This is a genomic window from Bacillus seohaeanensis (assembly GCF_042684945.1).
GTDB classification, from domain to species: domain Bacteria; phylum Bacillota; class Bacilli; order Bacillales; family Bacillaceae_B; genus Rossellomorea; species Rossellomorea seohaeanensis.
The window spans coordinates 173,015-269,418 of the sequence record NZ_JBHUMF010000002.1 but is presented as its reverse complement, the minus strand read 5'-3'; the positions used below and the strand labels follow the sequence as shown (position 1 = coordinate 269,418).

Here is a 96,404-nt window from a genome sequence, read left to right as displayed (position 1 = left end):
TACTAAACAATTTAACCTGACATTGTTCGTCTTTAGGGGATAGTACTTTAGTTATGTCCCAGCCTCTTTTACTTTTGCTTTATTGTGGAACAATTTGAATGCCTAATAAAAGTTCTCGTATTTTCAATCAACAAAGCAACCTTCTTTTTACGAACTTTAGAGTAATGCTTCTGCTAAAAGAGTGTATGATTGCACTTTCTCTGCAAAATCATGAATATTCGTAATAACCATAAATTCCTCCGTTTCATAAAATTCACTAAAACGCAAAAGTTCGTCTTTCACTTGCTGAGGGTTTCCGACAATCATTCGTTTCCGATTTTCATGGACTTTGGCCTTCTCTAACTTTGTTAAAGACTTTCTCTTTGCTGATTCTAAGGAAGGAATCCTAGTATCTACTCCTTTCTCTACAGCAAGCAACCACATATCGAGACTAATTGCCAGTTCTTCCGCCCTTTCCTGTGTAGAAGCACAAACAACAAATATGCATATATTTACTTTAGGTTTCATTAAACTCGATGATGGTTGAAAATTATTGTAGTAATAATCAACAGGCCTTCTTCCGTTATCCGGATTAATAAAATGCCCATATGTAAAGGCTGTTCCATTTTCCGCCGCTACCCTTGCTCCTCTATGTGTTAACCCTAAAAGCCATGTTTCTGGCGTTGTGTTGATATGCGGATAGGCTGTAACATATTTGTATTCCTCTTCTTCCGGAACACTATCTGTCAAAAAAGAAGTTAACTCTTTCACTTGTTTTGGAAATTCGTTCATACTTTTCCTAATTCCATCTGTCAGTGCTAGTCGAGTCGCAGCCGAGCCTCCTGGAGAACGCCCAATTCCCAAGTCAATCCGGTTAGGAAATAGAGATTCTAAAACCTTGAAATTTTCGGCAACTTTATAAGGACTATATTGCGGAAGCAACACTCCTCCTGATCCTACGCGTATTTTCTTTGTACTAGATGCAATATGGGAAATTAATATTTCAGGTGATGTTCCTGCAATTCCATTAGTATTATGGTGCTCTGCTACCCAAAAACGGGTATAGCCCAACTCTTCGGTGATTTGAGCTAGCTTAACTGTATTTTTTAATGCTGTTTGTCCATTATCCCCTTCCGCTATTACGGATTGATCGAGAACACTCAATTTCATAAAAAAACCTACTTCCTATGAAAGAACTTTTAATCCATTATATAGTTTCCTTTCTAACCACTAAAACTATTATTGATTATGGTCAAAAAAGGACATGCCGAAATGACATGCCCTGATGTTAGTAGTTGCTAATTGGAGTAAATCTTTTTCGAAAAAGATTCTTATTCTTCGGCTGGACTAGTTTTTCTCAAAAAGAATGCTAAAATAATCCCAATTCCACTAACGACACCAGCAACGATAAAGGATACATTTACTCCATGTATGATCCCTTCCATTCCATATGTTTGAGGATCTCGTACATTATTCGTCATAACAGTAACCAATAATGCTGTCCCAATGGAGCCAGATACTTGTCTCATTGTATTATTCATTGCCGTACCATGCGGAATTAGCCGACTTGGCAGTTGATTTATTCCGGCTGTAGTTGTCGGCATCATTACTAAGGCGACCCCAAACATTCTTATCGCATTGACAATTGCCATAAAAGTAAACGACGTATCCGATGACAAGTTTGTAAAAAAGAATGTTGATATGGTCACGATGGTTAGACCCGTAATAGCTAGCCATTTGGCCCCTACTTTGTCGAATATTTTTCCGCTTATTGGTGACATAATCCCCATTATTAATGCACCTGGTAACAACATTAACCCTGATTCAAATGCAGTAAAGTGATGCATATTTTGCATGTATATTGGTAGGATTGTTGCGCCACCAATCATAGCGATAAACACCATCATTCCTAGTGCTGTCGATAATGTAAAGATTCCATATTTAAAAACTCTGAATTCCAGTATTGGCTGTTCGAGTTTTAGTTGTCTCATAATAAATATAAACAGTGAAGCGACCCCTATTAAAATAGGAATTATAACTTCTGCGCTTCCCCATCCATGCGTACCGGCAGTACTAAATCCGTACAGTAATCCTCCAAAACCAAATGTTGATAAAATAATTGATAATATATCGAGTTTTGGAAAGGTTCTTTCTGTAACATTTTTTAAAATAAAGTAAGCAACAATAAAATCAATAATGGCGATTGGAAGCACGATATAAAATAAAACTCGCCATGGGTACTGGTCAACTAGCCAGCCTGATAATGTCGGTCCAATAGCTGGAGCAAAAGCAATAACAAGACCGAATAACCCCATTGCGGAACCACGTTTTTCAACAGGAAATATAACGAAAAACACTGTCTGCATCAACGGCATAATAATACCTGCTCCTGAAGCCTGCACGATTCTCCCTACCATTAGTAGCGAAAAGTTGGGTGCAACCGCACATATTAGTGTACCCGTTGCAAAAAGCGCCATTGCGGTGAGAAATAGGCTTCTAGTGGTGAACCTTCCTATCAAAAATGCAGTGATAGGAATCATAACGCCGTTTACTAACATGAAAATTGTCGTTAGCCACTGAGCTGTATTAGCAGTAATACTCAAATCTGCCATAATATGAGGCAGAGCAGTAGCTAATAAGGTTTGATTTAAAATCGCTGCAAAAGCACCTGAAATTAAGACAGCAACTAAAGGGGCTATTTTAATTTCAGGAGTAGTATGCGCTTGGGTAGTTTGAGCTTGTGATATTCCCATCAACTATTTCCTCCTATTTGAATTATTCACTTGTACTAAACCTAGAATTGCCTCCATTTTTCAACCAGTTCCGTTCTACTAAAACAATATAATTATGCAACTATTTTATGATTTCCTAACGAACAAATAAAAAGAAGCAGGCTCACACGTATCCTGCTTCTTTTACTATACTATTCTATTATGATAGGTTGTTTTTTACAATAGAGATGCTTACACACCTTCCATTATTTATAAAAAACGAACAAGTATTTCTTAATCAATGTTTGTTTTTTTCTTAATCTCCACCGATTTTAACTTGTTGTCTTCAATTTTTTTAACCTCAAAATGTAAGTCGTGATATTCGTAAGTATCGCCTTCTTCAGGAAAATATCCAATCTCTCTCAATAGAAAACCTGACAGAACATCTTCTTCTTCTGGAATCTGTGTTTTAAATACTTCATTTAATCGATGCAAGGATATTTTCCCGTTACATATAACATGGGAATCTGATAATTCATCGATAAGACTTTCCTCATTTTCATCTGTCTCATCTTTTATTTCTTGACCAATCATCGCTTCAATAATATCTTCATGACTGATGATTCCCTCTGTCCCCCCATATTCATCTAAAACAATAGCGATGTGCTTTCTTTCTTTTAACATCATTTTAAACACTCTTTCTATTGAATGAAATTCAAAGACAAAGAGTGGATCATTATCAGTAAAGTCTTGTAAAGATTTCGTCGAGTCTAATGACCATGAAAGTAAAAGCTTTGAGTGAAACACACCAACAATATTATCCATGTTTTCCTTATATACTGGGTACCTTGTATAGTTACTATTCAAAACAATGTCCCGAGCATGTTCAAACGATGTATCGAAAGGGATACCTTGTATTTCCATCCTCGGCGTCTTTAGGGCATCTTTCACATCTAGCCTTTGGAAATCTATTACACCTTTTATTCTTTGTTTTTCATCACTTTTAAATGTTCCTTCTGCTGTAGCGATGTCAACCATTGTAATTAATTCTTCTTTTGAAAAAGACACCTCGTCCAAGTCAGATTTGGACAGAATCCTTATTACCATTCGGGTGAATTTTGACAATAAAAAGGTTAATGGCTTGAAAATAATCAAAAGAAATCTTATAACAGGAAAAACTGCATACGACACTCTTTCTGCAAATGTTGCTGCTACCGACTTTGGCAACACTTCCGCAAAGATTATTAATATAACAGTTAAAATTCCTGTTGCCACTCCGACATTAAAACCATACTCAATAGCAACAATCGTCACTAACGTCGGCAACATAATGTTAGCAATATTATTACCAATTAGTATAGCTGTAATTAACTCATCAGGCTTTGACACAACTTCAAGTAGCTTTTGAGATTTTTTATCTTGATTTTCCGCTTTTGTTTTTATTTTCATTTTATTTACAGCTGTCAGAGCTGTTTCACTGCCTGACAGAAAAAAAGACATTACTAAAAAGAATAAAATCGCAAAAAACAAAGTTGATGCCCTCCGTATCACTTGTAAAAATCTGTCCTTAACTTTCTCCGTGAGCTTATTATATAGAACTTAGGGTTAGCGAAGCAAGAATACTTCGCTAACTAACAACTTATTTTCTAGAAAATCCAGTTTAAGAATTCAGACTATCTCATTTTTTGTAAAAACCTACTATTTTAAATTCTATACGATTATTATGAAGCCTCCTCGATAACAGGTTCCTGTTTTTTTCCTTTAACAAATAACAATGTGTAAGTTATCAACAGTGCTACTAAAAACAAAATGGAAAAACCATAAATGAAATGATATCCAGTATAAGAAGCTAGCACACCAAGACCAGTAGAACCAATTGCCATTCCAAGGTCCATAGAAGAGAAATACATCGCATTTGCCGTCCCTTGTTTCTCTTTTGTTACCAAGCCTACCGCAATAGCCTGCAGAGTTGGTGTTACCGTTCCGTATGCAATCCCATAAAAGAAAGCTGCGATGAGTAATGTTAGGATATTTTCTGTAATCGTTAAAAGAAAGAGCCCGATGATCCCACTTAACACAGCAGGATAAATAATTACTTTATGGCCAAAGCGATCGAACATGCGGCCAGAAAGAGGACGAATAATTGTCATTACAACCGCCATGATAAGAAAGAATAGAGAAACAGCCCCTCCTAGATCGGCTTCCTTCCCAAGCTCACTAAGAAAGCTGATGACTCCCCCTAATGAAATCGTGAAAAAACTTGTTAAAATACATGGCAAAAACGCCTTTTTATCAAAGGCATATTCCTTAAAGGACCCCTTTTTCTTACTCGTATTACTTGGAATTTCCCTTTGAGGCGCTTTCACTACAAAGCTAAGAACTAGGGCAGCGATTGTAAGCAATACAGACAATACTATTAAAATATTATAGGAGAAGAATTGAAGAACTGATAAGGCTAACATTGGTGCTACCGTTGTACCAATACTAGTAGACAATCCATAATACCCAACACCTTCTCCAAGTCGTTTGACTGGAATAATATTTGTCGCCATCGTTGATATAATCGTAGATATAATCCCAAATCCGATACCATGTAGAACCCTTAAGAAAAGCAATAATGGTATAGAATCTTGACCATAACTAAATCCAATCGTAACTGCAATAAAAACAAGCGTAACGATACTCATTATTTTGACGTTAACTTGATGGAGTAAATAACCAATAAGGGGCCGTGTCACAATCGCAGCAACCATGAAGGCTGTTGTCATAAGACCACCTTGCGTAGGGTTATTTTTCACATCTGTAATATAAGCTGGAAATCCCGCAGTTAAAAGCTGAATACATAGGAAAAATAAAAAGGCCATTATGACAATGGCCGTAAACTGTCGTGTCCACAACTTAGATGATTCATTCATAACTATTCCTTCTTTCTAATCGTTAGGTTTTTCTAAAAGATCATCTATGTTTCCTTCGAGTTTAACCAATACTTCTTGATAAATTCTTAACTTGTCTTCCTCAATATGATCCGTAATTTTTGTGAAAATCTCTTCAAGATAAGGAGTCACTTCTTTAGCTAAGTTGGTTCCCTTTTCTGTAATTTTAATGAGAAAAGAACGGCGATCTGCAGGATTTGGTATCCTTTCTACAAATCCATGCTTTTCTAAAAGATCTAAAATTTTTGTTAGTGTTGCTTGATCTTTATCCGCCCTTTCAGATAATTGTTTTTGAGTAATTTGATCAGACTCATTTAGCGTTCGGAGCACACTCCACTGCTCCGTTGTAATGTTATAAGACTTTAAATAAAAGTTAATAATACGAGTGAATTTTCTACTGAGACGAACCGATGCAGATCCAATTGCTTTATCTTTTGACACAACCATAGAACCGTTCCCCTTTCCATCATACTTGCCCATTATACACCTACGTAGTATTTGTGTAAATATAATTTGTATACAAATTATATTTACACAACATATGTTTGGAATGCATTTTTTTGACATAAGAACGAATAATACAAATGGAAGGAAATGGACCTGTTCCTTGAGACATTTTTTACTGCATGAAAACAAAGGAGGATTATATGTTAAGCCCAGAAAAAATTAAAATTATTAAATCAACCGTTCCCGTTTTAGAGGAACATGGGGAAGCTATTACAACACGCTTTTACCAACGACTGTTCGAGAATCACCCTGAACTTCTAAACGTTTTTAATCAAGCGAATCAAAAGCAAGGAAGGCAACAAACAGCCTTAGCCAATGCTGTATATGCAGCAGCCGCTCATATTGATAATCTGGAAGAAATACTCGATAACGTAAAATTAATTGCCCACAAACATGTAAGCTTAGGGATTAAGCCAGAGCAATACCCAATCGTTGGCGAAAACTTATTAAAAGCAATGAAAGAAGTGTTAGGTGATGCAGCGACAGACGAGGTAATCGATGCATGGAGTGATGCCTATGGTATTATCGCAGATGCCTTCATCGGAATCGAAGCAGATCTTTATCAACAAGCAAAAGAACAGCCTGGTGGATGGGCAGGTTACCGAAAATTTGTCGTCGATAAAAAAGTGAAGGAAAGTAATGTGATTACGTCCTTTTATTTAAAACCTGAAGATCAAAAACAAATTGCCAAATTTAAGTCAGGACAATACTTAGGAGTGAAAGTTGAAATACCTGGGAAAGACTATACGCAACTTCGAGAATATAGTATATCCGACTCTTCCGGAAAAGATTATTATCGCATTAGCGTAAAACGGGAAGATGAACTCCCTAACCATCCAGAAGGAGTTGTCTCCAATTACTTACATAGTCACGTTCAAGAAGGAGATGTAATTGAAGTCAGTGCTCCTGCTGGTGTATTCACCCTTGATACCGAAAGTAATCTGCCAGTTGTATTCATTAGTGGCGGTGTCGGAATTACCCCGTTAATGAGTATGTTTAATTCCTTAGTGGAATCTAATTCAAAAAAAGACATTTATTTTATCCACGCAGCAATAAATGGTGACTATCATGCTTTTAAAGATCATGTAAAACAACGATCATCTGAAAAGGAAAATATCAAATCGCTTGTTTGCTATGAAAAACCGACAGAAGAAGATCGTCAAAATCAAAGCTTTGATAAAGAAGGATTCATTGACCTAGAATGGCTACAATCTGTCCTACCGTCAAATGAAGCAAAATTTTACTTCTGTGGCCCCCTTCCATTTATGAAGGCAATATACGGAGCATTAAAGAAATGGAATGTACCAGAAGAGAATATTCACTATGAATTCTTTGGCCCAGCCGGTACATTAGATGTAGAAGTAGACTTTGAACCTGCACTTAGCGATCATGATGAATGACTCTTAAGTGCACGCTGAAAAAGGCTTTCCACTATCGGAAAGCCCTTTTTCAAATTGGTCATAATATCAGTGGCCATGGTGGTAGTATCCACCGCATTTATGTCTTTTTCCATCGCATTTATGAAGATATCCCACGCAACTGTGAACTTATCCACTACAATTGTGACTTTATCTATCATAAATGTGAACTTATCCACTTTACGACCATTTTTCCAAAGAAAAACCTCTACAAGTTAGTTATCTATAAGGGTACCAATTTTGTATAATCGTCCCTTCCTCTCTCCTATGCGTGGAACGTTTAGAGAGGTTAAGAGATTTCTTGTTGCGGATTCGGAAGATAACATTAAAAACTCTCTTGCCTTTTGGTTACTAATATATGGATCAAATAGATAAACATAATCTTTTAAGGCATTAATATGAGCATCTTGGTACGATGCCTTGCATGATAAACATAACCAAAAGCCACGTTTTCTACTCATAGGTATTGCCGAACACTTTGGACAAATTACACCTTTTTTTATTACTTTTGAGGAAAGATTACTTTTCGTTAATATATCTTGTTTTAGTTCACTGTGGTTTTCTAAAAATATTGGTGACATAGCAGCAATTGTATTTAAAGTTGTAATTTGCGGATTATGTTTCTTTTCCAATGAGGAAATGGTTTGGGGTAACCTCACAGCGTGGATTATTTTATTCTCAAAGGAAGCGGGATGCTCGTGGTTTATTTTAATAATGGTACTAGGTGAACTAATTACTACTACTGATTCGACTGGGATTTTAGGGAGAGAATGATATAGAAGGAATTTTTCAAGTTGATTGGTTTGTCGGTCTACTTGAACCAAAGGGTCTTGAAATGCCTTTTTTGCATCACGATTTATTTGTATCAATTGGTGAGAGGGTATATCGAATATTAGGGTTCCCGCCATATTTTTAACCTCTAATATAATGGCTGTATGAATAGATAATACTAAGATGTCTAGTTGAAAATAGTGACTACCATCGAAAAGACGAAGATTATGAAAAATGAAATAATCATCTTTTGGGAGGAAACTTAAAGGATATTTAGTGGAAAACTCCCCTTTATAACCAGCCATTCTATTTTTATAGATATCTTGGAATTCACTAAATTGCTCATGGCTAGCCATTAGCCTTTTTACCAAGACTTCAAGCTGTAAAAGAGAATATGACTTCTGAAATGGTTTTACGAACATCGGCTCACTCCTTATAAATTTGGGATTTTTTGTTTATTCGATATACCATATAAAAAATCCTTTTATTAACGACTACTTTTTTCAAAAAGGGAGCCACCGACAGCGGTACTATTTTCTACTTAGAAATTTATCTAACCCATTTATGTCTTTATCCACAACATTTGTGACGATTTCCGTCGTATTTGTGAACTTTTCTAATATAAGTGTGACTTTATCTAACGTAATTATGAACTTATCAACCAATACTAAATAATTCCCCCCCACGACCAAATAGGTAACAGGGGGTAGTGCAAACAAATTTCTACTTATTTTCATCCGCATAGAATGCCATCGCATCACACATAAACTTTGCTAGACCTTCGCCAAATTTATCAATATTTTTCGTAAAGCGTTTATCATCAACGTACATTTGGCCTAATCCTTTGAATGCCTCCAACGAGTATGTTGCTATTTTATTTAAAAAATCATACCATTCTTTAATCGCTGTTTGTGCTTCTTCTGATTCTGGTGACTTATGACGAATGGACGCAAGCTTTCTATAAATAGAATTCATAGCATCTTGCTCCGATTTTCCAAATTTGACGTTGGCGTTATCCACTGCTTTATCTCCCCAACGTTCACGTGCTTCTTGTTCGTATGGGTTATTACTAAAATCAAAGCCTTCAAATTTCTCTTCATTTGACATATTAATTTCTCCTTTCGAATGTTTCATAGTCTTCTCAATTGTCGCTATCATTTGATCAAGGCGATTGCGCTTTTCTAGCAACATCTTTCGGTGGAGCTCTAATGCTTCCTGGCGATCAAAGGATGGACTATTGATGATTTCCTTTATTTTTTTCAAAGGGAAGCCAAGTTCTTTAAAAAATAAGATTTGTTGTAACGTCTCGAGATTTTCGTTGGAGTAAAGACGATAACCTGATTCGGTCGTCTCATTAGGGATTAATAATCCGATTTCATCATAATGATGTAGTGTGCGCACACTAATACCAACTAAATCGGCAACTTCTTTTACTTTCATTGTTGTTTGGCCTCCTTCACTAGTTACTATAAAGTATCACGCAACGTGAGGGTCAATACAAAAAATGCATAATTTTTTTATTGGGCTATATGCTACGGTATAAAAAAACATCTCCCAGCGATTAGAGAGATGTTTTCTCCTAGAAATTCTACTTTGTTTTTAGAAGACCGACTTCTTGTAAGTACTCTTTTGCAACATCCTCTGCTGACTCGCCTTGAACATTGACTTTGTAATTCATTTCCCTCATTTCAGCATCAGAAATTTTCCCACTCAGTTTGTTTAATACTTTTTCTAATTCCGGATATTTTTCCAGTGTCTCTTTTCTTAAAAGGGGTGCGCCTTGGTATGGTGGAAATAATTCTTTATCATCTTTTAGCACTTTAAGATTATATTCCTGTAGTTCGCTGTCGGTGGAATAGGCATCGATTAGGTTTACATCACCTGTTTTTATCGCATTATAACGTAAACTAGGTTCCATTGTTGTTAGGTCCCGAAAATGAATATTGTATAAGGCTTGAATTCCCTTATATCCATCCTGACGATCGGCAAACTCTAATGTAAATCCAACTTTCATCTCACCTTCTACTCGTTTTAAATCAGAAATTGTTTCTAGGTTATATTCTTCAGCCGTTTGTTTTGGCACCGCCAAAGCATAGGTATTGTTAAACTGCATTGGCTTCAATAATGCCATATCAAATTGTTCCTGTAACCCTTCTTTTGCTTGCTTGTAGACTTCCTCCCTGTTGGTACTTACCGCTTTTTCCTTCAAGAAGGTAGAAATGACTGTTCCGGTAAATTCCGGATATAGATCAATATCTCCAGAATCTAATGCATTAAATACAAAAGATGTTTTCCCGAGTCCCGTTTGCAATTCCACCTCTAAATCTGTGTCTTGTTCAATGAGCAATTTGTACATATTAATTAAGATTTCTGGTTCGGAGCCAAGTTTTCCAGCGATGATGAGATCTTTTTTACCTGTACCCCAAACGAGCGGAACGGTAATAATCAAAATAGCAACCAATGCAGCAATCGATACCCTTTTTAGCGTACGTTTAGAGGATGCCTTTTCTACCATTCGCAAAATTCCATCTAACACAATCGCCAGTAGGGCTGCTGGTATCGCACCGAGAATAATTAATGCATTATCATTTCGATCAATTCCAAGCAAAATAAGTTCTCCTAGGCCACCTGCTCCTATTAAAGCGGCTAATGTTGTTGTCCCGACTATTAATACCATTGCAGTACGAATCCCAGCCATGATGACTGGTAAAGCAAGTGGCAGCTCCACTTTTAACAACCGCTTTCTATTATTCATCCCCATCGCTTTCGCTGCTTCAACGAGGGATGGGTCCACTTCCTTAATCCCTGTATAGGTGTTACGTAAAATTGGTAGCAATGCGTAGACGACAAGCGCAATAATCGCAGGGATTTTGCCAATTCCAACTAAGGGAATAAGCAGCCCAAGTAGTGCTAAGGAAGGAATCGTCTGCATAACGGCAGAGATACCAATAACACTTTCAGCAATTTTATCCCGTTTTGTTAAATAGATTCCAACAGGGATTGCAATGATGATGGCCAATAATAATGCAATCACTGAAATTTGAATATGTTCTAATAACGCATTCCACAGTTGGTCTTGTCTTTCTTGAATAACATTAACAAATGAATCCATCTCCCTACCCCCTCTCTATCATTCTCTTAGCCAAATATTGTACAACCAATTGGCGAGTAATTGTCCCAATAACTTCACCATCTTTTTCTACAGGTATGTTATCGTTATCAGCCAACTGTGCTAACGCTTCTTCTAAAGTAGTTTGAGAAGAAAGGGGTTTGACTTGATAAGATGGAGAATGATCAGCAGAGATTCGATGTAAAAAATCCTCTACCGTAGCCTTCTCCTCTAGCTTTTCTAAAAAGTTTGTAGTCGCATTGGAACCAATGAATTCCTCAACAAAGTCATTTACAGGATTTTCAATAATCGCCTGTGGTGTATCTACTTGGACAATTTCTCCATTTTTCATGACACAAATTCTATCGCCAAGTGCTAATGCTTCTTGCATGTCATGTGTAACAAAAATAATTGTCTTTTTAATCCGCTTTTGCAGGTCAAGAATATCTTTCTGCAACTTCTCCCGGCTAATCGGGTCTAAAGCGCTAAATGGTTCATCCATCAAAATTATTTCTGGGTCCGCCGCCAATGCACGAATAACCCCCACCCGCTGTTTCTGTCCTCCAGAAAGTTCACTCGGCTTTCTTTTTCGGTATGTATCTGGGTCTAGCCCTACCATTTCAAGTAACTCCGTCACACGTTTTCCTATTTTCCCACGATCCCATTTACGCAGCTGTGGAACAACTGAAATGTTCTCTTCAATGGTCATATGGGGAAACAAAGCAATTTGCTGCAAAACATATCCGATGTTCCAGCGTAATTCATGAATATCATAGTTACTTACTTTTTTCTCGTTAATATAAATAGTCCCTTCCGTTAACTCGATTAAACGATTGATCATTTTCATTGTCGTCGTTTTTCCACAACCACTTGGACCAATAAAAACAAAGAACTCTCCTTTTTCAATCGTTAAATTTAGACGGTTAACTGCCTTTGTACCATCGTTATATACTTTAGACACATTTTCAAATCGAATCATTTCTTTTCTCCTTTTTTAAAAATAAGACTGTTTTTGTGAAGTTTGTTGTTTATGGGCAACGGACCATTCCTTTCCGCTCTATGTTTTCAACTGCTGTTAAAAACAACAATCTTTTAGAAAATAGCCTAAAATAAAAACAGATGGTTACCTATGTAGCCATCTGTCCAATAATAATTTTTATACGAAATTTATTTTAGCATAAACACTTTTACATCTATAATGAAAAAGCCAACTAATAGCATTATCCTCTAAAAAAACACCTCCCAAACGTTTAAGAGGTGTTTCCATTTTACTTATTCACAATATTATTATATGTCTTAACAGTTAACACATAATAACCTATATAGATAACAACAAAAGCTATTACAGCAGTTAAAATTGGAACCATAACACTAGCTCCTATTAGATCGGAAATGAAGTTGGTAATGAAGTTTAAAATTGTACTACTGTGTATTATCCCTACTGTTAAAGGTAATCCGAACACAAATAGCGTCTGCTTATTGATTGATTTACGCAAATCCTTTTTACTGAAACCAATTTTACGTAGTATTTCATAGCTGCCTTTTGCTTCATTTGCCTCGGTTAACTGTTTGAAATAAATGATACTTCCTGTTGCTGCTAAAAATACAAGCCCTAAAAATCCAAAGATAAACAAAGAGATTGCATTTCCTTCTTTTCCTTCCTTATAATCCGTGTAAAATGACGGAGATACCTGAAGTTCTTCGTCTCCAATAAGTTTATTCACCTTTTTAGAAGTTACTCCTGTTGTCTTCTCTTTTTCCACTTCATAAGCTTTATAAATTAATGGAGTTCGTTGCTTAGAAACTTCAGAGAACATTTCATCGCTAACTACGACATAGAAATCAGGATAATCGAACGGTAGAACACTTCCTTCCATCATTTTCACAAATGTTAGTTCACGACTACCTTCGGACAATTGTAGATTAGTACCTTTCCCTTTAAAATCTGACTCTGTATATTTTGTTAGTCTTGGCTTTATTACAGCTGCCTGATTATTCGATAGTGTTACTGTGTCTTCCCTATCTAAGGCTTCTGCTACTTTATTAAATGTACTTGCAGAGATAAGTTTAGTAGGATTTGTTTCATAATCAAATTCAAAAGAAAGCGTTCCTTTCACTTCCATAACCGGGATATCAAGTTGTGCCTTTATCGGATGATCTTTATCCTCTTCAATAATAGTTTCTACCTGCTTATCCAATTCATTTCCTTTCGATAAATGAGCGTAGCTAAATGGAGCCATTTCTTTTGCATTCTTTTCATTGCCATAATATCCACTGTATGTCGCACCAAAAAAACTAATAGTTACCGCACTCAATAACGCAATCATTGTAAAAGTCCGAGCATTTCCTTTAATATGGTGTAGTAATTGAGATGTTTCAATTAAGGTGGTTCCCTTGTAATAACGTGACTTGTTTCTTTGTGATAATTTTAATAAATAAACAGTAACGGAACGAAAAAACAAATGTGTTCCAATGATCAGTCCAACTAAAGCAAAACCGTAATTTAAATATAAATATCCCTCTGTAAGTTCATCAGGAAACGGCCTTAAAATCAGCCAATAACTAACTGCAAGCAAGATTATGCCGATACCAGTTGAAATAAGTGATGCCTTTGGTACTGTTTCTCCTTTTTTCTCCGCATGAAATAATTCGATTAGTTTAAAACGATAAATCAAACGATAGCCTTGAATCGATGTAAATAAGATAATGATCAAAAATACAATGACCGTTTGAATAATTGCTTGGATAGATATACCGAAATCTACCTCGACAGTAGAACCCATTAGTTTTATCAAAATCATGGAAAATAACTTTGATAGTAATGTTCCAAGAATAATCCCAATGACTAATGCCACTAATCCCATGATTAAGTTTTCATAAAATAACATTCTTCCAATTGTTTTCTTCCTTAAACCAAGCATTGAATATAGCCCGACTTCTTTTTTCCTTTGCCTTGTAAAAAATGAATTTGAATATAAAATAAAAATGGCTACAAACAAAAGTAAGATCATGGATGACACCATAAACATAAAGCTCATTGTATCTGATAGTTCAATGCTCTCTTGAATTTTTTCGCTATACTGCAAAGAAACAAACGTATAGTAAATGACCATGCTAAAAACCAATGAAACAAAATAAATCAAATAGTTTTTAAAATTCCCTTGAATATTTTTCTTCGCTAAACTAAATAATGTCATTTCCCCCACCTCCAAGTGCTGATAAAACATCTAACACTTTGTTAAAAAATTCTTTACGGGACATCTTGCCTTTCACAAGTTCTGTAAACAGTTTTCCATCTTTTATAAATAACACACGCTGACAATAACTCGCTGCGAATGCATCATGCGTGACCATTAAAATCGTCGCTTTGTCTTGTTCACTTAACCCTTTTAAACTCTCTAACAAATCTGTAGCGGACTTAGAGTCTAGTGCACCTGTCGGCTCATCTGCTAGTATTAAACTTGGCTTGGCAACAATTGCCCGTGACGCAGCTGTGCGCTGTTTTTGTCCTCCTGAAATTTGATAAGGATATTTTTCTAAAATCGAACTTATTCCAAACTTATCTGCAACATCACGGACTCTTCGTTCTAATTCTTCTACTTTCACTTTCGCCATTGCTAACGGCAATATGATATTTTCTTTGACGGTTAGGGTATCTAACAAATTATAATCTTGAAAAATAAATCCAAGCTTATCTCGGCGAAAAGCTGATAATTGTTCTTCCTTCATTTTTACTATGCTTGTACCATCTATTGTAATGTCACCTGATGTCGGTTCATCAATCGTTGCCAAAACATTTAATAAGGTAGATTTCCCGGCACCGGAAGGACCCATAATACCAACAAATTCTCCTTCTTGGACTGTTAAATCAATATCCTCTAATGCTGAAAACACATTTCCCTTTGCACCATATGTTTTTTTAATTCGCTTTGCTTCTACGATTGTTTTCATTTAGTTGAATCCTCCGTTTTGGTATTCAGTTTTTCTCACAGATTTCATTCTATAACAAGTAACTAGTATTCAAACTTACAGTTCTACTGGCTAACCTTACAATTTTGTCACCACGGTGCAATGGTACTTCAATTGAAGTAGTATTAAAGTTAGAGCATTTTTTATATGTTTGGGTTCAGCTGTTAATTATCTGGGCATTTTCAACAGGTGAATAAATGCCGTATTTCAACAGGCAAAAAATTAACTTTATTCAACTGTTGAATTACGAATGAATTTCAACAGTTGAATAAATGGTTGAATATATCGTTCTTAACATAGGAGGAACAAAAACATGAAAATTATGATAGTAGAAGACGATCCAACGATTAGAGATATGTTAGGAGAAACAATAAAAAAATGGGGGTTTGAAACGACTGACCTAGAGGAGTTTGACGAAGTGTTACAAGAATTCATTAAGGAAAAGCCTCATCTACTTCTATTAGACATTAATTTACCTTCGTTCGACGGGTTTTATTGGTGTAATAAAATTAGAGAAGTTTCCAAAGTACCCATTATCTTTATTTCATCTCGTAATACACCAATGGATATGGTAATGGCGATGAACATGGGCGGAGATGATTTTATACAAAAGCCATTTTATACAGAGGTACTAATGGCGAAAATTAACGCTCTCCTGCGTCGCTCTTATTCTTATATCGATACACAGTCAAACGTCTTAGAACATGATGGAGTTGTACTAAATCTGAAGGACTGGGAAATTTCTTATGGTGAAGCACAAATAGATTTGACTAAAACAGAATTTATTATTTTACATCTTCTTATGCAACATAAAGGAACGATTGTGAGCCGAAACAAGATTATGCGCAGTTTATGGAAGGACGAGAGTTTTGTAGACGATAATACATTAACCGTTAATATTACTCGTTTACGAAAAAAACTAGCTGAACTTGGGAAGGAAAACTTCATCACGACAAAAAAAGGAGAAGGTTATATAATTCAATGAACTTTTTAGACTACGTAAAAGATAAATGCTACTTTCTAATGCTTTACGTAATCATCATGTCCTTCGTGACGGTGATTATGATTGTAAGTTTTAATCAACAGTATGCGTTGAACAATATATTGTATACCAATATTAGTTGTTTGTTATTTGCAAGCCTATACATAATTATAGGGTACTATTATCGAAGAAAATTTTATCAAGAATTAACGGACGTAATGGAAAGTGGAAAAGAAGAAATTAGTGCGGTTTTACCTGAAGCACAAAATTTCGAACAAAAATTATTTCTCGAGCTTTTGAAAAAAATACATCAGGACGATCACAATCGACTCCAAAAGTTGTATGACGATAAGCGTGATCAACAAGAGTTTATTATGTCGTGGATTCATGAAGTAAAACTTCCGATTGCGGCAAGCCGCCTACTCATTGAAAATAGTGAGGGCAAAACAGTGGATATGATTGTTGATAAATTCGAGGACGAGCTAGATAAAATTGATGATTATGTCGAACAGGCACTTTATTATTCACGAATTGATTCATTCTCAAAAGACTATTTTATAACAGAAGTAAATGTAAATAAAATTATTAAAAACAGTGTGAAAAAGTATGCCAAGCTCTTTATTAATAAAGCAATTCATTTTGAAATGAATGAAATAGAACAGTCTGTCCAAAGTGATAGTAAATGGCTAGGATTCGTCCTTGATCAAATTATCGCTAATTCTTTAAAGTACACAAACGAAGGTGGCACTATTTCCGCTCATTTTGAGGAAGACAACAAAGAAAAAAGAATCATCATTCAAGATAATGGTATCGGAATAAAATCGGAAGACATCCATCGTGTTTTTGAAAAAGGATTTACTGGTTCCACGGGAAGAAGTCATGCCAAATCCACTGGAATGGGACTTTACCTTGCTAAGCAATTAGCGAATAAATTGGGGCATGACATTACCATCAAATCGGAGGAAGATAAGTACACGAAGGTTGTGATTCATTTTCCCAAAATCAGAAACTACTATCATTTGAATTAGCAAAGTTACTGGAAAAAGCAGAGAGTAATTCTCTGTTTTTTTATCACCATTCATTTTTTCTGAAAATTGTTACAAATAACCCTTTTTAAATGTAATTTCGTTTGTTATTATATATCTAACTGATATATATCAAAATGATATAGGGTGGTCTCATGGCAAAAGAAAATCATACAAAATACGCAATACTCGGGTTACTCACCACAGGATGTCACAGTGGTTATTCCATTAAGCAAATGATTGACGAAAGCTTAAACCATTTTTGGAAAGTGAGCTATGGTCAAATCTATCCTATCTTAAAACAATTAGTCGACGATGGTCTTGCAACTGTTCAAACGACCTCACAAGATAGGAAACCAGATAAAAAAGAATATTATATGACACCAAAAGGCAAACTCGCTCTTCAAGCATGGCTTCAAACACCTATCAAAGATATTCCTACCGAAAAAAATGAACTGTTGCTGAAATTATTTTTCAGCAGTCATCAAAGTAAAACCACTGCACTTAATCATCTCACACAATACCTAGAAAAAATCCGTGAACGTTACAATACCTTCGAAAGCATTGAACAAATGATTAACGAAAACTTATCGGATCAAGCAGATGCCCAATTTTGGCTTATTACATTAGACTATGGCAAACGGACCACCAAAGCAGTTATCGAGTGGTGTGAATGCACTATAAAAAAATTAAAAGATGGGTAGGTGGATATTTTTATGACGAAAGAAATATTACCCGGACGTTATACTGCTAAACTAGACGATGAAATAGTTGTGTTTATCATTGGGATGCGTGTGAATAAATGGTGGGCTATCCATAAGTGGTTGCCTGTGTTTAAGGCGATGCCGTCAATGATACGTGAACTTTATACAAATAAAGAAATCGGTTGTTTATCAATGGAAAACTTCTTTGGACTACGTACAACGTTAATGGTACAGTACTGGCGCTCCTCAGAAGATTTACTGGCTTATGCGAAAGGACAAAAACATTTAACCGCATGGAAGAATTTCAATAAAAAAATAGGAAATAATGATGCAGTGGGAATCTATCACGAGACGTATATCGTTCCAAAAGGAAATCATGAATCCATCTACGGAAATATGCCGCCTTTTGGACTTGCACGTGCAACAGGACGTAAAATAATTACACCAGAACTAAACTCCGCAAGTAAACGAATTAGAGCATAGCTATTATTGTAAAATACACTAGATGAATAGTCGCTAAAACGAATAAACGGACTTAGCCTAAGGCTATTTTCGTAAAGTTTGTTGCTTTTTAACGGAAAACTAAGTTTAACCTACTGAGTTGATTGGAGCGGAGGGCACTTGACTCCTGCGGGAAGAGAGGGAAGTGGGAGACCCCGCAGGCGAAGCCGAGGAGGCTCCCATTCCTCCCCGCGGAAAGCAAGTGTCCGTAGCGGAAATCAACGGGCTAAATTTATAAGTAAAAACAACAATCGATGAGAAAAGAGCCTAGCCTAAAGGGCAAGTCCGTTTATTCATTATTTTTTCTCGACTTTTGATCGATGATTGGGACCAAAATTGCACAAATGATAGCAGTGAAATACGAGAGGTATTTAATACCCATTGGTTCATTAAAAATCGCCATACCTATAATGCCAATAACACTTGATAAAGCAATCCCAAGAATAAATCCTCCAATTAACCCAACAATTATTGCTAAAAATGTTCTCATCCTAATTCTCTCCTTGTTTACTGTTCTTTTTATTAAAAAGGAAACGCCACGTCTTAGAAACCATCACAAACGATAAAATGAATAGCAGCATTGCAATGACTGGATGAGCTGCTGCTGCCCATGGCAATGCGCCCGTAATATTAGCCGTAAAGTACATCGCGAATACTAACCCAAGCATTCCAAAAATTTGCCAGTACGCAAAGCGTGGCATATTACCGGCAAATGCAAAGACAAGCATAAAAATGGGAATGCTAAACCCAAAGGCATGAACGAGCGCAGAGTGATTTGCCCAGTTTATTGGATTGACAAAAGTCGCCAATCCCGCTAGGAACACCTGTACAACAACACAAATAGCAAAAATAATAGCTAACACTAAATAACTAATTCTCCCAAAACGAACTCTAAATGAACCTGTATTTTTTTCCACTGTCATATCTCCTTTGTGTCATATCTTTTTCTATATGTTTAAGATACAGGTCATTTCTAAAATCCCTCTTATCAAATTCTTAAATATTTATTAAATAAGAAAAGCGGAAGCAGCTTGATTAGCTCGTGAAGAAAATAGGGATTTCCCTCAAAAGGCGCTCTTTGCCTTTAGAGGGGAATCATCTTTTTCACAACGAGCTAGCTGCTGGAGCTGGACAAAGAAAAGCGGAAGCAGCTTGATTAGCTCGTGAAGAAAATAGGGATTTCCCTCAAAAGGCGCTCTTTGCCTTTAGAGGGTAATCATCTTTTTCACAGCGAGCTAGCTGCTGGAGCTGGAATAAGAAAAGCGGAAGCAGCTTGGTCAGCTCGTGAAGAAAATAGGGATTTCCCTCAAAAGGCGCTCTTTGCCTTTAGAGGGTAATCATCTTTTTCACAGCGAGCTAGCTGCTGGAGCTGGACAAAGAAAAGCGGAAGCAGCTGGAACAGCCCCGACAAGCATAAGTCAAGCATCCCAGAAAGGCGCTTTTTGCCTTTTTGGGATGCTCGTCTTATGACCTCGAGGGGCTAGGTGCTGGAGCTGGATTAAAAAAAAGACTCACTACCAAGAGCGAGTCTGTTAAACATGTATTATTTAATTAGCTTACTCATCAAAAACCCAATTTTCTCTAATAAATGTTCCTTAATAGAATCGTCCAGTTTCATTTCGTTCAATGTTTGTTCCATTGTATTCATCCAAATTTCTGCTCGTTCAGGGGTCGTTTGAAATGGATGTCTTTCATTAATCTTGGATACATTGTCCTGGTCTTTTGATGCATCTTCAGAAACTAGGCGGCTTATAAAAGTTCTTTGTCTACTTTTAAGTAGCTCAATGTCTACTCCTCTTTCTTCAAACATGGAACTGTAATAGGAATCCTTTATCAGCTTGCTGTAAAAGCGTTCTACTAATTCATCAACTTTTTCCTGCTCTAATGTAACGGACATCATTTAGCTCCCCTTTTTACTAAAAATAGTTTACTCACCTCATTATAGCCAGTATAAAGAAGGGCATCAGTGAGATAACTCACAGTTTTAGAAATTCAATAGGAATAGAAAATCTCCTTAAGATTACTATTTAACTTACTTTCCATTTATTTTGCACCTTGAAAACAAGCAATCACCTAGGTGTCAAATAGAAATCAGCCCCTCCCTTTTTTTGGACTTTTTATCACTCTAGTGGAAATGCTAACTTTGTCGAATTTTGTTGATTTTATTTTATATCTTTTATGCTATCCTTATAGTGATACATTAAATGGATGTGAGTATATTGACATTAGATAGAAAAATTTGGATCAGTACTATTGGCTTAATCGCTGTTACAGAATTGGCGATTTACCTTCATTTTCATTCTTGGAAGGAACCACTTTTCCTTTACCTACTCACGCTTGCACTTCTTATTCCTACTTGGGTAGCATGTAGAAATATTAAAAGGTTAGTAGAGAAGGATGAAAGTTGGAAAAGTCATAGTACCGACCTAGAAAAACAAATGAACCAATTAAAAGAGCAAACAATGAAATATAGATACAGGGAAACAGAATTTAAAAATATATTCGATAAGATTAATGCGTTTGTTTTTTCACTAGACGTACCGAATACTAAATGGTTTATACCGAATAGATTTCAAGAATCCTCCGAAATGGAGACTCAGGACCTCCGAAAAGGAATGGAAATAGTTGAAGATAGAATCCACGATGAAGATAGAAAACTGTTTCTCCAAAAGAAAAAGGATTGGATTTCTGGCATTCCAACTACTGTAGAATTTCGAACTGTTTTAAAAGACGGCCAAATTCGTTGGAATGAATTGCGAACGGATTCTATTATTAACGCTTCAGGGAAAGTGGAAAAAGTATTTGGTATAATCATGGATGTTACTGATCGAAAAGAAAAAGAAGAAAAGTTGGCGCAAATGGCCTACTACGATACATTAACAGAATTGCCAAATCGAACAATGTTAAAAAGTCATTTAAAGAAAGTACTTGCCCGTGCTAATCGAAAAGAACATGAGGTCACCATTATGTTCATGGATTTAGATGGCTTTAAAGGTGTAAATGACTCTTTAGGGCATGATGTAGGAGATGCTCTTCTTAAAGAGGTTGCCAATCGATTAAGTGAAAGTGTCCGGGAAGAAGACCTCATTTCCCGTTTAGGTGGCGATGAATTTATTCTCGTATTTGAAGAAACAAATCAAAAAGAAATAACTATTATTGCTGATCGGATTTTAAAAAATATCTCTGAGGCTTACCTCCTTTTAGGTGAAAAAGTATCGATAACACCTAGTATCGGTATTGCTAGCTATCCTGAAGATGGAATGGATATTGAGTCATTAATTAGAAATGCAGACAAAGCTATGTATTTAGCTAAGAACAAAGGGAAAACAAACTATCAATTTTACACACCTGATCTTGAAGATTATCATCCAAAAGAATCTCTCATTGATAAGATGTTAAAACTGTTTCAAAAATAAAGGGAAACTTTAATCAATAGAAGTTTTCTTTATCCTTGATTGTTAGTCGAATATGGAATAAAAAGAAGTCTAACCCCAAAGTTAGACTTCTTTTTATTGTATTTTCCACCTTTTTCTTAACCAATCACAGGCAATAAAATATGGGAAGGATACCCTTCCTCATGATAAATTGTTTGACTTGCCTTTCTTTCTGCCACACTATTAATCATCGTTTTTCCGGTATTCAAATTCATGTCAAAACGAGGGAAGTTACTTGATGATATTTCTACTCGTATACAGTGTCCCGGCAGGAAGACGTTGCTTGTTGCCCAAAGATCTATCTCATATTCAATGATTTCATCTTTCACGGTTTCTTCTCGTTTGTCCCCATTTCGATATACAGCACGAACAATGCCATCTGTTAAATTATATGCTTTTCCGTCTGGCATGACGTCTATTAGTTTGGCTGTAAAATCTGTGTCGACTGCATCGGTTTTTGCCCACAGTTTGACTTTAATAGTACCTGTTACTTCAAGCGGTTCTGTTAAAGGTTCGGAAGTATAAACTAATACATCCTCCCTCGTTTCTATTTCACGTTGATCACGGGGACCCATCGTATTAACTCCAGCATATAAGTTACTTCCACCAGTTGATGGCACTGGGTTCTCTGGATTATATAGAAATGTATCGTTTGCCTCCTTTTCCGGTTCTCTAACACTTAACCTGCCATCACCAAAACGTGTATTGGCACTGCCTTCGCTATGTAAATAGAATGGAGTATACGTTGTCCGTGCTAATGGCCATTCATATTCATCCCGCCACTTGTTAATTCCCATCACGAACAGTTTTATCGGTGCCTCTTTCATAAGCGAAGAAGTCCTTCCTTTTAACAACGCATCGAACCAGTGGATGTGCAGATCCGTCAAATCTCCTTTTTGATCAATCCAATCACTGGAGGCATCCATACCGAATGACCTCTCTCCAAGTGTAGAATGGAATACGCCATGTCCCCATGGACCAATAATTAGTTTTTGTAAACTTGAATTTCCCCTCTTCGCTAATTCCGTATAATTTCGAACTGTCGACTGTAGGAAATTATCATACCAGCCAGCGATATGATAAGCAGGGGTATTTATATTTTCATATTTGTTCCTTATACTGATTCTTTCTTTATGCTCTTTATTTAATCGATTATTTACATAGTCATCAAAAAAATCTGCTACGCCGAGTTCTTTAAGAGGCGGCCAATTTTCCATTGGTTTGTATAAATACCAATCCTCTATTTTATTGTAATGTTCCACCAACTTGGTCATCATCGTAGCATATTGTTTCGGATCCTTGTATTTTCGTTTGATTTGGTCTGGTGCAATTGATTCAAGTGCCCACGTCTCCGATGAACCGACTAGAAACTTCCCGTCCCGTTCAACTGAATCACTCCACCAATCACTTAACGTCATTGCAGGAACTATTGCCTTTAAATGTGGTGGACGCTCAGCTGCCGCCAACAATTGTGTAAACCCATAATAGGATAAACCAAACATCCCTACTTCCCCTGTAGAATAAGGTAACCGTGCTGCCCACTCGACTGTGTCATAGCCATCTTCCGATTCATATAAAAATGGATAAAATTCTCCTTCTGATGCAAATCGACCTCTTACATCTTGAACAATGACGATGTATCCATTTTCGACGAGCCTATTTGTATCAAGGTAGCGGTGAGAAAACATCGGCAAATCCTTATTGTATGGCAAACGGGTCAACAATACTGGATATTTCCCTTCTTTATTTGGACGATAAATATTCGAATATAAAACAGTACCGTCCCTCATCGTACACGGAACATTTTTCTCTAACAATATTTGTTGAATCTCCTCCATCATTACCACTCCTATATAAAAATAGAAAACTTTGATTCTAGTAAAAATCCATCCTGGCATGTTAACCTGGATGGATCTTTTTACATATCAAACTTATATAGCAGGCTCTTCCGCTTTTTGCTTCCAAGCACTTTTCTTTTTCTTCTTTTTCACTGGAGATAGCTTACGTTCCACCCATGCCATCACTATATCAGCAATGACAGCCATTAAAGCTGTTGGAATCGCACCGGCAAGAATAATTGCTGTACCATCCGTAGCATTTGTACCGCGCAAGATAATATCCCCTAATCCGCCAGCGCCAATAAATGTACCGATTGTTGCAATCCCAATCGTAATAACGAGAGCAGTTCGCAAACCAGCCATTATCACCGACATCGCAAGTGGCAGTTCAACCATCCGTAACACTTGAAACTTTGTCATTCCCATCGCTTTACCAGAATCAAGCAATGCTTTATCTACATTCTGAATTCCAGTATAAGTATTTTTTATAATAGGTAAAAGCGAATAGAGAAAGAGCGAAAACACGACCGTATTCGTCCCAAGTCCCATGACCAACATCAGCACAGCTAGCATCGCTAAGGCAGGAATCGTTTGAATAATGTTCGCAAGTGACATTACCCATGGACTTAATTTATGATAACGCGAGATTAGGATTCCCAATGGAATGGCTACAATTGCGGCAAATAACACCCCATAGGCGGACATTAAAAAATGTCGATAAAACTGCTCCCAAACATAACCCGCATTCTGCGAATAATAATACAAAATGTCTTGGATTGTTTCCAATCTAGTCACCCCCTATAGTTTTACTCAAAATAATGATGTTCTTCTAAAAATTCTTTTGCAATAATAGATGGTTCTTTCATTTCCCCATCTGCTTTATAGTTCATTTCTTGCATTTTTTCTGTACTGATTGTCCCCGAAAGCTTTTGAAGGATTTCTTTAAGTTCTGGATGTTCCTTCAGTACTTCATTTCGTGCCACCAGCGATGTGTCGTATGGTGGGAAAAAATGTTTATCATCCTCTAAAACTTTTAAATCGAATGCTTTAATCCGGCCATCCGTTGTATAGGCTAGTACGACATCCATTTTTCCATTCGCCGCTGCTTGATAGACTAAACCAATTTGCATCGGATATGTTTCGCCGAATTCGAAACCATATTCTTTGACGAAACCTCCATATCCGTCCCCTTTCCGTTTTAACCACGAATTATCTACACCTAACTTTAAATCAGATACTAGTGGTTCTAAATCAGACACTGTATTCAAATTTTCCTCTTCTGCCAGTTCCCTCGTAACCGTAAAAGCATACGAATTGGCAAAACCATACGAATCAAACCATGTCTGATTGAATCTTTCTTCAAATTCACGCTGGACGATTTCTAAAGCTTTCTCTGGATCTTTAACAGGTTCCATACCTAGAGCTCCGGCTAAATCTGTCCCTGTATAGCGAGTCGCTGTAATATCCACATCTTCGTTCACCATTGCCTTATGCTGGACAATAGATGAACCTAAGTTATTAACCATTTCCACTTGTAAATCTGTGTGATGTTCAATTAATTGACGAACAATATTCCCCATAATCTGTGACTCTGACGTACCTAACGTTCCAACCGCAATCGTACTTTTAGATGGTCCACTCAATCCTGGAAGAGAGCAGCCACTTATAAAAATAGACAATGATAGAGTCAATAGAATGAGTAAACGATTTTTTTTAAACACTTTTCATGCTCCTCCTTCCTATGCCGCTTCTTTCAACTTTCGCATTCCTTTGGGCGTTACTAATTTTTCAATACGACCTAAAAGAAGGTCAATTAATAAAGCTAGTATTGTAACAGGAATTGCCCCTGCAATAATAAATTCGGCTTGATATAAGTTAAGACCACTAAAAATATAATCACCAAGGCCGCCTGCCCCAATATAAGCAGCAAGGGTAGCCCATCCAATTAGATAGACAGTTGATAAGCGAATTCCTGCCATAATAACAGGAATGGCAAGCGGTATTTCCACATACCGGATCCGTTCCCAACCAGTCATACCCATCCCGCGCCCCGCTTCAAGTAAACTACGTTTTACACCATTAACACCTGTATAAGTGTTTCTCAAGATGGGTAGGACTGAATAGAAAAATAACGCAATAATTGCAGGTATTTTACCAACACCTAGAATTGGGATAAAAAATGCTAATATAGCAAAACTCGGAAACGTCTGAATGACGCCTAAAATTCCCATCACAAATCCTGCACCTTTTGGAAAACGTGTTAAAGCAATGCCTAGCGGGACTGCTACAATGATTCCTAATAGTGCAGCAATTACTGAAATATATAAATGTTCCCATGTTTTTACTAACATTTCACTGCCATTTGCACTTAAAAATTGTAAAAATGTATCCATCTCATCTCCCTCCTATTCCTACTTATTGTGAGATTTCTTCGTCGCCCCAAATAGAGTCATAGACAATATCGACAAGGCTTGCTCTTGTTACAATACCGACAAGACGATGGTCTTGATCAACAACCGGTACATATTTCATACCTTTTTTCAAAATCTTGCGTATCGTATCTCGTACTAATGTATCTTTCCTCATTGTTAGTTCTGTTTCGATGACATCTCCTACGAAACTAGCTTTTTTACGTTTCTGATCGATAATTTCGATATCAATATACCCTTTCAACACTTGTTGTTCATCCACAACAAGCAATGAATCTACCCGGTTTTCTTTCATTAATTGAATTGCATCGGATAATGATCGTTCTGGCGTAATCGTAATAGGTTTAGGGTTCATTATCTGTTCAACCGTTTGGATGTTCGGTCTTGTTTGAACGAGACGATCCTTCCCAATAAACTCTTCCACAAATTCATCAATTGGGTTACGCAATATTTCATCTGGAGAACCACATTGTACTAACTCACCATCACGCATAATCACAATACGGTCAGCCAATTTTAATGCCTCATCCATATCATGTGTAACAAACACAATCGTCTTGTTCAATTTTTGTTGTAGTTTCTTGAATTCTTCTTGTAATGAATCCCTTGTAATCGGGTCAAGTGCACCAAATGGTTCATCCATTAAAATCAATGACTGATCCGCTGCTAACGCACGCAATACACCAATCCGCTGTTGTTGTCCACCACTTAATTCGTGTGGATAGCGATCTAGGTATTCAGGAGTCATATCCACAAGACTCAATAACTCTTTTGCACGAGCACGTCGCTTATCCTCTGGCCACTTCAGTAATTTTAAAACAAGTGAAATGTTTTCCTGAATGGTCATATGAGGGAACAAACCAATTTGTTGAATTACATATCCAATTTCTCTTCTAAGCTGAACTGGGTCCTTATCTGTAATGTTTTCTCCATTAATATAAATGCTTCCATCAGAAGGTTCGATTAAGCGATTGATCATTTTCATTGTCGTCGTTTTACCACAGCCGCTTGGCCCAATAAAACAGATGAATTCTCCTTTTTCAAATTCTAATGACAAGTCATTAACCGCTCGTTTTCCTCCTTTATACACTTTTGAAACGTGATCGAATTTCAGCATATGTAGACACCTCCATATTTTTTCTTAGCGAATACTAAGTTAACTGCACGTATTAATTAGCTGCATTCCTTAGTATAGCGTAAAGTTTGTAAAATAAAAAGTTTATAAACTTTACGTATTGTACAATATTTACATAAAATAATTATTGTACAAAGTTTATAATGGTATTTTCTCAAATTTCCTCTCCTTTCCCTTCCTTTCCTCCCAAATTCTCATTTTCCGATTTCCACCCAAATATGGTACATTGACATATGAAGTTGGCAATTGGAAGGGTGATCCATGTGAATGAAAAGCCATTAATGAAAATTAAAGAGGTTGAAGATCAATTTACAGAAAAAATTGCAGACAATATGCGCGCTTTCGGGGTCTCAACGACAGTCGGACGAGTACTGGGAATTATCTATATGAATAGGAAACCAATGACTCTTGATGAATTGTCGGAAGCAACGGGAATGAGTAAGACCCGTATGAGCCAGGTCATGCGAGAAATGCTTGATCTTAATATTGCAGAAAAGGTTTTTGAAAAAGGAGTCCGCAAAGATCTATATAACGTTGAGCAGGACTATTATCAAACCTTTATCTCATTGTTCACATCCAACTGGCAAAAAGTAATCAACAAAAACAAATTGTTTGAGAAAAAGCTATCAGCTGAATTATCGGATGTTCTTCAAAATGAAAATATTAATGAGGAAACTGAACAAAAGATAAACGTTCTGCTAGCAGAAACGAAGGAATGGCTGAACTACTACCAATGGATAAACAACCTAGTCGAATTCTTCGATAGCGGAGAAATTTTCAAACATGTTCCAAAGCCGTAGATACAGTGAAGCTTAAATCAGTGGGGAAGTTCTTCTATACCCCACTGATTATCAGCCCCGTTCTACTATCGCTAAAGCCCCACTTGTCAGTGGATGCTTCACCGTTTTTTCAAACCTTGAGGTAGGGGCTTACTACCCGTTAATGCGAGATGAACAAAAACGATACGGTGCTCCAATGCCACAATTTTTGATGAACAATTATGCAATAGTAAAAAAAGAAAATGGAAAATAAAAAACCATTTTCTTTTTTTATTCATTTTTTTAATAAAAGAAGGAGGAATTTCAATGAATAAAAACGCAATCGTGACCGCTGCAGTAACAGGTGCAGGCGAAACGACGAAAAAAAGCTCACACGTCCCAGTTACTCCAGCAGAAATTGCACATTCAGCTATTGAAGCAGCAAAGGCAGGGGCAACAATCGCTCACATTCACGTACGTGATCCAAAAACAGGGGGATTAAGCCATGATCCAGCTCTATTTAAAGAAGTAGTAGAAAGAGTTCGGGAGTCGGATACAGATGTTATCTTAAATTTAACTGCAGGGGGCGGTGGCGACTGGATTCCAAGCCAAGAAGATCCAACAATTGGTGGACCAGGGACAGATATTCAAACACCAGAGGAACGTCATGAACCTATCGGGGCGTTATTACCTGAAATATGCACACTTGATTGTGGAAGTCTAAACTTCGGAGATCAACTTTACGTCAGTCCAACTGATTGGCTTCGTAAACAAGCACGCTTAATACAAGAAAGCGGCGTTAAGCCAGAAATGGAATGCTTTGATACTGGTCATGTTCGCTTTGCTAAACAATTAATCGATGAAGGGCTCATTGATGGTGATCCAATGTTCCAATTTTGCCTAGGTATTCCATGGGGAGCGGATGCGGATGCAGAAACAATGCTGTATATGCGCGATAAGCTTCCTGAAAACGCACACTGGTCCGCTTTTGGTATTGGACGCATGCAAATGCCAATGGCTATCCAATCGATGCTCCTTGGCGGAAATGTTCGTGTAGGATTGGAAGACAATCTTTATTTAGATAAAGGCGTCTTTGCAACGAATGCACAGTTAGTAGACAAAGTTATCACAACAATGGATGGTCTAGGGGCTAAACCTATGACACCACAAGAAGCAAGAAAACATTTAGGACTAAGAAATCCACACGGAAAGGCTGAATAATATGAAATCAACTACTATTAAACAAGTAACGGTTGTCGGCACTGGCGTAATCGGAAATGGATGGATTGCTCGTTTTCTTGCAAAAGGCTATGACGTTATCGCAACAGATCCAGCAGAAGGGGCAGAAGTACGTATACGTTCAAGCATTGCTAATGCGTGGCCTGCACTAGAAAAACAAGGTTTAGCAGAAGGGGCATCTAAAGATAGGCTAACGTTTGAGCCAGACCTTGCTAATGCCGTCGCAAATGCTGACCTTATTCAAGAAAATGTACCTGAGCGAGAAGAGTTGAAAAGAAAGGTTTTAGCAGATATAGACCGTCTCGCAAAACCGGATGCCATTATTGCCTCTAGTACGTCAGGGCTTAAGCCTAGTACCTTACAGGCAGATTGCGCAAAACCTGAACGCGTCATTGTCGCGCACCCGTTCAATCCAGTTTATCTAGTTCCTCTCGTTGAATTAGTTGGAGGAGAAGCTACTACAACGGAAACGATAAAAACAGCAGAGGAATTCTATCAATCTATCGATATGAAACCACTTGTCATCTCAACAGAAATCGAAGGTCACGTCGCTGACCGCCTCATGGAAGCCATTTGGCGCGAAGCTCTTCACCTTGTAAATGATGGAGTAGCAACAACAGAAGAAGTTGATGCAGCAATCATTTATGGTCCGGGATTACGCTGGGCACTAATGGGACCATTCTTGACGCTTCACCTCGCAGGCGGTGAACAAGGAATGAAACATATGCTTGAGCAATTCGGTCCAGCCCTAAAGCTACCATGGACAAAACTAGTAGCACCAGAACTTACAGAAGAACTTACAAACAAAGTTGTTGATGGGTGCGAACAACAAACAACTGGACACTCCATTACACAACTCGAGCAACGTCGAGATGACTTCTTAATCGAACTTATGCAACTACTTGAAAAATATTGGCCAGGAGCAAACCTAAACGGAAAGATATAAAGAAAAGTGGCAGTGGCTCGTTCAGCCCCGACAAGCATAAGCCAAGCATTCCGGAAAGGCGTCTTTTGCCTTTTTGGGATGCTTGGCTTATGACCTCGAGGTGCTAGCCACTGGAACTGGACAAGGAAAAGTGGCAGTGGGTAACACAAGCTACTTACCTTTTAAAGAGGCAACGGGGTCTGTCCCCATTTTTCTTTTTAAAATGGATGACTTACTTACACTTCCAACAACGTGGCTACGTCTGCTGGGGACTGACACCGCAAAGTAATTGGCTAACACCAAGTTTAAAAATCTGGACATTTTTTTTACTAGCAACTGCAAACTACGTCACGGTGTCAGTCCCCGATCGACGAAGAATTTGATATGTTGGGAATGTAAATCATTTATTTTTTTAATGGATAAGGGGACAGACCCCGTCTGCATATGAAAAGGAATGGCTTATACGCTCTTCTCAGGGGGCAACTGACACCACAAGTAATCAGCAAACACTCTACTAAGCTATGAAAGGAGAAATACCTATGTCACATGTTAAAAATCCACTCTTAAAAGACATTGTCCGTAGCGAATGGATTGACTATAACGGTCATATGACTGATTCTGCCTATGCTGCCGTTTTTAGTATTGCAGTAGATCAATTGATGATAGAGCTAGGGATTGATGCAGATTTTCGTGATAAATATCACTATTCCATCTATACATTAGAAACACATCTATGCTATTTAGCGGAAGCTCATGAAGGGCAAGACCTTTATGTCAACATCCAGCTAGTAGATTATGATACAAAACGTCTCCATGTATTTTTTGTAATGGAAAATGATAAAGGGGATCATCTTGCTACAAGTGAGCAAATGTTAATGGGGATGGATATGAACGAAGGCCGCCCTGCCCCATTCCCAACCGAAATTCAATCACGTGTTGAAACCTTAGGAAAAGCACACGCAAACTTACCAAAACCTGATCATTCTGGGAGAAAAATTGGTATACGGAGAAAATAAGGTAAATTAGAAAAGACGTTAGGTGCCTAACGTCTTTTCTGATTTTACCTACCTTTGATAAAACGTAAAATAGTAATACAATTATCTACTTCGGAGAAGATAATTCATCTCGATCAGCGGCTTCAGGAGGTCGCTCCATCCATCCACGGTCAATCATTATACTAGCTCCATCCTCCACATATAGCCCAATATCTATTATAAACTTAGCAAATATACTTCCTATATCCGGTCTTCCATTTAGTGAAATTGCATTTGCATACGCTCTTATCTTCATTGAAAACATGTCAATTTTATGAAACATCATTAATTTATCTGAAAAAGGTGGAACAGTGGAATTACTTACTAAAGGATCCAATAACGGAATTGCTGATAAGTTATCTTTATTTAAAATCTGTGAACATTTTTTTATGTGTTTATTGGTAATTTCCTTTCCTCGAACCATAAATTTTCGTACATCTTCATCTTTAGCCACTTGACTAAACCCAATTAATAAACACTTGCTTGTTACATCATTATCAATATTATCGTAAAGATGTGTAATTTCTAAGGCATGCAGTGGCCTTACATCACCAAAAAAACCTTTTACGTAACTTTGTTTATTAACAAAATCCACTTTATCTGGCACTGGAATTTGTGGTGGTTTTGTTAATTCCCCTTTTGCTAACATTACCCTATCAACCTCATTTAATAAAGTAACAGTGGTAGTAATACAATTAGTAAAAAAATCTCTAATATCACTACGAATTACTAAAGGCGTACCAGCGGAATAAAGACTTAAACCTGCCTTTCCTGTATACCTTAAATAATGTAAATAAAACTCATCTTCAAATAACCGAGGGGCATCTAAATTTACATCTGTATCATTAAATCCGACCGGAATGGGAAAATTCTCTTCCTTAAATATTTTTTTTATGGTTTGTATAAAGGATTCACATATATTTAAAGCATCCTCTACTATCTTTTTAATGTCTTTATCTTCAACATGTTGAAGATAATACTGTAGAACACATCTTGACATTGTGTTTCCCATATAAGTAGCCCAGAGCTTTCCCATTTCTGTGGAGATTAGTTTTTCCTGAGACGAACTGGATTTAACTACATTAAGTGGTTCATTTGTATCCATTATCAACTATCCCCTTAATTAGTTTTCTTATAGTTTTCTCTTTAAATCAACATATATTCACTTTAAGTAGTGGTAACTATCTATTTATTGCTTGACCTATCTACCTTTCCTTTTAACACGGGGACGAAAGATATTAGCAAGTTTGTCCATTTATAAGCATATGAATAAAATATTCCTTTCTAATTCAGAGAGGAAAAAATATTTATTTTGGAGCATGATCATGATTATTGGACTGTTGGTTATTTTCATTCTTGTCTTGTTTTTACCTTTTACAGTAAGTGTTGTAGAGAAAAACTTAGAAATATTCCTGTTTATTATGGGATTAGTTGCAGCGCTGTTAAGCGGAGTTTTCAACGGTGCACTTTTTGTAAAAGCAGCATCAGACCCAATTAATATTTCAATTGCGGTATTAATAGCTGGATTATTGTTTAAGTGGCTGCAAACTCCTTTAGAAAAAATGATAACGGGGATGAGCAGAATCATCCCTTTTCGCTTGTTTGCGTGTCTTGTTGTCATTTTATTAGGGTTAGTTTCTAGTGTAATTACTGCTATTATCGCTGCCCTTGTACTGGTATTGGTCGTCGGATCACTGCAGCTTGATCGTAAATCCGAAGTTCGCTTTGTTGTACTAGCTTGCTTTTCCATAGGTTTAGGAGCAGCCTTGACTCCCATTGGGGAACCTCTATCAACAATCGCAATTAGTAAACTAAATGAGGAATTTTTCTTTTTGCTGGAGTTAATCGGGCCAAAAATCCTGCCAGCACTCGCTGTATTCGGACTTTTATCGGCACTGTTCGTACAACCTCCTAAATTGGACAAAAAAGTAAATGATAAAAAATCGAACAGTGAGCGGTACGAAGAAATCTTCATTCGTGCATTAAAAATTTTCTTTTTCGTAATGGGGCTAACGTTACTAGGAGCAGGCTTTGAACCACTAATTAACCGCTACTTACTTGGGCTAGATCCATTACTTCTCTATTGGATTAATATGATTTCAAGCGTATTAGACAATGCAACCCTTGCTGCAGCAGAAATTAGCCCTTCCATGGATCACTTTACAATCCAATCGATATTACTCGGACTTCTAATTAGTGGAGGTATGCTAATTCCAGGTAACATACCAAATATCATCGCAGCAGGAAAACTAAAAATCACAAGTAAGGAATGGGCTAAATTTGGTGCCCCCATTGGTTTCCTTACAATGCTTGTTTATTTTATTATTATTTTACTTTCCTAAAGGCATAGAAAAAGGACTAATCCAGTTGGCTTTGGAGTAGTCCTTCCTCTTTTAAAAAGGCGCTTTTTGCCTTTAGGGGATTTCACCCTTTTTACAGCGAGCTAGCCGCTGGAGCTAGAAATACACTTCGCCTGCAGGGTCTCCCCCTTCCCTCTCTTCCCTCAGGAGTCAAGTGCCCGCAGCGAGAATCAACTGAATAGGTTAAACTTAGTTTTTTATTCAAAAGCAACAAACTTTACGAAAAAAGCCTTTAAAAATAAACAATATAGATAACAACTACTAATACAATTCGATAAATGGCAAACGGAACTAGTTTGATTTTGTTTATCAGTTTCAAAAAGAATTTAATTGATATTAATGCAAAGAAGAATGCGCTAATAAACCCAGCAATGAAAAACGGCATCGCATCTAAGCTAAAGTATTCCCAGTTTTTTAATAATGACAAAGCACTCGCTCCAAACATGATTGGAACAGCCATGATAAAAGTAAAATCTGCTGCCACCCGGTGACTCATTCCTAGTAAAACGCCGCCAGATATCGTTGACCCTGACCTAGAAAAACCAGGCCAGAGAGAAAAACATTGAATTAATCCAACAGAAAATGCTTGTTTATAAGTGATTTGATCTACTGACTGAACCTTAGGATCCTTAGGACCGAAAATGTCTGCAATGATCATTAATATAGCCCCTACTACCAAGCCAATTAACACTGTCTCAATCGAGAATAAATGTTCATCAATATAATCCTCAAACAAAACTCCTAAAACACCTGCAGGAATCAATCCCACAATTACTTGCGATAATTTTAGTCTTTCTTGTGTTGTCGCTGCATTTTTGTTTAATCGTCTTAAACCTAGTAAATCCATAAAACGCCCCCAAAAAACAACCACAACAGCTAATATAGAACCAAGCTGAATAACAATTTTAAACGTATTAGCAGTATATTTACCCAAAAACTCTTTCGATTGGAGCCACATATCATCAACGATAATCATATGCCCAGTAGAGGAAACAGGTGCAAACTCTGTTAATCCTTCTACCAATCCAAGTATAATGGCCTTTAATAACTCAAAAAAATTCATCATGCAGACTCCTTCTGACATAGTTCTCTATTATTTTATTGGTAAATGTCTAAATCAAGACTTTCCTCAAATTTCTCAAATATTGAGAACGGATGAAAAAGAAATAAATAACCTGAGCAATGAAAAATCCAGCAAGAACCATTACCATTTCATTCGCAATCGATAAAGTGAAGTAACTTTGTAAAGCCATAAAGGCAAAAATGCTATGGATTATTGCAACAATGATTGGTACAAAAAATAATAAAAGCAATTGACGTGTAACAATTCTTTTTAACTCTTTCTCTGTCAAACCGACTTTCATAATCGTTAAATATTGTCGTCTGTCATACTCCAAGTCAGCATATAGACGGAAATATAGGAAACTTCCTGCTGCTATGAAAAATACTGCTCCTACCAATAATGCGACAAATAGCATCATGGTAAACAAACTCATCTGGTTCTCGAGTAATGTTCCGCTAACTGTCATGGCATAAGGCTTATCTTCGTAGTGCCACATAGTTCCTTCCGTTACGAGGTTTTCAAACAATTTATTTGTTTCCTTCATCTCTTTAATGAAAAAGCCAGTAAATATTTCTTTATTACCTTCTAGTTCGTTAAACAGTTTATCACTTACAACGAGACCTTCATTTTCAAGCAGTTCCTTCGGAAAGACAACATGCTCTGTATAGTTATTTCTTTGTACTTTTACGCTTCCTTGTGTCAATGTATAGGTTGCGTTTTCATCCCCTACCTCTAATTGATGCGTCTTCATCCCAAATACTTGTTTTTCTTTAAGTTGCTTCTCCATAAAATCAAAATTCGCCATCTCTGCTATCTTTTTATAGTCTGTAAAAGAAACAACAGGGAGTATTTCAGGAGCATATTTATCTGTTGACGAAGCCACCTCTACATACTTAATTGGCATTTGATAGGTCTTATAGCTAACTTGTTTATTCGTTAACTCCGTTTCTATTTGCTGTAAATTTTGTTCATGAATTGGTTTGTCATTCTCTGCTATATAACCTATCTCCGCAGGATAGTCAGCTTCAAATTGTTTATTGATCACATTCATCGATGCAAGTGTACCAACCGCACAAAAAGCAACAGTAGAAACAATCGTCACCATGAAAAACATGCGAGCATTATCCTTCAAACGATAAGCGAGGTTGGAAATCGTAATCAAATTTGTTTTTCTCCAAAATAAAAGTCGATTTTTTTGCAATAATTTAATGATGAAAACAGATAATTGTGTATAGAAAAAATACGTTCCAATAATCGTCATGCCTATTACAGGCAGTATACGATAAATTAATGTCATTATCGTCGTTGTCGCCGCTAAATAGTAACTTGCAATTAACAGAATGGCAGAAATGATTGATAAGAAAATCGATACTTTCGGTTCTTTTTTTGGCTTTTGTCCAGATTGAAATAAGTCTATTAACTTATTCGTACGTACCATAAAGGTGGTGAATAGCGAGATAAAGAGAAATAATAGTAAAAATGCTACTGTCGTTAAACCTAAGGCTTTCCAAGATAGATGGAATGATAATGTTTCTATATCAAGCATCACGGAACCAATCATAAAAAATAATTTTCCCGTGATTAATCCTAAGCCAATCCCTACAATGATAGCTCCTATGCCGATCATCATATTTTCTAGAAATACTAACCAATTTAGTTGCCTTTTGGTCATTCCATGCATCATCAAAATTCCAAACTCACGCTTTCTCGTTTTTAGAAACGTACTGACGGAATATATGACAAAGAAAAAAGAGAAAAAATACATAATAAACTCAGCTGCAATCATTAACTGAACAGCAGCTAGATTAGTAACACCATTTTTTATATCCGGGTGAAAAATGAAAAGTGCATAGACGAAAAAAATCATCACAGAGAAAGCGCTACTTAAAAAATAAGCAGCATATGTGCGTTTGTTCCGAACAACATTTCTATAAGCGAATTGTGGAAAGGTCATGACTGTTTCCTCCTAGCATCGAGAGCATATCAATAATCTTTTGGAAAAAGGCTTGTCGGTTGTCACCACAATAAACTTCGTTATAAAGTTGTCCATCTTTAATAAAAATAACGCGATTACAGTAACTTGCCGCAACAGGATCATGCGTGACCATTAAAGTGGTCGCCGCTTCTTCCTTGTTAATTGTTGAAATTGTGTCTAGTACATCTTTTGATGATTTGGAATCCAAGTTCCCCGTCGGTTCATCTGCTAAAATAAGCGACGGATCGTGTATAATAGCACGGGCGATTGCCGTCCGTTGCATCTGTCCTCCGGAAATTTCATACGTACGCTTCTCCAAGATTTTTTCAATACCCAATCTTTTTGCAACTTGGTTAAGCTTATTGTCCATTTCACTAACCTTTGTCCCATCTAATGTGAGGGGTAAGACAATATTTTCCGCCACTGTTAACGTATCAAGTAAATTAAAATGCTGAAAAACAAATCCAAGCTCATGACGCCTAAATAACGCCGTTTCCTTACGATTTAATTTATGTGGATTCTTTTTGTTAATAAAAATCTCACCAGATGTAGGTTGATCGATTGTAGAAATTAAATTTAAAAGGGTTGTTTTTCCACTCCCGGATGGCCCCATAATACCGACAAATTCCCCCTTCTCAATGGAAAAATTAATATTATCTAATGCCTTATGAGCCATCTTTCCCTCATATATCTTAGTTAAATGCTCCACTTTTAAAATAGACATACTTTCACTCCTTGTTCGTTCTGTACCCTTATCTTACCTAGAACAGAAGAACACTACCATTTCATAAAATTACAGTTACCTTACAACATTGTAAGGTAACTGCATACTAAAATATTATTCGAACCGTCGTCCCAATAGCTACTTCTGATTCGATCTCCACTTCATGCCCTAATTTATCACAGATTTCTTTCACGAGATAAAGCCCCATACCTGTAGACTCTTGAAATTCCCGACCATTTTCGCCTGTAAAGTAAGGGTCGAATACACGAGGTACATCACTCTTTGGAATACCTACCCCTTCGTCTATCACCTCCAGAATAGTTCGATTACCCATCTGCATGCCCTGGAAAATAACCTTTTTCCCTTTTTCAGTTGTATACTTCACCGCATTTGTCACTAGTTGGGAAAGAACAAAAGAAAGCCATTTCTCATCAGAAGTAACTTTTATGGAAGGATCAATCACAAGTTCGGGGTATACTCTGTTACGAATAAAAAGCCGCTTCTGCGCGGAAGTGACGGTTCGAATAATAGTTTCTAGCGAAAGGCTTTCGACATGAAAGTCTCTTTCAAATGTTTCAAGTCTTGAACTATATAAAATCATCTCAAGACCTTTTTTTAGTCGATCAAGCTCCTCATCAATGGAATCTGAATGTGAATCACCTAATTCTTTAATAATTAAATGGATAACAGATAGCGGCGTTTTCATTTGATGCACCCATTGGTTAATAAACTGAATATGGTGATCAAGTTTGTGTTTATAGTTATATATTTCTTGTTGATAGAATTGAAATTGTTGCTTTTGTAATCTGTCTAGACTTTCAGGTAATGGTGCGGATTGATGTTCTATTTCTAAGTCATCAAGTGATAAAAGTGGTTTAGCTAACCTCCTGTAAAACGATCTGTTCGTAACGTATCGATAACAAAGATAACCTATGTAAAAACATGTACTTAAGAAACAAGCATATAGCATCACAGTCAGATTTTCGTATCCATCAAGCCAAAAAAGAAGAGCAACAACAAGTAATTGAATAAAATATACGAAGGTTAACGAAAGGTGATCCCGAACAAATAATTTCAATGCTCTCCACTCCAGTTTGCTTTCATTTGATAGCCTTTTCCCCTCACTGTTTGAATCGCACCATGAATATCGAGTGTAGCTAACTTCTTACGTACTCTTGTTATATAAACATTTAACGTATTATCATCAACGAACACTTGGTCGTCCCAAATTTTCTCTAGCAGTCGCTCACGACTAACAACACGATCCGCCTTATTCATCAACTCCTCTACTATTCTTGCTTCGGTATGGCTCAATTCTATTTTATTCGCAGCAAGCTTTAATTCTAGTCTTTCCACATCTAGTACTAAACCATTTACCTTTATAGCCCTTCCATCTTGGTTCGCTGCATAAGCTCCATACGCTCTTCTTAATTGACTTTTTATTTTCGCAAGTACAATTTCATAATCGAATGGTTTAGTAATATAATCATCTGCTCCATTTTCAAGTGCCATTACTTGATCCATTTTTGCATCTCGAGCAGAAACAAAAAGAATCGGGCATGTTGAACTATTTCTAATCTGCCTACACCAGTAGTAACCGTCATATTTAGGCAAGTTAACATCAAGTAAGACAATATGTGGTTCAAACTGTTCAAATTGGTCTAATACCGTATCAAAATTCTTTACTGCATATGGTTCATATTCATATTTTTTAAGGAAGTCGTTTAATAGAGAAACAAGCTTTACATCGTCTTCTACAATAAAAATCTTGAACATAACTGATAAATCTCCTCTTTATCTAATTTGGCTGTTTTCGTAAACTTTTTTGTTTGTGGTTGTTAAAAGCAACAATTTTTTAGAAAACAACCTTTAATTTTTACATCCTTTAACTGATAATATATCAAATTAATGATACTTAAGCTGTTACGGATTTAAGGGAAGGGGATTAGCAAGTAGGGGGAGTTTAGAGAAGAATATTTTACAAAACAAGACCCCATTGAAGCAAAATCAATGGGGGTGCACTACTACTTTTTTCTTTTTTAACAGTTCCTCAAACTCTTTCGCCGGTAATGGTTTATTAAAAAGATAGCCTTGTGCTTGATTACACTTTTGTTCTTTTAAGAAACCAAATTGTTGTTCGTCCTCTACTCCTTCTGCAACAATATTCAGGTTCATGTGCTTTGCCAAAGAAATGATGGCAGAGACAATTGCAGGGTTATGGGAATCCGTTGTAAGTCCACGAATAAAAGATTGATCAATTTTCAACGTATGAATTGGGTACTTTTTAAGATAGTTTAGCGAACTGTATTCAATTCCAAAGTCGTCAATGGCAATACTAACTCCTAGGTCGACTAATTGGTTTAATATATATTCCGCACGATTCACGTTATTCATAGTCGTACTTTCAGTAACTTCCAACTCAAGGTAACTTGGATTAAGTTTTGTTTCTTCTAGAATCGTAGCGACAGACTCTACAAAATTCTCATTATGAAATTGTCTTGTAGACACATTCACTGCTACTTTATAAAGTTGAAGTCCGCTCGCTTCCCACGTTTTTAATTGCTGGCATACCATTCTCAAAATTTTTTCTCCTAAAGGAATGATTAATCCAGTCTCTTCTGTTAGAGGTATAAAACAGCCAGGTGAGATCAAACCTTTTGTTGGATGGATCCAACGAACTAACGCTTCCATTCCAATTATTTCCCTTGTTTCAATATCAATCTTTGGCTGATAATAAATTGCAAATTGATCTTCCTCAATCGCATTTCGTAAGTCTTTCTCTAATTCTATTTTATCTGTTTCTTGAGCATCTACAGAAGAATGATAAAATTTATAAGTTGATTTCCCTTTCTCTTTTGCTCGGTACATCGCGATATCTGCCTTTTTCATTAACGTTTCCACTTCTTGTCCGTCAGTTGGGTATTGAACAATTCCGATACTAGTAGAAACAAATATTTCATGTTTGTCTATGATTACCGGTTCCTCTAAAACCTTCATAATTTTTTCTGCCATCGTAGAAGCTTCGTGAATATGCCTTACTCTAGGCATTAACAATGTAAATTCATCTCCACCCATGCGAGCAACTAAATCCTTTTTTTCGATGCAATTATGTAAACGCTCAGCAATTTTCTTCAACAAAAGATCTCCAATTGAATGTCCTAGTGTATCGTTAATTGTTTTAAAACGATCTAAATCTAGCAACATTACAACAAGTTTTTCCCCGTTTGTTTTTGCTTGTGTTACTTCTTTTTCCATTATTTGATTAAACCGTCTTCGATTAGGTAAATTCGTTAATTCATCATGATAGGCTTGGTGGTTAATTTTCTCTTCCGACTGTTTCCTCTCTGTGATATCGCGGATAATTCCACTAAAAAATATTTCGCCATTGACTGTCCAAGTAGATAGCGAAAGTTCGATTGGTATTTCAGTCCCGTCTTTTTTAAGACCGAGCAATTCCACTGTACTACCGATAACTTTGGAAGTATTCGTTGTCAGAAATCTCTTTATACCTCTATCATGAGCCTCACGGTATTGTTCAGGTATGATAATGTGTAGGTTTTTACCTAAAACCTCTTTCTCATAATGACCAAAGATAGATTTGGCACCATTATTCCAAGATAAGATTTTTGCATTACTATCAGCCAAAATAATTGCGTCATTTGCCGAACCTATAACGGAACGAAATTGTTCTTTAGACTCCCGCAATTCTTCATCCATTCTCTTGTATTTCTGATTAAATTTTAAATAAAAATAGAAGTACACACTAAATAGGATGACAATAAGAAAAATACTAAAAACAATGATAGTTTTCATGTCGACTTGCATTGATTGACCTCACTTTGTCCAAAGGAATTTTGGTTTATAAGCTTGATGACTAGACTTTACCATAGAAATAATTCCCTTTATTTTATCATTATACGGTACGACCACATACCTTTAAAAGAGTATTTTTACTATTCTGTCAGTTTATAAAGTAAAAATCATTAAAGTACAAATGTCTGTAGCTTTAATAGAGTATGGAAAATCTGGATGGCAACTTTTATCTTAGGCTATGTTATTATATATATGGAGGAAAATTTTATTCATAGTTTTATAGAAATCAAGGGAGGAAAACATAAATGGATTTTTTATTTCCACTTGGGCTGGCGATTTCATCTGGTGCAATCATTGCACTTTTAAAAATAATTGCTATTGATATTATTCTCTCTGGAGATAATGCAATCGTCATTGCAATGGCAACAAAGAAATTACCAAAAGAACTTCAGAATAAAGCAATTTTCTGGGGAACTGCAGGGGCTGTCATCTTACGTATATTATTTGCCGCTATCATTGTTTATCTATTAAAAATACCCTATGTACATTTAATTGGTGGTCTATTACTTCTGTGGATTGCTTATCAAGTTCTCGTTGAAGGTGAAGAAGATACAAATATCAAATCACACAGTGGGCTCAAACAGGCCATTACAACAATCATTATCGCAGATGCAGCAATGAGCCTTGATAATGTTGTGGCAGTAGCAGGAGCAGCACATGGTCATATCGGAATGATTGCCCTTGGAGTATTTATTAGTATTCCAATCATGATTTTTGGATCTAAGTTCATCGTAAAAGTCCTAGAAAAATATCGTTGGATTGCCTATGTTGGTTCAGGAATTCTTGCATGGACCGCCGGGGAAATGATTGTCGGTGATGAAAAGGTATTAGAACTGCTTAATATTCATCATGGTCCTATCACTTATATTATTACGGCAGGACTTACAATCGCTGTTTTACTAATTGGTTTTATAATGAACAAGAAGGCTTCCGCTAAAGCTAGTAATGAGAAAGTTCAACACGCTAGCTAATATATAGAAAGAGATGCTTAAATTTATTTTAGGCATCTTTTTTTGATTACCTTACTAGAACAGCATCCTACTAACTTGGAAAAAATGAAAGTAAACTTCTTTAATATATTCTTTTCTTTCAAATAGCTTCTTTTACAGGTTACACATATTGATTTGGAAGTAATATGTGTAACCCTATCAAGCATCTGTCTTTTTCCCTATGTGGTTGTGTCATTCTAGAACACCGTTTTATGTGTTATGCCGCTAACGAAGGAGTAGTAACTTCCTTTTCCTTCGTAACAATAAAGGCAATGAGTGCCGCTAACACTCCTGCCGTTAGTTTCCCTACAATCATCGGCACTATATAGTCTTTATCCACTGCTGCCACAAATCCTAAATGACTTCCCATTACAAATGATCCACTTACCGCAAAAGCTGTGTTTATTACCTTCCCTCTATCATCCATATTACTAATATTTGCAAACATAGGAACATGGTGTGCTAAGGAAGTTAAAAAACCTATCAGTGAATATTCATTGAGATTAATCTTATTACCTAATCTTTCAAAAGGTTTTTTTAATAGTTTTTGTAAAACATAAATTAGCGGAAAAGCCCCCGCCAACACAATCGTAATATTTCCTATTATTTCAAGACTATCAGATAAAGGCAACATACCTTCTAGTACCTTTATTCCAACTAAGGTTTCTAACATAATCAATAGTAATCCTATTACTACTATGATTTCTACTAATTTTGAAAATCCCATAAAAACCTTAATCGTAATTCCTGGAAATTTAGATATAAAAAAGGTTATTAAGATAGCAAGTATTATAGTAGGTAATAGATTAATAATCATCCACTCTACCTCAAACCCCGCGAGAAAACCTCCAGCGATACACCCAAAGGGAATAGTAACTAATCCTATAAGAATCCCTTTTGCGAAATAGGGCTGTTCTTTTTTAGGAATAATATTTAAAGCGACTGGAATGGTAAAAACGAGTGTAGGGCCCATCATTGTACCTAAAAAAACCCATGAAAATGCTGCAGATTCAGGATCCTTTGCCATTTCCATCGATAATTTATGGCCTCCCATATCTAGCGCAAAGACCGTCGAGGCAAACATGGATGGGTCTGCACCTATTTTTGTATAAATTGGAGTAACGATAGGTATTAATAAATTGGCCAATACGGGGGATAGTGATATAACTCCAATCATCGATAGAGCGAGTGCTCCCATACTATGAAACGCACTTGTGAACTTCTCCCCTAGACCAAATTTATTTCCAATTAATTTATCAATCCCTCCCAAAATAATAAATACTGTTATTAAATAAATAATGAAATCGTTCATGTTAATTTCCCACCTTAAAATAGTTAGAACCAGTATTATATCTGGTCCTAACTACTCATGTCACTATAATATAATCAATTCCCTAGATGATTTTGTTAATAATTCATATCCATTATCTGTAACTAGAATATCATCTTCAATTCTACATCCTCCCCAGCCTGGGATATAAATTCCGGGTTCTACCGTAACCACCATTCCCTTTTGCAACACTTCTTCACTCTCACTGGACAGTCGCAATGGTTCGTGAACTTCTAACCCAAGTCCATGGCCTGTTGAATGTCCAAAGTTTTCACCGTAACCATGTTGATCTATATAACATCTTGCCAAGCGATCAATTTCTTTCGTCGGTTTTTGTGAGCAGATTCCTTTTGTCCCTCTTTCTAAGGCCTCTAAAACAATGTTATATATTTCTTGGAATTTCTCTGTTGGTTTTCCTACCGAAACTGTTCGCGTTATATCAGAGCAATACCCTTCATACACCGCCCCAAAATCAAGTGTTATCATGTCCCCATTTTCAATGACCTTATGTGACGCAATTCCATGAGGTAATGCTGCTCTTTCTCCAGAAGCTACAATGATATTAAAAGAAGAGGATGTTGCCCCTAATTTTCTCATATGTAATTCCAGTTCATTCCGAACCTCAATTTCTGTTAATCCGGGTTTGATAAAGTTAATAATATGAGCAAATGTTTCGTCTGCAATTTCTGCAGCTTTATACATTTTTTCCATCTCCGTGCTATCTTTAATTTCCCTAATTTTTTCTATTAAGCTATGCGATGGCAAAAGACTGGCACTAGTGTACTCTTTTAAATCTAAATAACTCTTAAACGTTATACCATTCTCTTCTATTAGAATAGTTTCCAAAGCTAACTTATCCACTAAAAGTCCAATCTCTTTTAAAAGATTCCCTTTGTGAATAATAATATTCGCCTCTTTCACCTCGGCTTTCGCTTGTTCGGCATATCTAAAATCGGTAATAAAGAATGCCTCACTTTTTGTTACTAACACTGCTCCTGCAGTTCCCGTAAAACCTGAAACATATCTTCTATTAACATCTTTTGTAACTAATAAGCCCTCAGCATTTTGTTTTTCTAATTCTCTTTGTACTCTCTCCACTCTACTCAATTATCTCATCCTTTCACTATTTGTAATTCTTTCGAGAATTTAGTCAATATTTCAACGCCATTTTCGGTTATAACAATGTCATCTTCAATACGAACCCCTCCAAGGGTTGATATATAAATTCCTGGTTCTACAGTCAGCACCATTCCTTTTATTAATGTCTCATGATTATTTGCATGGAGCGATGGTTCTTCATGGACATCTATCCCAAGGCCATGACCAATTCTATGAGGAAAATACTTTTGATAGCCTTCCCCACTAATTACTTTTCGTGCTACTTTATCAATTTCCCCAATTTTATTTCCAACTTTACATTTTTCAATTGCAGCTAGATTCGCTTGAAGAACGGTGTTATAGATATTTTCCATTTGCTCATTTGTTTCCTTAAAAAATACTGTTCTAGTAATATCTGAGCTATACCCGTTATATTTAACTCCCAAATCAAAAATAACAGAGTCTCCTTTTTGTAATGTATTTTCCCCAGTAACACCATGAGGATTACTAGCGTTTTCTCCAAACAGTACCATAGCGGAAAATGACATTTCACGAATGCCTTTCTTTTTTAACTGGTATTCAATCTCGCCTAATACTTCAAGTTCTGAAATTCCTTCTTTCAGGGCATTAATGCCAACCCCTATAGCAAAATCAGCGAATTCAGCCGCCACTCGTAAATTTTCTATTTCCTTCTCACTCTTTACCATTCTCATTTTCGAAAGTTTTTCATCTATATTTTGGAACTCACCATTTGGCAGTAGAGCTTGAAGCTTCTTTATCGTTGAAAATGTAATTTGACTATTTTCAACCGCAAAATTTTCTATCTCACCAAACTCTCCTAGATACCCCTCTAATTTCTCCCAGATATTCTCTGAATCCTCATAACCAAGATAAGGAGCATTCCAATTATTCTCCAGCAGCATACTTACTTCCATATTAGGCAATACAAATAATGGATCTTTTTCAGGAAATATAAATATACCTACAAAACGTTCATGTGGTTCATAATCAAAACCAGATAAATAGAAAATATTATTTCTTGAAGTAATCACCCCTCCTTGCCAGTCGTTCTGTTTTAAATAGGTTTTTAACTCTGAAAGTCTATTTTCCATAAATATTCCTCCTCCTTCTCCCTAAATTAAATGCAAATTTCATGCCAAAAAGATATGCACTATTTACCGCAATTTAAAATAATTTGTGTTTATAAATGTGGACATGTTTTATTTCTTATGTTTAAATTTCTAGACACCTATTGGTTAAGCTATAAAAAAAGAGCGAAGACTTCCTCCGACGAGAAAATCTTCACTCTTTTTACTACTTCCTATTTCGTTTTATCATGGTTTATTTTCATTCTTATTAAGAATATCTAATTTCTTCATTTTGTTATATAGCGTGGCCCTTGAAATACCTAATCTTTTAGCGGCCTCTTTTTTATTCCCTTTCTCTAATTCAAGTACTTCTATTATCTTAAGTCTTTCATATTGATTTAATTCTGATTGTAATGCTTCAGGGGATGATTCCACATAACTCTTATCACTTTCATATATCTTTTTCGGCAAAAGATTAGGTGCGATAGCCCCACCTTCCGAAAGTATTACCGCTCTTTCTATTACGTTTCGTAGCTCTCTAATATTACCGGGCCAATCATAATTTAATAGATATCTTGTAATAGGGGGAGCTATATAGTGTATCTCCTTTTCATATTTTAATGAATACTCATATATAAATAAATGAAGAAGTTCCACTATATCCTGTTTCCGCTCTCTAAGCGGGGGAATAGTTAGAGACATTGTGTTCAATCGATAATATAGGTCTTCTCTAAATAATCCTTTTTCCACCAATTCATCTAAATTCTTATTTGTCGCCGCTATAATTTTGCAATTTACATGACTTAATTTTATACCACCTACAGGATAATATGTCTTATTTTCTAAAACTCGTAATAATTTAACCTGCATATCTAAAGGTAAATCACCAACTTCATCAAGAAATAGCGTACCATCTCCAGCAAGTTCTATTTTGCCTATTTTCCCTTTCGGATCTCCTCCAGAAAATGCCCCTTTAACATATCCAAATAATTCACTTTCAAACAAAGTAGGAGAAAGAGCTCCACAATTAAGTGCAATAAACGGCTTCTCTAGTTTTTCTTGATCATGAATAGCTTTGGCAAACACCTCTTTTCCTACTCCTGTTTCACCAAGTAATAAGATATTCACATTAGTCTTTGCCACTTTTTTTGCTAGAGAAATTGCTTCTTTTATTTGGGGGCTAGAACCTCTAATTTTCTGAAATGAATCTACGGACTCTGTCCATTTAGAAACTTCCTTTTGTAGCTTTTGTATTTGGGAAGATGCTTTTAATAACTCTTGATTCATCATTACTTGACTCGTAATATCCGTTTCTGCCGCGACTGCTCCAATTACTTCACCATTTAATAGCACAGGATTAACATTTATTAATACAAAAAGGTCCTCCCTCGGTTTATGAAGGTGATGCTTAAATGATTTTCCAGTCATCATAGAAACATTATTTAATAACATTTCTTCCGGAAAAAAACCATTCATATCTTTTCCAAGAATATCTTCTTTTTTTATGGAAAAGATACTTTCAGCCCCCTTCGTCCAAACAATAGTCTTCCCTTCTCTATCTACTACAGATACCGAATTTTCCATCGTGTCGATCACCGTTTGGAAGAACGTTTGTGTTCGTTGTAATTCTGACTGTAAAATAGGAAAAATATCCTTTAACAACACATACCCTATTATTTGTTGCTTATCATCCTTTATAACACTAACATCACTTTTCGGTGGTACATTTAATAATTCTTGGGTATTCTTATCATTATATACGGAAGCTTTTTTCCAATATAATTGGTCACTTGTTTCTTTATAGAAAAGATACTCTTCTTTCTTTATATAAAAACATTCATCTTCTTCCAGCTTAAATAGGAAAGAGCTGTTCTTTATACTCGTACTATCTTTTCCTGTAGAGTCTATATAAAAATCAGTGCGAAGTATTTCTTTTATATGAACATAATCCATTATTCCATCACCTCTTCTAAGAAAGAAATTCAACTAAACTATAGAATAACAGAAATGGCTAATGGTAACTATCACAGCATGACTCTAACCTTTGATTGTTAGAATACTACCCGCTTAATATCATCCTTAACTTTTTATTCCTTCCTAGTCCCTATCATAAAAATCGCTAAAAAACTAGATAACCGTACAAACATTGTGGGGAGCAACGAATATACTACTAGTAGTAAGAGTAATAGGAAAGGAGGAATATTATCATGACTAATCATAATATGGAAAATATAGATGAAGGTAATTCTGCGACACCTACAAATAACAACAGAAACAGAGTTGATGATAGAAATAGAATTGACGACAGAAATAGAAACAACAATAATCTTGCAAACCAAGGTGGGAAGGCTGGTGTGACACTATCCGCAACTGGTGGCGGACAAATTAGCGGGAATCGCGGTACAAACGTAAATCAAGGTGGACAGATTGCTAAAAAATACGGACAAAACGCAAATCAAATGGGACAAATCGCCAAAAAACATGGTGAAAATGACATCGAAGAAGGTATTATTAATGCGGGTGCTGGTCCTGACCCGGGGCCTGGTGAAGGCGGCGACCGAAACGAAGACGCACTATAAGCTAACTATACCGTGAAATTGGACGACCTCAACTATTAAATAATTCAGTGGAGGACGTCCTTACTTTTTGCACATTATTTTATCTGAAAATTAATAATACTGACAGAGGATTGGAGAGAAAATTCTTATGCCGAAACATAATAAACGTAGTAAACATAATGATGATAAGGAAAAAAACTCAAAGAATTCATCCTCCTTTAAATATGAGAAGGATGGTCTTTCTATTGAACTCAATATTTACATTAACATTTATAACGACAATGACAACAAAAATAATCTTGCAAATCAAGGCGGGAAGGCTGGTGTGGCACTAACTGCAACTGACAGCGGGCAGATTAGTGGAGATTATGGAACGAACGTAAGTAAAGATGGACAGATTGCTAAAGAGCTTGGGCAGAATGCAAATCAAACGGGACAAATCGCTAAAGAAGAGGGAGAAGATAATACCGAAGAGGGAATTGTCGTGGCAGATTCTAGTTCTAATAAAAGCGGACAGAACACTAATTAAGAGAACCAAACACCTATTGAAGACAAACCTTAGGATAGGTATTGGAAAAGATATCGGAGCGAACCTTGTGACTTTACTTAGGCACTATACGGTAAAAATTTCTCCTTTACTCCCACCATTTCTTCTGTTTTATACATTTTAATCCTACGCCTAGTTTAAAAAGACCCTATTATTTATGAAAAAACAGCCGCATTATTTAAATCAATAGCTAAAAATTTTGCATTCCACAACGCAAACAAACGAACAGCACTTGCCTCTCACATCGGTTTTTGAAAATAAACTATTATAAATGGATATTAAGAATAGAGGAAGAACAAGGTTTTACAATAAATGCCGTAAATTATAGGTTCTACCCCAACATTTGACGTAGAACCTCTTTTTCCCTATTAGGTTGTATCATTCTAGAACACCGTTTTATGTGTTAGTTCATTAATGAAAGGTTAGTACCTTTCTTTTCCTTGAAATTAGCACCACCAATAATACTAGCATATCCAAAAACCCCTTGATTCTACAATTACTTAGCATTTATAGCATTCCCCCCTATTAAACTTTGTTTTATTCTCTTGACTTTGTATTTAATACGGCATCAATTTCATGATTTTCCCTTCTTTACTTATAAAGAAGTAAATTTAATGGCATTGACAACCAAAAGGGGCTGGGATAAATGTGTTCTAGGTGAATAAAAAACCGAATTAATTCTTTCATTTGAAGGCGAATTAGTTCGTTTTTTTATGAGTCTTCATAAAAGTTATTCTTCTTTTTAACTTGTTCTAGCTGTTGATTGGAGTGCAAGACGAAGACTCCTGCGGGAAAAGCAGAACAGGTGAGACCCCGCAAGAGCGCAGCGCATATCTAGCTCTAGTGGCTAACTCGCTGTGAAAAAGATAAAATCCGCTTTTCCCGGAGGCTCACCGCCCGCCCGTGGAAAGCGAGGTCTTGACACGGCAATCAACAGCGGTGTTTAAAAGCGACTACGAAACAATTTAACCTGACCTTGTTCGTCTTTAAGGGATAGTATTTTAGTTATGTCCCAGCCTCTTTTGAAATAAGTTTCTTAATACTCTTCTATTTTCCATTCCTTTTTCGATTTTCCTATTAAAAACAAAACTAGCATATCCCCAGTCACGTTAACACCAATTCGTTCCATATCTAAAATGGTATCAATAGTTTCTTCCTAACTAACCCCCTCACTTCTTTGTATATCCTCTTCCTTAAACGTCAAATTAAACGACTCCCGTCCAATCTTCCCTGCACTAGGAAGCTTTCTTAATTGAGGATGTAAAAACCACACAATAGCAATAAAAAGCACACCTGCTCCTGTATAGGTAAATAAGGCTTGACTACTTATTCTCGTAGCAAAATATCCACCTAATAACGATCCTATAGGCATTGCAATAATGCTCATGCTGTACATAACTGAATTCACTCTTCCCAGTATATGATTAGGAATAATTGATTGAGAAATTCCAGAAAATAAAACATTTACCGCCCCAATTGGAATCCAGGCTAAACCAAATAATATAGGTGTTAAAATCGGTGAAGCAACGATAGCGGCTATCATCCAGCATCCCGCACCTAATGTAAAGCAAATAATAGCTAGGAGGCCTACACGGTATTTACCAACAATGGAACCTAGTAAAGCTCCTATTAATGAGCCTGCTGATAGAGCCGTCAGTAAAATTCCATACATTTCTACTCCACCTATCGAGGCCGAGAATGCTGGTAGGATTGCCATTGCAATGCCAATTCCAAAATTTGCGATAAATGAGCCAATTAAAAAGGCCCATAGTAATGATTTAAAGACAATGGAAAACCCTTCTGATAGATTACCAAAATAATCCCCTACAGCCCTTTTTAAAGAGACTTTCTCTTTAGTTTTATTAATCTGTTCCCCAGAAATCTTTAATAACCCAAAAAATAGGGCTGCAATCGCAAAGGTAACAGAATCTACTAAATACAGAGTAGTTGCCCCCACTACTGCTACAAGGATGCCTGCAGATGCATTAAAAATAATATCTACTCCTTGATATGCAAAGGCAAAGAGAGAATTCCCTTTTATTAATTCCTCTTTCTTAAGGATAAGTGGTAGTGCCTTAGTTTGCGTAGGATAAGCAAATTCTTCTATAAACGCAATAATAGGCATGACAATTAATATAGTCTGAACAGTAAGAACGTCATAAAGATAAGCTATGGGAATAATTAGTATGAGGATGCACTGTAATAATTGAGTGATTACAAGTGTCCTCTTGATTCTCCATTTATCTATAAAAGGTCCTGTTAAAAACTGCAATGCTTTAGGCAAGAGAACCAAAAAACCTGCAAGTCCTGTATAGAAAGCACTTTTGCCGAGATCATAGACAAGCCACATTGTCGCTACATAATAAATGCTATCCCCAATGTTCGTAACGAGCCTGCCAAGGAATAACATTAAAAAATTCCTATTTTGTTTAAGTAAATTCATTATTTTCATCTCCCTTTTTGATTAGTTGTAACTAAGGTGAAGGGGATGACCCAATTACAATTTACCTTCTAAAAGATTGATATTTTTCAAGAATTTCTCTCAAACTTGAATTATAAGGTAAATAGAAAATTAGTTTGGTCAACCCCTTTAGGATTCATTCGCCTTTACAAAAAACGTGGCGATTATAATAAAGGACAGACGAAATATACACCTTTTTCACGCATTTAAAGTTATGAAAATCCAATCTTTTAGATAGCCTCAATGGATTCACTACACAAAAGGGAATGATCATAATTTGATCCGCTTAATACAATACCGATATTATTAATACTCTTTGGAAGCTTTTTGTAAAGCAAAACTGCTATAACAACTGCTGATGAAGCTTCTATCTTCAATCCTAGCTTTGTATGAGAGAAATTCATCGCAGATAGGATTTCCTCTTCTGTGACGGTAATCACATCATCTAAATACTTCTTCATAATCGCGAAAGTAAGCTTTCCAGGTTGACTATGCCTTAATCCATCCGCAATTGTATCCGGTGTAGGAATGCTTGTTATTCTATTTGCTCTCAATGATTTTTTCGTATCACAACCTACTTCAGGTTCCACTCCTATTACCTGCACTCGTGGATTGATATGGTGAGTAGCTAATGCAATACCGGAGGCAAGACCTCCACCCCCTACTGGTATAAGAATAGCGTCTAACCCATCGTATTCTTCTAGCATTTCAATACCGATTGTCCCCGTTCCCGCAATGATTCTCTCATGATCAGAGGAAGGGATAATATGTAGGCCATCACTTGTCGCAATTTCGTCCGTCAACATTGTTCGATCTTGCTTTTGTCGATTAAATAAAATAACCCTCGGATTAAACTTATTTATCTTCATTAACTTTTCTCGCGGGGCATCTTCTGGAATACATAGAGTGGCATTTATCCCAAATTCTCTCGCAATCCGTGAAACGGCAATTCCATGATTTCCAGATGATCCAGCAATTACTCCATTCCCACTCTTTCTATCTAATTGGGAAATAAAATTATATGCTCCTCTATATTTAAAAGAGCCTGTCCACTGCTTAAACTCTGGTTTAATAAAAACCTTCTTACCCGTAATAGAGTTTAAAAAATGGTTTTCCAGTAACGGTGTTGGTTTAATACTATTCTTTAAATTCTCTCTTGCTAATTGAATATCATTAAATTGAACACACAGGTGAATGACCCCCTTTTGAATTAATAGTAGGCATTAACATCATTTCAATATCCTCTATGACACGACTTTGGTTATGTTTAATATACATATGGCCGCCATCATAAAGAATAATGTTACGTTTGAAATTCACTCTTGTTCCCCAGCTTTCTAAAGATTGATAAGGCAATAGCTTATCAGACTTTCCGCCCATTACCGTAAAAGGCACAGAATCCACAATACTCGGCAGCTTAACGTCTGATATGGACATTAGTAGAGCAAGGTCAGCTTTTAAAATAGGTAAGTAAATTTCAAGCAGTTCACTATTCTCCATAATTTCTTGATCCGTATCGTTAGCAATCAGCAAATCTTCTAAGGACTCCTCCCGATCAATCGATGATTGGGAGGGAGGAGCGCTAGCTGAAATAAACACATGTTCAGGTGTATGAAGCCCGTTTTTCTTCAAATGTTGTACGAGCTTATATGAAATGACTCCACCCATGCTATGACCAAAAAAGGCAAACTGTTTTTCAAACATAAATTCCTGTAGGTCATATAACAAGTCTTGGCAAAGTGTATCGATGTCTTTATAAAACGGAAGGTGGTACAAATTTTCTCTTCCTGGCAATTGGATAGGGCACACCTCTATATTAGGGTTTATTAATTTAAAATAGGTAAGATAAAAATTTGCTCCCCCCCCTGCCCAAGGAAAACAAAATAGTCTTATTTTCCCTTCCTCACTGTTAAGTCTATTGGGAATCCACTTTCTTAAACTTTTCATAGAATCGTCTCCTTGAATCGCTTAATTTTCAATCATGCATGCTATTGAACTAAACTTCCGAATACATGGCGAATGACAAGAATGCATTAAAGCTATGGAAACTAGATAATCCTCTTCTAAAGGAAATGTATGAAACCACCAACCGTTAATAAAGCCATTAGTATCATCAACTGAGGAAAACTGAAGTTTTTTTAACGGATAAGAAAATCCTCTTCCATCTGCTTTTATGATAGCCTCCTTTTTAGTCCAAAGCTTAAAAAATGAGTAAATCATTTCCTCCTTCGTCGAGTAGGACTGAATGTGTTTAATTTCTTCTATAGAAAATACCTCATCCATTACATCTAAGTAATCCTTTCTCACAAATTCAACATCCAACCCGACAGGACTTGTATCAGAAAGGATGACCATAACCAAATCTTCTGAGTGTGAAATGTTAAAATGAATATCCTCATACTCTTCTAGGAATGGTTTGCCATAGGGATTTTTCGCTAATTTTAGAATCTCAATATCTAAACCCATTTCTAACTTCAGCGCTAACTTTAATAGTGCTCTACCAACAACATATTCTTTCAATCTTTTCACGCTGTATTTCCCAATGATTCCCCTATCTTCTTCACTTAAATTAGTATGATAATATCGAAAAAATTCTTGGTCTGATATCTCAGAAAGCGGGATATAGTAGATTTTCGGTTGATTCATCTTGAGCTTCCCTTAAACCTTTTCTGTATCATTTTCAAAAATCATTTTCTCTAACATCGGAGAGAGTTGATGAATGGTTGGATAGTCAAAAATCATCCGAATGCTTACACTTTGTTCTAATACACTTCGAATTCTTGACATAACCTTAGTCGCAAGTAACGAATGACCACCAATTTCAAAGAAATTGTCATGAACCCCAATTCGGTTATTCTCTAATATTTCACTCCAAATTTCTACTAGAATTCTTTCCATTATGCTCTGCGGGGCAACATAATCACTTAAGTCCATATCTACACTGGCTGGTTCAGGCAATTGGAGCCGATCTACTTTCCCGTTAGACGTTAAGGGTAATTTTTCCATTTTTATGAATATGGATGGAATCATATAGTCAGGTAACATATTACTTAAAGCGTCTCTAACCTCCTTTTTAGACACATCTCCTAAAGGAGTATAGTAACTTACAATTTTCGATTCTTCCTGTTCTGTTTTCTTTAGCAAAACTACACACTCTTTAACCAAACCGGTTTGACGTAAGGACTCCTCTATTTCACCTAATTCAATTCGATAACCCCTTAATTTAATCTGATAATCTCCTCTACCAATATAGTCAACATTTCCATCTGGTAAGTATCTTACAATATCTCCGGTTTTATATAATTTCGATTCAGGGTCTGTACTAAACGGATTTTTCACAAAATTCTTCTCAGTTAAGCTTGGCTGTTTCCAATATCCTATAGCTAATCCGTCTCCTCCAATAAATAGTTCTCCAGGCACACCTATTGGCACAGGATTCATATTTGAATCTAAAACATATACTTGTGTATTGGATATTGGCTTTCCAATTGGAAATATCTCTACATTTTGGATGCTACCGGAGGCAATACTATATGTAAGAGCAAAAGTCGTACTCTCCGTTGGGCCATAGGCATTTAAAATCTTCTTAGGCGGACCGTAGGTTAATACACGGTTTATCATCTTTGGACTACATGCATCACCGCCAACTAATAAGTATTTCATACCAGAAAATGCCGTTGGTTCTTCTTGAGCAACTTTATTGAAAAGAGCTACGGTAATAAACATTGAGGAGATGTTATGTTCCTTTAGCCATTTACTAAATTTTTGGGAGGAAAGAATCAATTCTTTCTCAGCAATGATTAGCTTAGCTCCATTTAATAATGCTCCCCAAGCTTCAAATGTAATGGCATCAAATGCGGCACTTGAAATTTGGGCAATATGGTCATTAGGTAAAATCTTAATATAATTAGGATTCTTAACTAGCCTAATCACACTTTTGTTCTGAATAGCTACACCCTTGGGTTTCCCAGTCGAACCAGATGTGTAGATCATATAGGCAAGGTGATCTGGATGACTTTCTAGGTTCGGATTATTTTGGTCCCATTCATCAACCGTGTCTTTATTATTGTTTAAGATAACTAGACAATTTTCGTATTCTTTCATTTTCTCTATATATTGAGAACTTGTTATAATTGCAGTTGGTTCCCCATCATCTAAAATTGCTTTTATCCTTTGCTGCGGCAATCCAGCATCAAATGGCAAATAGAAACTGCCTGCCTTTAGAACCGCTAGGAAAGCGACTAGTAATTCAGGGGTTCTTTCAAGACAAACTGCTACCGGTTTGTCTTGATTCACACCTTTTTTAATTAACTTGTGTGCTAGTCTATTTGCTTGTATATTCAATTCTCGATAGGTCATCTTATGTCCCAGATATTCGATTGCGATAGCATTAGGTGTCTTTTCAACCTGTTCTTCGAAATACTTGTGGACAGATCCTTCTAAACAGTTGGGTTCATCACTATTAGTCAGAAGGAATAAATCCATTTCTTCTTTAGTTAAAATTGGAATATCTGTGATCTGTTGCGATAGATCCTTTACAATCTCTGTAATTAAATTGACTAGGTGCTTACACATTCTCACAACTGTACTTCGCTTGAATAAATCAGAATTATACTGAAATTCACCTAGGAAACGGTCATCATCTTCCTGCATAAACAACGCCAGGTCAAATTTAGCCGTCTTATTCTCTAATTCAAGCATTTCCACCTCTAAATCTTTTAACTGGATATCTGCCTGTATAGTATTTTGTAAGGAGAATAATACTTGAAATATAGGTGATACACTTGAACTACGTTCCGGACTTAATTTCTCTACTAACTTTTCAAACGGAACATCCTGATTTGAATAAGCCTCAAGGCAAACATTTTTTACTTGATTTACATAGTCTCTAAAGCTTGGCTTCTCACTTAAGTCTGTACGAATAACTAATGTATTAATAAAAAATCCAATCAGTTCTTCAATTTCCTCATGATTTCTTCCAGCAACCGGAGTACCAACCAATATATCTTCATTACCAGTATAGCGATAAAGTAGAACTTTGTAGGCTGCTAGAAGAGCCATGTTATGAGTGATTCCCTCTTTTTTACAAATTTGTTTTAACTGGCTCGAAACTTCCTTAGGGAGTTCGAATGAAACACTATTTCCATTAAATGTTTGTTTAGAAGGTCGCGGATAATCTGTCGGCAATTCAAGGATTGGTAGCTTCCCTCCTAGCTTCGACGACCAATAACGTATCTGGTCATCTATTCCCCCTTCATCAAACTGAGCTCCCTGCCAATTAGAGTAGTCCCAATATTGGCAAATAAGATCAGGCAAGTTAGTTACATTCTTTTCTTTATAGCCATTATAGTAATGACTAAATTCCTTTATAAATAGTTGTTGGGACCATCCATCAAAAATAATATGATGCATATTTACGAATAGAAAGGATTCTGAATCAGTGCATTCAAGTAGCTTTGCCGTAAATAACGGGCCTTTGTTCAGATCAAATGGAAAATTAGTATTTTCCTCTATATATTGGAGAATAAGTCCTTCTTCTTTGGACTTTTCTTTAAATGAAGTCACCTCTAGGTGGAATTTAAAGTTCTCAAGTACTCCAACTGTAGGCTTCTCTCCATCAACAATAAAGGATTTCAATACTTGATGGCGGTTTATGATTTCTCTAAAGGCAAAACTTATTGCCTCTTTGTCTACTTTTCCCTTTAGCTTTATGCAGAAGGGAACATTGTAGATTGCTTTATTATCTAGATATTTGTCTAAAAACCACAAACGCTGTTGCGAGAATGATAAAGTTTTTTCTTCCCATGGTTCTAGCTTAATAATTTTATTACTATCTTCCATTTCATCTTCTAGCATTCTTTTCAGTAAGTCCTGCTTTGCATTAGACAATTTATCTAAAGTAATACTCATTTTTATTCCCCCCTATTTAATAAGAAGATTCTCCGCCTCATCCTCAGACATCATTTCAAGTTTTTTATAGATTTCTATTTCAATATAATTTGCTATTTCCTCTACTGTAGACATTTCAAATAATACTTTCAGAGGAATTTTCACCTTAAATTTCCTCTGTAAACGCGAGATTACCTGAGTTGCAATAAGGGAGTGTCCTCCTAGTTCAAAGAAGTTATCCTTTACACTGATTTTTTTAAGGTTTAATACCTCTTTCCAAATTCTCGCTACATTTTTTTCCACTAAAGTTCTTGGTTCATTTTGCTTGTCATCTGCTTCTACTAATTTCGGTATAGGTAATGCTTTATAGTCAATCTTCCCATTTGCATTAAGTGGGAAAGTGTCAACGACTTCTATTTTGTATGGAACCATATACGGCGGTAAGGCTTTCTTTAAGAAATCAATCAATTCCTTATTCTCAATGTGGTTATCTGAAATAATATAGGCCACTAAATGTTTTTCATCTTTAATTTCCTTAACAGTTACCACTACTTCCTTAACATCAGGAAACTTTCTTATACTTGCTTCAATTTCACTAGTTTCAACTCGATACCCTCTAACCTTGACTTGGTTGTCTTTCCTACCGATGAACTCCAAATTTCCATCTGATAGGTATCGAGCCAAGTCCCCTGTTTTATAAAGTCTTTCATTTTTGTTAAATGGATTGATAACAAATCTTTCAGAAGTTAAATCCTGACGGTTATAATATCCACTCGCTACCGCTGATCCGCCAATATACATCTCTCCTGCAACGCCTTGAGGAACAAATTGCATATGTTCATCAAATAAATAAATATTGACATGCGGGAAAGGTTTGCCTATAGGTACAATTTCAGTAGTTAGCTTTGTCTCATCATTTAAAACAAAATAGGTATTATCAATTGTCGCTTCTGTTACCCCATAGGAATTAATAAAATTCACATTTCTATTGAAGAATTTCTTTATCTCTTCAAAGTCCTTTACATACCACGTATCGGCACCTGAAACGACTACTTTTAAATCCTTCAAAACCTTTCCAGTGTCTTTCATATATGTGACAAGATGCTTTAATAGAGCAGGTACAAATTCCGCAAAATCAATTTTTTCATCTGCTAGCACTCTGTATAATTCCTCGGGATGTATAATTGTATCCTTTGAACAAAGGATTAGTCTTCCACCTGAACATAATGCTCGAAGCATATCTTGAATAAAAACATCAAAAGCAATACTAGCCAACTGAATGAAATTTGATAGTTCACTCGTCTTATAGGCATCTAAGTATGACGGAAAGGACTTTGCTAGATTTCGGTTAGTAATAGTTACCCCTTTTGGCTTTCCGGTCGTACCAGATGTAAAGATAATATAGGCAAGATGTTCTGGATTCCTGTCATACTCCGACGGTTGACTTGATTGTGAAAGAATGTCTCCCCATATCGAATCCACACTCAATAAGTCCACAGACGTATTTAACTTACTCATCCATTTATCTTCTGTAAAGATTGCCTTCAAACTTACATTATTTACAATGTAATGAATCCTGTCGTTTGGATGCTGTGGATCTAATGGAACAAATACATGCCCTGCTTTCATGATTCCAATAATAATTGGGATCACGGTAAGATTTTTATTCATACAAACACCTATTGTGGATTGAGTTTCATACCCTTTTTTCACTAGGAAATTCGCTACCTGATCAGAATATTGGGATAACTCTCTATAGGTAATAGACTCCCCTTCAAATGAAATGGCTTCCTTGTCAGGAGTTAAGCGAGCCGTTTGATCAATCCTATCGTAAAAGTATTCAATACTTTTATCTTCGATAGCATCCGCTCTCTCATTTACATAATTTTCAAATTCTGCCTCATCTAATATTGGTAGTTGATAAATACTAGTGTCCGGGTTCTTCACTATACCTGCTAATAGGTTTACTAAATGGGTGCTAAATTGCTGAATTGTATTCTCTCTAAACAAATCAGTATTATACTGTAGCTCAAGCATAATCGAACGCTGATTATCACTGACATTTAGAGATAAATCAAATTTTGAAACCTTGTTCTCTATCTCTAATGAAACGAATTGATTCCCTAATAGAAACTGCTCTGATTCATCCATGGAATGGTGAGAGAACATAACCTGGAAAATTGGACTATGGGTTAAATTCCTTTCTGGTTGTAGTTCTTCCACCAGTTTTTCAAATGGCACATCTTGATGTGAGTAGGCTTCTAGGCAATTCTCTCTTACTTGTTTTAACAACTCTAGAAAAGTTGGACTTTCTCCCAGTTCTGTCCGGATAACAACCGTATTGACAAAGAAACCAATTAAAGACTCTAATTCTTTCTGGTTTCTTCCCGCTACAGGAGTTCCAACGAGGATATCTTTTTGACCTGTATAGCGATATAACAAGACCTTAAATGCCGAAAGTAAAGTCATATACAATGTAGCGTTTTCTTGTTGGCTAAATGATCTCAGTTGCAGTGCTAAATCCTCAGGGATAGTCAGTGTGATACTCTTTCCATTAGATGTTTGTTCCGGTGGCCTAGGGTAATCAATTGGGAGCTCAAGTATAGGTAGTTCACCGGCTAATTTTTTGCGCCAATAATTTAACTGGTGATTTACATTCTCACCTGCCATCAACTCTTTTTGCCACTGGGAATAGTCTGAATACTGAATATCAAGATTTGATAAAGTAGTTTCTTTCTCCTGTTGCAATAATAAGTAATGGTCATTGATTTCCTTAAGGAGGATGTCTGCTGACCAACCATCAAATATGATGTGATGGATAACAAATAATAAAGTATGATCTGTTTCTGACATTTTAATAAGATATGCGCGAAATAATGGCCCTTTAGATAACTCAAAAGGTTCCCATGACTTCTCACTAATAAGATTGGTTAATTCCTGAAATTGCTCTACTTCTGATTCATTTTCAAGGTTAATAATAGTGTAATAGTTATCCACTTGATTTTGGATGATTTGGTATGGTTCACCATTTTCAGCTTTAAAAATCGTACGTAAACTATCATGTCGGTTCAACACAGCGTTTAAGCTCTTCTCAAAATTTCCGTAATGAAGGTTTCCAGAGATTCGAAAGGCAAACGGAATATTGTAGGAGCCATTCTCCGAATCCATTTGATTTAGAAACCATAATCTTTTCTGCGAAAAAGAAAGTGGATATTTTTGGTCTTTATTTTTTTTCACTGTGATTGGTTCCTTATCCTCTGTCTGATCACTCTTCATTAATTCTGAAGACATTTCAGAAATTGTTGGAAACTCAAAGATTAAACGTAAAGGGATTTGCTTCCCAACAGTATCCGCTACTCTTGAAATGACCTGTGTTGCTAAAAGAGAATGACCGCCTATTTCAAAAAAACTGTCATGGATGCCAATCCTTTCAAGACTTAAAACCTCTTGCCATATATTCGTCAACATTTCTTCCACTGCATTTCGTGGAGCTACATATTCTCCCATTTCAAAGTCTTTCTCTGTTGGCTTAGGTAGGCTTTGACGGTCTACCTTACCATTAGACGTAAGTGGAAGATTGTCTAATTCAATAAAAATAGAAGGTATCATATAATCAGGTAATTTATCACTTAATTCCTTCCTTAGCTCACTTTTAAGAAGAGAGCCATCAGTTGTATAATAGCTGATTAATTTCTTATCGCCGTCTCCATTTTCTTTTAAAAGTAAAACAGCATCTTTGACTTTTGGGTTTTGGCGGATGCTTTCTTCAATATCACCTAATTCAATTCGAAATCCACGGAGCTTTACTTGATGATCTGCTCTTCCAATAAAGTCAAGATTTCCATCATCTAAAAACTTGACGATATCCCCAGTTTTGTAGAGTTTTGCCTCTTCAACCTGACTAAATGGATGCTCAATGAATTTTTCCTTTGTTAAATCAGGACGATTCCAGTAGCCTGCTGCTAGGCCATCACCGCCAATATACAGCTCCCCTGGAACCCCTATTGGCACTCTATTCAACTGTTTATCTAATACATATACTTCTGTGTTATTGATTGGTTTACCAATTGGTATCGTGTCACTTTCTTTCTCCGTTAAATGTCGACATACTTTATTCATAACATAGTTCAATGTTATAGCTGTATTTTCACTTGGTCCATACGAATTAAGAAGCCTTTTCGGAGCACCATGATTCAAGACTTGGCCTACCCATTTAGGACTACAAGCTTCTCCCCCCACTAAAACATTTTCCACATCTGAAAATGCAGTCGGTGCTTCCTGTGCCACTTTGTTAAACAATGCGGCTGGAATTGCTAGTGTTGTAATCTGTTTTGATTTTAACCAATTACTAAATTTCTGTGGGGATAGTATCGTATCCTTATCGGCCATAATCAATTTCGCTCCATTCAATAAAGCTCCCCATATCTCAAAGGATGTGACATCGAAGGAGATACTTAGAATTTGAGCGATATTAGACTCGGGCTTTATATCTATATAATTTGTATCTTTTACAAGCCTGATGACTCCCTTATTTTGTATAGCTACCCCCTTTGGCTTACCGGTTGATCCAGATGTATAGGTGATATAAGCTAAATCTAGTTTTTCACTTTTAATATTAGGATTACTCTTTTCCTCTTTCTTTACTGCTTCTTTAATGTCACTTAGACATATTACATTATTTTGATCACCCCAAAGCTTATCTTTATGACTGACCTCTGTGATAATCGCATTTGGACTACTATCTTCTAAAATGTCCTTTATTCGATTAGCTGGCAATGTAGGGTCTAATGGCAAGTAAAAACTTCCTGCTTTAAGTACTCCTAATATGGCTATCATCAGATCAGGTGTTCTCTCAAGACAAACCACAACAGGTTTTTGTTTATTCACACCAAGTTTCATTAAATAATGCGCTAGTTGATTGGCCTTTGAATTTAATTCAGAATAACTTAATTGAGTTTCCTCATGTTCGAGCGCAATAGCATGAGGATTATTTTTGACCTGCATCTCAAATAGTTGTTTTATGGAACCGTCCAATTGATTGGGTTCCGAGCTATTTACCTGCTGGAACAATTCATTTTCCTCACTCGTTAGGATAGGAAAGTCTGCAATTGACTTGGAAGGTTCTTCGATAACTGCTGTTACTAAATTCAAGAAGTGTTGTCCCATTCTTTGTACCGTACTCTTCTTAAATAAATCTGTATTATATTGCAACTCCCCAACGAAACTGGCGCCCTTCTCATGCATGATGAGTGAAAGGTCGAATTTAGATGTTTTGTTCTCATTCTCTAAAAGTTCAATAGCCACATCTTCCATTTTAATGTTTGTCTCTATCTTATTTTGTAAAGAAAACATGACCTGGAAAATTGGGGCTGCACTTGAACTTCTTTCAGGGTTTAATTTTTCAACTAGATGTTCAAATGGAATATCCTGATTTGAATAGGCTTCTAAACAAACATCCTTCACCTGATTTAAATAGTCTATAAAACTAGGATTTTGACTAAGGTCCGTGCGAATGACTAATGTATTTACAAAGAACCCAATTAAATCCTCAATCTCTTCTTGGTTTCTTCCAGCAATTGGCGTTCCAATTAAAATATCGTGTTCACCTGTATAACGGTATAGCAATACTTTATATGCCGCTAGTAAAGCCATATTAGGTGTTACATTTTCCTCCTGACACCACTTTCTCAGCTTTATGCATAATTCTTCAGGAATTTCAACTTTAACACTACTCCCATTAAAGGTTTGTTTCGGTGGCCTTGGATAGTCTGTTGGTAGTTCTAAAACAGGAAGTTTTCCTCCTAGCTTTGTAGACCAATATTGAAGTTGATCATCTGCATTCCCTTCTTCTAACCACGATTGCTGCCAGTAAGAATAATCAGAATATTGAATCTCTAAATCTGGTAATTCAATTTTAGTAGACTGGAGCTTAGCACGATAAATTTCAACTAATTCATACATAAATTTATTAAATGACCAGCGATCAAAAATCATATGATGGATATTTACAAAAAATCTATATTGCTGGTCATTAATCCGCAATAGATAAAAATGATAAAGATTCTTGGATGTTAAATCGAATGTATTATCCTGAAGTTCATCCATAAACTGTTGAATTTTTTCTTCTTCACTTTCACCGTCCAGCGATTCTAGTTCGACTAATTCAAAATTTAATTTTTTTAGAGGATAAACTACTTGCTTATAATCAGAACCTTCTTGTTTAAAAAAGGTCCTGAATATTTCATGTCTCTGAATAATTACTTCCAGGCTTTCTTCAAACTTAGAAATATTCAATTCTCCATACATATTAAATGAAAAAGATATGTTATAAGCATTTAAATCCACGTCATAAGATTGAAGAAACCATAACCTTTTTTGACTGTAAGACATAGGAGCTTCCAAAAGTGTCTCTGTTTCTTTTGTGGTAACCTCATCTTTTAATAATTGATTTCCATTCATGTTTTCCACCTCTTATATGTTCTTTCTTCTAGGTACCCTTTTCATTTTCGTTATTTTTCGATTAGTTGGTGTCATTTTTTCTAACTGCATTGATAGCTGTCGAATCGTTGGATATTTGAATAAATAAAGTAAAGGTACTTCTAAATCTAGGTTTCTTCTTATTTTAGAAATAATTTGAGTTGCTAACAAAGAGTGTCCTCCAACCTCGAAGAAATTATCGTTTACACTTATATTCTCTTTGTCTAAAAGTTCATTCCAAATATTTAATATCTTTTCTTCTGTATCGTTTTTAGCAGGTTCTACTGAATGATTTAAATTACTTCTAACCGTCACTTCATGGAGCCTTTTTCTATCAACCTTTCCGTTTGGTGTTTTAGGAAGGGAATGGATTATATTTAAATAAGCAGGGACCATATAATCAGGACAGTTATTCCTTAAATAGGTAAACACTTCTACCAAATTCAATTCTTGCCCCTCGTTAGGTAAGATATAGCCTTCCAAATATTTTTCTTGCTGCTTATTTTCCTTTACAAGTACACTAGCTGTATGAACAGCTGGGTGTGTAACAATGATTCTTTCTACCTCATCCATCTCAATCCTGAAGCCTCTAATCTTTGTTTGTCGATCGATTCTTCCTTTTAGTTCAATATTCCCGTTAGGAAGATATAGACCTACATCACCCGTTTTGTATAAGGGCATATCATCGTCGGAATACGGATTAGAAATAAAGCTTTGCTCAGTCTGAACCGGATTATTATAGTATCCTTTTGTAATTCCCACTCCACCAATATAAATTTCCCCTAACACACCTGTTGGAACAGGCTGAAGATGCTTGTCTAATATGAAAACAAACATGTTATCAATCGGTTTCCCGACGTCATACGTAAAGGATGGTTGTTTATCCATATACTTAAAAGTAGTTGTGAGCGTACATTCTGTTGGGCCATATAAATTAACTAATTTTGTATGGATAAATCTATTCAGTACTATCTTAATGGTTTGGTTATTTAATACTTCGCCACTTGAAAAAATCAATCTAACAGATTCATAGTTAAGCCCCTTCTCCATGGCTGAACTTGCTAACACTTTTAGCATAGAAGGAACCGTACTTAGCAAGCAGGTGACTTTATTAGTATCAATAAGAGATAAGAGATGATCATGATCCTTAACTTTTTCATCCTCTACTAGGATAATTTTTGCTCCAGCTGTTAACGGTCCAATCAAGTCTCGTAAAAATCCATCAACAGACAAGGATGCTAATTGTAAAACCACATCCTTTGGATTAATACCAAATTTTTGCTTCATAAAGGTTAAGTAATTCGTTACCCCTATATGTCGGTTAACAATGGCTTTCGGATCCCCTGTCGAGCCCGACGTATAAATAATGTAAGCACTATTATTAGGGTCCACCTCAAATTGACAATTACTTTCTGTTTCAAGGTAATTTTCTTCATCTACTACAATTGTTTCACCACTAAAAATACTTTCTGCATCTAATACATATTGTTTGGCTGTTAGAATAGCCTCCGGCTTAGAATGGTTTACCATATATTCCTGCCTGCTTTTAGGATAATTTACATCTATCGGCAATAGACAAGCTCCTGACCTAAGAACAGCCAAAATTGAAATCACAACATCAATTGATTTCCCGCAATATACACCAACAATGGAATTCTTTTGGATTCCCTTTTTTTCAATTAAGTATTGTGCTAATTTATTTGCTTTTTGTTCTAGTTCCTTGTAGCTAATTGATTCGTTTTTAAATTGAAGTGCCACCGCTTCAGGTGTAAACTTAACCTGATCCTCAAATAAAGTATAAATACTCTTTAGATCTGAGAAACCTTTAGAATTAGATGCCATTTCTACGAAATTTTGTTTTTCCCTTTTTGATAGAATGGGAATATAATCTATTTGCATTTCTGGATTTATCGATACTGTATCTAGTAAGTTTAGAAAGTGGTCCAAAAACTGTTCTATTTTTCTTTGTTTATAAATAGCTGTCTTATATTGAATCTCTCCGACGATTCTATTACCCTGATCCTCAATAAAAAGTGTCAGATCAAACTTTGTATGCTCTTTAGAAACTACAATTTCTTCTTTTCCTATATAAAAAGAATTTCTATTTGATTGGTCTTTATTATGATAAATAAACATTGCTTGAAAAATAGGATTGTGGCTTAAGTTCCTTTCTGGTTGTATTTCTTCTACTAACTTTTCAAAAGGAACCTCCTGGTTGGCGTAAGCCGCAAGACAAGCCTGTTTTACTTGATTTAGATATTTTTCAAAGGTTTGGTTTTGCTTTAACTCCGTTCGAATGACGATTGTATTTACAAAAAAACCAATTAGTCTTTCAATTTCTTCTCTATTTCTACCACCAACTGGGGTACCAATTAATATGTCCTTTTGCCCGGTATAACGATATAGCAAAGCTTTAAATGCAGCCAAAAAGGTCATATACAAGGTGGTGTTTTCCTTTTGACTCAATTCCTTCAATTGAATGGACAATTTCTCCGGTAATTCAAATGTAATACTGTTTCCTTTTGTCGTTTGTTCTAATGGTCGAGGATAATCAGTCGGTATCTCAAGTACTGGTAACTCCCCTTTTAACTTTTCTCTCCAGTAAGCTTTTTGCTTTTTTATACTTTCTCTATCTATCCAGCTTTGCTGCCAATCGGAAAAATCTGAATATTGGACCCTTAACTCAGGTAATTTAGCTGACTGGCCGTTTTCTAATGAAGAATAAATTGCATTTAGCTCTTCTAAAAATAATTTTTCTGACCATCCATCAAATGCAATATGATGTACAACTAATAGAAGAACATGAGAAGTAGCAGAAGTTTTTATAACCTTTGCTCGAAGCATTGGCCCTTTCTCTAAATCAAAAGGAACCCACGATTCTTTCTTAAGAATATTTGTTAATTCGCTTTCTTTGGAGGAAAGGTCTGCTATATTAATAACCTCAATACTTGTATAGGATTCAGTCTGAACCACTTGTATAGCTTCACCATTTTCTTCCTTGAATGTCGTACGCAAACTTTCATGCCTTTCCATTACTTTGTTAAGACTTTTTTCTAAATGTTCATAGTTTAAGGGCCCTGTTATTTGATAGGCGAATGGGATATTATAAGCTACATTTTCAGGTTCCAGTTGATGGAGAAACCACAATCTTTTTTGTGCTAATGAGAGTGGGGAGCGTCCATCTGATTTCTGTTTTTTCACAATCAAATCGCTATCATTAATTTGTTCACATTCTAATAGATGTTTTGCCAACTTCGCTATTGTAGGAGACTCGAATAATTCTTGGATTGTAATTCTCTTTTTTAGTTTCTTAAATATTCTAGAAATAACTTGTGTAGCTAGGAGGGAATGTCCCCCTAGTTCAAAGAAATGATCATAAATACCAATTTTCTCGATATCTAATACATCTTCCCAAATGCTCGCTAAAGTTTCCTCAAGATCATTCCTTGGGGAGACATATTCTCCTAGCCCCAAGTCCTGCTTTTTTGGTGCCGGAAGTTTTGCCCGATCAATTTTCCCATTAGAAGTAAGTGGAAATTTATCCATTTCAATAAAGACAGATGGAATCATATAATTCGGTAATTTCTTACTTAAGTCTGTTTTTATTTCCCTTTTAGAAATGCTTTCTTCTGTGGTGTAATAACAAACTAATTTCTTATCATTATTTTTCGCTTCTTTAAGTAAAACGACTGATTCCTTGATTACTTTATTTTGTCGAAGTATTTCTTCAATTTCTCCTAATTCTATTCGAAATCCACGCAGTTTTATTTGGAAATCAGAACGACCAATAAATTCAATATTGCCATCAGGTAAATATTTAACGATATCCCCTGTTTTATAAAGCTTTGAATCTTTTTCTGCACTAAAAGGATGATCAATGAATTTTTCCTTTGTTAAATCAGGGCGATCCCAATACCCTATCGCCAGACCATCCCCACCAATATACAATTCGCCAGTTTCCCCTACTTTAACAGGCTTCCTATCCTTCCCAAGTACAAAAGCCTCTGTTTTTGTAATAGGTTTTCCAATTGGAATGGTATCTGAGTGTGTAAATTCTTTTGAATCATTTACACAATAACTTAAGGCAAAGGTTGTACATTCGGTTGGTCCGTACACATGAAATAACTTTTCAGGTGCCCCTTTTTCCATCACTTGTTGTACCCATTTTTTATTACAAGCCTCTCCTCCAAATAATAAATTTTTCAATTGTGAAAAGGCAGTTGGTTGCTCCTCGGCCACTTTATTAAAGAGAGCAGTTGTAATAAACATTGTTTTGATCTCATTCGCTTTAAGCCAATCACTTAGTTTATTTGGAGATAGGATGAGTTCTTGCTCTGCGATTACTAGCCTTGCCCCATTAAGCAATGCCCCCCAAACCTCAAATGTAATCGCATCAAATGAGGCATTGGACACCTGAGCAACATTTTCATGTGCAAGGATATTTACATAGTTTGTGTTTTTCACCAACCTGATTATCCCTTTCTGCTTAATCGGAACCCCTTTAGGTTTTCCTGTAGATCCTGAAGTATAGATAAGATACGCTAAGCTATCTAAGGAAGGTCTCGGAAGCTCCACAAGATTTTGAAATTCTCTTTTTGTTCGCAAATCTGTAATATTGACATCCTTCAAATCCCCAGTTTCAAAGTCTATCGATGTATCAGAGCTGCTAATCAGTAATTTTACTTTTGAGTTTTGTATAATGTATTGAATTCGTTCCTTTGGATTTGTTGGATCAATTGGAAGATATGCTGCTCCTGCTTTGAGCACACCTAGCCAAGTAACAAACAAATCAATTGAACGGTTCATTAATGTACCAACGACTGCCCCTGCCTTTACACCTAAATCAATTAATCGACAGGCAACAATGGTAGATTGTTCATCTAATTCCCTGTAAGTAATTTTTTCTTTGCTTGATTCACATGCAATAGCATGTGGATGTTGAATAACCTGCTCTTTAAATATCGTTATAAGGGATTGCGGCCCTTTTGAACTAGCATGGTCTTTATTATTGACAGTTTGAATCGTTTGATTGGTTAATGTCACAACAATACCTCCATAATGAACTGTTTTATCTTTTCTAAGATAGATTAAGGTAAGGTATCACTACTATTAATTAACATGGGATAAAACGATACCTTCTAAGTAACTTTTTACCTTTCCAATGAGCTCTTCTACAGTTTCCCTCTTGTGTAAATGACGTGAGTAGTGCCAACTAACAATTAACTCACCGTTTTTAATTACCCCTAAAACCTCAAACTTATGAGCTCTTTCCTGCTTACTGCTATTTAGACTTCCTGCAAACTCTTCTGCCATTTCTACAAGAGACTGAGATGAATCATTTCTATTTTCACTATAATGATTTCCATTACCAAAAAAATTAAAGAGAATTTCAGAATCAAGATGATTAAATTTAATTGAATCGTTTAAATATCTTAAAACCCCGTAACCTAAACCGTTATTAGGTATTTCCTCCATCCTTTCACCAACTGAATAAACTGTATCTTCAATAGATTTATCTTCTCTCCCCGTGTAAAGAAATGGATAAAGGTTTGTAAACCACCCTACTGTTCTTGATATATCCATATTGTTAAAGATGTCTTCTCTCCCATGACTATCAATGTCAATTAATACAGATGTTTGATTACTCCATTCCATCACCGCTTTTATTACACATGCTAATAAAACCTTATCAAGCTTACTATTAAGTTCCTCGAGTCCTACATGAAGTAATCGCTTCGTAGTCTCCCTATCTAGCACAATGCTAATTTCATCAACTGAATTTCTTATATTTTCTCCTTTTGAAAAATCTAAAGGAATTCTAGGCTGATTAGACGTGTGGACCGTTAACCAAAATTCTGTTTCATTTAACAAATCGGGTCTCTTAGAATACTCCTCAAGCCTTTCAATCCAACCTTTAAATGAATGTGTCTTCGCAGGCAATTTGATTTCTTCCCCTACTGACAAACTTTGAATTATTTGAGAAAGATCCTCAAAAATAATTCCTCCCGAAATCCAATCAGTAACTAGGTGGTGAATAACTAATAAAAGTTTATTTTCTTTGCCTTCTGTTTTTATAAACACAGCTCTAATTAAATTGGATTTCACATCTAAGCTAGATTGATAAATAGATCCAATTCTATTTATCTCGGTGCTTATGTCCTCGTCTTTCCCTACCTCGATGATGTCAAATGGCATTTCATAGGACTCATCACCATAATATTGCTTGACTTGACCATCAACCTTTTTAAAGTTCAATCGCAGTGCATCATGATAGGAATATAATCGATTAACTGCTTGTTTTACTATGTCTGTGTCGACCTGACTAGAAACGGAAAACAGCATCGAAAAATTCCAATGATGTTCATCCGTTAGATTCCTTTCAAAGAACCATTCCTGTATAGGGGATAAGGAAAATTCCCCTTCGAGAGAAGAGTGTTGGCTATTGATTTCCTCATTTTCTTTTACATACTCTGACAGCCTTTTAATGGTCGGATTCTGGTAAAGAACGCGTGGAGTAAAAAATAACCCTCTTTCCTTCGCTCGAGAAATAATTTTAAGAATTAATAATGAATCTCCCCCAAGTTCAAAAAAGTTGTCCTCTATATGGATGGATTCTTTATTAAGTACCTCCTCCCAAATATCCTTTAACTTACTTTGAACTGGTGAAATGGAATCATTATCACTTCTACTTACCTTAATAATTGTTTCCGGCGCCGGAAGCCTCTTTCGATCAACCTTTCCGTTAGGAGTATAAGGAAATTGTTCTAGTTCAATGATTGAAGCTGGAATCATATACCCTGGTAATTGATCTTTCAACTGACTTAGTATTCCTTCTCTTGAAATAATCTTTTCTTTATGTAAGGTAATATAAGCTACTAATTTAGAGTGTTTATTTTCCATTGTTTTCAAATCTACAACTGCTTTTGATACCCCTTCTATTTCTAGTAGAGCATTCTCAATTTCGCCTAATTCTACTCTAAAGCCGCGGATTTTTACTTGGTTATCGATTCGGTCTAAAAAATCTATTGTGCCATCTGGTAAATATTTCACCCTATCTCCGGATTTATAAAGACGTTCATTGCCTTCTTTAAAAGGGTTTTTCACAAATTTTTTATTTGTTAATACAGGATCATTAAAGTATTCTCTTGCCAATCCTATCCCGCCTATATATAGTTCGCCAGGAACACCAACAGGCACTAATTCCATTTGTTCATCTAAAACGTATACTTCACTATTTGGTATAGGTCTCCCAATAGGGATGATTTCCTCATTGTGATATTTATGTACTGTTGCACAAACAGTTGTTTCTGATGGACCATAAGCATTCCAGAATTCTTTGTGTTTTGACCATTCCTTAGCTACATTTATTGGGCATCTCTCACCAGCAACAATAACCTTTTTTAATTCTGGAACATCTTCTGGATTTATATTCGCCAAAAATGAAGCAGGGAATGTCCCAATAGTTATTTTGTTTACCGTTAGGAAGCTAATAAAATCAATATCCAAATTATCAAAGTCTTCAGGCATCAAACACAATGTTGCACCGTTAGCAAGTCCCATGAATATTTCCCATACGGAAGCATCAAAACTCATGGAGGCGAATTGTAGAATCCGATCTTCTTCTTTTACCGTAAATATTTCTTTTTGGGCATGAACTAAATTACATAGACCTTTATGTTCAATCACAACACCTTTTGGTTTTCCAGTTGAACCAGAGGTAAAGATCATATAAGCTGCATCATTACCAGATGTGACATGATTAGAATCATCTATAAATTCGGTTGATTCATTCTCTACTTCCCTTAAATCTATTTTTCTTATAGTTTCTGATTTAAATTGTTCAGGTGTTTGTGTAATTAAATAGTTTAAGTTAGATTTATCTAACATATAATGAATTCTATCTTGAGGATAGCTAGGATCTAACGGAATGTATGCACCACCTGCTTTTAAAACTCCGAGAATGCTAACAATTAATTCTTTAGAGCGCTTAATATTAATCCCGATAAAGTCCCCGTTCTTTACTCCTATCTTTTTTAGATAGTTTGCTATTTTGTTCGCTTCATTGTTTATTTCTTGATAGGTATACTCATTCCCATTAACTAAGAGAGCAGTTCTTTTAGGATTGTTTTGAACACACTGTTCAAACATTTTATGTATGTAATCAGTGGGGTCATAGTGAACTTCATTTTTATTCCACTCGTTTAATAGTTGTTTTTTTTCTAAGTTTGTGAGGATTGATAGCTTATGTATCGCTGTGGTGGGTTGTTCAACAATTCTTCTTAATAAAGTAATAAAATGATCTGTGAACCTTTCGATAGTTGACTGGTGGAATAAGCTATCATTATATTCTGTAACAACCTTTAAGCCGTTATTACTTGTGTCTATTGCAAACAAACTAAGGTCAAACTTTGAAGTATAATTATTTATTTCCAAGTTGGACATTTCTAGACCTTTTAACGCGATTCCTTCACCTTCGGGTTGATAAGTAAAGGTTGTTTGAAAAAAAGGATTAATCCCAACATCTCGATCAGGCTTTAGTTCATTGACAATTTTATCGAATGGAATATCCTGATTATCCATTGCTTTTAGCACCGTCTCTTTGACTTGGCCCAAAAGATTGAGAAAACTCTGTTTGCAATCTAGCTTGGTTCGAATCGGTAATGTATTTACAAAAAATCCTATTAAACTTTCAAACTCTTTATTCTTTCTACCAGCTATAGGAGAGCCAACAATAAGGTCAGCTTTGCCTGTATATTTGTGTAATAAAATCTTATAAACAGTAAGTAAAAACATGTATACTGTCACTTCGTTATCGTGACAAAGTCTTAATATGTCTGCCCTCAACTTTTCAGGTAAGAAGCCTTCGACAATATTTCCACGATTTCTCTCTTCTGTTGTATCCCTTCTTTTATCCGCTGTAATATCTAAGACCTCTGCATTATGTAATGTTTCACGCCAAAATTGCAGTTGATCACGCATGTAAGGTTTCATTACCTCTTCCTGTTCCCATTCAGCAAAACCTGTAAATTGAATCTCTAACTTTGGAAGTAAATCTTCTTCCCCATTTGAATTATAAAGAGCACATAATTCTTTCCAGAATAGGCCAGAAGACCATCCGTCATAAATACTGTGATGAAAGTTTAAAAATAAAATATGACAAGATTCATGAATACAATAAAGTCTGTATGTGAATAAAGAATCTTTCGTAAGTTTAAACGGTTTTGCGGCTTGTCTTTTAATTAACTCCATCGCTAACCATTCTCTATCTTGATAAGGAAACTTTCCTAAATCTATTTTCCTGATTTTTTTATAACAAAAGTCTTTTACTCTTTGTCTTGGTTCTTCCCCATCATCGATATATTCTGTTCTTAAAATTTCATGTCGTTTAATGATTGTGTTAATAGACTTTTCTAGCTTTTTAATATCGAGGGCACCTACTAATTGAACAGCTTCGGGAATGTTGTAAGCAGATGACTCAGGATAAAGTTTATTTAAAAACCAAAGTCTTTTCTGTGATAAGGACAACCTTGATTCTTTTAAACCTTTGTACTTCTTTGAACTTTTATCTCCGTCCTTTTTACTTTTTACCATTGCTAGTTTTTTCTCAAGATAGGCATTTTTAGATAGATAATCAGTGTTATTTAGCACGTTGTACCCTCTCCTATTTCCTTTTCTGTTCTAACAATGGATAATATTAGCAAGAACCATTTTCAATTTCAAGATTTTACTTAATTATATAATAATGGTTATATATGAAAATATTGTAAAAAAAATAATGAAATCCCCTCTCTAATTACTCAGTTAAATAACTGAGAAAAAAAACCTAAATTGCTATTTCAGAAAATAACTTTAAATATTTATTCGACATTTTCCTTGAATTTTCTTATAAAAAATTCAACTATTATTATTTTAGAATATTTATTTATTTAGGACATTTGACCATATATAAAGAGACGAAGAATTCTATAAAGGTCTTTTTCAAAGAGAAAAAAGAGACAAAAAAAAAGGAACAAAGGCCCATAAACGGAATACGGGTATGTTCCATAAAAATCATCATATTTATATTTATAAAACGGTAACCTCTTTCGAAACTTCAGTAATTAAATCCTATCTGTTCATTAAATTTTTTTAAAAGGTGCGGGGAATTGTTTTTTATCAAATCCAATAAAATAGCAATTTCTAAATCCTTTTCGCCAAGCAATTGTTTTAGTTTTTCGTTTTCAAGGGATAAATTCCTATAGGAAATAGTTGTCTCTTCGTCCATTCCATATTTCCCTAGCTTGTATTCATTTACCCAGCGATTCACCATAGTTGGACTTAGTTCGTACTGGCGAGCTACAAGTGCAGCATTCTCTACATTAATTGCTTCTCGGGAAACTTGTATTTTAAACTCTGTTTTATAACTTTTTCGTTTCATTTTTCACAGCTCCTTTTACAGTAGACTTTTAGAATTTTAGTGGAGCTGCTATTTTAATATTTAAACTCTTCGTCAAGGAAATATAGGTTTACGTTTAATTACTAAAGAAAGTACACTAGCTTTTATTCTAACGTTAAATCTCCTGAGCTTGTTCTTACTTTAACTTCATACTCCCCATTTCCCTTTACTCCTACAGCACTATTTTCACTTTTATCTTCAAATAGCAATCCATCTACACTAATATTTGGTTCTCCAGAGCTCCCTTTAAAATCTACCTTCACTGACTCAGGTGTTTGAGAAAAGTTGATGGCAACATCACCACTCGAAGTTGTAAATTCCATATCACTTTTTAATTGTTCACCGTTGAAAACAATATCGCCTGATGATGTCTCAAATACAGCATTTTTTGAACTTAGATGTTCTGTATCAATTTTTCCGCTTGTTGTAACAAATTCTGCTGTGTTCACTGTATTTTCTTTTGTTTTTATACTCCCGCTTGTTGAACTTAATGCGATATGGTCACCGGCCTCGCTACCAATTATTGATTGATCACCAGAGGTAGACTTTACGATTATTTCGTTAGCCTTCAAACGATCAATAGATATGTCCCCTGATGATGTTGTGATCTGAAGATCGTTCAAAACTTTATTAGGTACCTTTACTTGAAGTGTGGTATCTTGAACACTCCCCAATTTAATGCCAATTGTATTTTCATCTAAGATAAAGTTAATATTCAACTTTTTATGGCTATGGCCAACTTCGAATTTATATTTATCCTCTAAATCTTTATTAATTTTACCATCCAAGAGAATAGCGATCTCATCACTTTCTGATGGAACAACCTCAACGTCTGCTGAAGAAGTGTTTATTTCAATGTCTTCTACCTTATCCTTCTCCACTCTCTCTTCTTTATGAATCTCTACTTTAGAAAAGGACGATTGGAAAAACGTCACAGCTACTACTCCTACTATCCCAATACCTAAAATTAATAAAGCAAAAAAAATAACTTTATTCATGAGTGATTCACTCCCTTCACAATATTCACATTAAATTTTATATAGCGAATTAAAACGGTATAAAGGAATTTTCCAATTTTCATTAAACCTATACATAACATCACTCCAAGGCTGCATAAAATGAACGAACTAAAAATTGTTAACCAACTATTCATATAGCCATCAAAAAATAAACTGCCAAAAACAATTAAAGGCGATAATGATAAGGCTATAGCCAGAACAAAACAGCCCACAAATAACCCAAATATCCCCACCACAGGACCAATAATAAATACTGAATTTAAAAAACCAAGGCTTAAAGAAGCTACTACTGCGCTAACTATATTTTTTACAGAACGGTGCTTTTCTGCTTTTGAAATTTTATAATCGGCAAGTAACTCTCTTGCCACTACTTTAGGGGAACCAAGCTCCTTAGCAACTTCAGTCTCTGTTCTCCCTTCAACCTTCGCAACATCAAAGTGTTCTTTATAATCGTATAACAATTCCTCTCTGCTCTCCCTGTCCATCTCTTTTAACAAATCCTGCAACTCTGATAAATATTGATTTTTATTCAATAGCTATCCCTTCCTCTATTAACTGATTAACGGAATCTGTAAAATGCTCCCACTCATTTATTAGAACCTCTATACGTTTTCTACCTTTATTCGTCAATGAATAGTACTTTCTTTGAGGCCCTTCTGATGAAGAGGTAAAATAGGTTGTTAAATACTCCTCCTTTGTCAACCTTCTCAACAAAGGATAGAGTGTGCCATCTGCGATTTGTATTTTCATCGAAATCCTTTGGGCAAGTTCATAGCCGTATTGATCCTTTGAAGCTATTGAGATTAAGACACATAGCTCCAGCGCTCCTTTTTTAAATTGAGCATTCAAAACAGGATCCCCCCAACGTGATTAATGTTAAGTACTAGATATAGTTCAATAGATTGGAAAAATAGAAATTTTCAGGATAATCAGCTCAAACAAAGACATTATGAATATTTTTAATAAGGGGGGCGTTACTACTAGTAGATTTTAACTTACATCTACCTTTTCAATATTTCTAATAGAAAGAAAAGCAATCAATACCCCCACCGCCGCTAATGATAGCGGAATAGCAATAATAGAAAACAATGAAAAGTCATTACTAGTTGAATTAGTCAGCGCTACAAGCAGGATTGAGGAAACAATTGTTGCAGGAGCAGATCTTTTTCTTAATCCAAAAAGTAATGGAATTAAACTCAAACCAGCAGTGGCTATTGAGCCTACAAACGCACTAACTAAATGACCATTTAATTCCTCTCTCGTCAACTCATCTGGAACAAATTGTACGATGGAATCTGCGAAATAAAATAGCCCTCCAATAAATAATGAAGATAATAGAACAGTAGAAAATGTAAAAAACATTACAATATTAAGTTTAGCAACCATAATCTTCTTCCGATTAATAGGATATGTGAACATCACTTCAATCGATTTGGTTTTATACTCGTCTATAATCAGTTTTACAATGAGAACAGAAGCAAATATAATAAAGGTTGCTCTTACCATTGTTCCAATAATAGTAAATGCCATATCATAGCTTTCAAAAGGCACATTCCCATCATTCTTCTCTAGAAAGTAAATTAAAGAAAGTAACCCAATAAAACCAAGGTTTGCAAATGCAACTCCTTTTAAATAATGAAAGAGCTTAAATTTCCTGATTTCTAAATTAATTAATTTAAGCACTTATTCCACCTCCATTAATCAATGTCATGAAGTAATCTTCTAGTGAGTGACTCTTTTTATTTATTTCCTCAACCATTACATCATTTAAAATAAGGGCTTGTGAAATCTCTCCTTGTGAAATGGTCGATTCATAAATTCGAATTCGTGATTCTTCTATCACCCTAAAGTTAGTCAAGCGAAGATGTTCTTTAATGACATAGACGGCCTTTTTAATATCATTTGTTTTCAATTCAATATACTCTGTATTTTCTTCTCGAATAGCATCAATAGACACCTCCTCTACCAAGTTCCCATCATTAATAACCCCAACTGTATGGGCAATCTGTTCTATTTCACCTAATATATGACTCGAGATTAAAAGAGTGATTCCATAGTCTTCGCAAAGCATTTTAAATAAATTTCGCAGTTCTTTAATTCCTACAGGATCTAATCCATTAATAGGTTCATCTAAAATTAGAAGTTCTGGTTTTGTAATAATAGCTCGTGCAATACCAAGTCTTTGTTTCATCCCAAGGGAAAAGTCTTTAACTGATTTCCCTTCAATATTTTTTAATTGAACTAGGTCCAATGCAGAATCAATGGCCTTTTTATTGTAATATCCAATATATTCACAGTGTAAATCCAAGTTTTCCTTTGCACTCATCTTGTCGTAAAAAACTGGGTATTCTATAATACTTCCCATTCTTTTTAGTATCTCGTATGAGGTAGAGGTTAACCTTTTTCCAAAAAGTTCAATTTCACCACTAGTAGGTTTTACAAGATTCATTAACATTTTCATGACAGTGGTTTTACCAGCACCATTTGGTCCTAAAAACCCGTAGATTTCTCCTTTTTTCACCTTCATGTTTACATTCTTAACAACATCCTTCCCTTGATAGGTTTTCGTAAGCTGATTCGTTTGAATGATATATGACATAATACGGCTCCCTTTCTTATTAACTGACTACTTCTATTCTAGTCAAAATTGTTGTCTTTTCTCTTACTCAAACCTTACAAAAATCTTAAGTTTCTTCTTTCGTACAAAAAAGAGACAAACTCAAAAAGGGGTGAGGCTACAACGTATATCAAAATGCAAAGGGAGTCTAAATGGTTCTTCTCAAAAATGAGGTTATGATTCCTAACAACCTGGTAATGAGTCAGCCTCTAATGTTAGATTAAGGCTCTTTTCGTAAGCTTGTTATTTTCAAGAAATAATGGACCATGTTCCTTAGCAATGTTTATACTTCGCGGGGAGAAGTCGAGGTCCTTCCTCCCCCATCCACCCTACATTTTCAATATTGTTAAAAGCAACAGTCATAAAAAAACAAACTCGATTAATAAGTAAATCGAGTTAATTTAAACGTAAATGTAGTTTTCTCAAATGGCTTACTATTAAGGAAAATTTCTCCTCCTAATTTTTCAATAAGCCTTTTTGTAATCGTTAATCCAAGACCACTTCCTTGGTAAAGTTTGTTCCTTGAATCTTCAAGGGTATACATTCGTTCAAAAACTCGATCTTTATGGAGCTCACTTATCCCTTTTCCCTTATCCCAAACGTCAACAAAGACCGAATCATCACTATTACGTAAGCATAGCCCGAGGACCTTTCCATCTCCGCCGTACTGTATTGCATTTGATATTAAATTATTCAATACTCGGTTTAATTCCTCTTCGTTCCCCCAGACATAAAGGTCCACATCAGGAATGTCAACAACAACATCAAACCCTTTTTTCGTCAAAATATCATAAAAGCCTAAAATATTTTGTCGGCAAACCTCATTCATATTGACTCTCGTAATTGGAAACTCCTTATCTCCTGATTCCAATCTAACCAATTCAAAAAATTTTTTGATTAGATTTAATACTTCAATGGTTTTATTATTTACCTTTTTCAATAACTCTTCAGTTTCTTCTTTACTAAGATTCGGTTCGTATAATATAACTTCCATATAACCTAACACAACGGTCAAAGGTGTTTTTAAGTCATGTGAGATATTGGAAAGCATTTTTTTCATTGAATTTTCCATTTGATGATGTGTAGCAATGATTTTTTGATTATGCTCTAACAACCGATTAATTTCAATTAGCAATCGTTTAAAACTTTCGTCTTCTGTATAAAGTAAAAGTTTTTCATCAGTTTTATCATCCACAATGCTTTTTAATTTCTCGTAAGCATAGGTCAAACGGTCTTTTTGATTTTGTTGAGATCGATATTGAATGAAATTAAGGGTAACTAAGCCAATAATAAGAAAGATTAATATAATTGTCATAGTTAAAATTCTCCCAACTTATAACCGATTCCCCACAAGGTCTTAATATATTTAGGGTTAGATGGATCATCCTCTATCTTCCCTCTTAATCTTCTAATATGAACATTAATAACATTTTCATCTCCAAAATACTCTTCATTCCAGATTGCACGATAAACTTGAGCTTTCGTAAAAACCTTATTTGGGTTAGTTAAAAACAATTTAAGAATATGAAATTCTTTAGATGTTAGTTTAGTATCCAAGCCATTTTTATGTACAGAAAAATTATTCATATCGACAACAAGTTTACCAAATGCCTTAATCGTATCCTCTTGCTGTTTCTCTCCTCCTGAATATTCATTCGCTCTCCTAATGACAGCCTTTATTCTCGCTATCAATTCAATCATAGAAAACGGCTTAGTAATATAATCATCTGCTCCAAATCCAAGACCTAATGCTTTATTTACATCCCCATCTTTGGCAGACATGATTAAAATCGGAATTTTACTTTTTTCTCTTATAATTTTTAAAAATTCCATACCATCGAGTTTTGGAAGCATCAAATCCAAAAGAATTAAATCAAAGGACTCCTTTAAAAAACATTCAATACCTTCCTCACCGTCAAACGCTACTTCGACTGTAAAGCCTTCTTTCATTAATTGAGCTTTTACCATTTCACTTATTGATTGATCATCTTCTACTAATAGTATTTTTCCATTCATAGGAAGTCTCCTTTCCCTAGAATATCGAGTCATTTCTTATTTAAGAACAATGAAAATCTTATACAGAAGGTTTCGCTATTACTACTAACCTATATATTATAACTTTTTTTCATAATTATTCCAAAATCAAAAATTCGTATACGGTACTATAAGAAAATAAAAATCTATTTTTTGAAAAATCCTTCTTTCTAATTCTACAAATTATTTTAAAAATGAGTTTCTACTATACATGCATTTATTTTTTAAATAAATATGATTTAAATTTTATTAATTCGGACATCAATTGGGGAAATATTTTAGAATTCCTTTTATTCTACTTAACAAGGGGAAATGACAAGTAAAAGTTTAATATATGCTTAAAAGCATATAAATATATGCATTTAAACCAAATATGAATCATTCCTATACTTTCACTTGCAATTTAAGCGGAGAATCCTTTTAAACTCAGTTGTGAAATAACAACCTTAGCCTATACTATAAAGATAAAATAAATATATTTCCCCATAACTTTATATCTATTTCATTCCCATATAAAATAAATAACTTCTATATTTCTTTCTAATAATAATATGAAATGGAGACTTTTTATGGACAAAAACATAATGATTGGTTTAAATAGAATGATTTATGAGTATGGTCAACTTTTGGAGATTATAGGAAAATCAGAGTATCCTAATGGTGTTTCCTATATTTCACAGTATGAATTAGCTAAAAAGATTAACAAATCACCGAGAACAGTATCAAAAAGACTCAACTATTTAGAACAATACGGGGCAATCAAAAAAATAAGTGCAGGATGTTATAAGGTATTGAGTACTAAAATGGAAAATACTCCATTTAAACTAGTTTTTCTTGTAATGAACCTTATCCAAAAAGACTTTGTGATAAAGGACGATTATGAAGAACAGGCAAAAAGAATCGGTGTGACCACAAAAGAAATACGGCAATCATGGGGATTCATTTATGCAGCTATACAAAAATCTAAAAACTGTACTGAACCATTAGAGAATAAGGGTGATAATAGTCTAGATGGCGGAGACACTAAATTAAGGTTTTCAATATGATGACAAAAAACATTACGACAAGGGAATATAAACTATATGCGGTAAAATTGGTGGAGAAAGATAAAAAGAGAACTACAGAAGTAACCAGAGAGTTAGAAATTTCACAACAGACATTGCACAATTGAGTGATAAAATATCGTGAAGAGTCATGATAATAGTTTTGTGATGATTAGCTATTTAAAGCCTGAGGATAAAGCTGTTCGTGAGATGGAAAGCGCATTAAAACCCTTGAAGAGGCAAATACCATCTTAAAAAAGCTATGTTTAATCACGCCAAGTGTATGCTAGTCCTAAATTTACAACATGGCTGAATGCGCAAGGAGCTAAGATTTAACAAAAGAAATTACATTGTATAATGCAGGAGAACCAAATATATTCCAAGACATTTAAGAAATATAAAACAATGACCAACTCTAAGCATAAATTCCTTGTCTATCCTAATCTATTAAATCAAGAATTTAAGGTTGACAGGCCGGGTAAAGTCTGAGCAGGAGACATTACGTATGTGCTAGCAAAACAAAGATGGCTGCATTTAGCGCACAATACTGAACTTATGCTTACTCCAAAAGAACTATATATTTGGCATTGAGCCACAGGATGACGAAAGTGCTTGTCATAACAGGCTTAAATCAAGCTATGGCAAGGCAACAACAAAAAAACTGACCCACTTTCTAGCCGAGGAGCGCAGTATGCATCATTAGATTACAAGCATATTTTATTTTAAAAAAGTATACTATCATGACAAGTATGAGTAGAAAAGACACTGTTATAATGATGCCTGTACTGAACCGTTTCCTAGTTTAATTAGGAAAGCGCCGATCTTTCAGGAAAACTATCAAACTCGTAAACAGGCAAAGAAGAGCATAATCAAATATATTGAATGTGTTTCTATAACTAAAAATGTATTCACTTAGCAAATGGGCACCTATCTCCAATCGCTTATGAGAAAATTGCAAGAGCACTTAAGATAAATAACCTCTTAATGACCTTGGTTTGGATAGTCCCCCTCAATAAATCCATTACTATAACCGTAGGCAAAACTACTTAAAACCTCTATTCTACCTGATAATTCTTTAAAATCTGATAAGCTTGGTGGAATTCCTTTTACTCCTAGACTTTCTAATTCACGGGAAAAGTTGTAGTAAAACACAAAAACCACCAAATATGTATTTGGTGGAGACGGAGGGAGTCGAACCCTCGTCCAGAAATATCGCCACTTAAGCGTCTACGAGCGTAGTCGATATATTTGCATTTTCGCTAACCCCTATGCCTATCGACAGGCGTCGGAGTAGCTAGTCTGGTTATTCTCTTCCTTCATCCTCAGACGGTGGAATCCGGCGTAGCCCACTAAGAGTGAGTCCCTTACCCTACCACATGGGCGATGGAGGGAGGAACCGCTAAGCTAGCTTACGCTGCTAAAGCGAAGTTATTGTTTGATTTGCCAGTTATTATTGGCGTTGACGTTTTAACGAGGACGATCCCCTCGGCTCGCAACCCAAGCTCGAACTATCCCTGTCGAATCCGTAACGTCCCCATGATAAAAAGGGATGAACGGGAAGAATAAGTTGAGCTAAAGTCAACTATTCAATTGTCAGTTCATACACTATGTTGTCGCTTATGTTTCCCCTGCGACACTTATTATTATAACAAACCTACGGAAAAATGCAATTGTAAACTTTTGGTATACTACATTCCTTTTTGTCTATGTGCAAGCTCACGTTGGATGGATCGGTTTGCTTCTTTTCTCTTCAGGTCTTCACGCTTATCATATTTTTTCTTTCCTTTACCAAGACCGAGAAGAACTTTTGCAAAACCATCTTTTAAGTAAAGCTTCAATGGAACTAATGCGTATCCTGTTTCTTTTGTTTCACCAATAAGTCTATTGATTTGTCTTTTATGCAGAAGAAGCTTACGCGTCCGTAATGGGTCATGATTATGAATATTTCCTTGTTCATACGGGCTTATATGCATATTATGAAGAAAAACCTCTCCATTACGAATACGAGCAAATGAATCTTTCAAGTTAACTCTGCCACCACGAATTGCTTTAATCTCTGTCCCCTTTAGGACAATCCCTGCTTCCATTGTGTCTTCAATGGAATAATCGTGACGTGCTTTCTTATTTTGGGCAATTTGCTTGCCTGCTCCCTTTGGCAATCCGGACTCCCCCTTTTCTATCTACAAGTGAAATTTTTTCGATTATTTCTTTATTATACAGAAGATTGACGAAGGAGCAAAGTCACATCCTTTGCTCCTTCCGAGATTATCTTTTTTTCGTTCTCCGTTTGCTGACAGGTGAATTTTCAAAATGCTTTTTGTTATTCTTTTTCTTCTTTTTGTTTCTCGGTGGTCGAGTAGACCATTCTTCTTTGCCACCATTGCCTTTTGAATCATTCTTTTTACGCGAGCGATCCACTCCACCCGTTTTCACTGTACGAATTCGGTCTTGTCGATCACTGTTGTTATTTTTCATGCCAACAATTTCAAAATCAATAGCACGTTCATCCTTGTTGACGTTGACTACCCTTATTGTGATTTCATCACCAATTCTAAAAACATTGCCGGTTCTTTCCCCAATCATTGCAAGGTGACGTTCATCATAACGATAGTAGTCATCTGTCATATAACTAACATGAACAAGCCCCTCAATTGTATTTGGCAGTTCAACAAACATTCCGAAGTTTGTTACAGAGCTAATAATCCCGTCATACTCTTCCCCAATCTTATCTTCCATATATTCCGCTTTTTTCAGTTCGTCTGTTTCTCTTTCTGCGTCCACTGCTCTTCTTTCACGGCTTGATGTATGTTCAGCAATATGATCCATTTGTGCATCCCATTTTGCTCTTGTTGATTCATCCAATTTACCGTCAATAAGATACGTACGTATTAAACGGTGAACAATGGAATCAGGATAACGACGGATAGGCGATGTAAAGTGCGTGTAGTAATCCGTTGATAATCCAAAATGCCCTAAGCTTTCTGGGTCATATTTTGCTTGTTGCATCGAACGAAGCATGATAGTGGATACAACCATTTCTTCTGGCTTCCCTTGTACATCTTCAATAATTTCTTGAAGCGCTCTAGGATGCACAGCATTTGCTGTACCTTTTACAACTAATCCAAAGTTTGTGATGAATTCAAAGAAGCGTTGTAACTTGTCTTCTTTTGGATCCTCATGAATACGATAAATAAACGGAACATCCATCCAATGAAAATGCTCTGCAACCGTCTCATTTGCTACCAACATAAATTCTTCGATTAATTTTTCCGCTACAGAACGCTCTCTCATCGCAACGTCTACAGGTTTGCCTTCTTCATCGACAATAACTTTTGCTTCTTTAAAATCAAAGTCGATTGCACCACGTTTCATCCGCTTTGTTCTTAAAATTTGAGCAAGCTCTTCCATCTCTTCAAACATTGGAACGAGCGGCTCATATCGATTGCGCAGCTCCTCATCTTTATCAACTAAGATTCCATTTACATCCGAATACGTCATTCTTTCCGTTGTTTTAATCACACTTTGGAAGATTTCATGTTTGACAACTTGACCTTCTGAATTGATTTCCATATCACAAGAAAGTGTCAATCGATTAACTTTCGGATTTAAGGAACAAATCCCATTAGATAAACGGTGTGGGATCATTGGAATAACCCGGTCTACTAAATAAACGCTTGTTCCTCTTTCAAATGCCTCTTCATCAATCGGTGATCCTTCTTTTACATAGTAGCTGACATCCGCGATATGTACACCAAGCTTATAGTTTCCGTTATCGAGCTTTGTTACAGTCACCGCGTCATCAAGGTCTTTTGCATCAGCACCATCGATTGTAACGATTGTTTGATCACGCAAATCTCGACGATTAACTAAATCTGACTCATCAATCTCATCCGGAACCTGGTTTGCCTGTTCTAACACTTCATCAGGGAAGTCTACTGTTATACCGTGTTTATGGATTACCGATAGAATATCTACGCCAGGATCATTTTTATGACCAAGAATTTGAGTGACCTCTCCTTCCGCACTTTTACGCCCTTCAGGATAAGAAGTCAATTTCACTACTACTTTATGGCCTTCCACTGCGCCCATATTTGCAGATTTGGGAATGAAAATGTCACTTGCAAACTTTTTATCATCTGGAAGCACAAATCCAAAATGCTTACTCTCCGTGTATGTTCCAACTATTTCTTCTACACCACGCTTGAGAATACGGACAACTGTCCCTTCTCTTCTTGAACCGGATGATTCAGAAGATACTCGGACTAATACAGTATCTCCATTCATTGCATTGTTTGTTTCATTTGGAGGGATAAATATATCATCCATGCCTGATTCTTCTGGAATCACGAAAGCAAATCCTTTGGCATGGGCAGAAACTTTCCCTCTTATTAAATTCATTTTTTCGGGCAAGCCATAACGATTGCTGCGTGTCCGAACGACTAATCCCTTCTCCTCCATTACAACTAATGCCTTTACAAATTCCTTGAAGTTCTCAGATCCTTCAATCCCAAAAGCATCTTCAAGTTCTTGTACAGTTAATGGTTTATAAGCTTCATCTTTCATATAAGAAAGTAGCCTGTCCACATGCTCTTGTATGTTTTCGTCCATGAATAATCCCTCCTAATTCTATTTCTACGACAAGCCTTTAAGGCCTTAAAATCATTTAAACAGTCCAATTTAGTTTTTCTAAAAATTGATAAACATCCTCATGAAGCTGTTCTTTTTCTTTATCCAACGTAATAACATGACCTGAATTTTCATACCATTTCAAGTCTTTTTCCTCAGACTCTACTTCGTTATATATAATATTTGCAGAATCTGTATTAATCATGTGGTCATTTCGTGCTTGAACAACAAATGTCGGGGAATAAATCATATCAACATTTTCTCTTACTTCCGCAATCAGTCCTTGAAGAGCTTCTAATGTATTCATAGGAGTTTTCTTAAACTCTTCTACTTCTTTTTCAATTTGATCTTCTGGTTTTCCTTCAAACTTTTTAAATTCACGGGCGTACTCTACTACACCCTTATACATGACTTCCTCACTTTTTATATACATTGGGGCACACATAGGGACAATACCCTTTACAGGAACAGTGTAACCTAATTTGAGGGAAAATACCCCACCTAGTGAAAGTCCAGCAACTGCTATCTCTTCATATCCCTTATTTTTCAAATGTTCGTAGCCATTTATCACGTCTTGCCACCAATCCTCTGGGCCTGTATGTACTAATTCCTCTGGGGGCACACCATGACCTTTATAATGTGGTGCATGGGAGGTGTATCCTTTCTTTTCTAAAAAACGCCCAAGCATTCGCACATCTGACGAATTCCCTGTAAATCCATGCAACAATAACACCGCTCTTGAGCCGGCTTCAAAGGTAAATGGTTTTGGTAAAACTGTTTTCATTTTTTTCTACTCCTTTAGTTTTAGGTTATGTATATCTCCGAAGTTTAACTAATCATTTTCTTCACCTATTTATTTTTAGCAAAGAATGAACGTACATTCCAATATTTCGTATTATATTACTGTTTTATACTGTTCTGTGCCAGGAATAAGTTGGACTTTCTGTGCCAGGAACAAATCTAAAGATTTGTTCCTGGCACGAACTGCAAAAAAACAAAATAAAATAAAAAAACCCGACCATTAAAGATCAGGTTTCAGTATCTTATAGAATAATAACACCTATTGTTAAAAGAAAGAACAATACAGATACAACAATTGTAGCTCTATGAAGTACTAAATCAATTCCGCGTGCTTTTTGCTTACCGAACAATTGTTCCGCACCACCAGAGATGGCACCTGAAAGTCCAGCACTTTTCCCAGATTGAAGTAATACAAGAACGATAAGTGCGATTGATACAATAACAAGTAAAGTGACTAATAACGTGTGCACGAGCCCACCTCCTGATACGAACATTACAGTATTTTCAGTTTACCATAGTCGTCTAAGATGGACAAGAAAATTATCTTAATTCTGTATCAGAGACCTTTATCTCCTAGATAAGTTGCCATTTTGGACCTGGCATCTTAGCTCCTGGACAAAATATAAATTAACAAAAAAGCAGAGCAAATCCCCTTAAGAATTTACTCTGCTTTTACTAACGCTATTGAAACGAAAGTTTATCGTTTCACGTTATAGAAAGTTTTCGCACCAAGATATTGAGCTGTGTGAGCTAATTGATCTTCGATACGTAGTAATTGATTGTATTTTGCTACGCGGTCTGTACGAGATGGAGCACCTGTTTTGATTTGACCAGCGTTTGTTGCAACAGCGATGTCAGCAATTGTGCTATCTTCTGTTTCACCAGAACGGTGAGAGATAACTGCTGTGTAGCCAGCACGTTTTGCCATTTCAATTGCATCAAAAGTTTCTGTAAGTGTACCGATTTGGTTTACTTTGATTAAGATTGAGTTACCAACACCTTGTTCGATACCTTGAGCAAGTTTATTTGTATTTGTAACAAATAGGTCGTCACCAACTAATTGAACTTTGTTTCCTATGCGGTCTGTTAATAGTTTATGACCTTCCCAGTCGTTTTCATCTAGACCATCTTCAATAGAGATGATTGGGTATTTAGAAGCCATTTCTTCATACCAGTCAACCATTTCTTCAGAAGTACGAACAACACCTTCACCTGAAAGATGATATTTTCCATCTTCTTTATTGTAGATTTCAGAAGATGCAACGTCCATTGCAAGAAGAACTTCTTCTCCTGGTTTGTAGCCGGCTTTTTCGATTGCTTCAATGATTGTAGATAATGCTTCTTCATTTGATTTTAAGTTTGGTGCGAAACCGCCTTCGTCACCAACTGCTGTGTTATAGCCTTTTGCTTTAAGAACTGCTTTTAAGTTGTGGAAGATTTCTGCTCCCATGCGAAGTCCTTCTTTAAAAGTAGAAGCACCTACAGGCATAACCATGAATTCTTGAATGTCTACGTTATTATCTGCATGTTCTCCACCGTTTAGAATGTTCATCATTGGTACTGGAAGTTGCTTCGCATTAAATCCACCAAGATATTGGTATAATTCTACGCCGAAGAAATCAGCAGCTGCACGTGCAACAGCCATAGAAACACCAAGGATAGCATTCGCACCAAATTTACCTTTATTTTCTGTTCCATCAAGTTTGATCATTGCTTGGTCAATTGCCACTTGATCTGTTACATCGTAACCGATAATTTCTTCTGCAATTTCACCGTTTACATTTTCTACTGCTTTTTGTACACCTTTACCTAAGTAACGGTCTTTATCTCCATCACGAAGTTCTACTGCTTCATATTCACCTGTTGAAGCACCTGATGGAACAAGCGCGCGTCCGAAAGCACCTGATTGAGTGTAAACTTCTACTTCTACTGTTGGGTTACCACGTGAGTCTAATACTTCGCGTGCATATACATCTGTAATAAATGGCATTAAAAATCTCTCCTTTATTTTTGAATTAATGATTTTCCAGTCATTTCAGTTGGCTGATTTACATTTAATAAGTCAAGCATTGTTGGAGCTAAATCACCAAGAATACCGCCATCACGAAGTTCCAATCCTTTTTTCGTTACGATTACAGGAACTGGATTTGTCGTATGAGCTGTCATAGGACTTCCTTCTAACGTGACAACTTCATCAGCGTTTCCATGGTCAGCAGTAATAATCGCTGCTCCACCTTTTTCTATAATAAGGTCGACGATTTTTCCTAAGCATTCATCGACTGTTTCGATTGCTTTTACAGTAGGCTCTAACATACCAGAATGTCCTACCATATCAGGATTTGCAAAATTCAAGATAATCGCATCTTGTTGATCGTCTTGAATTTCCTTCATAAGAGCATCCGTTACTTCATATGCGCTCATTTCTGGTTTTAAATCATATGTTGCAACTTTTGGAGAATCAATTAGAATTCTCTTTTCTCCAGGAAATTCTGCTTCCCTACCGCCACTCATAAAGAAAGTGACATGTGGGTATTTTTCTGTTTCTGCTATTCGCAACTGTTTCAAACCATTTTGAGATAACACTTCACCAAGCGTGTTGTCCAAGTTAACTGGCTTAAATGCTACAAATCCATCAACCGTTTCACTAAAATGCGTTAAGCAAACAAAGTGAAGGTTATTAGGATGCTTCTCGCCACGATCGAAGTCACGGAAGTCTTTATTTGTAAATGTATTCGAAATCTGGATAGCACGATCAGGACGGAAGTTATAGAAAATAACCGAGTCATCGTCCTTAATGGTAGCTACAGGTTCCCCATTTTCTTTTGTAATAACGGATGGAAGCACGAATTCATCGTAAATTCCATTTGCATAAGAATCATTTACAAGTTCAATCGGATCCTGATATGTCGGTCCTTCACCATAAACCATTGCACGATAGGATTTTTCTACACGATCCCAACGTTTATCACGGTCCATGGAGTAGTATCGACCGGAAATAGTTGCAAATTCCCCTACACCAGTTTCCTCCATTTTCTTTTGTGCACTTGCAATATATTCTTTTGCCGTCTGTGGTCCAACATCCCGTCCATCTAAAAATGCATGAACATAGACATTCTTCACACCTTCTTTTGCGGCTAAACCAAGCAAGGAATAAAGGTGTTCAATATGACTGTGTACGCCTCCATCAGATAATAAGCCAAAAATATGAAGGTTTGTTCCCTTTTCTTTTGCTGAATTTATTGCATTAAGGAATGTAACGTTTTGTTCAAATTCCCCTTCACGGATTGATACGTTTACGCGGGTTAAACTTTGATACACAACGCGTCCTGCTCCGATATTTAAATGTCCCACTTCGGAGTTACCCATTTGTCCTTCTGGTAACCCGACAGCTTCACCACTAGCTGTCAAGGTATTATGAGGGTAACTATTCCAATAGCGATCAAAGTTTGGTTTTTTCGCATGTGTTACTGCATTACCTTTTTCTTCGTTGCGCAACCCTAATCCATCTAAGATGATGAGTGCTACAGGAGCTTTACTCATTAGAACCTGCCTCCAATAATTGCAAGAAAGATTGAGGTTCTAAGCTTGCACCACCAACAAGAGCACCATCAATATCAGATTGAGCCATATATTCTTTAATGTTGGCAGGTTTTACACTTCCGCCGTATTGGATTCGCACCGCATCTGCTGCATTTGAAAATTCACCAGCAACTACTTGGCGGATGTGTGAACAAACTTCATTTGCATCTGCTGCTGTAGAAGATTTACCTGTTCCAATTGCCCAAATTGGTTCATACGCAATAACTGTTTGTTTTACTTGTTCTTCTGTTAAACCAGCAAGAGCTTTTTTCACTTGACCCGCAACAATCTCTTTTGTTTCTTCGTTTTCACGTTGTTCTAATGTTTCTCCAACACAAACGATTGGTGTAAGGTTATGTTTGAATGCAGCTAACGTTTTTTTGTTAACAGATTCATCTGTTTCATTGAACATTTCACGACGTTCAGAATGTCCAAGGATTACATATTTAACGCCTAAGTCTTCTAATGCCACTGGACTTACTTCTCCAGTAAAAGCACCACTTTCTTCAAAGTGCATATTTTGAGCACCGATTTCAACATCGTAGTCTTTTGTAATTTCTACAAGACGCTCTAAAAATAAAGCTGGAGCACAAATAACAGCATCTACTGTGTCTGCTTTTGGAACAAGTCCGTTCACTTCTTCTGCAAAAGCTTTTGCTTCCGCCATTGTTTTTTGCATTTTCCAGTTACCAGCAATAATTGGTTTACGCATGTCAATCATCCTTTCTTGTCTAGCTATAGCGGCTGAGAGGCTCAAAGTCGTTTCTACTTTTCGGTTTGTCTGGTTCCAGCGGCTAGCTCGCTAGAAAAAAGACGACTTCTCCATAAGGCAAAGAACGCCTTTCCGCAATGACTACCTTATGCTTGTCACCTCTGAACAAGCCGCTTCCACTTTTTGAGTTGTCTAGTTCCAGCGACTAGAGGCTCGAGTCATAAGCCATTCATCCCAAAAAGGCAAAGAGCGCCTTTCCGGGATAACTGTCTTATGCTTGTCGCCTCTGGACGAGTCGCTTCCACTTTTTGAGTTACTTGTTGTTTAGCGCAACTACGCCAGGAAGTTCTTTTCCTTCCATAAACTCTAACGAAGCTCCTCCGCCAGTTGAAATATGACTCATTTTATCGGCTAAATCAAACTTTTCAACAGCTGCTGCAGAGTCACCGCCACCGATGACGGAATATGTATCTGTTGCATCAGCCAATGCATTTGCTACGGCTTTTGTTCCATTCGCAAATGCTTCTAATTCAAATACACCCATTGGCCCATTCCAAATAACAAGCTTCGAATTTTTAATAACATCTTGGAATTGCTCTCTTGTTTTTGGACCGATATCAAGCGCTTCCCAATCAGCTGGGATAGAGTCAATTGATACTACTTGAGTGTTTGCATCATTTGAAAAGTCATCAGCGACAACAACATCAACAGGCATGTAGAAGTTAACGCCTTTTTCTTCTGCTTTTTTCATAAATTGTTTTGCTAGATCAATCTTATCTTCTTCTAAAAGGGATTTCCCTATTTCATGGCCTTGTGCTTTTACGAACGTATAAGCTAAACCGCCACCAATAATAAGGTTGTCCACTTTTTCTAATAGATTGTCGATAACACCAATTTTATCTTTCACCTTCGCACCGCCGATAATAGCTGTAAAAGGACGCTCTGGATTAGAAAGTGCTTTCCCTAAGACCTCAATTTCTTTTTCCATTAAAAGACCAGCAACAGCAGGAAGATGTTTCGCTACACCCTCAGTAGATGCATGTGCACGGTGAGCAGCACCGAACGCGTCATTCACGTAAATATCTGCAAGAGAGGCTAATTCTTTAGCAAGCTCTGGGTCATTTTTTGTTTCACCAGGATAGAAACGAACATTCTCAAGAACGAGAACGTCACCTTCTGACATGTCGTTTACTATTTGCTGAACATTTTCTCCGTATGCTTCATCGGCTTTTTTTACATCTTTGTTTAAGATTTCACCTAATTTTTTAGCTACTGGAGTTAAACGTAGTTCTTCCACCACTTGGCCTTTTGGACGACCTAGGTGGCTCGCTAAGATGACCTTTGCTCCCTGATCCACTAAGTACTGAATAGTAGGCAAGGCAGCACGAATGCGAGTTTCATCTGTTATCTTTCCGTCCGACATAGGAACGTTAAAGTCGACACGACATAATACGCGTTGCCCTTTTACCTCTACGTCTTTAATCGTCTTTTTATTCATTTGCAAAAGGCCTCCTTTAATTAATCTTGTATCTCAAAATTAGAAAAAGGGGAGTGGGGAATCTTCCCCGCTCCCCTTCATCCCTTTATATTATAGATGGCGGGACATAATTTATCCAATACAAGCTAGATAATTATGCCACGTTAATCATTATTTAATTAAAGACCTTTTGAAGCGATATATTCTACAAGGTCTACAACGCGGTTAGAGTAACCACTTTCGTTGTCATACCAAGAGATAACTTTAACCATGTTTCCTTCCATAACCATCGTAGATAAAGCATCGATAGTAGAAGAAGCTGGGCTACCGTTGTAGTCAGTAGAAACTAATGGATCTTCACTGTATTCAAGAACGCCGTTTAAGCTTCCTTCTGCTGCTTCTTTAAATGCTGCATTTACATCTTCAACTGTTACATCTTTGTCAAGTTCTGCTACTAAGTCAACAAGGGAAACGTTTGGAGTTGGAACACGAACTGCTCCACCATTTAGTTTACCTTCTAGCTCAGGAAGAACTAGTGATACTGCTTTAGCAGCACCTGTAGTTGTTGGAATAATGTTTTCTGCCGCAGCACGAGCACGACGATAATCTTTATGAGGTAAATCTAAGATTTGTTGATCATTTGTGTATGAATGAATAGTTGTCATCATACCACGTTTGATACCGAATTTATCGTTAAGTACTTTTGCGAATGGAGCTAGACAGTTTGTTGTACATGAAGCGTTAGAAAGTACATGATGACTAGCTGCATCATATTTATCTTCGTTAACACCCATTACGACTGTAATATCTTCTTCTTTAGCAGGAGCAGAAATGATAACTTTTTTCGCACCAGCATCTAAATGTTTCGCTGCATCTGCACGGTTTGTGAAGCGACCAGTAGATTCTACTACTACTTCAACACCAAGATCTCCCCAACCAAGTTGAGCTGGGTCACGTTCTGCTAATACTTTCACTTTTGTACTACCTACAACAAGGTAGTCACCGTCTACAGAAACTTCTTGATCAAGTTTACCGTGAACAGTATCATATTGTAAAAGGTGAGCAAGCATGTTTGCATCTGTTAAGTCATTAACCGCTACTACCTCTACATTTTCATTGTTTAAAGCTGCACGGAACACATTACGTCCGATACGTCCAAATCCGTTAATACCAATTTTAGTTGCCATGAATAACTTCCTCCTTTAGGGAATTAAGGATGTTTATATATTTCAAAAGGGAATTACCCTTTTAAAAGCACTCTCGCTGCTCCTTCGTCTGTAATTAATACAGTTGATGATGGAGCACTTTTCATATAGGCTCGTATTGCTTTTGCTTTTGAGCCTCCGCCTGCAACGGCAATTACATTGTTTGCTTTACTCAAATCTTCTAGCTGGAGACCGATAGTGGGAACTTTATGTACAACTTCGCCTTCCTCGTTAAAGTAGTATCCAAAAGCTTCCCCAACTGCATGTTCACTTAAGATTTTTTGAAAATCTGCTTCACTCGTTTTTCTACGCTCCGCCATCGTCACCGCATCACCAATTCCATGCAAGACAATATTGGCAGAAGTGATAAGACTTAACACTTCTTTTATCATTGGCTCTTTTAAAAACGATTTATAAACCTCTTTGCTAACTTGATCTGGTACATATAATACCCGGTGACGAGCACCCGTTTTTTCAGCCATTGTGGAACAAATCGTGTTAGCCTGATTTTTCATATCTTCCCCAATCCCGCCTCTAGCTGGAACAAATAGGGTTTCATCACTTGCAAAATCTGGAGTAAGCATTTCTGCGACTGCCGTCATAGTAGTCCCGCCGGTCACAGCGATGATATTTTTCCCCGCTAATCGTTTTTTCATACTAGCAGCGGCTGCTCTTCCTAATTCTTCTTTTACCCAAGGAGAGTCATCGCTATTCCCTGAAACAATAACTATTTCATTAAGATTGAGTAAACTTTTTAACTTTTGCTCCATTTCATTTATTCCCGAAATCTCTCTCATCAAACTTCCGACTCTTTCCAACAGGATGATTCCATCACCCGTGAGACTCATTCCGGATGTTCTAATTTCAATGAGATCTTGATTTTTCAAGAATTCTACTTCGCTCCTTAATACCCTTTCTGTTAATCCTAGTGATTGGGCAAGGCTTCTACGGCCAACTGGCTGCATATAGCGAATAGAACGAAGAATATAATGGCGCTTATGCATAACTTCAAGCAGGTCAGGTAATAATCGCTTTTGTATATCAATAATTGACTCCATATGTAAAAGCTCCTTTAAAATGTAAGTGGTCAAAATAGGTCCCACATAGACATATTATGTCCCACTACATGCAAAAAAAATTCATCCCTGCTTTCAATGTTCATTTTAACAGGTGATGAAACAAGATTCAACTATGATAACTCAACATTTTTCGTGTAAACGTTTGCTTAAAGTGAAAAAGTCAATTTGTCCATATTGAAGGATTTCTCCTTCTAATTCAATGACCGGAATCATTAATCCAAATTTCTCTGTTAACTCATCACTTTCCTCAATATCCTTTTCAATTATCTCAAAAGGACAATCTTCCTGTACCAATTTCAGTAGTTGCATCGCCTCGGTACATAAATGGCATTTATTCCTTGTATAGAAAAAAACTTTCTTCATGATTTCTCCTTTTCACAATAAAAGTGGAAGCGGCTTGATCAGCTCGCGAAGAAAATAGTGAGCTAGCCGCTGGAACTAGACAATATAAAAATAGTGGCGACCCGATTAAGTTACCATTTAAAGAGGCAAAGGGGGTCTGACCCCTTCCCTATTGATAAGCATAATGACCAACACACACATTAACAAAGTGACCATGTCTACAGGGGTCTGACCCCCACAAGTAATCAGCAGACACTAAATATAAAAACTAAACTGCCCCCTAGCCGCTCAAACTCAAAAATAGTCAATATCGTTTCCGCATCGTCGAAGAAGGGATATTCAATTGATCACGGTATTTAGCAATGGTCCGCCGTGATACATCAAACCCTTTTTCTTTTAACTGCTGCACAATTTTCTGATCAGATAATGGCTTTTGTTTATTTTCATCCTTGATTAATTTTTGAATCGCCTTTTTTACTTGAGTACTAGAAACAGCTTCTTCCTCAGAAAACATTGAGGTTTTCACGGCAGTTGTAAAAAAGTACTTCATCTCAAATATCCCAAAGGGCGTCTGCATATACTTGTCCCTAACCGCTCTTGAAACGGTTGACTCGTGTAACCCAACTTCCTCAGATACTTGCTTCAATGTAAGAGGACGTATCTTTTCAGGTCCCCCTAAGAAAAATTGTTGTTGTTTCTCAACTATTTTCTTTCCTACCTTTAAAATTGTTTCACTTCTTTGCTGTAAGCTTTGAATAACCCAACTATAATCCTGCTGTTTTTCACGTAAATACTTCTGAACGTCCGGATCTGCTTTTCCTGTAAAAAACTGATCATATTCTTCATTATACTGAACTTTTACGATTGTTCCATCAAAGAGCGTTACAACAATTCCCTCTGCGCTCGTTCTTACAATCAACTCAGGTATGATATAAGAAGGATTTTCCTTCGCGTAACACGCCCCAGGACGCGGGTGGAACTTCTGAATATAGTCTGCCACTTGCTGAATACTACTAATATCAACTTCTAATTCCTTTGCAATCTGAGCCCATTTTTTCTCGGCAAATGCTTGAAAGTGGTCACGAATGACTTGGTTAACGAATGTCGGGGCATCATTGTCTTTTTCCAGCTGTAGGAGAATACATTCCTGTAAGTTTCTAGCCCCCACTCCTACTGGTTCAAGTTGCTGCAGTGTATGAATATAGTAATCTAGCTCCTCTTGTTGAAGATTATACTTTGCCAAGAAGGAAGGTTCATCAATATGAAGATAGCCATTTTCATCCAAACTATAAATTAAATCAACAAATGGCTTATTTTCCATATAAGAAAGCGATTTCAAATTTAGTTGTGCAAAGAGATGATCTGCCAATGTTGCGTTAGAGACAGATAATTGTTCTATCCATTCCAGCGGACTTTCTTGTGTCCCTCTATTAGTTTTACGAGATTGATATTCTTTATAGTCAACCGTCTCTAATTGTGGTCTTTCTAATTGAATAAGAGGATTTTCCAACGCCTTATTTTCAAGGAAAGCATTTAATTCCTGGGAAGAATATTGTAAAAGTGTAATGGCTTGAGTAAGCTGTTGTGTCATTTGCAGTTTTA

At 36.1% G+C, this 96,404-nt stretch carries 78 protein-coding genes, 1 other RNA gene and 1 pseudogene (1 of these 80 cut by a window edge); 18 read left to right on the top strand and 62 right to left on the bottom strand.

The features are described 5' to 3' along the window. Positions 1 to 156 precede the first annotated feature (156 nt). From ACFSUL_RS01815 to ACFSUL_RS01795, 5 genes are all read right to left on the bottom strand, one after another. A complete protein-coding gene (locus ACFSUL_RS01815) occupies positions 157 to 1,149 on the bottom strand; it encodes an LLM class flavin-dependent oxidoreductase (RefSeq protein ID WP_377932151.1) in 993 nt (330 codons plus the stop codon). A 161-nt stretch (positions 1,150 to 1,310) separates the two neighbouring features. Then, positions 1,311 to 2,732: a DHA2 family efflux MFS transporter permease subunit gene (locus ACFSUL_RS01810; protein WP_377932149.1), complete on the bottom strand. Its 1,422-nt coding sequence runs from the start codon at positions 2,730 to 2,732 to the stop codon at positions 1,311 to 1,313. Positions 2,733 to 2,984: 252 nt separating this feature from the next. Next, positions 2,985 to 4,220 (bottom strand): CNNM domain-containing protein, encoded by a 1,236-nt coding sequence (locus tag ACFSUL_RS01805; RefSeq protein ID WP_377932147.1) that lies wholly within the window; start codon positions 4,218 to 4,220, stop codon positions 2,985 to 2,987. A gap of 191 nt (positions 4,221 to 4,411) precedes the next feature. Then, complete coding sequence (locus ACFSUL_RS01800) at positions 4,412 to 5,605, bottom strand: MFS transporter (protein WP_377932145.1); 1,194 nt, start codon at positions 5,603 to 5,605, stop codon at positions 4,412 to 4,414. A gap of 15 nt (positions 5,606 to 5,620) precedes the next feature. Beyond that, complete coding sequence (locus tag ACFSUL_RS01795) at positions 5,621 to 6,070, bottom strand: MarR family winged helix-turn-helix transcriptional regulator (RefSeq protein ID WP_377932143.1); 450 nt, start codon at positions 6,068 to 6,070, stop codon at positions 5,621 to 5,623. A 200-nt stretch (positions 6,071 to 6,270) separates the two neighbouring features. Here ACFSUL_RS01795 and hmpA point away from each other — a divergent pair, with 200 nt between their 5' ends. After that, positions 6,271 to 7,530, top strand: coding sequence for an NO-inducible flavohemoprotein (gene hmpA, locus ACFSUL_RS01790; protein ID WP_377932141.1), 1,260 nt, complete (start codon positions 6,271 to 6,273; stop codon positions 7,528 to 7,530). Here hmpA and ACFSUL_RS01785 read toward each other — a convergent pair. The 8 genes from ACFSUL_RS01785 to ACFSUL_RS01750 form a co-directional block, all read right to left on the bottom strand. Further along, entirely contained in the window at positions 7,518 to 7,727 is a 210-nt protein-coding gene (locus tag ACFSUL_RS01785) for a hypothetical protein (RefSeq protein WP_377932139.1), read from the bottom strand. The genes hmpA and ACFSUL_RS01785 overlap by 13 nt on opposite strands. A gap of 36 nt (positions 7,728 to 7,763) precedes the next feature. Beyond that, positions 7,764 to 8,741, bottom strand: a complete 978-nt coding sequence (locus ACFSUL_RS01780) for a nuclease-related domain-containing protein (RefSeq protein ID WP_377932137.1) — start codon at positions 8,739 to 8,741, stop codon at positions 7,764 to 7,766. A gap of 108 nt (positions 8,742 to 8,849) precedes the next feature. Continuing rightward, complete coding sequence (locus tag ACFSUL_RS01775; protein WP_377932135.1) at positions 8,850 to 8,984, bottom strand: hypothetical protein; 135 nt, start codon at positions 8,982 to 8,984, stop codon at positions 8,850 to 8,852. Between the two features lie 58 nt (positions 8,985 to 9,042). Beyond that, on the bottom strand, positions 9,043 to 9,759 hold the full coding sequence (locus tag ACFSUL_RS01770) for a MerR family transcriptional regulator (RefSeq protein WP_377932133.1): 717 nt from the start codon (positions 9,757 to 9,759) through the stop codon (positions 9,043 to 9,045). A gap of 148 nt (positions 9,760 to 9,907) precedes the next feature. Then, positions 9,908 to 11,431 (bottom strand): ABC transporter permease/substrate-binding protein, encoded by a 1,524-nt coding sequence (locus tag ACFSUL_RS01765; protein ID WP_377932131.1) that lies wholly within the window; start codon positions 11,429 to 11,431, stop codon positions 9,908 to 9,910. A 4-nt stretch (positions 11,432 to 11,435) separates the two neighbouring features. Continuing rightward, on the bottom strand, positions 11,436 to 12,407 hold the full coding sequence (locus ACFSUL_RS01760) for an ABC transporter ATP-binding protein (protein WP_377932129.1): 972 nt from the start codon (positions 12,405 to 12,407) through the stop codon (positions 11,436 to 11,438). A 289-nt stretch (positions 12,408 to 12,696) separates the two neighbouring features. After that, positions 12,697 to 14,625, bottom strand: coding sequence for an ABC transporter permease (locus ACFSUL_RS01755; protein ID WP_377932127.1), 1,929 nt, complete (start codon positions 14,623 to 14,625; stop codon positions 12,697 to 12,699). Next, on the bottom strand, positions 14,612 to 15,379 hold the full coding sequence (locus ACFSUL_RS01750; RefSeq protein ID WP_377932125.1) for an ABC transporter ATP-binding protein: 768 nt from the start codon (positions 15,377 to 15,379) through the stop codon (positions 14,612 to 14,614). Before ACFSUL_RS01750 ends, ACFSUL_RS01755 begins: the two co-directional genes overlap by 14 nt. Positions 15,380 to 15,710: 331 nt before the next feature. Between ACFSUL_RS01750 and ACFSUL_RS01745 the strand changes: the two genes are divergently transcribed. The 4 genes from ACFSUL_RS01745 to ACFSUL_RS01730 all read left to right on the top strand — a co-directional run bounded on the left by ACFSUL_RS01745 (position 15,711) and on the right by ACFSUL_RS01730 (position 18,591). Beyond that, positions 15,711 to 16,382, top strand: a complete 672-nt coding sequence (locus tag ACFSUL_RS01745) for a response regulator transcription factor (RefSeq protein ID WP_377932123.1) — start codon at positions 15,711 to 15,713, stop codon at positions 16,380 to 16,382. Further along, on the top strand, positions 16,379 to 17,407 hold the full coding sequence (locus tag ACFSUL_RS01740) for a sensor histidine kinase (protein ID WP_377932121.1): 1,029 nt from the start codon (positions 16,379 to 16,381) through the stop codon (positions 17,405 to 17,407). Before ACFSUL_RS01745 ends, ACFSUL_RS01740 begins: the two co-directional genes overlap by 4 nt. 152 nt (positions 17,408 to 17,559) lie before the next feature. Then, positions 17,560 to 18,108, top strand: a complete 549-nt coding sequence (locus ACFSUL_RS01735) for a PadR family transcriptional regulator (protein ID WP_377932119.1) — start codon at positions 17,560 to 17,562, stop codon at positions 18,106 to 18,108. A gap of 12 nt (positions 18,109 to 18,120) precedes the next feature. Continuing rightward, on the top strand, positions 18,121 to 18,591 hold the full coding sequence (locus tag ACFSUL_RS01730; RefSeq protein WP_377932117.1) for a DUF4188 domain-containing protein: 471 nt from the start codon (positions 18,121 to 18,123) through the stop codon (positions 18,589 to 18,591). Between the two features lie 307 nt (positions 18,592 to 18,898). Here the strand turns inward: ACFSUL_RS01730 and ACFSUL_RS01725 are convergent, their stop codons facing one another. Together ACFSUL_RS01725 and ACFSUL_RS01720 are read right to left on the bottom strand one after the other, a co-directional pair. Beyond that, on the bottom strand, positions 18,899 to 19,099 hold the full coding sequence (locus ACFSUL_RS01725) for a DUF5957 family protein (protein WP_377932115.1): 201 nt from the start codon (positions 19,097 to 19,099) through the stop codon (positions 18,899 to 18,901). A gap of 1 nt (position 19,100) precedes the next feature. Further along, positions 19,101 to 19,526 carry a DUF6220 domain-containing protein gene (locus tag ACFSUL_RS01720; RefSeq protein ID WP_377932113.1) on the bottom strand — a complete coding sequence of 142 codons (426 nt, stop codon included), beginning with the start codon at positions 19,524 to 19,526 and terminating at the stop codon, positions 19,101 to 19,103. 282 nt (positions 19,527 to 19,808) lie between these two features. Here ACFSUL_RS01720 and ACFSUL_RS01715 point away from each other — a divergent pair, with 282 nt between their 5' ends. Continuing rightward, positions 19,809 to 19,946, top strand: a complete 138-nt coding sequence (locus tag ACFSUL_RS01715) for a hypothetical protein (protein WP_377932111.1) — start codon at positions 19,809 to 19,811, stop codon at positions 19,944 to 19,946. A gap of 206 nt (positions 19,947 to 20,152) precedes the next feature. Here ACFSUL_RS01715 and ACFSUL_RS01710 read toward each other — a convergent pair whose 3' ends face one another. Further along, on the bottom strand, positions 20,153 to 20,506 hold the full coding sequence (locus tag ACFSUL_RS01710) for a globin domain-containing protein (protein WP_377932109.1): 354 nt from the start codon (positions 20,504 to 20,506) through the stop codon (positions 20,153 to 20,155). A gap of 322 nt (positions 20,507 to 20,828) precedes the next feature. On the opposite strand from ACFSUL_RS01710, the gene ACFSUL_RS01705 reads away from it, so the two are divergent. Beyond that, positions 20,829 to 22,025, top strand: coding sequence for a diguanylate cyclase domain-containing protein (locus ACFSUL_RS01705; protein ID WP_377932107.1), 1,197 nt, complete (start codon positions 20,829 to 20,831; stop codon positions 22,023 to 22,025). Between the two features lie 116 nt (positions 22,026 to 22,141). On the opposite strand, the gene ACFSUL_RS01700 is transcribed toward ACFSUL_RS01705, so the two are convergent. The 5 genes from ACFSUL_RS01700 to ACFSUL_RS01680 all read right to left on the bottom strand — a co-directional run bounded on the left by ACFSUL_RS01700 (position 22,142) and on the right by ACFSUL_RS01680 (position 27,427). Then, positions 22,142 to 23,881, bottom strand: coding sequence for a CocE/NonD family hydrolase (locus ACFSUL_RS01700; protein WP_377932105.1), 1,740 nt, complete (start codon positions 23,879 to 23,881; stop codon positions 22,142 to 22,144). Between the two features lie 93 nt (positions 23,882 to 23,974). Beyond that, a complete protein-coding gene (locus ACFSUL_RS01695; protein ID WP_071410823.1) occupies positions 23,975 to 24,667 on the bottom strand; it encodes an ABC transporter permease in 693 nt (230 codons plus the stop codon). A gap of 20 nt (positions 24,668 to 24,687) precedes the next feature. Next, positions 24,688 to 25,602 (bottom strand): osmoprotectant ABC transporter substrate-binding protein, encoded by a 915-nt coding sequence (locus ACFSUL_RS01690; RefSeq protein ID WP_377932103.1) that lies wholly within the window; start codon positions 25,600 to 25,602, stop codon positions 24,688 to 24,690. A gap of 18 nt (positions 25,603 to 25,620) precedes the next feature. Next, positions 25,621 to 26,274: an ABC transporter permease gene (locus ACFSUL_RS01685; RefSeq protein ID WP_071410821.1), complete on the bottom strand. Its 654-nt coding sequence runs from the start codon at positions 26,272 to 26,274 to the stop codon at positions 25,621 to 25,623. A 22-nt stretch (positions 26,275 to 26,296) separates the two neighbouring features. After that, positions 26,297 to 27,427 carry a betaine/proline/choline family ABC transporter ATP-binding protein gene (locus tag ACFSUL_RS01680; RefSeq protein ID WP_377932100.1) on the bottom strand — a complete coding sequence of 377 codons (1,131 nt, stop codon included), beginning with the start codon at positions 27,425 to 27,427 and terminating at the stop codon, positions 26,297 to 26,299. 281 nt (positions 27,428 to 27,708) lie between these two features. Here ACFSUL_RS01680 and ACFSUL_RS01675 point away from each other — a divergent pair, with 281 nt between their 5' ends. The 4 genes from ACFSUL_RS01675 to ACFSUL_RS01660 all read left to right on the top strand — a co-directional run bounded on the left by ACFSUL_RS01675 (position 27,709) and on the right by ACFSUL_RS01660 (position 31,383). Then, positions 27,709 to 28,245, top strand: coding sequence for a GbsR/MarR family transcriptional regulator (locus ACFSUL_RS01675; RefSeq protein WP_377932098.1), 537 nt, complete (start codon positions 27,709 to 27,711; stop codon positions 28,243 to 28,245). Positions 28,246 to 28,530: 285 nt separating this feature from the next. Next, positions 28,531 to 29,424, top strand: coding sequence for a BKACE family enzyme (locus ACFSUL_RS01670; protein ID WP_377932096.1), 894 nt, complete (start codon positions 28,531 to 28,533; stop codon positions 29,422 to 29,424). Between the two features lies 1 nt (position 29,425). Further along, the gene (locus tag ACFSUL_RS01665) at positions 29,426 to 30,388 is read left to right on the top strand and encodes an L-carnitine dehydrogenase (RefSeq protein WP_377932094.1); all 963 of its coding nucleotides are present in this window, start codon (positions 29,426 to 29,428) and stop codon (positions 30,386 to 30,388) included. Between the two features lie 518 nt (positions 30,389 to 30,906). Next, positions 30,907 to 31,383, top strand: a complete 477-nt coding sequence (locus tag ACFSUL_RS01660) for a thioesterase family protein (protein WP_377932092.1) — start codon at positions 30,907 to 30,909, stop codon at positions 31,381 to 31,383. Positions 31,384 to 31,468: 85 nt separating this feature from the next. Here the strand turns inward: ACFSUL_RS01660 and ACFSUL_RS01655 are convergent, their stop codons facing one another. Then, complete coding sequence (locus tag ACFSUL_RS01655; RefSeq protein ID WP_377932090.1) at positions 31,469 to 32,506, bottom strand: DUF3231 family protein; 1,038 nt, start codon at positions 32,504 to 32,506, stop codon at positions 31,469 to 31,471. A 220-nt stretch (positions 32,507 to 32,726) separates the two neighbouring features. Here ACFSUL_RS01655 and ACFSUL_RS01650 point away from each other — a divergent pair, with 220 nt between their 5' ends. Continuing rightward, entirely contained in the window at positions 32,727 to 33,743 is a 1,017-nt protein-coding gene (locus ACFSUL_RS01650) for a DUF1646 family protein (RefSeq protein WP_377932088.1), read from the top strand. Between the two features lie 250 nt (positions 33,744 to 33,993). Here ACFSUL_RS01650 and ACFSUL_RS01645 read toward each other — a convergent pair whose 3' ends face one another. The 6 genes from ACFSUL_RS01645 to ACFSUL_RS01620 all read right to left on the bottom strand — a co-directional run bounded on the left by ACFSUL_RS01645 (position 33,994) and on the right by ACFSUL_RS01620 (position 41,348). Next, positions 33,994 to 34,824, bottom strand: a complete 831-nt coding sequence (locus ACFSUL_RS01645) for an undecaprenyl-diphosphate phosphatase (RefSeq protein ID WP_377932165.1) — start codon at positions 34,822 to 34,824, stop codon at positions 33,994 to 33,996. 49 nt (positions 34,825 to 34,873) lie between these two features. Continuing rightward, on the bottom strand, positions 34,874 to 36,778 hold the full coding sequence (locus tag ACFSUL_RS01640; RefSeq protein WP_377932086.1) for an FtsX-like permease family protein: 1,905 nt from the start codon (positions 36,776 to 36,778) through the stop codon (positions 34,874 to 34,876). After that, a complete protein-coding gene (locus tag ACFSUL_RS01635) occupies positions 36,753 to 37,523 on the bottom strand; it encodes an ABC transporter ATP-binding protein (RefSeq protein ID WP_377932084.1) in 771 nt (256 codons plus the stop codon). The genes ACFSUL_RS01640 and ACFSUL_RS01635 overlap by 26 nt, the downstream gene beginning before the upstream one ends. A 106-nt stretch (positions 37,524 to 37,629) precedes the next feature. Next, positions 37,630 to 38,601, bottom strand: coding sequence for an ATP-binding protein (locus tag ACFSUL_RS01630; protein ID WP_377932082.1), 972 nt, complete (start codon positions 38,599 to 38,601; stop codon positions 37,630 to 37,632). After that, positions 38,598 to 39,299: a response regulator transcription factor gene (locus ACFSUL_RS01625; protein WP_377932080.1), complete on the bottom strand. Its 702-nt coding sequence runs from the start codon at positions 39,297 to 39,299 to the stop codon at positions 38,598 to 38,600. The genes ACFSUL_RS01630 and ACFSUL_RS01625 overlap by 4 nt, the downstream gene beginning before the upstream one ends. Before the next feature lie 231 nt (positions 39,300 to 39,530). Continuing rightward, positions 39,531 to 41,348 carry a putative bifunctional diguanylate cyclase/phosphodiesterase gene (locus ACFSUL_RS01620; RefSeq protein WP_377932078.1) on the bottom strand — a complete coding sequence of 606 codons (1,818 nt, stop codon included), beginning with the start codon at positions 41,346 to 41,348 and terminating at the stop codon, positions 39,531 to 39,533. Between the two features lie 293 nt (positions 41,349 to 41,641). On the opposite strand from ACFSUL_RS01620, the gene ACFSUL_RS01615 reads away from it, so the two are divergent. Next, positions 41,642 to 42,367: a TerC family protein gene (locus ACFSUL_RS01615; protein WP_377932076.1), complete on the top strand. Its 726-nt coding sequence runs from the start codon at positions 41,642 to 41,644 to the stop codon at positions 42,365 to 42,367. 235 nt (positions 42,368 to 42,602) lie between these two features. On the opposite strand, the gene eutH is transcribed toward ACFSUL_RS01615, so the two are convergent. From eutH to ACFSUL_RS01595, 4 genes are all read right to left on the bottom strand, one after another. Beyond that, the gene (gene eutH / locus ACFSUL_RS01610) at positions 42,603 to 43,697 is read right to left on the bottom strand and encodes an ethanolamine utilization protein EutH (RefSeq protein WP_377932074.1); all 1,095 of its coding nucleotides are present in this window, start codon (positions 43,695 to 43,697) and stop codon (positions 42,603 to 42,605) included. 63 nt (positions 43,698 to 43,760) lie between these two features. After that, on the bottom strand, positions 43,761 to 44,822 hold the full coding sequence (locus ACFSUL_RS01605) for a M24 family metallopeptidase (RefSeq protein ID WP_377932072.1): 1,062 nt from the start codon (positions 44,820 to 44,822) through the stop codon (positions 43,761 to 43,763). 5 nt (positions 44,823 to 44,827) lie between these two features. Continuing rightward, on the bottom strand, positions 44,828 to 45,925 hold the full coding sequence (locus ACFSUL_RS01600; RefSeq protein ID WP_377932070.1) for a M24 family metallopeptidase: 1,098 nt from the start codon (positions 45,923 to 45,925) through the stop codon (positions 44,828 to 44,830). A gap of 222 nt (positions 45,926 to 46,147) precedes the next feature. Further along, a complete protein-coding gene (locus ACFSUL_RS01595) occupies positions 46,148 to 47,854 on the bottom strand; it encodes a sigma-54 interaction domain-containing protein (RefSeq protein ID WP_377932068.1) in 1,707 nt (568 codons plus the stop codon). Between the two features lie 254 nt (positions 47,855 to 48,108). On the opposite strand from ACFSUL_RS01595, the gene ACFSUL_RS01590 reads away from it, so the two are divergent. The 3 genes from ACFSUL_RS01590 (at position 48,109) to ACFSUL_RS01580 (ending at position 49,261) form a co-directional block, all read left to right on the top strand. Next, entirely contained in the window at positions 48,109 to 48,480 is a 372-nt protein-coding gene (locus tag ACFSUL_RS01590; protein WP_377932066.1) for a hypothetical protein, read from the top strand. 127 nt (positions 48,481 to 48,607) lie between these two features. Next, positions 48,608 to 48,988 (top strand): hypothetical protein, encoded by a 381-nt coding sequence (locus tag ACFSUL_RS01585; protein ID WP_377932064.1) that lies wholly within the window; start codon positions 48,608 to 48,610, stop codon positions 48,986 to 48,988. A gap of 168 nt (positions 48,989 to 49,156) precedes the next feature. Then, positions 49,157 to 49,261 carry a Fic family protein gene (locus ACFSUL_RS01580; RefSeq protein ID WP_377932163.1) on the top strand — a complete coding sequence of 35 codons (105 nt, stop codon included), beginning with the start codon at positions 49,157 to 49,159 and terminating at the stop codon, positions 49,259 to 49,261. A gap of 901 nt (positions 49,262 to 50,162) precedes the next feature. On the opposite strand, the gene ACFSUL_RS01575 is transcribed toward ACFSUL_RS01580, so the two are convergent. The 16 genes from ACFSUL_RS01575 to ACFSUL_RS01500 all read right to left on the bottom strand — a co-directional run bounded on the left by ACFSUL_RS01575 (position 50,163) and on the right by ACFSUL_RS01500 (position 79,920). Further along, on the bottom strand, positions 50,163 to 51,449 hold the full coding sequence (locus ACFSUL_RS01575; protein WP_377932062.1) for an MFS transporter: 1,287 nt from the start codon (positions 51,447 to 51,449) through the stop codon (positions 50,163 to 50,165). Positions 51,450 to 51,697: 248 nt separating this feature from the next. Next, positions 51,698 to 52,603: a threonine ammonia-lyase gene (locus ACFSUL_RS01570; protein ID WP_377932161.1), complete on the bottom strand. Its 906-nt coding sequence runs from the start codon at positions 52,601 to 52,603 to the stop codon at positions 51,698 to 51,700. Positions 52,604 to 52,640: 37 nt separating this feature from the next. Continuing rightward, positions 52,641 to 53,414, bottom strand: coding sequence for a thioesterase II family protein (locus ACFSUL_RS01565; RefSeq protein ID WP_377932060.1), 774 nt, complete (start codon positions 53,412 to 53,414; stop codon positions 52,641 to 52,643). A 21-nt stretch (positions 53,415 to 53,435) separates the two neighbouring features. Next, positions 53,436 to 54,113 (bottom strand): 4'-phosphopantetheinyl transferase family protein, encoded by a 678-nt coding sequence (locus ACFSUL_RS01560; protein WP_377932058.1) that lies wholly within the window; start codon positions 54,111 to 54,113, stop codon positions 53,436 to 53,438. A 12-nt stretch (positions 54,114 to 54,125) separates the two neighbouring features. Beyond that, positions 54,126 to 57,377, bottom strand: a complete 3,252-nt coding sequence (locus ACFSUL_RS01555) for a non-ribosomal peptide synthetase (protein WP_377932056.1) — start codon at positions 57,375 to 57,377, stop codon at positions 54,126 to 54,128. Between the two features lie 12 nt (positions 57,378 to 57,389). Then, positions 57,390 to 63,815 (bottom strand): amino acid adenylation domain-containing protein, encoded by a 6,426-nt coding sequence (locus ACFSUL_RS01550; protein WP_377932054.1) that lies wholly within the window; start codon positions 63,813 to 63,815, stop codon positions 57,390 to 57,392. Positions 63,816 to 63,827: 12 nt separating this feature from the next. Then, positions 63,828 to 68,876 (bottom strand): amino acid adenylation domain-containing protein, encoded by a 5,049-nt coding sequence (locus ACFSUL_RS01545; RefSeq protein WP_377932052.1) that lies wholly within the window; start codon positions 68,874 to 68,876, stop codon positions 63,828 to 63,830. A 66-nt stretch (positions 68,877 to 68,942) separates the two neighbouring features. Continuing rightward, positions 68,943 to 73,481 carry an amino acid adenylation domain-containing protein gene (locus ACFSUL_RS01540; protein WP_377932050.1) on the bottom strand — a complete coding sequence of 1,513 codons (4,539 nt, stop codon included), beginning with the start codon at positions 73,479 to 73,481 and terminating at the stop codon, positions 68,943 to 68,945. Positions 73,482 to 73,926: 445 nt separating this feature from the next. Beyond that, complete coding sequence (locus ACFSUL_RS01535; protein WP_377932048.1) at positions 73,927 to 74,250, bottom strand: transposase; 324 nt, start codon at positions 74,248 to 74,250, stop codon at positions 73,927 to 73,929. A 122-nt stretch (positions 74,251 to 74,372) separates the two neighbouring features. Further along, entirely contained in the window at positions 74,373 to 75,266 is an 894-nt protein-coding gene (locus ACFSUL_RS01530) for a DUF4097 family beta strand repeat-containing protein (protein ID WP_377932046.1), read from the bottom strand. Further along, complete coding sequence (locus ACFSUL_RS01525) at positions 75,263 to 75,820, bottom strand: HAAS signaling domain-containing protein (protein ID WP_377932044.1); 558 nt, start codon at positions 75,818 to 75,820, stop codon at positions 75,263 to 75,265. Before ACFSUL_RS01525 ends, ACFSUL_RS01530 begins: the two co-directional genes overlap by 4 nt. Then, on the bottom strand, positions 75,813 to 76,136 hold the full coding sequence (locus tag ACFSUL_RS01520; protein WP_377932041.1) for a PadR family transcriptional regulator: 324 nt from the start codon (positions 76,134 to 76,136) through the stop codon (positions 75,813 to 75,815). The genes ACFSUL_RS01525 and ACFSUL_RS01520 overlap by 8 nt, the downstream gene beginning before the upstream one ends. Positions 76,137 to 76,277: 141 nt before the next feature. Then, entirely contained in the window at positions 76,278 to 76,970 is a 693-nt protein-coding gene (locus ACFSUL_RS01515; RefSeq protein ID WP_377932039.1) for an ABC transporter permease, read from the bottom strand. After that, the gene (locus tag ACFSUL_RS01510) at positions 76,963 to 77,886 is read right to left on the bottom strand and encodes an ABC transporter ATP-binding protein (RefSeq protein ID WP_377932037.1); all 924 of its coding nucleotides are present in this window, start codon (positions 77,884 to 77,886) and stop codon (positions 76,963 to 76,965) included. The genes ACFSUL_RS01515 and ACFSUL_RS01510 overlap by 8 nt, the downstream gene beginning before the upstream one ends. Before the next feature lie 397 nt (positions 77,887 to 78,283). Continuing rightward, positions 78,284 to 79,219 (bottom strand): sensor histidine kinase, encoded by a 936-nt coding sequence (locus ACFSUL_RS01505; RefSeq protein WP_377932035.1) that lies wholly within the window; start codon positions 79,217 to 79,219, stop codon positions 78,284 to 78,286. Between the two features lie 2 nt (positions 79,220 to 79,221). Next, positions 79,222 to 79,920: a response regulator transcription factor gene (locus ACFSUL_RS01500; RefSeq protein ID WP_377932033.1), complete on the bottom strand. Its 699-nt coding sequence runs from the start codon at positions 79,918 to 79,920 to the stop codon at positions 79,222 to 79,224. Positions 79,921 to 80,507: 587 nt separating this feature from the next. Here ACFSUL_RS01500 and ACFSUL_RS01495 point away from each other — a divergent pair. Together ACFSUL_RS01495 and ACFSUL_RS21355 are read left to right on the top strand one after the other, a co-directional pair. Continuing rightward, positions 80,508 to 80,984, top strand: coding sequence for a hypothetical protein (locus ACFSUL_RS01495; protein ID WP_377932031.1), 477 nt, complete (start codon positions 80,508 to 80,510; stop codon positions 80,982 to 80,984). Further along, positions 80,981 to 81,878 (top strand): annotated as a pseudogene (locus tag ACFSUL_RS21355) (DDE-type integrase/transposase/recombinase); the annotation flags it as partial. The gene ACFSUL_RS01495 and the pseudogene ACFSUL_RS21355, both read left to right, overlap by 4 nt. Before the next feature lie 84 nt (positions 81,879 to 81,962). Here ACFSUL_RS21355 and ACFSUL_RS01490 read toward each other — a convergent pair. The 14 genes from ACFSUL_RS01490 to rpoN all read right to left on the bottom strand — a co-directional run. Further along, the gene (locus tag ACFSUL_RS01490) at positions 81,963 to 82,133 is read right to left on the bottom strand and encodes a hypothetical protein (protein WP_377932029.1); all 171 of its coding nucleotides are present in this window, start codon (positions 82,131 to 82,133) and stop codon (positions 81,963 to 81,965) included. A gap of 21 nt (positions 82,134 to 82,154) precedes the next feature. Continuing rightward, positions 82,155 to 82,517, bottom strand: a transfer-messenger RNA (tmRNA) gene (ssrA, locus tag ACFSUL_RS01485). Positions 82,518 to 82,669: 152 nt separating this feature from the next. Then, a complete protein-coding gene (gene smpB, locus ACFSUL_RS01480; protein WP_377932027.1) occupies positions 82,670 to 83,140 on the bottom strand; it encodes an SsrA-binding protein SmpB in 471 nt (156 codons plus the stop codon). Between the two features lie 106 nt (positions 83,141 to 83,246). Then, positions 83,247 to 85,589 (bottom strand): ribonuclease R, encoded by a 2,343-nt coding sequence (rnr, locus tag ACFSUL_RS01475; protein WP_377932025.1) that lies wholly within the window; start codon positions 85,587 to 85,589, stop codon positions 83,247 to 83,249. 55 nt (positions 85,590 to 85,644) lie between these two features. Beyond that, positions 85,645 to 86,391 carry an alpha/beta hydrolase gene (locus ACFSUL_RS01470; protein WP_377932023.1) on the bottom strand — a complete coding sequence of 249 codons (747 nt, stop codon included), beginning with the start codon at positions 86,389 to 86,391 and terminating at the stop codon, positions 85,645 to 85,647. A gap of 259 nt (positions 86,392 to 86,650) precedes the next feature. Further along, on the bottom strand, positions 86,651 to 86,878 hold the full coding sequence (gene secG / locus ACFSUL_RS01465) for a preprotein translocase subunit SecG (RefSeq protein WP_071410803.1): 228 nt from the start codon (positions 86,876 to 86,878) through the stop codon (positions 86,651 to 86,653). Between the two features lie 227 nt (positions 86,879 to 87,105). Beyond that, positions 87,106 to 88,398, bottom strand: coding sequence for a phosphopyruvate hydratase (eno, locus tag ACFSUL_RS01460; protein ID WP_377932020.1), 1,293 nt, complete (start codon positions 88,396 to 88,398; stop codon positions 87,106 to 87,108). A 14-nt stretch (positions 88,399 to 88,412) separates the two neighbouring features. Then, on the bottom strand, positions 88,413 to 89,948 hold the full coding sequence (gpmI, locus tag ACFSUL_RS01455) for a 2,3-bisphosphoglycerate-independent phosphoglycerate mutase (protein WP_377932018.1): 1,536 nt from the start codon (positions 89,946 to 89,948) through the stop codon (positions 88,413 to 88,415). Then, on the bottom strand, positions 89,941 to 90,699 hold the full coding sequence (gene tpiA / locus ACFSUL_RS01450) for a triose-phosphate isomerase (RefSeq protein ID WP_071410800.1): 759 nt from the start codon (positions 90,697 to 90,699) through the stop codon (positions 89,941 to 89,943). The genes gpmI and tpiA overlap by 8 nt, the downstream gene beginning before the upstream one ends. 313 nt (positions 90,700 to 91,012) lie before the next feature. Then, positions 91,013 to 92,197, bottom strand: a complete 1,185-nt coding sequence (locus ACFSUL_RS01445) for a phosphoglycerate kinase (RefSeq protein ID WP_377932016.1) — start codon at positions 92,195 to 92,197, stop codon at positions 91,013 to 91,015. A gap of 158 nt (positions 92,198 to 92,355) precedes the next feature. Beyond that, a complete protein-coding gene (gene gap, locus ACFSUL_RS01440; protein WP_377932014.1) occupies positions 92,356 to 93,363 on the bottom strand; it encodes a type I glyceraldehyde-3-phosphate dehydrogenase in 1,008 nt (335 codons plus the stop codon). A 53-nt stretch (positions 93,364 to 93,416) separates the two neighbouring features. Next, the gene (locus ACFSUL_RS01435; RefSeq protein WP_071410797.1) at positions 93,417 to 94,439 is read right to left on the bottom strand and encodes a sugar-binding transcriptional regulator; all 1,023 of its coding nucleotides are present in this window, start codon (positions 94,437 to 94,439) and stop codon (positions 93,417 to 93,419) included. Between the two features lie 141 nt (positions 94,440 to 94,580). Next, positions 94,581 to 94,823, bottom strand: coding sequence for a glutaredoxin family protein (locus ACFSUL_RS01430; RefSeq protein WP_377932012.1), 243 nt, complete (start codon positions 94,821 to 94,823; stop codon positions 94,581 to 94,583). 283 nt (positions 94,824 to 95,106) lie between these two features. Next, positions 95,107 to 96,404 carry the 3' portion of an RNA polymerase factor sigma-54 gene (gene rpoN, locus ACFSUL_RS01425; RefSeq protein WP_377932010.1) on the bottom strand. The gene runs 40 nt beyond the window's last position, so only the last 1,298 of its 1,338 coding nucleotides appear in the window; its start codon lies off the right edge, out of view; it ends in the stop codon at positions 95,107 to 95,109.

Bases quoted from the DNA above. Each gene is read 5' to 3' on its own strand.
- ACFSUL_RS01815 (WP_377932151.1), bottom strand. From the start codon at position 1,149: ATGAAATTGAGTGTTCTCGATCAATCCGTAATAGCGGAAGGGGATAAT.
- ACFSUL_RS01810 (WP_377932149.1), bottom strand. From the start codon at position 2,732: ATGGGAATATCACAAGCTCAAACTACCCAAGCGCATACTACTCCTGAA.
- ACFSUL_RS01800 (WP_377932145.1), bottom strand. From the start codon at position 5,605: ATGAATGAATCATCTAAGTTGTGGACACGACAGTTTACGGCCATTGTC.
- ACFSUL_RS01795 (WP_377932143.1), bottom strand. From the start codon at position 6,070: ATGGTTGTGTCAAAAGATAAAGCAATTGGATCTGCATCGGTTCGTCTC.
- hmpA (WP_377932141.1), top strand. From the start codon at position 6,271: ATGTTAAGCCCAGAAAAAATTAAAATTATTAAATCAACCGTTCCCGTT.
- ACFSUL_RS01780 (WP_377932137.1), bottom strand. From the start codon at position 8,741: ATGTTCGTAAAACCATTTCAGAAGTCATATTCTCTTTTACAGCTTGAA.
- ACFSUL_RS01770 (WP_377932133.1), bottom strand. From the start codon at position 9,759: ATGAAAGTAAAAGAAGTTGCCGATTTAGTTGGTATTAGTGTGCGCACA.
- ACFSUL_RS01765 (WP_377932131.1), bottom strand. From the start codon at position 11,431: ATGGATTCATTTGTTAATGTTATTCAAGAAAGACAAGACCAACTGTGG.
- ACFSUL_RS01760 (WP_377932129.1), bottom strand. From the start codon at position 12,407: ATGATTCGATTTGAAAATGTGTCTAAAGTATATAACGATGGTACAAAG.
- ACFSUL_RS01755 (WP_377932127.1), bottom strand. From the start codon at position 14,625: ATGACATTATTTAGTTTAGCGAAGAAAAATATTCAAGGGAATTTTAAA.
- ACFSUL_RS01750 (WP_377932125.1), bottom strand. From the start codon at position 15,379: ATGAAAACAATCGTAGAAGCAAAGCGAATTAAAAAAACATATGGTGCA.
- ACFSUL_RS01745 (WP_377932123.1), top strand. From the start codon at position 15,711: ATGAAAATTATGATAGTAGAAGACGATCCAACGATTAGAGATATGTTA.
- ACFSUL_RS01740 (WP_377932121.1), top strand. From the start codon at position 16,379: ATGAACTTTTTAGACTACGTAAAAGATAAATGCTACTTTCTAATGCTT.
- ACFSUL_RS01735 (WP_377932119.1), top strand. From the start codon at position 17,560: ATGGCAAAAGAAAATCATACAAAATACGCAATACTCGGGTTACTCACC.
- ACFSUL_RS01730 (WP_377932117.1), top strand. From the start codon at position 18,121: ATGACGAAAGAAATATTACCCGGACGTTATACTGCTAAACTAGACGAT.
- ACFSUL_RS01725 (WP_377932115.1), bottom strand. From the start codon at position 19,099: ATGAGAACATTTTTAGCAATAATTGTTGGGTTAATTGGAGGATTTATT.
- ACFSUL_RS01710 (WP_377932109.1), bottom strand. From the start codon at position 20,506: ATGTCCGTTACATTAGAGCAGGAAAAAGTTGATGAATTAGTAGAACGC.
- ACFSUL_RS01700 (WP_377932105.1), bottom strand. From the start codon at position 23,881: ATGGAGGAGATTCAACAAATATTGTTAGAGAAAAATGTTCCGTGTACG.
- ACFSUL_RS01685 (WP_071410821.1), bottom strand. From the start codon at position 26,274: ATGGATACATTTTTACAATTTTTAAGTGCAAATGGCAGTGAAATGTTA.
- ACFSUL_RS01680 (WP_377932100.1), bottom strand. From the start codon at position 27,427: ATGCTGAAATTCGATCACGTTTCAAAAGTGTATAAAGGAGGAAAACGA.
- ACFSUL_RS01670 (WP_377932096.1), top strand. From the start codon at position 28,531: ATGAATAAAAACGCAATCGTGACCGCTGCAGTAACAGGTGCAGGCGAA.
- ACFSUL_RS01665 (WP_377932094.1), top strand. From the start codon at position 29,426: ATGAAATCAACTACTATTAAACAAGTAACGGTTGTCGGCACTGGCGTA.
- ACFSUL_RS01660 (WP_377932092.1), top strand. From the start codon at position 30,907: ATGTCACATGTTAAAAATCCACTCTTAAAAGACATTGTCCGTAGCGAA.
- ACFSUL_RS01655 (WP_377932090.1), bottom strand. From the start codon at position 32,506: ATGGATACAAATGAACCACTTAATGTAGTTAAATCCAGTTCGTCTCAG.
- ACFSUL_RS01650 (WP_377932088.1), top strand. From the start codon at position 32,727: ATGATTATTGGACTGTTGGTTATTTTCATTCTTGTCTTGTTTTTACCT.
- ACFSUL_RS01645 (WP_377932165.1), bottom strand. From the start codon at position 34,824: ATGAATTTTTTTGAGTTATTAAAGGCCATTATACTTGGATTGGTAGAA.
- ACFSUL_RS01640 (WP_377932086.1), bottom strand. From the start codon at position 36,778: ATGACCTTTCCACAATTCGCTTATAGAAATGTTGTTCGGAACAAACGC.
- ACFSUL_RS01635 (WP_377932084.1), bottom strand. From the start codon at position 37,523: ATGTCTATTTTAAAAGTGGAGCATTTAACTAAGATATATGAGGGAAAG.
- ACFSUL_RS01625 (WP_377932080.1), bottom strand. From the start codon at position 39,299: ATGTTCAAGATTTTTATTGTAGAAGACGATGTAAAGCTTGTTTCTCTA.
- ACFSUL_RS01620 (WP_377932078.1), bottom strand. From the start codon at position 41,348: ATGCAAGTCGACATGAAAACTATCATTGTTTTTAGTATTTTTCTTATT.
- ACFSUL_RS01615 (WP_377932076.1), top strand. From the start codon at position 41,642: ATGGATTTTTTATTTCCACTTGGGCTGGCGATTTCATCTGGTGCAATC.
- eutH (WP_377932074.1), bottom strand. From the start codon at position 43,697: ATGAACGATTTCATTATTTATTTAATAACAGTATTTATTATTTTGGGA.
- ACFSUL_RS01600 (WP_377932070.1), bottom strand. From the start codon at position 45,925: ATGGAAAATAGACTTTCAGAGTTAAAAACCTATTTAAAACAGAACGAC.
- ACFSUL_RS01595 (WP_377932068.1), bottom strand. From the start codon at position 47,854: ATGGATTATGTTCATATAAAAGAAATACTTCGCACTGATTTTTATATA.
- ACFSUL_RS01590 (WP_377932066.1), top strand. From the start codon at position 48,109: ATGACTAATCATAATATGGAAAATATAGATGAAGGTAATTCTGCGACA.
- ACFSUL_RS01585 (WP_377932064.1), top strand. From the start codon at position 48,608: ATGCCGAAACATAATAAACGTAGTAAACATAATGATGATAAGGAAAAA.
- ACFSUL_RS01575 (WP_377932062.1), bottom strand. From the start codon at position 51,449: ATGAATTTACTTAAACAAAATAGGAATTTTTTAATGTTATTCCTTGGC.
- ACFSUL_RS01565 (WP_377932060.1), bottom strand. From the start codon at position 53,414: ATGAAAAGTTTAAGAAAGTGGATTCCCAATAGACTTAACAGTGAGGAA.
- ACFSUL_RS01560 (WP_377932058.1), bottom strand. From the start codon at position 54,113: ATGAATCAACCGAAAATCTACTATATCCCGCTTTCTGAGATATCAGAC.
- ACFSUL_RS01555 (WP_377932056.1), bottom strand. From the start codon at position 57,377: ATGAGTATTACTTTAGATAAATTGTCTAATGCAAAGCAGGACTTACTG.
- ACFSUL_RS01550 (WP_377932054.1), bottom strand. From the start codon at position 63,815: ATGAATGGAAATCAATTATTAAAAGATGAGGTTACCACAAAAGAAACA.
- ACFSUL_RS01535 (WP_377932048.1), bottom strand. From the start codon at position 74,250: ATGAAACGAAAAAGTTATAAAACAGAGTTTAAAATACAAGTTTCCCGA.
- ACFSUL_RS01530 (WP_377932046.1), bottom strand. From the start codon at position 75,266: ATGAATAAAGTTATTTTTTTTGCTTTATTAATTTTAGGTATTGGGATA.
- ACFSUL_RS01510 (WP_377932037.1), bottom strand. From the start codon at position 77,886: ATGTCATATATCATTCAAACGAATCAGCTTACGAAAACCTATCAAGGG.
- ACFSUL_RS01505 (WP_377932035.1), bottom strand. From the start codon at position 79,219: ATGACAATTATATTAATCTTTCTTATTATTGGCTTAGTTACCCTTAAT.
- ACFSUL_RS01500 (WP_377932033.1), bottom strand. From the start codon at position 79,920: ATGAATGGAAAAATACTATTAGTAGAAGATGATCAATCAATAAGTGAA.
- ACFSUL_RS01495 (WP_377932031.1), top strand. From the start codon at position 80,508: ATGGACAAAAACATAATGATTGGTTTAAATAGAATGATTTATGAGTAT.
- rnr (WP_377932025.1), bottom strand. From the start codon at position 85,589: ATGGACGAAAACATACAAGAGCATGTGGACAGGCTACTTTCTTATATG.
- ACFSUL_RS01470 (WP_377932023.1), bottom strand. From the start codon at position 86,391: ATGAAAACAGTTTTACCAAAACCATTTACCTTTGAAGCCGGCTCAAGA.
- eno (WP_377932020.1), bottom strand. From the start codon at position 88,398: ATGCCATTTATTACAGATGTATATGCACGCGAAGTATTAGACTCACGT.
- gpmI (WP_377932018.1), bottom strand. From the start codon at position 89,948: ATGAGTAAAGCTCCTGTAGCACTCATCATCTTAGATGGATTAGGGTTG.
- tpiA (WP_071410800.1), bottom strand. From the start codon at position 90,699: ATGCGTAAACCAATTATTGCTGGTAACTGGAAAATGCAAAAAACAATG.
- ACFSUL_RS01445 (WP_377932016.1), bottom strand. From the start codon at position 92,197: ATGAATAAAAAGACGATTAAAGACGTAGAGGTAAAAGGGCAACGCGTA.
- gap (WP_377932014.1), bottom strand. From the start codon at position 93,363: ATGGCAACTAAAATTGGTATTAACGGATTTGGACGTATCGGACGTAAT.
- ACFSUL_RS01435 (WP_071410797.1), bottom strand. From the start codon at position 94,439: ATGGAGTCAATTATTGATATACAAAAGCGATTATTACCTGACCTGCTT.
- ACFSUL_RS01430 (WP_377932012.1), bottom strand. From the start codon at position 94,823: ATGAAGAAAGTTTTTTTCTATACAAGGAATAAATGCCATTTATGTACC.